Origin of the sequence: Hydrogenophaga sp. 2FB (assembly GCF_005503365.1) — a bacterium.
In the GTDB taxonomy this organism is placed as follows: Bacteria; Pseudomonadota; Gammaproteobacteria; order Burkholderiales; family Burkholderiaceae_C; genus Hydrogenophaga.
On the sequence record NZ_SCML01000008.1, the window covers coordinates 1 to 110,350 of the forward strand.

At 67.6% G+C, this 110,350-nt stretch carries 112 protein-coding genes and 1 pseudogene; 41 read left to right on the forward strand and 72 right to left on the reverse strand.

Annotation, left to right across the window (positions count from 1 at the left end; all coding sequences use genetic code 11):
• The first annotated feature begins 128 nt into the window (after window positions 1-128).
• The 3 genes from FFS09_RS06640 to FFS09_RS06650 all read left to right on the forward strand — a co-directional run bounded on the left by FFS09_RS06640 (window position 129) and on the right by FFS09_RS06650 (window position 2,253).
• Window positions 129-578 carry a hypothetical protein gene (locus FFS09_RS06640; RefSeq protein WP_137918084.1) on the forward strand — a complete coding sequence of 150 codons (450 nt, stop codon included), beginning with the start codon at window positions 129-131 and terminating at the stop codon, window positions 576-578.
• Window positions 579-580: 2 nt separating this feature from the next.
• Complete coding sequence (locus FFS09_RS06645; RefSeq protein WP_137918085.1) at window positions 581-946, forward strand: hypothetical protein; 366 nt, start codon at window positions 581-583, stop codon at window positions 944-946.
• Window positions 947-1,770: 824 nt separating this feature from the next.
• A complete protein-coding gene (locus FFS09_RS06650; protein ID WP_252374265.1) occupies window positions 1,771-2,253 on the forward strand; it encodes a helix-turn-helix domain-containing protein in 483 nt (160 codons plus the stop codon).
• 32 nt (window positions 2,254-2,285) lie between these two features.
• Here FFS09_RS06650 and fusA read toward each other — a convergent pair whose 3' ends face one another.
• The 4 genes from fusA to FFS09_RS06670 form a co-directional block, all read right to left on the reverse strand.
• Window positions 2,286-4,346: an elongation factor G gene (fusA, locus tag FFS09_RS06655; protein ID WP_137918087.1), complete on the reverse strand. Its 2,061-nt coding sequence runs from the start codon at window positions 4,344-4,346 to the stop codon at window positions 2,286-2,288.
• 294 nt (window positions 4,347-4,640) lie between these two features.
• Window positions 4,641-6,089: an IS1182 family transposase gene (locus tag FFS09_RS06660; protein WP_137918088.1), complete on the reverse strand. Its 1,449-nt coding sequence runs from the start codon at window positions 6,087-6,089 to the stop codon at window positions 4,641-4,643.
• A 115-nt stretch (window positions 6,090-6,204) separates the two neighbouring features.
• Window positions 6,205-6,471: an XRE family transcriptional regulator gene (locus tag FFS09_RS06665; protein ID WP_137918089.1), complete on the reverse strand. Its 267-nt coding sequence runs from the start codon at window positions 6,469-6,471 to the stop codon at window positions 6,205-6,207.
• A 240-nt stretch (window positions 6,472-6,711) separates the two neighbouring features.
• A complete protein-coding gene (locus FFS09_RS06670) occupies window positions 6,712-7,716 on the reverse strand; it encodes a GlxA family transcriptional regulator (RefSeq protein WP_137918090.1) in 1,005 nt (334 codons plus the stop codon).
• Window positions 7,717-7,742: 26 nt separating this feature from the next.
• Between FFS09_RS06670 and FFS09_RS06675 the strand changes: the two genes are divergently transcribed.
• Window positions 7,743-8,894, forward strand: coding sequence for a DJ-1/PfpI family protein (locus tag FFS09_RS06675; RefSeq protein WP_137918091.1), 1,152 nt, complete (start codon window positions 7,743-7,745; stop codon window positions 8,892-8,894).
• A 57-nt stretch (window positions 8,895-8,951) separates the two neighbouring features.
• Complete coding sequence (locus tag FFS09_RS06680; protein WP_137918092.1) at window positions 8,952-9,425, forward strand: VOC family protein; 474 nt, start codon at window positions 8,952-8,954, stop codon at window positions 9,423-9,425.
• Window positions 9,426-9,528: 103 nt separating this feature from the next.
• Here FFS09_RS06680 and FFS09_RS06685 read toward each other — a convergent pair whose 3' ends face one another.
• A complete protein-coding gene (locus FFS09_RS06685) occupies window positions 9,529-9,783 on the reverse strand; it encodes a hypothetical protein (RefSeq protein ID WP_137918093.1) in 255 nt (84 codons plus the stop codon).
• A 51-nt stretch (window positions 9,784-9,834) separates the two neighbouring features.
• On the opposite strand from FFS09_RS06685, the gene FFS09_RS06690 reads away from it, so the two are divergent.
• Window positions 9,835-10,068 (forward strand): dihydroxy-acid dehydratase domain-containing protein, encoded by a 234-nt coding sequence (locus tag FFS09_RS06690; RefSeq protein ID WP_252374267.1) that lies wholly within the window; start codon window positions 9,835-9,837, stop codon window positions 10,066-10,068.
• 176 nt (window positions 10,069-10,244) lie between these two features.
• Window positions 10,245-11,039 carry an SDR family oxidoreductase gene (locus FFS09_RS06695; protein ID WP_137918094.1) on the forward strand — a complete coding sequence of 265 codons (795 nt, stop codon included), beginning with the start codon at window positions 10,245-10,247 and terminating at the stop codon, window positions 11,037-11,039.
• On the opposite strand, the gene FFS09_RS06700 is transcribed toward FFS09_RS06695, so the two are convergent.
• The gene (locus tag FFS09_RS06700) at window positions 11,036-11,959 is read right to left on the reverse strand and encodes a LysR family transcriptional regulator (protein ID WP_171019891.1); all 924 of its coding nucleotides are present in this window, start codon (window positions 11,957-11,959) and stop codon (window positions 11,036-11,038) included. The genes FFS09_RS06695 and FFS09_RS06700 overlap by 4 nt on opposite strands.
• Before the next feature lie 111 nt (window positions 11,960-12,070).
• Here FFS09_RS06700 and FFS09_RS06705 point away from each other — a divergent pair, with 111 nt between their 5' ends.
• Complete coding sequence (locus tag FFS09_RS06705; RefSeq protein ID WP_137918095.1) at window positions 12,071-13,090, forward strand: zinc-binding alcohol dehydrogenase family protein; 1,020 nt, start codon at window positions 12,071-12,073, stop codon at window positions 13,088-13,090.
• Between the two features lie 83 nt (window positions 13,091-13,173).
• On the opposite strand, the pseudogene FFS09_RS31675 reads toward FFS09_RS06705, so the two are convergent.
• The 3 genes and pseudogenes from FFS09_RS31675 to ilvB form a co-directional block, all read right to left on the reverse strand.
• Window positions 13,174-13,278 (reverse strand): annotated as a pseudogene (locus tag FFS09_RS31675) (hypothetical protein); the annotation flags it as partial.
• Window positions 13,279-13,340: 62 nt separating this feature from the next.
• A complete protein-coding gene (locus tag FFS09_RS06715; RefSeq protein ID WP_171019892.1) occupies window positions 13,341-13,670 on the reverse strand; it encodes an H-NS histone family protein in 330 nt (109 codons plus the stop codon).
• A gap of 162 nt (window positions 13,671-13,832) precedes the next feature.
• Window positions 13,833-15,602, reverse strand: coding sequence for a biosynthetic-type acetolactate synthase large subunit (ilvB, locus tag FFS09_RS06720; protein WP_137918097.1), 1,770 nt, complete (start codon window positions 15,600-15,602; stop codon window positions 13,833-13,835).
• Between the two features lie 56 nt (window positions 15,603-15,658).
• On the opposite strand from ilvB, the gene FFS09_RS06725 reads away from it, so the two are divergent.
• Window positions 15,659-16,171 carry an Lrp/AsnC family transcriptional regulator gene (locus tag FFS09_RS06725; protein ID WP_171019893.1) on the forward strand — a complete coding sequence of 171 codons (513 nt, stop codon included), beginning with the start codon at window positions 15,659-15,661 and terminating at the stop codon, window positions 16,169-16,171.
• On the opposite strand, the gene FFS09_RS06730 is transcribed toward FFS09_RS06725, so the two are convergent.
• Both FFS09_RS06730 and FFS09_RS06735 read right to left on the reverse strand, forming a co-directional pair.
• Window positions 16,143-17,039, reverse strand: a complete 897-nt coding sequence (locus tag FFS09_RS06730; RefSeq protein ID WP_252374268.1) for an alpha/beta fold hydrolase — start codon at window positions 17,037-17,039, stop codon at window positions 16,143-16,145. The two genes, FFS09_RS06725 and FFS09_RS06730, sit on opposite strands and share 29 nt — an antisense overlap.
• A gap of 463 nt (window positions 17,040-17,502) precedes the next feature.
• A complete protein-coding gene (locus FFS09_RS06735) occupies window positions 17,503-18,933 on the reverse strand; it encodes an FAD-binding oxidoreductase (protein ID WP_137918098.1) in 1,431 nt (476 codons plus the stop codon).
• A 146-nt stretch (window positions 18,934-19,079) separates the two neighbouring features.
• On the opposite strand from FFS09_RS06735, the gene FFS09_RS06740 reads away from it, so the two are divergent.
• The 5 genes from FFS09_RS06740 to FFS09_RS06760 are packed head-to-tail and all read left to right on the forward strand — an operon-like array spanning window position 19,080 to window position 23,806.
• On the forward strand, window positions 19,080-20,132 hold the full coding sequence (locus tag FFS09_RS06740; protein ID WP_171019894.1) for a ketopantoate reductase family protein: 1,053 nt from the start codon (window positions 19,080-19,082) through the stop codon (window positions 20,130-20,132).
• Window positions 20,129-20,959, forward strand: a complete 831-nt coding sequence (locus tag FFS09_RS06745; RefSeq protein ID WP_137918100.1) for an amidohydrolase family protein — start codon at window positions 20,129-20,131, stop codon at window positions 20,957-20,959. Before FFS09_RS06740 ends, FFS09_RS06745 begins: the two co-directional genes overlap by 4 nt.
• A gap of 28 nt (window positions 20,960-20,987) precedes the next feature.
• The gene (locus tag FFS09_RS06750; protein WP_137918101.1) at window positions 20,988-21,980 is read left to right on the forward strand and encodes a TRAP transporter substrate-binding protein; all 993 of its coding nucleotides are present in this window, start codon (window positions 20,988-20,990) and stop codon (window positions 21,978-21,980) included.
• Window positions 21,980-22,525 carry a TRAP transporter small permease gene (locus FFS09_RS06755; protein WP_137918102.1) on the forward strand — a complete coding sequence of 182 codons (546 nt, stop codon included), beginning with the start codon at window positions 21,980-21,982 and terminating at the stop codon, window positions 22,523-22,525. Before FFS09_RS06750 ends, FFS09_RS06755 begins: the two co-directional genes overlap by 1 nt.
• Window positions 22,526-22,534: 9 nt before the next feature.
• Complete coding sequence (locus tag FFS09_RS06760) at window positions 22,535-23,806, forward strand: TRAP transporter large permease (RefSeq protein ID WP_137918103.1); 1,272 nt, start codon at window positions 22,535-22,537, stop codon at window positions 23,804-23,806.
• A gap of 5 nt (window positions 23,807-23,811) precedes the next feature.
• On the opposite strand, the gene FFS09_RS06765 is transcribed toward FFS09_RS06760, so the two are convergent.
• Both FFS09_RS06765 and FFS09_RS06770 read right to left on the reverse strand, forming a co-directional pair.
• The gene (locus tag FFS09_RS06765; RefSeq protein ID WP_137918104.1) at window positions 23,812-25,161 is read right to left on the reverse strand and encodes an esterase-like activity of phytase family protein; all 1,350 of its coding nucleotides are present in this window, start codon (window positions 25,159-25,161) and stop codon (window positions 23,812-23,814) included.
• A gap of 108 nt (window positions 25,162-25,269) precedes the next feature.
• Window positions 25,270-26,082: an IclR family transcriptional regulator gene (locus tag FFS09_RS06770; RefSeq protein WP_137918105.1), complete on the reverse strand. Its 813-nt coding sequence runs from the start codon at window positions 26,080-26,082 to the stop codon at window positions 25,270-25,272.
• A gap of 81 nt (window positions 26,083-26,163) precedes the next feature.
• Between FFS09_RS06770 and FFS09_RS06775 the strand changes: the two genes are divergently transcribed.
• Genes FFS09_RS06775 through FFS09_RS06800 form a run of 6 tightly spaced genes read left to right on the forward strand, consistent with a single transcriptional unit; the run spans window position 26,164 to window position 32,083 of the window.
• Window positions 26,164-26,964: an enoyl-CoA hydratase/isomerase family protein gene (locus tag FFS09_RS06775; RefSeq protein WP_137918106.1), complete on the forward strand. Its 801-nt coding sequence runs from the start codon at window positions 26,164-26,166 to the stop codon at window positions 26,962-26,964.
• The gene (locus FFS09_RS06780; protein ID WP_137918107.1) at window positions 26,961-28,586 is read left to right on the forward strand and encodes an acyl-CoA mutase large subunit family protein; all 1,626 of its coding nucleotides are present in this window, start codon (window positions 26,961-26,963) and stop codon (window positions 28,584-28,586) included. Before FFS09_RS06775 ends, FFS09_RS06780 begins: the two co-directional genes overlap by 4 nt.
• Window positions 28,583-29,002 carry a cobalamin B12-binding domain-containing protein gene (locus FFS09_RS06785; protein WP_137918108.1) on the forward strand — a complete coding sequence of 140 codons (420 nt, stop codon included), beginning with the start codon at window positions 28,583-28,585 and terminating at the stop codon, window positions 29,000-29,002. Before FFS09_RS06780 ends, FFS09_RS06785 begins: the two co-directional genes overlap by 4 nt.
• Window positions 28,999-30,204, forward strand: a complete 1,206-nt coding sequence (locus tag FFS09_RS06790; RefSeq protein ID WP_137918109.1) for a CaiB/BaiF CoA transferase family protein — start codon at window positions 28,999-29,001, stop codon at window positions 30,202-30,204. Before FFS09_RS06785 ends, FFS09_RS06790 begins: the two co-directional genes overlap by 4 nt.
• Complete coding sequence (gene meaB / locus FFS09_RS06795) at window positions 30,201-31,124, forward strand: methylmalonyl Co-A mutase-associated GTPase MeaB (protein WP_137918110.1); 924 nt, start codon at window positions 30,201-30,203, stop codon at window positions 31,122-31,124. The genes FFS09_RS06790 and meaB overlap by 4 nt, the downstream gene beginning before the upstream one ends.
• Window positions 31,121-32,083 (forward strand): tripartite tricarboxylate transporter substrate binding protein, encoded by a 963-nt coding sequence (locus tag FFS09_RS06800; RefSeq protein ID WP_137918111.1) that lies wholly within the window; start codon window positions 31,121-31,123, stop codon window positions 32,081-32,083. Before meaB ends, FFS09_RS06800 begins: the two co-directional genes overlap by 4 nt.
• Here the strand turns inward: FFS09_RS06800 and FFS09_RS06805 are convergent.
• The 10 genes from FFS09_RS06805 to FFS09_RS06850 all read right to left on the reverse strand — a co-directional run bounded on the left by FFS09_RS06805 (window position 32,060) and on the right by FFS09_RS06850 (window position 41,759).
• Window positions 32,060-33,067 (reverse strand): ketopantoate reductase family protein, encoded by a 1,008-nt coding sequence (locus FFS09_RS06805; RefSeq protein ID WP_171019896.1) that lies wholly within the window; start codon window positions 33,065-33,067, stop codon window positions 32,060-32,062. The genes FFS09_RS06800 and FFS09_RS06805 overlap by 24 nt on opposite strands.
• Entirely contained in the window at window positions 33,064-33,774 is a 711-nt protein-coding gene (locus tag FFS09_RS06810) for an RraA family protein (protein WP_137918113.1), read from the reverse strand. The genes FFS09_RS06805 and FFS09_RS06810 overlap by 4 nt, the downstream gene beginning before the upstream one ends.
• Before the next feature lie 15 nt (window positions 33,775-33,789).
• Window positions 33,790-34,668 (reverse strand): TauD/TfdA dioxygenase family protein, encoded by an 879-nt coding sequence (locus FFS09_RS06815; protein WP_212745062.1) that lies wholly within the window; start codon window positions 34,666-34,668, stop codon window positions 33,790-33,792.
• Window positions 34,669-34,700: 32 nt separating this feature from the next.
• The gene (locus tag FFS09_RS06820; protein ID WP_137918115.1) at window positions 34,701-35,678 is read right to left on the reverse strand and encodes a Bug family tripartite tricarboxylate transporter substrate binding protein; all 978 of its coding nucleotides are present in this window, start codon (window positions 35,676-35,678) and stop codon (window positions 34,701-34,703) included.
• A 132-nt stretch (window positions 35,679-35,810) separates the two neighbouring features.
• Window positions 35,811-36,740: an SMP-30/gluconolactonase/LRE family protein gene (locus tag FFS09_RS06825; RefSeq protein ID WP_137918116.1), complete on the reverse strand. Its 930-nt coding sequence runs from the start codon at window positions 36,738-36,740 to the stop codon at window positions 35,811-35,813.
• A gap of 11 nt (window positions 36,741-36,751) precedes the next feature.
• Window positions 36,752-38,053, reverse strand: coding sequence for a TRAP transporter large permease (locus FFS09_RS06830; RefSeq protein WP_137918117.1), 1,302 nt, complete (start codon window positions 38,051-38,053; stop codon window positions 36,752-36,754).
• A complete protein-coding gene (locus tag FFS09_RS06835; protein WP_171019897.1) occupies window positions 38,046-38,585 on the reverse strand; it encodes a TRAP transporter small permease in 540 nt (179 codons plus the stop codon). The genes FFS09_RS06830 and FFS09_RS06835 overlap by 8 nt, the downstream gene beginning before the upstream one ends.
• A 28-nt stretch (window positions 38,586-38,613) precedes the next feature.
• On the reverse strand, window positions 38,614-39,627 hold the full coding sequence (dctP, locus tag FFS09_RS06840; RefSeq protein WP_137918119.1) for a TRAP transporter substrate-binding protein DctP: 1,014 nt from the start codon (window positions 39,625-39,627) through the stop codon (window positions 38,614-38,616).
• The gene (locus FFS09_RS06845; protein WP_137918120.1) at window positions 39,624-40,862 is read right to left on the reverse strand and encodes an alpha-hydroxy acid oxidase; all 1,239 of its coding nucleotides are present in this window, start codon (window positions 40,860-40,862) and stop codon (window positions 39,624-39,626) included. The genes dctP and FFS09_RS06845 overlap by 4 nt, the downstream gene beginning before the upstream one ends.
• A gap of 78 nt (window positions 40,863-40,940) precedes the next feature.
• On the reverse strand, window positions 40,941-41,759 hold the full coding sequence (locus tag FFS09_RS06850; RefSeq protein ID WP_137918121.1) for an IclR family transcriptional regulator: 819 nt from the start codon (window positions 41,757-41,759) through the stop codon (window positions 40,941-40,943).
• Between the two features lie 314 nt (window positions 41,760-42,073).
• Here FFS09_RS06850 and FFS09_RS06855 point away from each other — a divergent pair, with 314 nt between their 5' ends.
• Window positions 42,074-42,301 carry a hypothetical protein gene (locus FFS09_RS06855; protein ID WP_137918122.1) on the forward strand — a complete coding sequence of 76 codons (228 nt, stop codon included), beginning with the start codon at window positions 42,074-42,076 and terminating at the stop codon, window positions 42,299-42,301.
• A 34-nt stretch (window positions 42,302-42,335) separates the two neighbouring features.
• Here the strand turns inward: FFS09_RS06855 and FFS09_RS06860 are convergent, their stop codons facing one another.
• The 4 genes from FFS09_RS06860 to FFS09_RS06875 are packed head-to-tail and all read right to left on the reverse strand — an operon-like array spanning window position 42,336 to window position 46,618.
• Complete coding sequence (locus FFS09_RS06860; protein WP_212745063.1) at window positions 42,336-43,166, reverse strand: nitroreductase family protein; 831 nt, start codon at window positions 43,164-43,166, stop codon at window positions 42,336-42,338.
• 2 nt (window positions 43,167-43,168) lie between these two features.
• A complete protein-coding gene (locus FFS09_RS06865; RefSeq protein WP_137918123.1) occupies window positions 43,169-44,137 on the reverse strand; it encodes a Bug family tripartite tricarboxylate transporter substrate binding protein in 969 nt (322 codons plus the stop codon).
• Window positions 44,138-44,158: 21 nt separating this feature from the next.
• Window positions 44,159-44,941, reverse strand: coding sequence for a citryl-CoA lyase (locus tag FFS09_RS06870; protein ID WP_137918124.1), 783 nt, complete (start codon window positions 44,939-44,941; stop codon window positions 44,159-44,161).
• A gap of 36 nt (window positions 44,942-44,977) precedes the next feature.
• A complete protein-coding gene (locus tag FFS09_RS06875) occupies window positions 44,978-46,618 on the reverse strand; it encodes an AMP-binding protein (protein ID WP_137918125.1) in 1,641 nt (546 codons plus the stop codon).
• A 109-nt stretch (window positions 46,619-46,727) separates the two neighbouring features.
• Between FFS09_RS06875 and FFS09_RS06880 the strand changes: the two genes are divergently transcribed.
• Together FFS09_RS06880 and FFS09_RS06885 are read left to right on the forward strand one after the other, a co-directional pair.
• Window positions 46,728-47,579: a LysR substrate-binding domain-containing protein gene (locus tag FFS09_RS06880; protein ID WP_137918126.1), complete on the forward strand. Its 852-nt coding sequence runs from the start codon at window positions 46,728-46,730 to the stop codon at window positions 47,577-47,579.
• A gap of 165 nt (window positions 47,580-47,744) precedes the next feature.
• Complete coding sequence (locus tag FFS09_RS06885) at window positions 47,745-47,975, forward strand: hypothetical protein (protein WP_137918127.1); 231 nt, start codon at window positions 47,745-47,747, stop codon at window positions 47,973-47,975.
• 18 nt (window positions 47,976-47,993) lie between these two features.
• Here FFS09_RS06885 and phnY read toward each other — a convergent pair whose 3' ends face one another.
• Genes phnY through phnD form a run of 6 tightly spaced genes read right to left on the reverse strand, consistent with a single transcriptional unit; the run spans window position 47,994 to window position 54,312 of the window.
• The gene (gene phnY / locus FFS09_RS06890) at window positions 47,994-49,448 is read right to left on the reverse strand and encodes a phosphonoacetaldehyde dehydrogenase (protein ID WP_137918128.1); all 1,455 of its coding nucleotides are present in this window, start codon (window positions 49,446-49,448) and stop codon (window positions 47,994-47,996) included.
• On the reverse strand, window positions 49,445-50,545 hold the full coding sequence (gene psrA / locus FFS09_RS06895) for an iron-containing alcohol dehydrogenase PsrA (protein ID WP_137918129.1): 1,101 nt from the start codon (window positions 50,543-50,545) through the stop codon (window positions 49,445-49,447). The genes phnY and psrA overlap by 4 nt, the downstream gene beginning before the upstream one ends.
• Window positions 50,546-50,553: 8 nt before the next feature.
• Complete coding sequence (gene phnA, locus FFS09_RS06900; RefSeq protein WP_137918130.1) at window positions 50,554-51,804, reverse strand: phosphonoacetate hydrolase; 1,251 nt, start codon at window positions 51,802-51,804, stop codon at window positions 50,554-50,556.
• Window positions 51,804-52,622, reverse strand: coding sequence for a phosphonate ABC transporter, permease protein PhnE (phnE, locus tag FFS09_RS06905; RefSeq protein WP_137918131.1), 819 nt, complete (start codon window positions 52,620-52,622; stop codon window positions 51,804-51,806). Before phnE ends, phnA begins: the two co-directional genes overlap by 1 nt.
• On the reverse strand, window positions 52,619-53,449 hold the full coding sequence (gene phnC / locus FFS09_RS06910) for a phosphonate ABC transporter ATP-binding protein (protein WP_137918132.1): 831 nt from the start codon (window positions 53,447-53,449) through the stop codon (window positions 52,619-52,621). Before phnC ends, phnE begins: the two co-directional genes overlap by 4 nt.
• A complete protein-coding gene (gene phnD / locus FFS09_RS06915; RefSeq protein ID WP_137918208.1) occupies window positions 53,446-54,312 on the reverse strand; it encodes a phosphonate ABC transporter substrate-binding protein in 867 nt (288 codons plus the stop codon). Before phnD ends, phnC begins: the two co-directional genes overlap by 4 nt.
• 172 nt (window positions 54,313-54,484) lie before the next feature.
• Here phnD and FFS09_RS06920 point away from each other — a divergent pair, with 172 nt between their 5' ends.
• A complete protein-coding gene (locus FFS09_RS06920) occupies window positions 54,485-55,408 on the forward strand; it encodes a LysR substrate-binding domain-containing protein (protein WP_137918133.1) in 924 nt (307 codons plus the stop codon).
• Between the two features lie 22 nt (window positions 55,409-55,430).
• Here FFS09_RS06920 and FFS09_RS06925 read toward each other — a convergent pair whose 3' ends face one another.
• Window positions 55,431-58,598, reverse strand: coding sequence for an ATP-binding protein (locus FFS09_RS06925; RefSeq protein ID WP_137918134.1), 3,168 nt, complete (start codon window positions 58,596-58,598; stop codon window positions 55,431-55,433).
• Between the two features lie 129 nt (window positions 58,599-58,727).
• On the opposite strand from FFS09_RS06925, the gene FFS09_RS06930 reads away from it, so the two are divergent.
• Window positions 58,728-58,937 (forward strand): hypothetical protein, encoded by a 210-nt coding sequence (locus FFS09_RS06930; protein WP_137918135.1) that lies wholly within the window; start codon window positions 58,728-58,730, stop codon window positions 58,935-58,937.
• A gap of 11 nt (window positions 58,938-58,948) precedes the next feature.
• A complete protein-coding gene (locus FFS09_RS06935; RefSeq protein WP_137918136.1) occupies window positions 58,949-59,308 on the forward strand; it encodes a group I truncated hemoglobin in 360 nt (119 codons plus the stop codon).
• A gap of 37 nt (window positions 59,309-59,345) precedes the next feature.
• On the opposite strand, the gene FFS09_RS06940 is transcribed toward FFS09_RS06935, so the two are convergent.
• From FFS09_RS06940 to FFS09_RS06970, 7 genes are read right to left on the reverse strand one after another with little or no spacing between them, the layout of a single operon-like run.
• The gene (locus FFS09_RS06940; RefSeq protein WP_137918137.1) at window positions 59,346-59,849 is read right to left on the reverse strand and encodes an ureidoglycolate lyase; all 504 of its coding nucleotides are present in this window, start codon (window positions 59,847-59,849) and stop codon (window positions 59,346-59,348) included.
• Window positions 59,846-60,154 carry a DUF4286 family protein gene (locus tag FFS09_RS06945; protein WP_137918138.1) on the reverse strand — a complete coding sequence of 103 codons (309 nt, stop codon included), beginning with the start codon at window positions 60,152-60,154 and terminating at the stop codon, window positions 59,846-59,848. The genes FFS09_RS06940 and FFS09_RS06945 overlap by 4 nt, the downstream gene beginning before the upstream one ends.
• Window positions 60,151-60,597, reverse strand: coding sequence for a MaoC family dehydratase (locus FFS09_RS06950; protein WP_137918139.1), 447 nt, complete (start codon window positions 60,595-60,597; stop codon window positions 60,151-60,153). The genes FFS09_RS06945 and FFS09_RS06950 overlap by 4 nt, the downstream gene beginning before the upstream one ends.
• Window positions 60,598-60,599: 2 nt before the next feature.
• On the reverse strand, window positions 60,600-61,001 hold the full coding sequence (locus FFS09_RS06955) for a MaoC/PaaZ C-terminal domain-containing protein (RefSeq protein ID WP_137918140.1): 402 nt from the start codon (window positions 60,999-61,001) through the stop codon (window positions 60,600-60,602).
• 22 nt (window positions 61,002-61,023) lie between these two features.
• Entirely contained in the window at window positions 61,024-62,187 is a 1,164-nt protein-coding gene (locus FFS09_RS06960) for an acyl-CoA dehydrogenase family protein (protein ID WP_137918141.1), read from the reverse strand.
• Between the two features lie 22 nt (window positions 62,188-62,209).
• On the reverse strand, window positions 62,210-63,409 hold the full coding sequence (locus FFS09_RS06965) for a CaiB/BaiF CoA transferase family protein (protein ID WP_137918142.1): 1,200 nt from the start codon (window positions 63,407-63,409) through the stop codon (window positions 62,210-62,212).
• Window positions 63,410-63,420: 11 nt separating this feature from the next.
• The gene (locus FFS09_RS06970; RefSeq protein WP_137918143.1) at window positions 63,421-64,608 is read right to left on the reverse strand and encodes a CaiB/BaiF CoA transferase family protein; all 1,188 of its coding nucleotides are present in this window, start codon (window positions 64,606-64,608) and stop codon (window positions 63,421-63,423) included.
• Window positions 64,609-64,878: 270 nt separating this feature from the next.
• On the opposite strand from FFS09_RS06970, the gene FFS09_RS06975 reads away from it, so the two are divergent.
• The 3 genes from FFS09_RS06975 to FFS09_RS06985 are packed head-to-tail and all read left to right on the forward strand — an operon-like array spanning window position 64,879 to window position 68,021.
• Window positions 64,879-65,814: a dihydrodipicolinate synthase family protein gene (locus FFS09_RS06975; RefSeq protein ID WP_137918144.1), complete on the forward strand. Its 936-nt coding sequence runs from the start codon at window positions 64,879-64,881 to the stop codon at window positions 65,812-65,814.
• Window positions 65,815-65,827: 13 nt separating this feature from the next.
• On the forward strand, window positions 65,828-67,243 hold the full coding sequence (gene hydA, locus FFS09_RS06980; protein ID WP_137918145.1) for a dihydropyrimidinase: 1,416 nt from the start codon (window positions 65,828-65,830) through the stop codon (window positions 67,241-67,243).
• Window positions 67,233-68,021 (forward strand): HpcH/HpaI aldolase family protein, encoded by a 789-nt coding sequence (locus FFS09_RS06985; RefSeq protein WP_212745064.1) that lies wholly within the window; start codon window positions 67,233-67,235, stop codon window positions 68,019-68,021. Before hydA ends, FFS09_RS06985 begins: the two co-directional genes overlap by 11 nt.
• Before the next feature lie 5 nt (window positions 68,022-68,026).
• Here the strand turns inward: FFS09_RS06985 and FFS09_RS06990 are convergent, their stop codons facing one another.
• The 5 genes from FFS09_RS06990 to FFS09_RS07010 are packed head-to-tail and all read right to left on the reverse strand — an operon-like array spanning window position 68,027 to window position 72,160.
• A complete protein-coding gene (locus tag FFS09_RS06990; protein WP_137918146.1) occupies window positions 68,027-68,860 on the reverse strand; it encodes a phytanoyl-CoA dioxygenase family protein in 834 nt (277 codons plus the stop codon).
• A 10-nt stretch (window positions 68,861-68,870) separates the two neighbouring features.
• Entirely contained in the window at window positions 68,871-69,620 is a 750-nt protein-coding gene (locus FFS09_RS06995) for an amino acid ABC transporter ATP-binding protein (RefSeq protein WP_289509294.1), read from the reverse strand.
• Complete coding sequence (locus tag FFS09_RS07000; RefSeq protein WP_137918147.1) at window positions 69,617-70,555, reverse strand: dihydrodipicolinate synthase family protein; 939 nt, start codon at window positions 70,553-70,555, stop codon at window positions 69,617-69,619. The genes FFS09_RS06995 and FFS09_RS07000 overlap by 4 nt, the downstream gene beginning before the upstream one ends.
• A 43-nt stretch (window positions 70,556-70,598) precedes the next feature.
• Complete coding sequence (locus FFS09_RS07005) at window positions 70,599-71,276, reverse strand: amino acid ABC transporter permease (protein WP_137918148.1); 678 nt, start codon at window positions 71,274-71,276, stop codon at window positions 70,599-70,601.
• A 26-nt stretch (window positions 71,277-71,302) separates the two neighbouring features.
• Window positions 71,303-72,160: a transporter substrate-binding domain-containing protein gene (locus FFS09_RS07010; RefSeq protein ID WP_137918149.1), complete on the reverse strand. Its 858-nt coding sequence runs from the start codon at window positions 72,158-72,160 to the stop codon at window positions 71,303-71,305.
• A gap of 247 nt (window positions 72,161-72,407) precedes the next feature.
• On the opposite strand from FFS09_RS07010, the gene FFS09_RS07015 reads away from it, so the two are divergent.
• The 9 genes from FFS09_RS07015 (at window position 72,408) to FFS09_RS07055 (ending at window position 81,203) form a co-directional block, all read left to right on the forward strand.
• On the forward strand, window positions 72,408-73,358 hold the full coding sequence (locus tag FFS09_RS07015; protein ID WP_137918150.1) for a LysR family transcriptional regulator: 951 nt from the start codon (window positions 72,408-72,410) through the stop codon (window positions 73,356-73,358).
• A gap of 33 nt (window positions 73,359-73,391) precedes the next feature.
• On the forward strand, window positions 73,392-73,769 hold the full coding sequence (locus FFS09_RS07020) for a hypothetical protein (RefSeq protein ID WP_137918151.1): 378 nt from the start codon (window positions 73,392-73,394) through the stop codon (window positions 73,767-73,769).
• Between the two features lie 101 nt (window positions 73,770-73,870).
• Window positions 73,871-74,461 (forward strand): TetR/AcrR family transcriptional regulator, encoded by a 591-nt coding sequence (locus tag FFS09_RS07025; protein ID WP_137918152.1) that lies wholly within the window; start codon window positions 73,871-73,873, stop codon window positions 74,459-74,461.
• Between the two features lie 89 nt (window positions 74,462-74,550).
• Window positions 74,551-75,258 (forward strand): SDR family oxidoreductase, encoded by a 708-nt coding sequence (locus FFS09_RS07030; protein WP_137918153.1) that lies wholly within the window; start codon window positions 74,551-74,553, stop codon window positions 75,256-75,258.
• A gap of 11 nt (window positions 75,259-75,269) precedes the next feature.
• Window positions 75,270-76,655: an MATE family efflux transporter gene (locus FFS09_RS07035; protein ID WP_137918154.1), complete on the forward strand. Its 1,386-nt coding sequence runs from the start codon at window positions 75,270-75,272 to the stop codon at window positions 76,653-76,655.
• A gap of 25 nt (window positions 76,656-76,680) precedes the next feature.
• Complete coding sequence (locus tag FFS09_RS07040) at window positions 76,681-77,097, forward strand: PaaI family thioesterase (protein WP_502703722.1); 417 nt, start codon at window positions 76,681-76,683, stop codon at window positions 77,095-77,097.
• A 124-nt stretch (window positions 77,098-77,221) separates the two neighbouring features.
• Window positions 77,222-77,626 carry a DUF4148 domain-containing protein gene (locus tag FFS09_RS07045; protein WP_137918156.1) on the forward strand — a complete coding sequence of 135 codons (405 nt, stop codon included), beginning with the start codon at window positions 77,222-77,224 and terminating at the stop codon, window positions 77,624-77,626.
• A gap of 159 nt (window positions 77,627-77,785) precedes the next feature.
• The gene (locus FFS09_RS07050) at window positions 77,786-80,530 is read left to right on the forward strand and encodes an autotransporter outer membrane beta-barrel domain-containing protein (RefSeq protein WP_171019898.1); all 2,745 of its coding nucleotides are present in this window, start codon (window positions 77,786-77,788) and stop codon (window positions 80,528-80,530) included.
• A 28-nt stretch (window positions 80,531-80,558) separates the two neighbouring features.
• Window positions 80,559-81,203 carry a 3'-5' exonuclease gene (locus FFS09_RS07055; RefSeq protein ID WP_171019900.1) on the forward strand — a complete coding sequence of 215 codons (645 nt, stop codon included), beginning with the start codon at window positions 80,559-80,561 and terminating at the stop codon, window positions 81,201-81,203.
• Here FFS09_RS07055 and FFS09_RS07060 read toward each other — a convergent pair.
• Complete coding sequence (locus FFS09_RS07060) at window positions 81,184-81,678, reverse strand: hypothetical protein (protein ID WP_137918158.1); 495 nt, start codon at window positions 81,676-81,678, stop codon at window positions 81,184-81,186. The genes FFS09_RS07055 and FFS09_RS07060 overlap by 20 nt on opposite strands.
• A gap of 170 nt (window positions 81,679-81,848) precedes the next feature.
• On the opposite strand from FFS09_RS07060, the gene FFS09_RS07065 reads away from it, so the two are divergent.
• Window positions 81,849-82,946: a 3-deoxy-7-phosphoheptulonate synthase gene (locus FFS09_RS07065; protein WP_137918159.1), complete on the forward strand. Its 1,098-nt coding sequence runs from the start codon at window positions 81,849-81,851 to the stop codon at window positions 82,944-82,946.
• Window positions 82,947-82,952: 6 nt separating this feature from the next.
• The gene (locus FFS09_RS07070; RefSeq protein ID WP_137918160.1) at window positions 82,953-83,948 is read left to right on the forward strand and encodes a patatin-like phospholipase family protein; all 996 of its coding nucleotides are present in this window, start codon (window positions 82,953-82,955) and stop codon (window positions 83,946-83,948) included.
• A gap of 4 nt (window positions 83,949-83,952) precedes the next feature.
• On the opposite strand, the gene infA is transcribed toward FFS09_RS07070, so the two are convergent.
• The 19 genes from infA to FFS09_RS07165 all read right to left on the reverse strand — a co-directional run bounded on the left by infA (window position 83,953) and on the right by FFS09_RS07165 (window position 104,221).
• Window positions 83,953-84,207, reverse strand: a complete 255-nt coding sequence (gene infA, locus FFS09_RS07075; RefSeq protein WP_137918161.1) for a translation initiation factor IF-1 — start codon at window positions 84,205-84,207, stop codon at window positions 83,953-83,955.
• Window positions 84,208-84,237: 30 nt separating this feature from the next.
• Complete coding sequence (locus tag FFS09_RS07080) at window positions 84,238-84,504, reverse strand: hypothetical protein (protein WP_252374269.1); 267 nt, start codon at window positions 84,502-84,504, stop codon at window positions 84,238-84,240.
• Window positions 84,505-84,935: 431 nt separating this feature from the next.
• Window positions 84,936-86,645, reverse strand: coding sequence for a flavin-containing monooxygenase (locus tag FFS09_RS07085; protein ID WP_137918162.1), 1,710 nt, complete (start codon window positions 86,643-86,645; stop codon window positions 84,936-84,938).
• Window positions 86,646-86,718: 73 nt separating this feature from the next.
• The gene (locus FFS09_RS07090) at window positions 86,719-87,531 is read right to left on the reverse strand and encodes an SDR family NAD(P)-dependent oxidoreductase (protein ID WP_212745065.1); all 813 of its coding nucleotides are present in this window, start codon (window positions 87,529-87,531) and stop codon (window positions 86,719-86,721) included.
• A 17-nt stretch (window positions 87,532-87,548) separates the two neighbouring features.
• Window positions 87,549-88,328: an SDR family NAD(P)-dependent oxidoreductase gene (locus FFS09_RS07095; protein ID WP_137918163.1), complete on the reverse strand. Its 780-nt coding sequence runs from the start codon at window positions 88,326-88,328 to the stop codon at window positions 87,549-87,551.
• The gene (locus FFS09_RS07100; protein WP_137918164.1) at window positions 88,325-89,314 is read right to left on the reverse strand and encodes a branched-chain amino acid ABC transporter permease; all 990 of its coding nucleotides are present in this window, start codon (window positions 89,312-89,314) and stop codon (window positions 88,325-88,327) included. The genes FFS09_RS07095 and FFS09_RS07100 overlap by 4 nt, the downstream gene beginning before the upstream one ends.
• Before the next feature lie 23 nt (window positions 89,315-89,337).
• Window positions 89,338-90,222, reverse strand: a complete 885-nt coding sequence (locus FFS09_RS07105) for a branched-chain amino acid ABC transporter permease (protein ID WP_137918165.1) — start codon at window positions 90,220-90,222, stop codon at window positions 89,338-89,340.
• A 35-nt stretch (window positions 90,223-90,257) separates the two neighbouring features.
• On the reverse strand, window positions 90,258-90,971 hold the full coding sequence (locus tag FFS09_RS07110) for an ABC transporter ATP-binding protein (protein ID WP_137918166.1): 714 nt from the start codon (window positions 90,969-90,971) through the stop codon (window positions 90,258-90,260).
• A complete protein-coding gene (locus FFS09_RS07115; RefSeq protein WP_137918167.1) occupies window positions 90,964-91,734 on the reverse strand; it encodes an ABC transporter ATP-binding protein in 771 nt (256 codons plus the stop codon). Before FFS09_RS07115 ends, FFS09_RS07110 begins: the two co-directional genes overlap by 8 nt.
• Complete coding sequence (locus tag FFS09_RS07120; RefSeq protein ID WP_137918168.1) at window positions 91,731-92,615, reverse strand: SMP-30/gluconolactonase/LRE family protein; 885 nt, start codon at window positions 92,613-92,615, stop codon at window positions 91,731-91,733. The genes FFS09_RS07115 and FFS09_RS07120 overlap by 4 nt, the downstream gene beginning before the upstream one ends.
• A gap of 37 nt (window positions 92,616-92,652) precedes the next feature.
• Window positions 92,653-93,885, reverse strand: coding sequence for an ABC transporter substrate-binding protein (locus FFS09_RS07125; protein WP_252374270.1), 1,233 nt, complete (start codon window positions 93,883-93,885; stop codon window positions 92,653-92,655).
• 50 nt (window positions 93,886-93,935) lie between these two features.
• Entirely contained in the window at window positions 93,936-96,257 is a 2,322-nt protein-coding gene (locus FFS09_RS07130; protein WP_137918169.1) for an acyl-CoA dehydrogenase family protein, read from the reverse strand.
• Between the two features lie 39 nt (window positions 96,258-96,296).
• Window positions 96,297-97,958, reverse strand: a complete 1,662-nt coding sequence (locus FFS09_RS07135) for a 3-(methylthio)propionyl-CoA ligase (RefSeq protein ID WP_137918170.1) — start codon at window positions 97,956-97,958, stop codon at window positions 96,297-96,299.
• 23 nt (window positions 97,959-97,981) lie between these two features.
• On the reverse strand, window positions 97,982-98,746 hold the full coding sequence (locus FFS09_RS07140) for an SDR family NAD(P)-dependent oxidoreductase (RefSeq protein ID WP_137918171.1): 765 nt from the start codon (window positions 98,744-98,746) through the stop codon (window positions 97,982-97,984).
• 4 nt (window positions 98,747-98,750) lie between these two features.
• The gene (locus FFS09_RS07145) at window positions 98,751-99,740 is read right to left on the reverse strand and encodes a Bug family tripartite tricarboxylate transporter substrate binding protein (RefSeq protein WP_212745066.1); all 990 of its coding nucleotides are present in this window, start codon (window positions 99,738-99,740) and stop codon (window positions 98,751-98,753) included.
• 81 nt (window positions 99,741-99,821) lie between these two features.
• Window positions 99,822-100,523: a TetR/AcrR family transcriptional regulator gene (locus tag FFS09_RS07150; RefSeq protein WP_137918173.1), complete on the reverse strand. Its 702-nt coding sequence runs from the start codon at window positions 100,521-100,523 to the stop codon at window positions 99,822-99,824.
• A 32-nt stretch (window positions 100,524-100,555) separates the two neighbouring features.
• A complete protein-coding gene (locus tag FFS09_RS07155; RefSeq protein ID WP_137918215.1) occupies window positions 100,556-101,329 on the reverse strand; it encodes an enoyl-CoA hydratase/isomerase family protein in 774 nt (257 codons plus the stop codon).
• Window positions 101,329-103,449 (reverse strand): acetate--CoA ligase family protein, encoded by a 2,121-nt coding sequence (locus FFS09_RS07160; protein WP_137918174.1) that lies wholly within the window; start codon window positions 103,447-103,449, stop codon window positions 101,329-101,331. Before FFS09_RS07160 ends, FFS09_RS07155 begins: the two co-directional genes overlap by 1 nt.
• A gap of 13 nt (window positions 103,450-103,462) precedes the next feature.
• The gene (locus tag FFS09_RS07165) at window positions 103,463-104,221 is read right to left on the reverse strand and encodes an SDR family NAD(P)-dependent oxidoreductase (protein ID WP_137918175.1); all 759 of its coding nucleotides are present in this window, start codon (window positions 104,219-104,221) and stop codon (window positions 103,463-103,465) included.
• 84 nt (window positions 104,222-104,305) lie between these two features.
• Between FFS09_RS07165 and FFS09_RS07170 the strand changes: the two genes are divergently transcribed.
• Window positions 104,306-104,857, forward strand: coding sequence for a nuclear transport factor 2 family protein (locus FFS09_RS07170; protein ID WP_137918176.1), 552 nt, complete (start codon window positions 104,306-104,308; stop codon window positions 104,855-104,857).
• Here FFS09_RS07170 and FFS09_RS07175 read toward each other — a convergent pair.
• From FFS09_RS07175 to FFS09_RS07200, 6 genes are all read right to left on the reverse strand, one after another.
• On the reverse strand, window positions 104,854-105,471 hold the full coding sequence (locus FFS09_RS07175) for a TetR/AcrR family transcriptional regulator (RefSeq protein WP_171019901.1): 618 nt from the start codon (window positions 105,469-105,471) through the stop codon (window positions 104,854-104,856). The two genes, FFS09_RS07170 and FFS09_RS07175, sit on opposite strands and share 4 nt — an antisense overlap.
• A gap of 81 nt (window positions 105,472-105,552) precedes the next feature.
• A complete protein-coding gene (minE, locus tag FFS09_RS07180; RefSeq protein WP_137918178.1) occupies window positions 105,553-105,813 on the reverse strand; it encodes a cell division topological specificity factor MinE in 261 nt (86 codons plus the stop codon).
• A gap of 3 nt (window positions 105,814-105,816) precedes the next feature.
• Complete coding sequence (gene minD / locus FFS09_RS07185; protein WP_137918179.1) at window positions 105,817-106,632, reverse strand: septum site-determining protein MinD; 816 nt, start codon at window positions 106,630-106,632, stop codon at window positions 105,817-105,819.
• Window positions 106,633-106,675: 43 nt separating this feature from the next.
• Window positions 106,676-107,452, reverse strand: a complete 777-nt coding sequence (minC, locus tag FFS09_RS07190) for a septum site-determining protein MinC (protein WP_137918180.1) — start codon at window positions 107,450-107,452, stop codon at window positions 106,676-106,678.
• A 409-nt stretch (window positions 107,453-107,861) separates the two neighbouring features.
• Window positions 107,862-108,470 (reverse strand): Spy/CpxP family protein refolding chaperone, encoded by a 609-nt coding sequence (locus tag FFS09_RS07195; RefSeq protein WP_137918181.1) that lies wholly within the window; start codon window positions 108,468-108,470, stop codon window positions 107,862-107,864.
• Window positions 108,471-108,653: 183 nt separating this feature from the next.
• Window positions 108,654-110,318 carry an inverse autotransporter beta domain-containing protein gene (locus tag FFS09_RS07200; protein WP_137918182.1) on the reverse strand — a complete coding sequence of 555 codons (1,665 nt, stop codon included), beginning with the start codon at window positions 110,316-110,318 and terminating at the stop codon, window positions 108,654-108,656.
• Window positions 110,319-110,350 lie beyond the last annotated feature (32 nt).

Sequence of the window (110,350 nt, forward strand, 5' to 3'; positions counted from 1 at the left end):
ATTAAAGTAATTCCATAGGTCATACTCCTATGTATGTTTATGTTGACTTGGAAAAAGAATGGGAATATTCTTGCGGCCACGAACGAGGGCAGCAGCCCTCGTGGACGGGAACATTTAGGAGACACCACATGAATGTGACGGATCACTTAGAAAAGATTGGCAAGCTGAAAGCTCTGCGAGAGCGACTCGATCCAGAGCAGGACTTCGAGCTATGGTTCTGGGCCGGCATGACTGCAGGCACGCACGCAGTGAATGCCGCCCTGCACGACGCAGGGGTCACCGCGGCTGAAGAAGCCTTTCCCACTCAGCCCGGCGTCTACTTGATGCCGCAGGCCGATGGATCGCTGCAGCCGGCTTTCCGGCCTTTGGGCGACGTGCTGCACGTGGGCCGTCCGAAAGTTGAGGCGCCGGTGCCAGAAGATGTTGCAACGATGATGCACCAGATGGAGATCATTGAGCACCACAGGGATCCCTGCTTGCGATACGGAGAGCCCGTGACGCCAGCCATCATCCGAGAATGCGACGAAGCTCTGCGTCATTGCCTCGAGCTCCTGTCCACCCGCGGAATAGGGGCATAACCATGCACATTGAACAGCACATCACCACGGCGCGGCGCATTGAGAACTCCCTGCAGAAGTGCGGCCCAGAGGACTATGAAATCAAGATCGAGGCGGCCATGCTCGCGGGGACTCACTGGCTGAATGTTGCGCTGCATCGCAGGGACGTCAACCCGGTGAGCAAGGACGTTTTCCATACCTACTTGCTGACGATCAATGAATTCCGCAGGTTGAGCGTCGCTGATGCCGAACTGGTGAATGCCCTTGCTGACATAGAAAACATTCGACCGCCCTTTGTCAGAGGTTCTTGGGCAGGCGGTGAGCAGGCCGCGGAGCGCGCACTGGCACTTCTCAGAAGCATTCGGAACAAGGCTTTGGCCGAAGGGTGAACCCGTCGAAGTGGGCAACACAAGGCGGTATGGTCGAGTGGCAGGAGGTCGCGATTCCTGCGGCAAAGGCTGACTACGGCGAGGTTGAGCGTGTGCTCAATCGCATCACACTCGAAGGCGACATCCCCCGCTGACCTTGCCGCAGGCGTCCTCGAGGTCCTCGATGCTGAACTGCGCAGATCTTGATGTGGACGAGCTCGTAGAAAAGCGCTGCACTGCACTTGCTTCGGGATGCGGTTCCCTCGGCGATCAAGAAGCTGCTTCAACACAGGATGGCCTGTCTCGCGTCGGCGATGCAGCCTTCACGCATTGCTTGGCCAGCGAGGCTTAAATCCTTCGATACCCCGGCTGGTGAATGCCGTAGTGAACCGCCAGCACCGCCTAGGGCATCGCACTGGTCAATGCCAAACGCATCTCCCGCGTCATGGCTGGGGCGGTAGGTACCGTGTCGGCACCAGTCCGCACGCACGCACGAGGGCCGCGTCGCCGTCACGCGCAGGGCCAGCTCGGAAGCTCCAAGCACACCTCGACTTCCTTGCGCCAGCGGCCACTTGGTCGCCAAAAACATGTCCGACCCCAGTCGCAAGAACTTTGGCAGCGACGTTGGCCAGTCGCATCAACTTTGGCACAGGCAGCCCCAACGCTGTGTCACGAGGCCCCGTAAGTCATTGAATTTGGTACGTGCCAAAGCAACTACTTTGGCGCCCTACGCGAAAACCTGGCTGGATGAACGCCGTGCTGCCAGCGGCAGGCCGTTCTTCTTCCCTTCGCCCCGCGTCCCCATCAATGCTCAGTTGAGACAAGCCTGTTGGCGCGTCCTGGACATGATGCTCACGCCGCATAGCGATCTGAAGGAGCGGCTTGAAATCGAGGTGGAGTCATTGATCAGTACCGCCATCGATGCCACGATGGCACCCGTGAGTCAGCAAGGCTTGCCCACCCGGACACCGTTGCTCGATCACCGGCTGCGTGCGGCTATCGCGTACATGCGCGAGCACATGGCTGAGCCCATTTCGGTGGAGGATGTGGCCGGCAAGGTAGGCCTGTCCCGCGCCCACTTCTTCTCGCTGTTTCGCGATCAACTGAACACCAAACCCCAGGTGTTCTGGAGCGCCGTCCGCGTGGAGGAAGTGGTGCGTCGCCTCGTTCTCCGTGAAGAGCCCTTGACATCGGTCGCGCTGGAGCTGGGCTTCTCCTCGCCAGGCAACTTCTCGCGATTCTTCAAGGAGCATATGGGGGTGTCTCCCTCGCAGTTCCGCCGGGTCGCTTCAGGAGGAGATTCGCACCCAATCACGGGCGTTTCCTAAACCTGTTCGTGATCAAGTAGCGCTGAACTCTCCTAGTCCTCTTCGCGTACCCGATACTGGCCCATCAGCGTCTGCTGGACGGCCGGCGGCACGGCTTCGTAGTGTGACAACGCGATGGTGTATCGGCCCTGGCCGCTGGTCATCGCATGGAGCCGCGACTGGTAGTTGGCCAGTTCGACCTCGGGCACCTGCCCACCGATGGACACCGTGCCGCCGCCCTGGGCCGACGTACCGGTGACCAGGCCGCGCCGCGACGACAGGTCGCTCGTGATGTCGCCAACGGAATGCTCGGGCACGGTGATCTCGATCTGGACGATCGGCTCGAGCACGGCTGCCCGGGCCTCGCGGATCGCGGCCATGAAGGCTTTGCGACCGGCGGTCGCAAAGGCGATGTCCTTGCTGTCCACGCTGTGGTGCTTGCCGTCGTACACCACGACGCGCACGTCGACCACGGGGTAGCCGGCGATCGCGCCGTACGCCAACACTTCGCGCACGCCCTTCTCGACCGCGGGGATGAACTGGCCCGGGATCGCACCGCCCCTGACTTCGTCGGCGAATTCGAAACCCGCACCACGCGCCAGCGGCTCGATGCGCAGGAAGACTTCGGCGAACTGGCCGGCGCCGCCGGTCTGCTTCTTGTGGCGGTGGTGGCCCTCGGCCGGCGCGGTCACGGTCTCGCGGTAGGCGATGCGCGGCGGCCGCGTCTGGACCTCGAAGCGGTACACCTCGCGCAGGCGTTCGAGCACGATGCGCAGGTGCAGCTCGCCGAGCCCGTGGAGCACCGTCTCGTTGGTCGCGGCCACGTGATCGATGCGCAGGCACGGATCCTCGGCTGCGAGCTTGCCGAGAATCTCCCAGGCGCGCTGCTCGTCGCCATGGCGCTTGGGCTCCACGGCCAGGCCGTACACCGGTACGGGGAACGACAGCGGCGCAAGATGCACGTGGCTGTCTTCGGCCGCATCGTGCAGCACGGCATCGAAATGGATCTCCTCGACCTTGGCCACCGCCACGATGTCGCCGGGCAGCGCGCGCGACACCTCGACATGGTCCTTGCCCTGGAGCATGAACAGGTGCCCCACCTTGAAGGGCTTGCGGCCGTCGCCGATGTAGAGCTGGCTGTCGCGCGTGACTGTGCCCTGATGCACGCGGAAGACGCCCATCTTGCCGACATAGGGGTCGATGGTGACCTTGAACACGTGCGCCAGCACGTGCAGCGACGGATCGGGCAGGGCCTTCATGGGCTGGGCTTGCGCACCTTCGTCAACGATGAATTCCGGCGGGTTGCCCTCGGTTGGGTCGGGCAGGAGCTTGACGATCACATCCAGCAGCTCGGCCACGCCGGCGCCGCTGCGCGACGAGACGAAGCACACCGGGATCAGGTGGCCTTCGCGCAGCGCCTGCTCGAGCGGCGCGTGCAGCTCCGCCGAGTCCACGTCGCCTTCCTCGAGGTAGCGGTCGACGAAGGCCGCGTCGACCTCGACCACCTGCTCGACCAGTGCGCGGTGTGCCGCTTCGACGGGGCCGAAGTCGGAGCGCCCGAACCGGTTGAAGAAGCAGTCGATCACCTGCCTGCCGACGCCGTCGGGCAGGTTCAGCGGCAGGCATTCGCGGCCGAAGGTGGCCTGGATGTCGGCCAGCAGGCCCGCCAGCGAGACGCCTTGCGCGTCGATCTTGGTGACAATGATCATGCGGGCAAGGTGGCGCGAGGCCGCGTACTCCATCATGCGCACCGTCATCGGCTCGATGCCGGTGGCGGCATTGATGACCACCGCCGCCGTCTCGACCGCCTCCAGCGCTGGCAGGCTCTGGCCGAGGAAGTCGGGGCCGCCGGGCGTGTCGATGAAGTGGATGCGCGTGCCGGCATGCGTGAGGTGCATCACCGATGCGTTGAGCGAGTGCTGCATCCGGCGCTCCAGCGGGTCGTGGTCGCTGACGGTGCTGCCGCGCTCGATGCTGCCGCACGCTCCGATGGCCCCCGCCTTGTACAACAAAGCCTCGGCGAGGGAACTCTTGCCGGCGGCCGCGGCGCCCACAAGCGCCAGCGTTCGCACGGCTTTCATTTCGGCCGCGAGGCCGTTCGATCGGCTTGGCATGGTTGGGTCTCCTTTGCGCGTCCCCGGAAGGCCGGCCCGGCGGCCCGCAGGGGCTCGGGTGTTGCGCGTGGACGTCGGGCCAGCGTACGGGATTGACCGTACTGATGCAAGTTGATTGCGCCACCGGCGGCAATCGCTGGAGGCCGTGTGATAACTCCCTGGGAGCCTGAGCGAGTTACGCGCAGGTTGCAGATTTTTCGGTTTCTTCGAATTAACGCCGTCTGAGAGACGCCAAGGCGATGTTGGAGCCCTCTCGGGCCCGTATTTCGGGCCTGCAGCGACCGCAAAGGGCGCCTATGCACCCAACAACCGCATCGCTTTCTTGCTCCCCTCAAAGCCCAGGATGCTGAGGACGCGTTTGAAGTTGTAAGCCAGCACGTTCAGGCTCATCTCGGTTGCCACGTTCTGGATGCCTCGGGTCAGGAAGTGCGTCCAGCCCATCCAGTGCTTGAGGGTGCCGAACACATGTTCTACGGTGCTCTTGCGCACCGTCATGGCGTTGGGCATCTGGTCCAGCCGTTGCTGGGCCTTATCCATGACTTGCTCATGCTCCCATCGCCTGATGCGTCGGTAGTCGCCCGTTGTGCATTGCGCCTTCATGGCACAGCCAGGGCAGGCACTGGACCAATAGATGCTGATCTGCAGTCCAGCCTCTTCGCGGCTGAAGCGGCGAATCGCCCGCTGGCCCGCAGGGCATTGGTACTCGTCGTCGCGAGCGGTGTAGATGAAATCTGTCTTGTCGAACCGGCCCTCTGCCCGCGCATTGGATGTCATGGGCTTGGGCACAAGCGCTGCAATCCCGCTGTCGTCACATGTCTTGAGCTGCATGCTGTTGTAGTAGCCGCGGTCAGCGATGGCCATCAATCTGCGCTTGCCCATCGCATCGCGCGCGGCCAAAGCGATCGCACTGAGTTGTGAACGGTCACTGCCGTTGTTGGTGACCTCGTGGGCGACGATCAGATGGTTCTTCGTGTCCACCGCTGTCTGCACGTTGTAGCCCACCATGGCCGTGCCTTTGGCGCTGTGGGTGGTCATGGCTCGTGCGTCAGGGTCGGTCTGGGAGATCTGCCGATCAGGCACCCTCTCCAGTTGCGCCTTGACGACTTGAAGGTCTTGCAGTCGCTGGCGCATCTTTTGAATCTTGCCCTGCAGGCGCTCGGTCTTTACCTGCATCTCAACGGGCTGGGTTCGATCTGCAGTCTCCAAGGCATCAAGGTAGCGCTGGATGCTCTCCTCCAATTCCCGCTCGCGGCGCTCGATCTTGCCTGGCGTGTAGTTGCGCTCGCGATTGTTGACCGCCTTGAACTTGCTGCCGTCGATGGCCACAACGGCGTCGGTGAACAGCTTCAACTCGCGGCACAGCATCACGAAGCGACGGCAGACATTGCGGATGCCTTTACCGTTGTCGCGGCGGAAGTCCGCGATGGTCTTGAAGTCAGGGGCGAGCCGGCCCGTCAGCCACATCAGCTCCACGTTGCGCTGGCATTCGCGCTCCAGCCTGCGGCTTGACTGGATGCGGTTGAGGTAGCCGTAGAGGTACAGCTTCAACAGCACCGAGGGGTGATACGAAGGCCGGCCCGTTGCAGCCGGCTTTGCGCCATCGAAACCCAAACCGACCAGGTCCAACTCATTGATGAAGACGTCCACGATCCGGACCGTGTTGTCTTCTGCAATGAAGTCATCCAGGCACTCCGGCAACAACGTGACCTGCTGCCTGTCCTGACCTTCGATGTACCTCGACATATTGACCCCCGTGTCCAATATGCCTATGAACTCTACCGAGTTCAACTTCAGGCTGGGAGAGGGTTTTCACACAGCCTCGCTGCACAGCAGCTGTCCGGACCTTCTGGATGTCACGTCAAGATCCGGGTAGGTGTAGCTTCGTTGCGATGCCGTACAGCGCGAGCAACCCCAACACATGCCCGATGGCAACACCCGGCTCCCCTGCCTCGACTCGGGCGATCATCTGAACATGCACGCCCAAGCGAGCGGCAGCAACCGCTTGACCCTCGCCGGCGTTCGTCCGGGCCAGTCTGGCCGCGAGGCCCATGTCCTTGATGGCCTGGAGCGCGTCGCCATCGATGGAGACGTATTGCGAACCCCTGTCGCTGTGATGCACCAACATGAACCGCCCCGTGTCGTGGAGGCCGGTTGGTGTAAGTCAGGCAGCGGTCGCAGCCTGATTGTCGAGATGAACGGAAGAGGCTTCACGCCGGAAGTCCAGTGGCATGAACTTTGGCAGCGAAGTAGACCAGTCTCACCAACTCTGACCCGAACCGGGCCCGCCCTATGGCACGAGGTCTTGTAAGTCCTTGATTTCTAGGATGCGCCAGAGCAACTACTCTGGCGCCCTACGGTCCCGACGTCAAGCGCGTTCGCGATAGGTGCGTGGCGTGACGCCATGCTCTCGCCGGAACGCGCGCTGAAACGCATCGACTGAGCGGAAGCCGCTGCTGCTCGCGATCTTGTCCTGCGTCCAGTGCGTCTGTCGCAACAGTCGCGTTGCGGTCTTCACTCGGGCCTGCTCGACGAAGCGGGCTGGTGTGGTGCCGGCTTCGGCCGCAAACGCGCGGGCGAACTGCCGTTCGCTCATGTGCGCTCGCTCGGCAAGTGCGCCCACCGAAAGGTCCTCGCCCGGATGAAGGCCGATCCATGCAATGAGGTCGCGCAGGCGATGCCGCACTGCCGACTGCGCCTGCAACGTGTCGCTCAGTTGCGTCTGATCGCCTGCGCGAAGCAGTGGCAATGCCAGCGTGCGCGCGATGTCCATCGACACGTCGCGCCCGACGTCGTCTTCCACCAAGGCCAGCGCCAACTCGATGCCGGTCGTGACGCCCGCCGATGTCCACACCGGGCCATCGCGCACATACACGAGACCGCGCTCCACGCACGCCTGCGGCCGCATCGTCTGCAACTGGTCGCACACGCGCCAGTGCGTGGTTGCCCGGCGGCCGTCGAGCAACCCCGCCGCGGCGAGCGCGAAAGCGCCGCTGCACACGCTGGCCACACGCCGGACACCAGGGGCAACTTTCGACAGCCAGGCGCTTACTTCATGGTCGACGATGGCGGCGCGCACGCCCGCTTCTTCGCCGCCCGCAACGATGATCGTATCGATGCGGTTCGGCAACTCGTCAAGACGGCAGAAACCGCTGAGGCTCAGTCCGGCGTTCGTCACAACCGTGCCGCCGGTGGCTGACGCGGTGTGAAGGCGATACGTTCCGGGACGAAGGTGCTCGGCCTTGGTGAAGACGCTGGCCGGCCCGGCGACATCGATCGCTTCGGCACCATCGAAAGCGACAAGCACCACGTCGATGGCAGAATGCGCGGCCTTTTCGTCCTTGCACGCTGGAGTCAGACTACGTAAGGTCACGGCTTGATTCGGATTCTGGAGTGGCGATGTTCAGATCGATGGCGATGATCGTATCGTGTACTGCGGCGTTGTTGGTGGCCGGTTGCAGTGCGGGCATGGATATGCCGCCGGCACCCACGGACCCAGCCCTGCGCGAACAGCAAACGCAGGCCTTCGTGCGCGCCATGAAGCCCCGCCACGCGGGCCGACCCGTGGTGGCGATTGTTTCGCTCAACGAGGGCACCGAAACCACCGACTTTCTGCTGACGCACGCGGTGCTGCAGCGCGCCGACGTGGCCGACGTGAAGGCGGTGGCGTCGCGACGCGGACGGGTCGATCTGTTCCCCGCGCTTCAGGTGGAAGTGCCGCACGACTTCGAAGGTTTTGACCGCGTTCACCCCTCGGGGGCTGACTACGTGATCGTGCCGGCGATGAGCAACGATGCTGATCCCGCCGTCACGGCCTGGGTGCGACGCCAGGCCGAAAACGGCGCGCGCATCGTCGGTGTGTGCAACGGCACCTTGGTGGTCGGCAGCGCCGGGCTGCTCGACGGCCGCCGCTTCGCTGGCCACTGGTCTTCGCGCGGCAAGGTACTGGAGCGCCACCCTGGGTCGATCCATGTGCCGCACCAACGCTACCTGGTGGATCGAGACGTGGCCACCACGACCGGTATCACGGCATCCATTCCGGTCGCGCTGGCCCTGGTGGAGGCAATGGGTGGGCGCGAGAAGGCTGCGGCGGTCGCCGCCGAACTGGGCGCAATCTCCTGGAGTCCGGAGCACGACAGCGCACCCTTCGCGCTCACCGTGCGCCGAGGTGTGCGCTATCTGCTCAACAAGGCGCCGTTCTGGCCACATGAGCAGTGGGGTGTGGAAGTGCGCGATGGCATGGACGATATCGCTCTGGCACTGACAGCCGACGCCTGGTCCCGCACGGGGCGGGTGAGCGTGCACGCGGAATCGGCGTCGTCGGACGCCGTGGCGTTGCGCAGCGGGATCGTGCTCGTCGCAGAACGTCCCAGCCACGAAAGGCAACGCCTGCCCATCACGGCCACGATGAAGCCCTTGCAGCAAATGGATGCCACGCTGTGCCGGATTCAGAAACGCTTCGGCGTGTCGTACCGTGAGTGGGTCGTGCTTGAGATGGAGTACTCCGGTGCACCCATGTCTGTCGATTCGGGTGCCTGCCGATCGTCGTGATATTGAAGGCGGGCGAGTTGTCTGTCCATCCATCCACCCAAGCAAAGGAGCAACGCCATGACCAGTTCCATTCGTACCTGCCTCTGGTTCCGCGACGGGCGGGGCCGTGAGGCCGCTGATTTCTACTGTTCTCTGATCCCGGGAAGCCGGGTCGAGACGACCTTTTCAGGCGATGCGGGGCACGGCGCCTTCTCGGTGATCGATTTCTCGCTCGGCGGGGTGCCCTATCAGATTCTCGATGCCGGGCCGGTCTTCACGCTCACCGAGGCGGTGTCGATTTCGGTCGCGACGGATGACCAGGCCGAGACCGACCGGCTGTGGGCGGCGCTGACGGCGGACGGCGGCGAGGAGAGCGTCTGCGGCTGGCTCAAGGATCGCTACGGGGTGTCCTGGCAAGTCTTCCCGCGGCGGCTGACCGAGTTGACGACAAGTGCCGACAAGAAGGTGTCTGCCTCGGCGATGGCAGCGATGATGAATCAGCGGAAGATAGATATCGCCGCGATCGAAGCAGCGGTTCGTGAGGCGGTGTAAGCGGTTGGCCGCACCGTCGGGCACTGCTCAGCCGCACGGTGCGGAGTGCCGTTGGACGCTTCACGCCGCAGGTACAGATCAACTGGCGCCCTATGGCCGATTTTTACCTTGTCTGAAGCTCTGGGGCCCAGGAGCGCACGCACAGTTTTACTGAAATATTCGGGTCAAACCAAGGCACGGGTCCGCTGGGCGTCTGGATCGAAAGACCGAAGACATTGTCTGCTGGGCGGCTCTCGGCATTGAAAAAATGCGCGGCGGCTTCGGTTGAGACCAGCGCCGGTGACAACAGGAAGCCGGTCCGACCCGCCTCGCGCAGAAACCGGAAATCGCGACTCCCCATCGGCGTGGCGATCGTCATGCGAAGAACGGGGGGCCGGTCAACACGCCCAGGATCCGCCCGAACCAAGTGGTGCTGCCCGAAGCCGCAGACGGCGACCCGACCGCACTGGTGCGCGACGGCGACACCGTGGCCATCGACATCGCGCGACGCCAGGTGGATCTGTTGCTGGACGCCTCCGAATGGGAATCTCGCCGCGCGGAGCTGCCTGCGTTCGTACCGAGCGAGAAAAAGGGCTGGCTGAGCCTATATCAGCATCTCGTGCCGCCCTTGTCCAAGGGCGGCACACTGAAGGCGGGAGCCTGATCCGCTGTCGTTGAGCCAACGAATGCAAGAGTCCCTACTCGCTCCTCGTTTCACCGAGGCAATTGGGTAAAGTCTGGCACCGGTCGCGCTTTGACACGACCCGGGCCAGCCCTATGGCCCAAGGCACCCTACAGTACGCACATCCCGCCACCCTCGTTGCCCACCATCGAATCGCCATGGATCTCCAGCTCAAGAACCAACACGTTGTGATCACAGGAGGCAGCAAAGGCATCGGGCTCGCCTGTGCATTCGGGTTTCTCGCGGAAGGCGGCAAGGTGACCTTGGTGGCCAGGGGACGGCCTGCGCTGGAAGCCGCCAAAGCAAGCCTGTTGACCGCCTGGCCCGCATCGCGCGTCCACATCGTCAGCGCAGATCTTGCGGATGCGAAGAGCGCCGAAGTTGCCGTGAACGACGCGGAGAAAACGCAGGGCCCCATCGACATCCTCGTCAACTCGGCCGGTGCCGCGCGGCGCACCGTGCCTGCGGAACTCACGCCGCAGCAATGGCGTGACGCCATGGACGCGAAGTTCTTCACCTACGTCAACGTCATCGACCCGGTCATCAAACGCATGGCGGCACGGGGAACGGGATCGGTGCTCAACGTGGTCGGCATGGGCGGCAAGCTGGCTTCGCCCACGCACCTGCCGGGTGGGGCCGCCAATGCGGCGTTGATGTTGCTCAGCGCGGGCCTGGCAAACGCGTATGGACCGCTCGGCGTCCGGGTCAATGCGGTCAACCCCTCGATCACGCACACCGAGCGAATGGACGCGGGCCTTGCCGTCGACGCGAGCGCCAACAACATCACCCGAGACGAAGCGCTCGCGCGCATGACCGCTCGAATGCCGTTGGGTCGCGTCGCCACCTCGGAGGAGGTCGCCAACGCCGTGCTGTTCTTGTGTTCACCACGCGCCAGCTATATCTCGGGCTCGATTCTTTCGATCGATGGCGCTGTGACGCCGATGGTCGTCTAGGAACGCTTGCCCGAGGTGGCCGCCAACGCCGCCGTGCGCAACACCACGAAATCGCGCAGGCTGCGCATCAGTGGCGTGAGTTGACATCGGCTTGGCATCACGAGAAACAGCGACACGGCTTCGGTGGTCCAGTCGGTGCACAGCGCCTGCAGGCGGCCTTGCGCGAGGTCGTCGGCGACGTCGAAAAACGACTTGTAGGCAATGCCCCTGCCGAGCAAGGCCCAGCGCCGCACCACGTCGCCGTCGTTGGCCACGTTGACGCTCTTCACCCGCACCGTGATCTCCGGCGCGCCATCTTCGCGCGAGAAACGCCAACGGTCGTGCACCTCGTCGTGGAGCATGAAACACACGCAATCGTGTTGCACCAGTTCGTGCGGCGTGGCGGGCGCGCCGTGCCGCTGCAGGTAGGCCGGCGAGGCGCACAGCACGCGGCGGTGCGAAGCCGCCAGCGACAGGGCCACGAGGTTGGAGTCCGGCGGTTTGCCATAACGAAAGGCCGCGTCGACCGGCTCGCTGTAGACGTTGGCCCGGCTGTCCGACAGCAACAGGCGGATGTCCACCTGCGGGTGCGTGTCCTGGAACGCGTCGAGCCAGGGCAGCAGCACGTTTCGACCCAGATCCGATGGCGCGGCAAGTCGCAACGTGCCGCGCAAGCCGTGCTCGCCCGCGGCCAGTTGCTGGCTGGCCTGTTGCAGTGCCTCCAGCGCCGGGCGGCACTGCTCAAGGAAACGCTCGCCCTCTTGCGTGAGCCGCAGGCTGCGCGTGGAGCGCACGAACAGTGGCACGCCCAGCTCGGCCTCCAGGCGCTTGAGTGCGGCGCTGGTGGCCGCGGGTGTGAGATCGAGCAGGCGCGCGGTGGCCGACAGGCTGCCGCTGTCGACCGTGCGCACGAAGATGTCCAGGTCTTGCAGGGCTTTCATGGTCACCATATTCAAACATCCTTTGAAGCTGCCTTCATGGTTTCACCACTTTTTCAATCAAGGCACTCGGTTCAAGATCGCGCTTTTCACCTTGACCTTGAAAGCACGCCCATGAAAGCCGTTGGATACCAGAAGCCCCAAGCCATCAGCCTGCCCGACGCGCTGATCGACATCACGCTGCCCGAACCCGTGGCCACCGGCCGCGACCTGCTCGTGGACGTGAAGGCGGTCTCGGTGAACCCCGTGGACACCAAGGTGCGCGCCAACAGTGCACCGGCCGCGGACCAGGACTACAAGGTACTGGGCTGGGACGCGAGCGGCATCGTCCGTGCCGTGGGGCCGGAGGTCACGCTGTTCCAACCGGGTGATCGCGTCTGGTACGCCGGCTCGATCGCACGCCCCGGCACCAATAGCGAACGGCACCTGGTGGACGAGCGCATCGTCGGCCACATGCCGGCCTCACTCGACTTCGCGCAAGCCGCCGCGCTGCCGCTCACGGCCATCACCGCGTGGGAAATGCTGTTCGACCGCCTGGGCATCGCGCCGGGCAAGTCGCCCGACGCCCGAACCCTGCTCATCATCGGCGCCTCGGGCGGCGTGGGCTCCATCCTCACGCAACTGGCCACGCGATTGACCAGCCTCACCGTGATCGGCACCGCATCGCGGCCCGAAACGCAGGCCTGGGTGAAAGAACTCGGCGCGCACCACGTGATCGACCACGGCAAGCCGATTGCCGAAGAACTGCGGCGCGTCGGCTTCCCCACCGTGGACCACATCGTGAGCCTCACGCAGACCGACGCGCATTTCGCGCAGATCGTCGAAGCCATCGCGCCGCAGGGCAAGTTCGGGTTGATCGACGACCCCACGTCGCTGGACATCACGAAGTTCAAACGCAAGTCGGTCTCGGTGCACTGGGAGCTGATGTTTACCCGCGCGCTCTTCGGCACCGCCGACATGATCGGCCAGCACCGCCTGCTCAACGAAGTGGCCGCGCTGGTCGACGCCGGCCTGATCCGCACCACGCTGGCCGAGCACTTCGGCCCCATCAACGCCGCCAACCTCCAGCGCGCCCACGCGTTGATCGAATCGGGCAAGGCGCGCGGCAAGGTGGTGCTGGAGAACTGGGGCTGAGGCTTACTCCGGCACGATCCCCGCCTGCTTGATCGGCTTTTCGGCGTAGGCCTCCAAGGGCCATGGACCTTGCAGCGCGGTCGTCAAACCGCCGACCGTATGGCATCCCAGCTCAACCCGAACTTCAGCAGGAATTTGCGCAGCCGGTCTGCGTCGTTGACCACCGTGCGCTGCGTGCGCGACTGGTTCGAATACCCGGCCGGGAAACCGGCAATGGATATGTCTCGCCGCCCCTTGTCGCGTTCGCGCCCTACCAGACCAGAAACGCCTCTTTCTGCTGGCCTGCGTCCAGGTAGGCCTGCAGCCAGCGCGGCACACGGCCTTTGCCGCTCCAGGTGTTTTCCGTGTTCGCCGGGTCGCGGTACTTCACCACCCCGGCGTCTTTCTTGGGCAGGTACGGCTTCAGGGCATCGATGGCTTCCCGTATGGTGAAGCCTGCCGCGGTGGTCTTCTTGGCGTAGGCATCGGCCAGCACCTTGATCTCCTCAACCCGCTTCACAGCAATTTGCTGCTGGACGTCCTCGATCATCTTTTGAAGTTCGGCGTAGGAGAGCTTGGATACGTCTGCGGGGATTGCCATGGTGTGGTTCGCTGGATTGCAAGGAGATGCGTGAACTTGTGGGTCGCTCTGCGGTGATCTTGCCAGATGGCATGGATGCGCCATCTCAAGCCGAGGACGATTTTGCCAAAGTGGTTGTAGCGATCCAGCGCGCCCACCGCTCTGACCGCTTTCACAGGCCCATCAAGCGGAATCGTCGCAATACCAGCGGTCGTCGGCCAGCATGACCTCGTGGTGGCCACGGCCGGCGGGCATCATGGGGTAGCAGTTTTCCTGTGCGGCGACGCGCACGTCCAGAAAGAAGGGACCGTCGTGGGCCAGGCATTCGGCGAGCGCTTCGTCGAGTTCCCGTGGATGGTCGACACGCCGCGCGCCCCAGCCGAAGGCGCGCGCCAGCGCCACGAAATCGGGCAGGGCCGCGTTCCAGCTGTGGCTCAGGCGGTTGCCGTGGTTGAGCTGCTGCCACTGGCGCACCATGCCCATGTAGCCGTTGTTGCACAGCACCAGCTTGACCGGCGTGGCGTGCTGCACCGCGGTCGACAGCTCCTGGATGTTCATCAGCACCGAGGCGTCGCCGCTCACGCAGACCACGGTCTTGTCGGGGTGCGCGATCTGCGCGCCGATCGCCGCCGGCAGGCCGTAGCCCATGGTGCCAGCGCCGCCCGAGGTGAGCCAGCGCCGCGGCCGTTCGATGGCCAGGTGTTGCGCGGCCCACATCTGGTGTTGGCCCACGTCGGTGGAGACGATGGCGTCGCGCCCTTCGAGTTGTGTCCGCACCGCGCGCATCAACTGCTGCGGCAGGACGGTGGTGTCGCTGGGCGTGAAGGCCAGGCAGTCGGCCGAACGCCAGTGCCCGATGCGCGCCCACCACGGGTCCAGACGTTCGGCCGGCAGCGGTGCGGGCAACAGGGCGGTGAGCGCCTCCAGCACTGCGTCGCAGTCGCCCGCCAAGGCCACGTCGACCGGGATCACCTTGCCGATGTTGCCGGGGTGGATGTCGATGTGGATCTTGCGCGCGCGCGGCGCGAAGTCGCTCAGGCGGCCGGTGATGCGGTCGTCGAACCGCGCGCCGACGCAGACGATCAGGTCGGCGTGGTGCATGGCCAGGTTGGCCTCCACGGTGCCGTGCATGCCCAACATGCCGAGGAAGTTGGGGTCGGACGTGGGCATGGCGCCCAGGCCCATCAGCGTGAGCGTGGTGGGCAAGTGCCAGTCGCGCGCCAGTGCCGTGAAGCGCTCGCACGCCGTTTCGCCCGCGTTGATGAGGCCACCGCCGCCGTACAGCACGGGGCGTTGCGCCTGCGCGATGAGCATGGCGGCGGCGTGCAGAGATTCCTGCGGCGGTAGCGCGGGCGCAGGCGACACGACCGGCACTTCGGCCGGCGCCGCCGCATCGACGCGCTGCAGCTGCACGTCCTTCGGCAGGTCCAGCAGCACCGGCCCGGGCCGGCCCCCGAGCGCAATGCGCACCGCTTCGCGCACCGCCTCGGCGATATCGTTCGCGTCGCGCGGCTGGTGGTTCCACTTGGTCACCGGGCGCGAGATGCCCAGCGCGTCGCATTCCTGAAACGCCTGTGTGCCGATCACGCCCGAGGCGACCTGCCCACTGATGCACAGCACCGGCACCGAATCGCTGATGGCATCGAGCAGGCCCGAGATGGTGTTGCCCACGCCGGGCCCCGAGGTGACCAGCACCACACCCAGGCGGCCGGTGGTGCGCGCGTAACCCTCGGCCGCGTGCACGGCGGCCTGCTCGTGGCGCACCAGCACATGGCGGATCGCGGGCTGGCCGTGCAGCGCGTCGTACAGCGGCAGCGCCGCGCCGCCGGGGTAGCCGAAGATCGTGTCGACACCGCAGGCGACCAGTGTGTCGAGCAGGGTTTCGGCACCGTTGCGCGCGGTGCAGGCTTCGGCGGCCGAGGTCAGGGGGTTTTCGAGGGATTCGGTTTTCATGCGCAGATTTTTCTCAATCCCGGCCAAAATGTGCTTCTTTGTTCGGAGGCCAAACCATGGCAACGTCGAAAATCATTCGGAAAAATGCGGCTGAAGAAGAAAAACCACCGGTTCTGTTCGACAAGCACGACCTGGCCATCCTGCGCGAGCTGCTGGAAGACTCGCGCCGCACGCTGCAGGAGATCGGCGCGGCGGTGAAGCTTTCGCCCACCACCTGCTGGAGCCGCATCAAGCGACTGGAGGCCGAGGGGGTGATCCGGCAGTACCGCATCGAGCTGGACCGCACGCGCCTGGGCTACCGCGACACGGTGATCGTGCAGCTCACCCTGGAGAGCCACACCGACGAGACGCTGTTCCAGTTCGGCCGCGTGCTGGCCGAGATCCCCGAGGTGATGGACGCCTACCTGGTGTCGGGCGACTACGACTACTACATCCGCATCGCCGTGAAAGACACGCGCGACTACGAGCGCCTGTTGCGCGAAAAGCTCTACAAGATCCCGGGCATCCGACACAGCAAGTCCAGCTTCGTGTTGCGCGTGCTCAAGGATGGACAGGTGCCGGTGGGCTAGCACTCAGCCACTGCCGGAGGATCTGATTGCAAGCGCTGGCCGCCTCGTACTGAACCCAGTGCCCGGCGTCGGGCACCAGCGTCATGCCACGGAACCCGGGGCATGCGTCCAGAACAGCGCGCACGCTCGGCCATGCATCGCGGTAGAGCGTGTCCTGCGCGCCGAACACGGCGCTGGTGTCGCACCCAATGTGGGCCAACGCCCGGGCAAAGGCGTCCGTGGTGACCAGCCGGCGCCGGCGCATGCGGTCTCGCGCGGCATTGGCGGCCTGCAGGGCCACCGTGTGCGCGTCAATCGCGCACGGGTCGTGGAACATGATGGCCGCGAGATTGGCGCGGTGCACATCGGCCTGCTCGGCCGCACTGGACAGGTGCTGCCAGGGACGCAGTGCCACCCCCTTGCCACTGCGCAGCGGCAACACGGGTGGTCCCACCAGCAACAGCCGTCGCACGCGGTCGGGATGCGCGGCCGCCAGCAGGCTGGCGACGAGACTGCCGAAGGAGAACGCCACCATGTCGCGCGAAGCCCGACCCAACAACACCTCCATGCCCTGCAGCAAGGGTGCGACCACTGCGTCCGCGTCGGCCTGATCGCCCAGGCTCGCCGAGTCGCCGAAGTTGGGCAGGTCGGGAATCCACGCCGAACGCCCCGCGTCCACGATGGTGTCGATGTTGCGCAGCCAGTGGGTCCAGCTGCCGCTGCCGCCGTGCAGCAGCAGCACCGGCTCGCCCTCGCCCCAGCGCCGCCAGACCATGACGCCATCGCCACAGGGCGTCTCGTGGCGCGAGGTGTCTGACGGGAACGAAGGGGCGAGGGCGTGCACACCTTTGATGATGGACCACCTTCGCGTGGCCTGCAGTAAGGGCATGCGCAAGGGTTCAACATGTGAAACACCCGACAGCGCCTGGGCCACGCAGCCGCACGGCGCGCGTTACCGTCGTGCGCATGATGTTCACGTACACGTTCACGCTCAGGAATGACCGCATCCCGCCGCAGGGTGCGAGGGAGCGCCCGGTCCGAGGGGTCTGTGGTGTCTAGAGACCAGGTGCGTTCTCTCAAACGCAGCCTGCGTCGAGGGCGCTGCGACGCGGCAAGCCCATGCGACCAGAACGCTGCACGCGCGAGCGCGTTGGCGTTGCTGGCGCGCAGCCTGCGGATGGGGCACGTCCGTCTCGCCCTGCTGCGCTTGCTGGATGCCGCCCTGTGTGGCGCCCTCGTGACGCCAGAACAATGGCGCACCTGCCGGCAGATCGCCATGGCCAGCGCGGACCCGCGCTGCCTGGCGGCATTCGAGCAGGCGCGACGAATGTCGCAGGCCTGCCAGGGCGCGCTCAACCCGCCGACAGCGGCCTCAACACCTTCCCGGGGTTCATCAAGCCCAGCGGATCGAGCGCCTGCTTCAGCCCCTGCATGAGCGCGAGTTCCACGCCATCCTTGTAGCGCGCGTTCTCGTCGCGGCGCAATTGCCCCAGGCCGTGCTCCGCGCTGATCGAGCCGCTGTGCGCGTGCACCAGATCGTGCACCAGGCGGTTGACGTCACCTTGTCCGGCGCAGAAGGCCAGCGCATCGGTACCAACGGGCGCAAGCACATTGAAATGCAGGTTGCCATCGCCCAGGTGGCCAAACCACGCCATGCGCGCGCCCGGGAAACCGAGCTGCACGTGCTTCACGGCGGCATCGACGAAGGCCGCGACACGCGAGATGGGCACGGAAATGTCGTGCTTGATGTGCGGCCCTTCCTTGGCTTGCGCTTCCGAAAGGTGTTCGCGCAAGGCCCACAGCGCGCGGGACTGCGCCACCGATTCTCCGATCACGCCATCGGTGGCGATCTCGTCCTCGAGCGCCTGTTCCAGCACGAACGACAAGGTGTCGCGCGCATGTTGCTCGCTCTCGTGGTCGCTCATCTCGATCAGCGCCACCACGGGCACGAGCGTCTCGAAAGGCCAGCGCATCTCGGGGAAATGCCGCTGCAGCACCGGCACGCAGGCCGCCGAAATGACCTCGAACGCGGTGAGCGCGGGCCCCAGGTCCGCGCGCACGCGGTTGAGCAGTTGCACGGCGTTGTCGATCGAGGGCAGCGTCAGCATCGCGGTGCGTCGGGCCGCTGGTGGCGGAAACAGCTTGAGCACCGCCGCCGTGATGACCCCGAGCGTGCCTTCCGATCCGATGTAGAGCTGCTTGAGGTCGTACCCTGTGTTGTCCTTGCGCAGACCGCGCAGGCCGTTCCAGATGCGGCCGTCGGGCGTCACCACCTCCAGGCCAAGCGTCAGGTCGCGCGCATTGCCGTAGCGCAGCACGGCGGTGCCTCCGGCGTTGGTGGCCAGGTTGCCACCGATCGTGCAACTGCCTTGCGCCGCCAACGCCAGCGGGAACAGGCGCCCCACCTCGCTGGCGGCCACCTGCACCGCTTCCAGCACGGCGCCGGCCTCGACTTCGATGGTGTCGTTAAGCGCATCGGTCTGGCGAATGCGGTTCAGCCGCCGCGTGCTCAACACGATCTGCGTGCCCGTGCCGTCCGGTGTGGCACCACCGGACATGCCGGTATTGCCGCCCTGCGTGACCACAGGGATGCGATGCGCCGTCGCCAGTTGCAGCACCGCGGCGACCTCGGCCGTGCTGCCCGGGCTCACCACCGCCGCGGCCTGTCCCACGTACTTGCGGCGCCAGTCCACGGCGTAAGGGGCGATGTCTGTCGGTGCGGTGAGCACGTGGCGTTCGCCCACACAGGCCGCGAGGGACGCGAGGAGTTCAGATCTGTTCATGGGCACATGGTGTCGGACGCTGGTGACCGCGCGGCGCGTCCGCCACACCGGAAGTTCACAAGATGAAACAGCGCAGGTGGCACCGTCTTCCTCGACGCAGAAGGCCCGCGTAAGGTCCGCTGCATGTCATTCGCAAAGGAATTCCAGTGAGCAAGGTATGTATCGTCGGCGCCGGTGCGGTGGGTGGGTACGTGGGTGCGCATGCCACACGTTCGGGCATCGAAACGCTGCTGGTGGACGCCTGGCCCGAGCATGTGGAGGCCATGCGGCGGGACGGCCTGAAGGTGCAGGGCATGAACGGCGCGGGCTCGGTGCACACACCGGTGCGCGCGCTCCATGTGGGCGATGTGCCCCAGCTGTCGCGCGAAGCGCCCATCGATGTGGCCTTCATCTCGGTCAAGGCCTACGACACGGCCTGGGCCACCCAGCTGATCCTTCCGTACCTGGCGCCGTCGGGCTGCATCGTGTCGCTGCAGAACGGCATCAACGAAGACGTGATCGCGGGCATCGCCGGTTGGGGTCGTGTGCTGGGCTGCTCGGTGAGCGCGCTGGCCGCGGAGTTGATGGGGCCTGGATTCATCGTGCGCAACTCCCCGCTGGGCGACGAGAAGAAGCCGGGCATGCGCATCGGCGAGGCGCATGGCCAGATCACACCGCGCGCCGAGGCGATCGGACAACTGCTGGCGCACGGCGACTCGTGCAAGGTGACCACGAATCTGTGGGGCGAACGCTGGTCCAAGCTCACCATCAACGCGATGCGCAACGGCGTGTGCGCGCTCACCGGCATGACCGGCAAACAACGCGACACGGATGCCCGCGCGCGCGAGCTGAGCATCCGCCTGGGGAGTTCCTGCATCCGCGTGGGCCGCGCGCTCGGCCTGGCGCTGGAGCCCGCGGGCGGTCTCGACCTCGATCTGCTGGCGCGCGCCGAAGAGGACCGGGCAGCGCTGGACGCCATCACCCACATGATCATGGAAGTGGCGAACTCGCGCAGCGACGCGCAACGCCCTTCGATGGGCCAGGACATCCGCAAAGGCCGGCGCACCGAGATCGATGCCATCAACGGGCTGGTGGCACAGCGCGGCGACCAGCTGGGCATCGACGTCACGCTGCACAAGCGCGTGGGCGAAACCATTCGGCGCATCGAGCGCGGCGAAGCGGTGCCCAGTCCCGATCACCTGGCGGGCATCCTGGCATGAGCGGCGCCGCACGTTGGCCCGCGGGCAGTTGCGACTGCCACTTCCACGTCTTCGACGCGGCGCGCTACCCCTATGCCGAGGGTCGGCACTACACGCCCCCTGACGCACCGCTGGCGGCGTACCTGGCGATGTGCGAATCGGTGGGCATTCAGCGCGGCGTGCTGGTGCACCCCACGGTCTTCGGCGCGGACCACCGCAGCTTCGAGGACATCCTCGCAGCACACCCGAAGCGCCTGCGCGGCGTTGCCGTGGTGTCGCCGGACACCCCCGAAGCCGACATCGCCCGCTGGCATGCGCTGGGCGCGCGCGGCACGCGCGTGACCACCATCTTCCAGGGGCCGGACCTGGGTCGCATCCGCGAGATCGTGGCGCGCGTGAAACCCTTTGGCTGGCATCTGCAGATCCTGGTCGACGTGGTGGACCACCCCCACCTGGTGGCGCAGGTGCGCGACCTGGACGTGACCGTGGTGGTCGACCACATGGGCCACCACGGCGCGCAGGCGCTGCTCGCCAGCCGGGGCTTTGCCAACCTGCGCGCCCAACTGCTCGCCAGCGAGGTCTGGACCAAGCTGTCCGCGCCCTACCGCCTCTCGGCCGACAGCGGCCGCGACCCGCTGGTGGGCGAGGTGGCGCAAGCGCTGCTGCGCGCCAACGCCGGCCGCCTGGTCTGGGGCAGCGACTGGCCCCACCCCACCAGCCCCCACCCCGTGCCCAGCGACGAGCGCCTCGCGGCGCTCGCGCTCGAGTGGCTACCCGACGAGGCCACGCGCCAGGCCGTGCTCGTGCGCAACCCCCAACGCCTTTACTGGGGCGACGGGGCCGATTGATTCCTTCCACAAGACCGGAGACAACACCATGCAACGCAAGAACTTCATCGCCCTCGCCATCGCCGCGCTGGCCATCGCCACCGCGCCCGCTGCGCTCGCGCAACAGAAGGCCGTCATCAAGCTCGGCTGGGCCACGGCCGACAGCCCGCAGGACCCGTCCGCCGTGGGGGCCCACGCGTTCAAGAAAGCACTGGAGGCGGCCAGCAAAGGCAGCATCGATGTGCAACTGTTTCCCAACCGCCAGCTCGGTGACGAGAAGCCGATGATGGAAGGCATGCGCTTTGGCACCGTCGACGCGGCCATCATCACCAACGCCGTGGTCGCGCAGCTCGAGCCCGGCTTCCAGCTCAACGACCTGCCCTTCCTGTACGCCAACGAAGCGCAGGCGCGTAAGGTGCTCGACGGCAGCGTGGGGGCCGAACTCGGCAAGCGCCTGGAAGCCAAGGGCATCACGGTGCTGGGCTTCATGGAAGCGGGCTTTCGCAACATGATCAACAACAAGAAGCCCGTGCGCTCGCCCGCCGACGTGACCGGCGTGAAGTACCGCGTGATGCAGAACCCGGTCTTCATCGACATGTTCAATTCGCTCGGGGGTTCGGCCGTGCCCATGGCCTGGGGCGAGACCTTCACCGCCGTGCAGCAAGGCACCATCGACGGCCTCGAACTGCCGCTGGCATTCATCGATTCGCTCAAGGTCTACGAGGTCACCAAGTACCTCTCGCAGACCAACCACACCTACACCACGCTCGAGCTGCTGATCGGCAACCGCGCGCTCGCCAAGCTCTCGACCGAACAACGCTCGGCGGTGCAACAGGCCGCCAAGGTGGCCGTGGCCGAGCAGCGCAAGGTGAGCCTGGAGAACGCGCAGCAGATGGTCGCGGTGCTGCGCGGCAAGGGTATGCAGGTCAACACGGTCGACGATCCCGCGGCCTTCCGCAAGGCGGTTGCCCCGGTGTACGAGAAGTTCCGCGGCAGCATCGGCCCTGAGCTGCTGGCCGCCGCGCTCGACCAGGTGAAGTGATGGGCGCCCACACCGCCGCGGCCGCCACCGCCGCAGCCCCGCGCGGTGCGCGGGGCGCGCTGCACGCCGCCTGCGGCGCGCTCGCCACCGCCGTGCGCTGGCTGGTGATCGCGCTGGCCATCGCGATGCTGGTGGCGCTGGCCGGGCAGGTGCTCATGCGCTACGCCTTCGACCGCGCGCCCAGCTGGACCGAAGAGTTCGCCATCACCTGTTTCGGCTGGTCCATGTTGCTGGCCATCGCGCTCGGTGTGCGCGACGGCATCCACGTGCGCATGGACCTGCTGGTGGAGCTGCTGCCACCCGGCGCGCAGCTCGCGCTCGAGCGGCTCATGCTGCTGTTGATCGCGGGCTGTGGCGGCTTCCTGGTGTGGGCCGGCGTGCACTACGCGCAGGACACCGCGGGCGCGGTCTCGGCCGCCATGGGCTACCCCCTGACCTGGCTGTACGCGAGCGCGCCCGTGAGCGGCGCGCTGGTGTGCCTGTTCGCCCTGGAACGTATCGCGGGTTACCGCCCGCCCGAGAGCGAAGCGCTCTCGGCCACCTGAAGACCACCCATGTCCCTGACCACCTGGATCCTCACCGCCGGTTTTGCCGGCCTGGCCGTGCTCGGCATGCCGTTCGCGTTTGCCATCGGACTCTGCGTCATTGCCGTGGTGCTCAGCGTGGGCATCGAGCCCATGCTGTTCCCGCAGACCGTGGTCGCGGGCACGCAGAGTTTTGCCTTGCTGGCCATTCCCTTCTTCATGCTGGCGGGCGAACTCATGAGCGCGGGCGGCCTGTCACAGCGCCTGGTGCGCGTGGCCGAGGTCTTCGTGCGCCACCTGCCCGGCGGCATGGACCTGGCCGTGGTGCTCGCGGCGCTGGTCTTCGCGGCGGTGAGCGGCTCAGCGCCGGCCACCACCGCGGCCATCGGCGCCATCATGATCCCGGCCATGGTGGCGCGTGGCTACGACAAGGCCTATGCCACCGCGCTGGTGGTGAGCGCGGGCGTGCTCGCACCGCTCATTCCCCCCTCGATCGCCTTCGTGATCTGGGGCGTGATCGCCGAGCAGTCCATCTCCAGACTGTTTCTCTCGGGCGTGTTGCCGGGCCTGCTGATGGCCCTGGGCATGGCCGTCATTGCGGTCACGCGCGCGTTGCGCTCGCCGATGCCGCGCGAGAAACGCGCTTCGCTGCGCGAGATCGCCACCGCCTTGCGCGAAGGCGTCTGGGCCTTGCTCGCGCCGGTGGTGGTGCTGGGTGGCATCTACGGCGGCGCCTTCACACCCACCGAGGCCGCCGTGGTGGCCTGCGTCTACGCGCTGTTCATCGGCCTGGTGGTGGAACGGCGGCTCACACTGGCGCAACTGCCCGGCATCATCGCGAAGGCCATGGCCATCAGCGCCATCGTGATGGCCATCGTCGCCGTCTCCAGTGGCTTCAGCTTCCTGATCGCGCAGGAGCAACTGGCGGGCAAGCTCGCGGCCTGGCTCGCCACGCACTTCCACGAGAAGTGGACCATGCTGCTGGCGCTCAACATCGGCTTCTTCCTGCTCGCGGCGGTGATGGACGAGGTGGCCATCATGGTCATCCTCGGCCCCATGTTGATCGGCATCGCGAACCAGTTCGGTGTCGATCCGATCCACTTCGGCGCCATGATCGTGACCAACGTGGCCATCGGCATGGCGGCGCCACCGATCGGCTACTGCCTCTTCGTGGGCATGGCCGTCAGCGGCCTGAAGCTGTGGCCCGTGGCGCGGGCGATCCTGCCGTTCGTGGCCATGATGCTGGTGGTGCTGGGGCTCGTGACCTACCTGCCCGCCTTCGCGCTCCTGCTGGTGCCCTAGCGCGCTCAGCGCGCCGACAGGAAATCGCCCACGTCCAGCAACACCAGCTCGTTGTCGTCGGCCTTGTTGGGCTCGCGGCTGCTGGAGAACGGCAGGTTGTTGTCGTTGCCGACCACGATGTGCCGCGCGTCGACCATGTCGACGTTCTCGATCGTGAAGAAGGGGAAGGTCAGCACGCCGTTGTTCAGCGGCTTGCGTGCAAGCTTGTTCGGGTCGGCGATGCTCATCAGGTCGATGTAGCCGATCTTGCGCACGGGGCCACCCACGTTGGCCTCGCTCAGCTCGACCTTGTAGACACGTTTGAACTTCGCCAGGTCGTGGAAGCAGTCGGCGCGTTTCGTGGCCTCCGGGCAGGCCTTGTCGGCCGTGCCTTCGCCGTTGTCGCGCTCGATGATCAGGCCCTCGGTCGGGCTGATCATGTTGAAGTCGCCGATGGCGTGGTGGTTGGCTTCGAGCACGTACTTCCAGTGGCGGCCGGTCCATTTTTCCGTGGCCACATCGAACTCCAGTACGCGCAGGTATTGCTTGCCGTCGATGGCTTCGGCGGCCTTGGCCGCTTCGTCGTGCAGCGCGCCTTCGAGCAAGGGGTAGAGCTTGCTGCCGTCCTTCGACGCGGCCATGCCCTCGTAGCCCTTGGAGCGGCGAACCTGGAACTTCACGTCACCGCCCGGTGCGCCGGGCGTGGTGACGGCGGGGTGGTCGGGCGAGCGCACGGCCTTGCCGTCCACCTGCGTCTCGAACACGGCCTGCACCTTGCCGTTCATGTCGGCCTTGATGAGGTAGGGGCCGAATTCTTCGCCGAACCAGATCGAGCCGCCGGCGAACTGGAAGCTTTCCAGGTCGAAGTCGGAACCGGTCAGGTAGCGCTGCTTCGTGCCTTCGTGCACGACGCGGAACGGCACCTTCTTGTCGGGGTCGTGCAGGAACACGGTCTTCAGGCGCGTGAACTGGCCGCTCTTGAAGTCGACCTTGTAGTGGTTGAGGTAGAGCGCGAAGTCGGGCGAGTTGGCCTTGGCGCCTGCGCCGTTGTCGGTGAGGATCCAGAACGTGCCGTCGGGCATTTTCTTGATGCCCGAGTGGCCCTGGATGGGTTGGCCCTGGAAGGGCAGCGACACGCCGGTGGGGCGGCCACCCGAGAGGCCTTCGACACTGCCGGTCTTCTCGACCAGCTTGCCGGTCGTGAACTTGCCGCTGACCCGCAGGTCGGCCGGCGCGTGCTTGGGCGCGGGGATGACGGTCTGGGCGGGCAGCAGGGCGTGACCGGCGAGGGTGGCAGGGTAGGCGGTCTGGGCCTGGGCGGCGAAGCCGAGGCTGGCGGCGGTCAGGGCGAGCAAGGTGGAGATGTGCAGCTTCATGAGGGGGTGCTTTCGTCGGATTCGATGGACGTGCGCCCAGCTTGCCGGCCCGCGTTGACAGCGGCGCGACACTTTGATGACGAAGCGTTGACGGCCCGGCCGCCGCGGCTACCGCGTCGATTGCCGGATGATGAAGCTGCAGGTCGCCAGCAGGAGCTGGGCGCATTCCAGCAGGTTGTGCTCCATGCGGTGGCGCGGCCCGGCGATGGCGATGGCCAGGGTTTCGCTGTGCACGTTCAGGAACGCCGACACCGCCCACACATCGGCCACGTTTTCGCCCCGGCTCACGAAGTAGCCACGCTTGCGGCTGGCGGCGATGTCATCACCCAGGCTCTCCGGGCTGATCAGCGTGGCGCCCGTGATCGCGGGCAGGTGCCGGTGCGCGATCTGCGCGCGCATTTCCGGCTCCTTCAGGCTGCCCAGCAAGGCCTTGCCGATGGCGCTGGAGTGCAGGGGCTTGAACTCGCCCGGCCGGGCGGAGTAGCGGATGGAGTGCGTGCTCTCCACCACCTGCAGGTAGATCACCGCATCGCCCTGGCGCTTGCCCAGGATCACGGTTTCGCGCGACGTGTCCCGAAGGCGTTCGAGCAGCGGCACCACGCGTTCCATGAACGGGTCGCTGTCCTGGATCTCGCTGGCGATGTCGAAAAGCCGGCGCGTGGGGTACAGCGCGCGCGGGCGGCTCAGCGAATAGAGGTACCCGCGCGCCGTGAGCGTGCCCACGATGGCGTGGCAACTGCTCTTGGGAATGCCCGTCGCCTCGGCCAGGTCGGTGAGCGACAGCGGTTTTCGCATCTTCTGGAACATCTCGAAGACGTCCAGCACACGCTCGACGGCCGTCACGGCGAGACCACCGGCTTTGGCGGTGGGGGTTGCCGTTTGTTCAGCATCCTGAACGATGGGGTCGAATTCCGGACTCATAGGGTGTTTTAGACCTGGTTTGTTCGATATCTCGAATAAGCGTTCTTCCCGCTGGACGAAAGCCAATCTAGCATGAAAGCCATGCAGACCACAACACAACCCATTGCAACGAGCGGACCCATCCGCATCTCGGCGCGCGCCCCGGGGGCCACCTGGCTCACCGTCGACCGTGCCGACAAACACAACGCCCTCGCGCGCCCGGTGCTCGCGGCCCTGGCCGACGCGGTGCGCGAGGCCGGCGCCCGAGCCGGCGCGCGCTACATCGTGATCAGCGGCGCGGGCGACAAATATTTCGCCGCCGGTGGCGACCTGCGCGATCTCGCGAACGTGCGCGACGAGGCCGCGGTGCAGGCCATGATGGAAGAAGCCGGCGGCGCGCTCGACGCGATCCGGCACTGCCCGGTGCCGGTGCTGGCCTACCTCAACGGCGACGCCATCGGCGGCGGCGCGGAACTCGCGCTGGCCTGCGACATGCGGCTGCAGGCCGCACACGCCCGCATCGGCTACATCCAGGCTCGCCTGGCCATCACCTCGGCCTGGGGTGGCGGGCCCGACCTGTTCCGTCTGCTCGGCCCGGCGCGCGCGATGCGCATGATGGCCCGCGCCGAACTGGTCGACGCACCCACCGCATTGCATTGGGGACTCGCCGATGCGGTGATCAGTGACGGTCCGCAGGGCAGCGACGTTACCCACTTCCTCAAACCCCTGGACGCCTGCGCGCCACAGGTGCTGCGCGGCATCAAGGCCCAGGCCATCGCGGCGCGCCAGGGCCTGGCCTGGCCCGCGCACCGCCGCGTGGAGCAGGACCACCTCGCACGGACCTGGTTGCACGACGACCACTGGGCCGCCTCCGACAAACTGCTCAACAAGGCCACCGCATGAACAGCCGAGATCCCATTGCATCGGCCTTGCCCGCCGAGCCCGAGCTGGGCCCCATCAGCCGCACCGGCATTCCCGTGCCCACCATGGTCGATGCCTCGGCCGTGAACCAGGAGAACATCGGCAAGCCGGGCGAATACCCGTTCACGCGCGGCATTTTCCCCGACGGCTACCAGGGCAGGCTCTGGACCATCCGCCAGTACTCCGGCTTCGGCACCGCCGAGGAAAGCAACGAACGCTACAAGTTCCTGCTGGAAAAAGGCCAGACCGGTCTGTCGGTCGCGCTCGACCTGCCCACGCAGTGCGGCTACGACCCGACCCACCCGATGGCGCGGCCGGAGATCGGCAAGGTCGGCGTGTCGCTGTCCAATCTGAGCGAAGCCGAGATCCTGTTCAAGGACCTGGACCTGTCGAAGATCTCGACCTCGTTCACCATCAACGGCACGGCCGCGATCATCTATGCGATGTACCTCGCCGTCGCCGACAAGCAGGGTGTGCCGCGCCACAAGCTCACGGGCACGATCCAGAACGACATCCTGAAGGAGTACGTGGCGCGGGGCACCTGGATCTTCCCGGTGCGGCCCTCGATGCGCCTGATCGCCGACTCCATCCTGTACTCGAACGACGTCACGCCGCGCTTCAACCCGATCAGCATCGCGGGCGCGCACGTGCGCGATGCCGGCGCCACTGCCGCCGAAGAGATGGCCTACACACTGGCCAATGGCCTGGCCTATGTCGACGAGCTGAGCCGGCGCGGTGGCGACGTGGAGAAGTTTGCCAAGCGCCTGTCGTTCTTCTTCTACGTGCACATGGACTTCTTCGACGAGATCGCGAAGTTCCGTGCCGGGCGCCGGCTCTGGGCGCGCTTCATGAAAGAGCGTTACGGCGTGCAGGACCCCAAGGCCCAACACTTTCGCTTCGGCGTGGTGTGCGGCGGCAGCTCGCTGGTGGCGCCGCAGCCCTACAACAACGCGGTGCGCGTGGCGGTGGAAACCATGGCCGCGGTGTTCGGTGGCGCGCAATCCATCTTCACCTGCGCCTTCGATGAAGCGTTCCAGATCCCGACCGAGTTTTCGGCCGAGCTCGCGGTGCGCACGCAGCAGATGATTGCTTTCGAAAGCGGCATCGCGCGCACGGTGGACCCACTGGGCGGCAGCTACTTCCTCGAGCAGCACACCGACCGCATGGAGGAAATGATCCTCAAGGTCATGGGCGAGATCGACGCCTACGGCGGCGTGGTGCCCGCCATCGAGGACGGCTGGCTCCAGCTTCGCCTGGCCGAACGCGGCCTCGAACGCAAGCTCGACACCGACGCCGGCCGCCACGCCGTGATCGGCCAGAACTACTTCAGCAAACCCGGCGAAAAGATCGAGGTCGGCGACGTCTTCAAGCTCGATCCCACGATCGCGCAGCGCGCGCTTGAAAAGTACCAGCGCGTGAAGGACACCCGCAACCAGGCCGCGGTGGACGCCTCGCTGACCCAGCTGTCGGCCGCGGCCGCGCAGGACCGCGAGAACGTCATGCCCTGGCTGGTGGAGTGCTGCCACGCTTACGCCACCGTCGAAGAGATGGTGGATTGCCTCAAAAAGGAATGGGGCGAATTCAAGGAACCGGTGAACCTATGAGCGAAGCAGTCAAAACCGCGCGGCCCCTGTCCGGCAAACGCATCCTGGTGGGCAAGCCCGGCCTCGATGGGCACGACATCGGCGCCAAGATCGTCGCGCTCACGCTGCGCGACGCAGGCGCCGAGGTGATCTACACCGGACTGCGCCGCAGCCCCGGCCAGATCGCCCAGGTGGCCGTGGACGAAGGCGTGCACGCGGTGGGCCTGAGCATCCTCTCGGGCAGCCACAAGGAACTGGTGGCCGACGTGATCGCCGAGCTCCACAGCCGCAAGGCCACGGACGTGAAGGTCTTCGTGGGCGGCACCATTCCGGGTGACGACCATGCCGAGCTGCACGCGCTGGGTGTGGCCGCGATCTTCACCGCCGACATGCCGCTGGACACCGTGGTGGCACGCCTCGCGGAGCAGCTCGCATGAGCGTCGCGCCGGGTCGCCCCAAGCAAGCTCGCACCGCAGGCGAAGCCGAAGGTACACCAGTGACCACAGGCACCTCGCGCGGCCCGCTGGCGGGCCTGCGGATCATCGAGGTCGGCCACATGCTCGCAGGCCCCTATTGCGGCCTGCTGCTGGCCGACATGGGTGCCGAGGTCATCAAGGTCGAACCGCCCGAGGGCGACATCGCGCGCCGCGTCAGCCCGCACTTCATCGGCCCGCACAACGCCTACTTCGCGAGCCTGAACCGCAGCAAGAAAAGCGTGGTGCTCGACCTCGCGTCCGACGCCGGGCGCGAGGCGCTGCACACCCTGGCGCGCGATGCGCACGCGCTCGTGACCAACCTGCGCCCCTCGGCCATCCGCAAGCTCGGCCTCACGTACGCGGCACTCGGCGCGGTCAACCCCAAACTGGTGTGCGTGGCGCTGACCGGCTACGGCCTGGACGGCCCCTACGCCGAGAGCCCGGCCTACGACTACGTGATCCAGGCGCTCACCGGCGTGATGGCCCTCACCGGCGACCCGAGCGCGCCACCCACCAAGGCCGGCTACTCCGCGGTCGACAACTCCGCCGGCATGGTGGCGGCCATGGGCCTGCTGGCCAAGATCATCGAAGGACAAGGCGGGCAGGTCGATGTCGCCATGTACGACGTGATGCTCTCGCAGCTCAACTACCTCGCCGGCGCGGCCCTCAACACGGGCGAGATCGTGGAGCGCCTGGCCAACTCCTCGCACCCCTACATGGTGCCGGCGCAGATCTTTCCCACCGCCGACGGCTGGCTCACGCTCTTCATCACACACGACAAGTTCTGGCGCAAGTTCTGCGGCGAGGTGAACCAACCCGCGTGGGTGGACGACCCGCTGTTCGCCACCATGGAAGCGCGGCGCGCCCACCGCGCGCCGGTGCTCGCGGCCATCGGCGCCGTGCTGCGGACGGCGGACGCCGCGGAGTGGGTTCGCCGCCTCGCGCCGCTGGGCATCGTGGTGTCCGAGGTCGGCACGCTGGCCGCGGCGCTGGACGCCGATCTCACGCGCTCGCGCGGTCTCGTGGTGCCGCTGGGCGATGGTGATGTGCCGCTGCGCGCCATCGCGAGTCCGCTGAAATTCGAGGGCTACACGCCGAGTTACGGTCTGCCGCCGCTGCTCGACCAGCACCACGAGGCCGTGTTCGGAAAGGCCTTGGCGTGAGCGAGCGCGAGACCCTGGACCGCCACGCCCTGGGCCGCGCCCTCACTGCGCTGGCCAACGCCAGCGCGAACGACATGCTGGCGCGGGCCGACAGCAGCGCGCCCGCCGAGCGCGCGCGCCGCATCGGCCTCACCGGCGCACCGGGCGCGGGCAAGAGCACGCTGGCGGGTCATCTGGCCTTGCACCGCGCGCGCGGTCAGCGCATGGGCGTGCTCGCGGTCGACCCGAGCAGCCCGAAGTCCGGCGGCGCGATTCTGGGCGATCGCATCCGCATGGACGATCTCGCGGGCAGTCCCGATCTCTACATCCGCTCGATCGGCTCGCGCTCCACGTCCGATGGCCTGTCGGACAACCTGCCCGAGATGCTGGACCTGATGGACGCGCACGGTTTCGACGAGGTGCTGCTCGAAACCGTGGGCGTGGGCCAGGCCGAATACGCGGCACGCGCGCAGGTGGACACGCTGCTGCTGGTGCTGCTGCCCGAAAGCGGCGACGTGGTGCAGGCCATGAAGGCCGGCATCATGGAAATGGCCGACATCTTCGTGGTCAACAAATGCGACCTGGCGGGCGCGCAGAAGATGGCCACCGACATCCAGCGCATCGCGGCCGTGTCGCGGCGCGAGCCGGATGCCTGGCAACCCAGGGTGCTGCTCGCGTCCAGCGGCAAGCCCGAGACCATCGAGGCGCTGTCGCAGGCCATCGACGCGCACCAGGCCTGGCTCGCGGCCTCGCCGCGCCGCGCCCAGCTGCAGCTGGAGCGCGCGCGCTACCGCTTGCGCCGCGTCGTCGAGCGGCTCGTGGCCCGCGCCATCACGGCGCTGGACGTCCCGATTTTTGACACCTCGATGCCCCAACAGCTGGCGCATGTGATCGAGGCCCTTCAGCGCAGCGCCGGCGATACAACGGAGACAACACCATGAACCCGATTTTGTTGAAGTTCGCTGCCACCGCCGCGCTGGGCCTGGCCCTGGCCGGCGCGGCGCGGGCCTTTCCGACCCAGCCCGTGAAAATCATCGTGCCGCAGACGCCCGGTGGTGCCTCGGACACGCTGGCGCGTGTCATCGCGCAGAAGCTGGCGGAGAAGTGGGGCCAGCCCGTGGTGGTGGAAAACCGCGCGGGTGCGGGCGGCAACATCGGCATGGAAGGTGTGGCGCGCGCCGCGCCCGACGGGCATACGCTGCTGATGAGCTACTCGGGCACGCACGCCATCAACGGCGCGCTCTACAAGAAGCTGCCATTCGATCCGGTCAAGGACTTCGAGCCGGTGGCCACGCTGGCCACCTTGCCCTTCGTGATCGTGGCCCGCAGCGGCGCGAAGCACGGCAGCGTGGCCGACGTGATCGCCGCGGCCCGCAGCGGCCCGCTCACCTACGGCTCGGCGGGCAACGGCTCGGTCAACCACCTGCTGGGCGTGATGTTCGGCCAGGCGGCGGGCATCAAGCTCACGCACGTGCCTTACCGGGGCGCGGCGCCCGCGATGCAGGACCTGCTGGCGGGCCAGATCGATCTGGTGTTCACCAGCCTGCCCTCGGTGTCGGGCGCCATCAAGCAGGGCAGCTTGCGGCCGATCGCACTCACCAGCCGCCAGCGCGCCGCCGCGTTCGGCAACATTCCGACCATCGCCGAGGCCGGCTTCAAGGACTTCGACGTCAATCCCTGGTTCGGCCTGTTCGCCCCCGCGGGCACCCCGCTCTCGGTGATCCGCAAGATCAACGCGGACGTGAACGAATTGCTGAAGTCGCCCGATGTGATGGAGAAATTCACCGGTCAGGGCGCCGTGCCCTTTGCCACAGATCCGCAGCAGTTCGGCTCCATCCTGCGCGACGACATCACCAAGTGGGCCGAGGTGGTCAAGTCATCCGGCGCGAGCCTGGACTGAAGCCTCCAGTCCGCGCAGCAAGCTCAGAAGCACGTCGATGCGGGGAACGGCCACGCTGGCGTCACGGGCAAACCTTTGCACCTGACCCAGAATGGCCTCGCTCTCGGTGCGCGCGCCCGCCAGAACGTCCTGCAACATCGAAGGCAGCATGGGTTGCGTGGCCTGGCCACCCATGGCACCGCCGCGCAGCGGCGCTTCGCGTGCCTCGGCCGCGTGGTCCGCGATGTCATGGCCCTGCGCGGCCGCGATCGCCACGATCTCGTCGATCACACCGTGGCACAAGGCCACCAGCCCGGGCTGTTCGGCCAGTCTTCCGATGGGCAGGCGCGTGAGGGCGCACACGCTGTTGAGCGGCGCGTTGCGCAGCAACTTGGTCCAGATCTCGCGGCGCACATCGCCAGGGGTCTCGGCGTGGAGGCCCGCGCGCTGGGCGAGTGCATGGACCGCGTGCAGCCGCGCCGAGGCCCGGCCATCGGGCTCGCCAAAGATCCAGCGGTTGTTGGCCACATGCTCGATCACGCCCGGACCCACGCGCCGGTTGGCCGAATAGACGACGCAACCCAGGGCGCGCTCGGGCCGCACCTGCTTCCACAGCGCGCCATCCGGGTCCAGCAACGGCAGTGGCGTGGCGCCCGTGCTCGCGCCACGGAAAGTCCACCACCAGGGAATGCCGTTGGTCACAAAGACCGCCGTGCCACCCGGGGCCATCAGGTGCGCGATGTCGGCCGCGGCGGCGGGCAGTGCGTGCGCCTTGAGCGCAACGAAGACCAGATCCTGCGGTTGCAGCTTCTGCGCAGAGGCCACCACCTGAACGGGGAAGGCGCACTTGCGCACACCACCCTCCACCAGCGTGAGACCGTGCTGAGCGATGGCGCTGCCATGCGCGCCGCGCGCCACGATGGAAAGACAGTCCAGGCCCGAGGCCAGCAGTTTCGACGCGAGGTATCCGCCCACAGCGCCCGCGCCGAAGACGCAGACCTTCACGCCGGGTCGTCGAAGGCGGCGTCGACTTCCACCACGCCAAGACGGGCGTAGGCCGCCGCTGCTCCGCTCAGGTCCCACACCGTTGCGCCTTTGCGAATCGCGTCGGCGGCCTCGCTTTCCTTGCGCATCTTGACCTGTGCGGCGGCGACCACCGCGGCGGCTTCGTCGCGCGGCAGCACCAGCACGCCGTCGCCGTCGGCCACCACCAGATCACCGGGGCGCACGAGCACGTCGCCACAGCTGATCGGCACGTTCACACCGCCACCCTTGCCCTTGTCTGCGTGCACCGGCCAGATCTGCGTGGCCCACACGGCCATGCCCATGCCGATCACGTTGTCGACGTCGCGCACGCAACCCTGGACCACCACGCCGGCCAGACCGATCTCACGCGCATAGGTGGTGGCCACATCGCCCCACTGTGCGGCCGAGGTCTCGCCCAGACAGGTCACGACCAGCACGTCACCCGGCTGCGCCAGGCGCAAGGCGCGGTGCATCATGAGGTTGTCGCCCGGTTGCGTGAGCGCGGTGATGGCCGGGCCCGCGATGCGCGCGCCTGGCGTCACGCGCCGCATGCGCGGCGACATGAGTCCGCTGAAGCCCAGGTGGGCGGTGCTTTCGTGGAGGTCGGCCACGGTCACGTCCTGCGCTTGCGCGCAGACGCTGGCGGCCACGCGGTTGACGCGCAGGAAAACGGACGGTTGGTTCACTGGGGGCTTTCTCGTTCAGGCTTGCGGCACGCAGTACTCGGCGTCCGAGAGACGGAAGGTGGTGCGCTTCATCAGGCGCGGCTGGTCGATGCGCATCACGTCGCGGCGGTGCATGGTGCAGCCGTTGTCCCACATCATCATGTCGCCGTTCTGCACCTTGTGGCGGTACACGTGGGCCGGGTCGCCGCCGGCCGCGAACAGCAAGGGCAGTACGCGCGCGTTCTGTTCGTCGCTCAGGCCTTCGATGCCGATGAGCGTGGTCGGGTCGGCGTAGAGCGCCTTGCGGCCGGTGGTCGGGTGCGTGAGCACCACCGGGTGTTTCGCGTCGGGCAGGCTCAGCATGGCGTTGGCCTTGGCCTTGTCCTGCAGTTCCAGCGCGTTGAGCATGGCGTAGCGCTTGGCGTAGCGGTAGGTGCCGGTGCGGCCGTCGATGAGCTGCTGCACGTCGGCGGGCAGCTGATTCCAGGCCGCGTACTGGTTGGCCCAGTAGATGTCGCCGCCGTCGCGCGGCACCTCGGTGCCGTAGAGGATGGCGCCGGTGGCCGGGCGCACCTGGAAGGTCTGGTCGGAGTGCCAGTCCACGTCCTCGCCGCCCGCGAAGCCGCCCACGAAGCGGCCGTCCGAGTACTTGAGGGTGCTGAAGTAGATGATCTGCTCGTGGTACGGCGACTGGATGTCCTTGCGGCCCGAGGTCTCGCAGTGGCCGAAGCGTTGGGTGAAGCGCACCAGCTCGGGTTCGTCGAGCGACTGGCGGCGGAAGACCATCACCGGCGACTTGCGCCAGATGGCCTTGAGTTCGTCGATCGCCGCTTCGTTGTCGACGATGTCCATGATGGACGTGTGCACCTGGACGGCGAAATCGGAATGCAGGGATGAGGTCTGGATCTTGGGCATGGCGGTGTCTTGTGGGCTCGTTCGCGGTTCGGTCATTCGGGTTTCATCTGCGCGGCCTGGATCAGCTGCGCGTAGTTGCGCCGCTCGGCCTGCAGCCAGGCCACGAGCTCGGTCGTGGTCTTGGGGGGTGCGCGCTCGAAGCCCAGGTCGGCCAGGGCCTTGTGGGTTTCCGGCAGATCGAGGATCTTTTTCATCTCGCCGGCCAGGCGAGTCCGGATCTCGGTGGGCACGCCCTTGGGCACCATGAGCGCGTTCCACGCGGCGATGGTGAAGTTGGGCAGGCCTTGCTCGCTGGCGGTCTTCACCCCGGGCATGGAGGCCAGCGGAGCGGTGGTGGTCACCGCGAGCGGCTTGATCTTGCCGAGTTGGGTGCGCGTGGCGGCCACGGTGTCGATCAGGATGGGCACGTGTCCACCGAGCGCGGCGGTCATGGCATCGGCCGAGCCTTTGAACTTCACGGCGAAGAGCGGCACGTTGTGCTGCTTGAGCATCTCCAGCACCAGCTGGCCGGTCACGCTGGGGATGGCCACGTCGACCTTGTCGGGCTTGCTGCGCGCCAGCGCGATCAGTTCCGACAGCGAGTTCACCGGCACGTTGGGCCCTGCCGAAATCGCGAACGGGATCAAGGCGGTGAGCACGATGGGATCGAAGTCCTTGTCGGCGTCAAAGCCCGGATTGAGGAACAGCGCCGGGTTCATGGCGTGCGTGCCCGAGGCCCCCATCAGCAGGGTGTAGCCGTCGGGCGTGGCGCGTGCGGCCGCCACCGTGCCGATGTTGCCGGAGGCGCCCGGACGGTTTTCCACGAAGACGTTCTGGCCGAGCGCGTGCGTGAGCTTCTCGGCGAAGTAGCGGGTGGCGATGTCGGTGCTCTGGCCGGCCGGGTAGGCCACGATGATGCGCACCGGCTTGCTGGGCCAGTCGCCTTGCGCCAGCGCGGGCACGCTCAGGGCGGCCAGCGCGGTCACGGCGGTGAAGCCTTTCAGCAGGGTGCGTCGCATCAGGGATTGCATGGTGTTGTCTCCGGATCGTGTGTGGTGTGGCGTGTCGCTGGTGTCAAAGGTAGCGCGGGGCGCGGCGCTTGGGTGTGCGGCGGTCCTGCAGGGTTTCACATGTTGAACTTGTGCAGGACCGTCTGGTAGTGCTCAGGCGGCCGTGCCCGCGTGCGAGTGCATGGGCCGGCCGGCCACCGGCACGCGCGCGGTGAACACCGTGCCCGAGCGCGATTCCAGCATGTGCAGCGTGCGACCATCGGCCCCGCCGTAGGCGCAGTTGGTGGTGGTGAGGCCGCCGTTGGGCGCGTCGATGCGGTACAGCGGTTCGCCCTTGGGGCTGAAGATCCAGACCGCGCCGAAGCCCACGTGGCTCACCGCCAGCCCGCCTTCGGCGTCGAGCGCGATGCCGTCGGGCCCGCCACCGCCTGACATCTGAATGAACACGCCCACCTTGGTGGCCGTGCCATCCGCGGTGAGCGGCACGCGCCAGATCGCGTTGTCGCGCGTCACGGCCAGGTAGACCGCGCTCTCGTCGAGGTTCATCACCAGCCCGTTGGGGCTGGGAATGCCGGCGAGCACGACGTCCAGATCGCCATTGGCGCGCAAGCGGTACAGGCGGCCACTGGGGTCGTGCAGGCCGCTCATGCCCTGGTCGGTGAAGTAGAGATCGCCGTTGGACGCAAAGAACAGGTCGTTGAGTCCGCGGAAGCCTTCGAGCCGCGCGCGCTCCAGGTAGGGCTCGATCCGGCCGGTCTTCGGGTCCAGGACCATGAGGCCGCGCCGGAAGTCGGTGATGAAGGCGCGGCCATCGGGGTGGAACTTCAGGCCGTTGGGTTCGCCGTCGTACTGCGTGACCAGGTCCACATCGCCACGGGGGTCGATGCAGAAGATGCGGCCCCAGGGAATGTCGACCACCCACAGGTTGCCCTGCCGGTCGAACGACGGCCCTTCGAGGAACACCGGGGTCGGCGCGCCGTGCAGCTGGGTGTTGACCCAGTCGCTCTCGCGGTCGTGCACGAGGAAGCGCTCGGGGATGCGTGCGAAGACCTCGGCCTTGAGTTTTTCGGGGGGATGGAACATGGCGGTTTTCCTCAGCGCCCCGACACCTGGCTGGGCAGCCACAGCGCGAGGTCGGGCAGCACGATCAGCAGGCCTACCAGCAGGAACATGATCAGGTGGAAGGGAATGGTGCCCATCACCACGTCCGACAGATTGCCGCGCGCGATGCTCTGGATCACGAACAGGTTGATGCCGATCGGTGGCGTGATCTGCCCCATCTCGATGAAGACCACCACCACGATGCCGAACCACACCGGGTCGATGCCGTAGGGCGCCAACAGCGGGTAGAGCAGCGGCACGGTGATGACGATCATGCCCAGGCTCTCCACCAGCGCGCCGAGCGCCGTGAACAGGATGAAGAGCGCGAACAGGAATTCCATCTTGCTCAGGTTGAGCCCGACGATGAAGGCCGTGATGTCTTCGCCCACCCCCGCCACCGCCATGGCGTACGAAAAGATGAAGGCCGCGTAGGTGATGAACAGGATGTTGCTCGTCACCAGCGTGGAGCGCTTGAGGCAGTCCACGAATTCGCGCCACGACAGTTCGCCGAAAAGCTTGGCGATCACCACCGCGAAGATGCAACCCGCGGCCGCGGCTTCGGTGGGCGTGGCCACGCCGGTGTAGATCGCACCCATGATGCCCAGGATGAGCAGCATGAAGGGCACGATGTCCACCAACGCGCGCAGCACGGTCTCGCGCGTGAGCGCCTCGGTTTCGCGCGGTGCGATCTCGGGCCGGCGGATGGCCGCGACGGCCAGGTACACCATGAACATCAGCGTGAGCACGATGCCCGGGATCACACCTGCCATGAACAGCTTGGCCACCGAGGTTTCGGTGAAGGTGGCGTAGACGATCATGGCGATGGAGGGCGGGATCAGGATGCCCAGCGTGCCACCCGCGGCCAGCGAGCCGGTGGCCAGGCGCGCGTCGTAGCCCCGCGCCTTGAGCTCGGGCAGCGCCACCTTGCCGATCGAGGCGGCGGTGGCCACGCTGGAGCCACTGACCGCCGCGAACACGGCGCAGCCCGCGATGTTGGTCTGCAGCAGGCCACCCGGCACGCGCCGCACCAGCTTGGACAAGCCGCCATAGACCCGCAGACCCAGTCCACTGCCCTGCAGGATGTCGGCCATCAGCACGAACAGCGGAATGGCGGTCAGCGTGTAGCTGTCCATGCTGCCCCAGCTGGCCAGCCCCAGGCCGTGCAGCGCGCCCACGCCGCCTTGCAGCCACAGGTAGGCGATGCCCGGCAGCAGGATGGCGAAGGGCACCGACATGCCGGTGGCCAGCAGGCCGATGAAGAGCACGAAGATGCCGATGATCAGGTACTCATGCATGGCGGCACTCCTGGTGGGCGGCCTGCAGGCGGCGCCAGTCCCCGCGCACGGTGGCCAGCAACGCCCAGGCCAGCATCAGCATGCCCACGGGCATGACGAAGCGGGGCACCCACAGCGGTGTCATCAGCGAGGTGGCGGCCACGTCGCCGGAGTTCCAGGTGATCCATTCGAAACGCACGAACTCGGCCAGCAGCACCGCGGTGACCACGAGGGTCGCGAGGTCGAAGCCCAGGCGCAGCCGCGCCCGGCCCACGGGACCGAGGCGGTGTTCGACGAAATGCACCCGGTGGTAGGCGTGCTCGAGCTGGCCCGAGGCCAGCGAGAGAAAGGTGATGGCGACCAGCGCGTAACCCCCTACCTCGTTGCTGAACTGGATGGACCAGCCGAACAAGGTGCGCACCACCATCTCGGCGCCCATCATGAGCACCAGTCCCACCATGGCCCACTCGCTCAGGCGGCGGCCCAGGCGCGAGAACGCGTCTTCGGGCGGGCTGAACGCGTCACCGTCCTCCTGGTGGAGCTCGGTGTCCATGGGCAACCTCTCGGCAACATCGGCCATCTCAGCGACCTCCCGCCGTGCGCACCTTGAGCAGCGCTTCCTGCGCCGCGGGCCGCTTCTCGCCCCACTCCTTCCAGTACGGCGTGATGCGGCGCTCGGCCTCCGCCAGGTCGGCCGCGCTGGGTTCGGTGATGACCATGCCACCCTCGGCCAGCTTCTTCGTGATCTCGCCGTCCTCGGCGGCCATCGCGGCCGTCATGCGTTTCGTGTGCTCGTCCACCAGCGCCTGCACCTTGGTGCGCTGCTCGGGCGTGAGCTTGTCCCAGGCGTCCTTGTTCACCAGGATCAGCGAATCCACGAAGCTCACGTTGAGGCGGTAGCTGTACTTGAGCAGGTCGCGCCACACATGGCCGTAGCCCGAGCTGGCGGTGAGCGCGCCGTCGATCACGCCACGGTCGATGCCGGCCGCCACCTCGGAGGTGCCCAGCGTGACGGGGATGCCACCCAGCAGCTTGATGAACTCGGCCTGCTCGGGCGAGATCACGCGGATCTTCTGGCCCGCGATGTCGGCCAGCGAAGTCAGCTTCTTGCGCGACCACATCACGTTCTCGGGGAAGATGTAGCGGCCCAGCACCACCACGTTCTTCTTCGCGTAGTCGGCGCGCAGGTAGGGTGCGGCGGCGTGCCAGGCCTTTTCGAAATCCGCGCGGCGCGGCAGGAACATCGGCAGGCGCACGATGCCGCCCACCGGCACGCTGCCGACGAAGAAGGCGTCGTCACCGAGCTGCACCACGTTGTCGGCCACGGCCTGCGTGATGTTGGTGGCCGCGATGGGCAGCGTGCCGCCCAGGTTCAGGCGCACGCTCAGCTCGCTCTGGGTTTCCTTCTGGATCGCCTCGAACAGGGCGTTGAGACCCTTGACCGCCGTGACCGTGGCGACCGCGTTGTAGGTGTAGGCGCGCCACTGTGTGGCCGCCAGGGCGGTGCCGCTGGCACCCAGGCCCGCGATGCCGGTCGTGATGCCGGCCAGGTAACCCACGGCGTCGCGCCGCGTCAAACCTTGTGCTGCGTTCATGTTGTCTCCTCAGGGGTGGTGGTGGTGTCCGGTCGGGCGACCGGCAAGGGGAAAGGGGTGCTGGCGCGCGGCAGCGGCGTGCCCTCGCGCCAGAGGTAGCTCTCGTTCAATTCTTCGAAGCGCTGGCAGCCGATCTGCGCGAGCACCATGTCGATCTCGGCGCGCACGATGGCGAGCGCGCGCGACGCGCCGGGCTGGCCGGCGGCGGCCACGCCGAACAGGGTGGGTCGACCGAAGATGGCCGAGCGCGCGCCCAGGCAACGCGCGATCACCAGATCGGAGCCACGGCGAACGCCGCTGTCGAGCATGAGTTCCGCGTTGCACCCCACCGCGTCGCGCACGGCCGGCAGCATGTCCAGCGGCGATGGCGCGGCGTCGAGCTGGCGCCCGCCGTGGTTGGAGACGATCAGGCCTTGCGCGCCCAGGTGCACCGCCTGGCGCGCGTCCTCGGGGTGCAGCAGGCCCTTGATGACCAGCGGGCCGCGCCAGGCTTCGCGGATCTTGCGGATGTGTTGCCACGAGACCATGGGCGCGGGCGTGAGCGTGCCGTACAGGTCGGCCACTTGCGAGGCGCGCGCGCCGTCGGGCGCGTAGGGCAGCCAGTTGCGCATCATGGGGATGCCGCCCGCGCGCAGGTAGCGCAGCACCCAGCCCGGATGGCCCAGCGCTTCGAGCACGACGCCGGGCGTCATCTTCAAGGGGCGTGAAAAGCCATTGCGCTTGTTGCGCTCGCGGTTGGAATTGACCGGCACGTCCACCGACACCACCAGCACACGGACTTTGGCCCGGATGGCGCGCCGCACGAGGTCGGCGTTGATCGACTCGTTCGTGGTGCAGTACATCTGGAACCACACGTTGTCGGGTGCCATGGCCGCAGCGTCTTCCAGCGCCGCGTTGGCGGCACTGGAGAGCAGGAAGGGGACGTTGGCCTCGCGCGCGGCGGCGGCCAGCATCAGGTCCGCATCGGGACGGAACAGGCCCGCCAGACCCGTGGGCGAGATGCCGATCGGGCTCGCATAGCGGTGGCCGAAGAGCTCCACCGACTGATCGCACCGGGACACGTCGCGCAGGTAGCGTGGCACCAGCGTGTAGCGCTGGAATGCCGCGCGGTTGCGTTGCAGGCAGGCTTCGTCATCGGCGCCGCCATCGATGAAATCAAAGGCGATGCGCGGCAGTTTTCGGCGGGCCTGCTGCCGCAGGTCTTCCAGGTTGATGGCGGATTGGATCGAGGACATTCGCGAGGTTCATGAGAGACGACCCCGCGAAGGTAGAGGCCCGGCGCCTTCACGGGAAGGCGCTGGCCGGCGTGAAGTTCACATATTGAACTTACGCGCGTCGGCCGACAGGGCGTCGGCCGCGATCTGCAATTCCTGGTGCACCTGTTCCAGGCGCGCGGCCGGATACAGCTCCGCCGTTCCCACCAACGACAGCGAGGCAAAGGCCTCACCGGCTTCGTTGGTGATCTTGATGCCGAAGGCGTGCACACCCGGCACCACATCGCCCAGGTTCACGCCCCAGCCGTGCTCGGCCGAGCGGTCGAACATTTTCTGGAGGCTGGCCAGGCGCACCGTGCCGTTTCGGCCGATCTCGCCGGCCACGTTTTCCGCCAGGACGCACCGCACCTCTTCCTCGGGCAGCGTCTGCAGGATGGCCACACCACCGGCGGCCGAGAACAAGGGCCTGCGCGTACCGGGATAGACCATCATGCCGGCGAGCTGCAGACTGCCTGCACGCTGGCTGCACACATACTCGTTGCCGCTGCGGTAGAGCAACAGCGCCAGGCCGCCCATGCGTTTGGCGAACGCGTTTACACAGGTCTCGGCCGCGCGCTGGAACTGCATCGCGTCGGGCAATGCGAGACCGAGTTCGAACATGAAGGGCCCGGGCAGATAGTGGCGGTCGCTGGCGCGCTGGCGCACCAGGCGCTCCTCCACCATGCACGAGAGCATGCGGTGCACCGTCCCCTTGTCCATGCCGCAGGCGGCGGAAAGGTCGGACAGGCGCCAGCCAAATTGCGGCCGGGCGGCAATGGCCCGCATGAGGCGGATGGCCTTGGTGAGGCTTTGTGTCCCGGTACGGTCGACATTGGGCGGGCTGGACAGCGTTTCCAGGGAGCGGTCGGCAAGTTTCATGACCGTCGATTCTGTCGGTCGCCCATCGCCTGAACAAGACAACTCGGGGTTTCCCCCAGTGGCTCGATTCGGGTGCTCGAACCCGGCTTTCAGAATATGAAGTCCCTGTCCAGCGGCGGGAACAAGCCGCCCGGTCGCCTCACAGCGGGCGTTCTGTCACCGCCTCCCGTTGTCCGCCACCCAAACGGCCACCTGTCCTACACACCACCCGCCCCGAGCGTCATATTCTTGTCGCGCTGGAATGACAGCATCCGGGCAAAAGGCCTTCAGAGCCTTCCGCCCATGTCCTTTCACTCGTTTCCGGGAGCGCGTTCGTGTTGGTCTACAAGATTTTCGGTTTGCCGGGCTTTGTCAAAGAAGGCCTGATCTTCAACAGCTGTGTGGAAAACCTGCAGGGTCAGCCCGATCTGTGGCTCGACGAATGCCCGTATCTCTACCCACGTTCGTCCACGCGCCAGCTTGAGGGCTTGCGCGTGGAACTGGTGAGCAGCAGCAACGCAGCGTCCGCGCCGCCGCCCCTGCGGTGGGCCCAGGCGGCCTGAGGTTCGCACTGGCCGCCGACGTCGGCCAGCCACGTCAGCGCAGCGGAAACCCCCGCGCCCGAAGCGCGCCAGCGAGCAGTTCGCGCCCCCGCATCGCCTCGGGTCCCCGCACGCGGTTGAGCGAATGCTCGGCCCAGTTGCCATGGGTTTTCATCTGCTGGTCGCGGTAAAACGCGCTCGCGGTTTCCAGGTACTCGTCGACGGGACCGATGTGGGCCGCGGCGTCGTAGCGCTCGTGGTGCAACACCGCGGCGACGGGCAGGCGCGGCTTGATGGCCGTTGCGCGCCCCGGGTCGGGGTAACCCACGCACATGCCGAAGACGGCCACGGTGCGCGGCGGCAGGCCGAGTTCGGCGGCCACCTCTTCGGGGCGGTCGCGCATGCCACCGATGTAGACGATGCCCAGGCCCTGCGCCTCGGCCGCGACAGCGGCATTCTGGGCCGCCAGCGTGGCGTCGATCACGCCCACCATCAACATTTCCATGTAGTCCAGCGCGGCGCTTCGCAGCTGGAACCGCTGCCCCGTGGCGTCCAGCCGCGCCAGGTCGACGAGCCAGACGAGGAACAGCGGGCACGCCCGCACATGGCGCTGGTCCCCCGCCAGCGCGGCCAGCCGCTGCTTGCGCTCCGGGTCGCGCACGGCCACCACGCTCCAGCACTGCAGGTTGGACGAGGTGGACGCCGATTGCGCCGCGGCCAGCATCAGCCGCAGCACATCGTCCGACACGTCAGCGGGCGTGTAGCTGCGCACCGAACGGTGCTGCAGCAGGGTCTGGATGACAGGGTTCTCCGGCGCCTGCACCGGGGGCGCCGCTGCGCCGTAGCGCGCCTTCAACAGCGCCTGGGTGTCAACAGGGGCCATCATGGTCAGCGCGCCGCCACGCCGGACGGTTTGATCAGCCGTTTCCACCGCACGACCTCGTCGCGGATGAGTTTCTCGAACTCCTGCGGCGTGGACACGCGGACCTCGCCATCGATGATGGCCATGCGCTTTTCCACCTCGGGGTCGGCCAGGCTCACCTTGAGGGCCTGGTTGATCTTGTCAACAATCTCCTTGGGCGTGCCCGCCGGGGCGAGCATGCCCCACCAGACCACCGCGTTGAAACCGGGCACGCCCTGCTCGGCAATGGTCTTCACATCGGGGGCGGACTTCATCCGGTGGAGGCCGGACGTGGCCAGGATCTTGACCTTCTTGCTGTCCGAGAAGGGCTTGACCTGCGACATGCCGGTGAAGGTCATGTCGACGTGGCCGGCGGCCACATCGGTCATGGCCGGGCCGGCGCCGCGGTACGGGATGGTCATGAGGTCAATGCCCGCCGCTTCCTTCAACAACGCGGTCGCCAGGTGAGCGCCAGAGCCGTCACCCGAGGTCGAGGCCGTGATGGCGCCCGGGTTCTTTTTCGCATAGGCGATCAGCTCCGGGATGTTGTTGACCTCCAGGTTGCTGCGCGCCGCCAGCACGAACGGGTAGGAAATGACCTGGCCCACGGGGGCGAAATCCTCCGGCGTGCGGTAGCTCAGGTTGGGCACGAGCGAGGGGTTGGTGGACAGCGCGGTGCTGGCGAACAGCAGCGTGTAGCCATCCGGTGCCGACCGCGCGACGTACTCCGTGCCCGTGACGGTGTTGCCACCACCCCGGTTCTCGACCACCACCGACTGCTTGATCGCCGCGGCGAAGCGGTCCGAGATGGTGCGCACGATGAAGTCGCCGCTGCCGCCGGGGGCGAAGGGCACGATGATGCGGATGGGCTTGTTCGGGTAGGGATCGGCGGCGGAGCAGGCCAGCGAGGCGAGCCCGAGGACGGTGAGCAGCAGGGGGCGGATCAGGGGTTTCATGGTGTGTCTCCTTGGAATAATTCAGTCGGCGTTGCGGAAGTGGGCGGTGGCCAGGTCTTCGACCATGGTCTTCATCTCGCGCGCGAGCGGGTTGCGCAGCTCTTCGAGGACGTGGGCAACCAGGCCGATGGCGCGCGCCATCACGCCAATGCCGCGCACGATCTCCCACGGCAGCCTCAGCTCGGACGCGATGGCGGCAATGGCGCCGGTGGCGTTGACCGGCAGGCTCTTGCCCAGACGGCGCCCGGCCTCCTCGGCCAGCGCGTTCATCAGCTTGCAATAGGGACCCTCAAAGCCGTTGTCGCGCGCGATGGCGAACAGGGCCGGCGCGCGCGGATCGACGGGCTTGTGGATGTGGTGGCCAATGCCGGGGATGCTGCGGCCCGCGGCCAGTTCGCCGTCGACCAGCGCGGCGGCCAGGGCGGCGAAGTCGGCCGACGGGTCGGGTTGCGGCATGGCTTGCTGCAGCAGGCGGGCAGCGTCTTCCATGCTGCCCACGAAGACGCTGCCCAGGCCGCACAGACCGGCACCCACCGCCGCCTGCATGGCTTCGGGTGCGCCGGCGATGGTGAGGCGGGTGACCAGGGCGCTGGGCGTGAGGCCGTGCTCGACCAGGCAGACGGCGATGGCGTTGAACACCACCGACTCGCGGGGCGTGGGCAGCCGGTCGGTCATTTCCAGGAAGGCCATGTCGCCCAGCGACACCTTGCCCAGGATGTCCTTGCAGACGTCGAGGCCCTTCACGGTGATTGTGTCGGTGGTGCTCCAGGCGATGTCGGTGCGCATCTGCTTGCGTTTGGCCATGGTGGGTCTCGGTTCAGGAAGGGTGAAAGAGGGGGTTCAGCGACCGGCGGCGAGGTCAACGGCGCGGGCCAGCAAGGTGGTGTCCTGCCGCATCTGTGCCTTGGCGATCTTGTGGGTGGGGGTGTGGGGCAGGCTGTCGACGAAGACCACGTAGCGCGGCACCTTGTGCGGCGCGAGGCGCTCGCGGCACCACTCGGCGACGGCCGCGGCATCGAGTTGCCCGTCGGGCTTGAGCACCACGGCCACCAGGATCTCGTCCTCGCCCAAGGCCGACGGCACGGCGACGGCGGCGGTTTCGTAGACGGCGGGGTGCGCGCCGATGACCATGTCCAGTTCGGCGCCGGCGATGTTCTCGCCGCGGCGGCGAATGATGTCTTTCTTGCGCGAGGCGTAGAAGAACCAGCCGTCCGCGTCGCGCCGCACCAGGTCGCCCGTCTTGAGCCAACCGCCGTGGAAAGCCAGCGCCGTCTGCTCGGGGTCGCGGAAATAGCCCAGCATCGCCACGGGTGTGCGCACCCACAGTTCACCGACCTGGTCGGACCCGAGGTCGCGGCCCTCGTCGTCGACGACGCGGCACTCGGCCCAGGGTTGCTGGGGGTCGGGGTGCTCGGCCAGCACGCCCATGCTGCCGGGCTTGGCGGGTTGACCGTAAGGGTTGCAGGTGACGCCGGGAATCTCGGTCATGCCGAAGCCGGTGAGCAGGTGCCGCACGCCGAACTCTTCGCGGAACGCGGCCTGGGCGTTCTGCCGCACGCCGTACACCACGCGCAACCGGTGCTCTGGGCGGAATTCGGCGCGGTCGCGCGACTTGAGGATGGTCCCCATCGCCTCGATGATGTTGACCGCCGTCGCGCCGGTCTCCACCACCGTCTGCCAGAAGCGCGAGGCCGAGAACCGCTCCACCAGCACCAGCGCGCAGCCCGAAGCCAACATGCCCCCCAGGGAATAGAAGAGCGCGTTGATGTGGAAGAAGGGCAGCACCACGAGGAGGCGATCGTCCGGCCGCAGCTGCATGCGGGCCATGTTGGCCTCGCCCACCAGCAGCAGGTTGCGCTGGCTGTGCATGACGCCCTTGGGAAAGCCGGTGGTGCCGGAGGTGAAGATCATGGCGCAGGGCATATCCGCCGCCGGTGGCGGCGGCAACGGGCGGCCCACGCCGCTGGCCACCAGCGCGTCCAGGTCCGGCAGCTCGTGACCGGGCGCCGGCTGGGCCAGGGCCAGCCAGGGTGAGCGGGCACAGCCCTCGATCGCCTCGCGCACGGGGCCCAGGGCCGCCGCATCGGTCACGGCGGCGGACACGTCCGCGTGGTTGAGCGCGTAGCGCAGCTCGCGCACGCCGATCTCCGGGTTGACCGGCACCAGCACCGCGCCCAGGCGGGCCAGCGCGAACAGCAGCAGCACATGGCCGGTGCCGTTGCGCGCGACGATGGCCACCCGATCGCCGGTGCCGATGCCACGGTCTCGCAGCGCAGCCGCGAGCGCATCGGCCTGGGCGGCGAACGCGGCCCAGCTCAGTTCCCGTTCGCCTTCCAGCAGCATGGGCTGGTGCGCGCGCACCGCGCAGCGGCTGCGCAGCAGGCCGTGCAATGTGTGGTCGTGGGCCGGGTAGCGGCGCAGCACCTGGAGCGGCGTGTCTTGCACCGCCGGCGGGCGGGGCTCTTCGGTCAGCGTGGTCATGGGTCCGCGTCAGTCGCTTTGTCTCTTCTGAATGAATGCCCGAACTGTACGAGCGCATCATGGGCACTCGATTTCGAATCCTTGAATCACCTATAAGATTTGGTGAACCATGAGAAACATCGACACCGAGCTCCTGCGCACCTTCGTCGCGATCGTGGAGCGCCATTCCATGCAGGCGGCTGCCATCGAAGTCCGCCGCAGCCAGGCCGCCGTGACGCAGCAGATGCAACGGCTCGCCGAGCAGTTGGGTCGTCCGCTGTTCGAGCGCGTGGGGCGGGGTGTGCAACTCACCCCCGAGGGGCAGCAACTGCTGCTCTACGCACGCCGAATGCTCACGCTGCACGACGAAATGCTCTCCGCGATGTCGGGCGTGAGCCCGGCCGGGCAAATCCGGCTGGGAGCGCCGCACGACGTGACCGAATCGATCCTGCCCGACCTGCTGGCCCAACTGGCGCAGCGGTATCCCAACCTGCAGGTCGCCATCCACACCGGGCGAAGCCCCAACCTGCTCAACGACCTGCGCAAAGGCGATCTCGATCTCACCATCGCGATCACCCTGGACGAGCCCGACCTGCGTTCGGTGGTGCTGCGCACCTCGCCGATGGTCTGGCTGGCGGCGTCGGGGTTCCGGCACGCGCCGCAGGAGCCGCTGCCCCTGGTGGTCGCCGAAGACTGGACCTATTTCCGACGGGTGGCGATCCAGACGCTGGACCGCGCGGGGGTGCCCTGGCGCATCCGCTACACCGCGCCCAACGTGGTGGGCATTCGGGCCGCGGTGAGGGCGGGCCTCGGCGTGATGGCCCGCTCGATCGAATTGCTGGGACCGGATCTCAGGGTGCTGGGCAACGCGGAAAAGCTGCCAGCCCTGCCCGACGTCAGCTTTCGCCTGTATCTCGGCCCGCGCAACCTCAACCCGCTGGCCCGGCAGATCTTCGAGTCGATCGAGCAGCGGGGGCGCTGACCGTCCACCGTTCGCCGTTTCTCTGTCGCCGCCGTGCGAATTGGCACAAGGCCTGCAGCGGCGACGCGCCGGAGGTCATGCGCTGGTCGCGCACCCGTGGCAGCATGAACACACAAGGCTTACAAAGCCTTGCGCCTTGTCCTTCATTCTTCCCGGAGCGCGATCGTGTTTGTCTACAAGATCTACGGCCTGCCTGGCTTTGACGAAGAAGGTTTGGTCTTCAACAGCTGTGTGTGCAACCTGCAAGTTCAGCCCGACCTGTGGCTCGACGAATGCCCCTACCTCTTCCCACGCCCCGCTTCGCAGCGGCTGAAGGGTTTGCGCGTGGAACTGGTGGGTGGCGACGACGGTGCGTCGTGCGCGCCGTCCACCCTGCCTTGGGCACGTGCCGCCTGAACCCGGCCTCGCCGCCCCCTACCAGGGCAGCGTGAAGGTCTTGCCGTTGCAGAACGATTTCATCGCTTCCTGCACACCTTCCTTGTAGCCCAGGCCCGAGTCCTTGATGCCGCCGAACGGCGTGAGCTCGATGCGGTAGCCCGGCACTTCCCACACATTCACTGTGCCCACCTTGAGCTCGTGCGCGAAACGGGTGGCGTAATCCATGCGGTTGGTGCAGATGCCCGAGGACAGGCCGTAGGCCGTGCCGTTGGAGATCGCAATGGCCTCGTCGATGTCCTTGAAGCGGATGATGGGCGAGACCGGGCCGAAGGTTTCTTCGCGCGCCACGGTCATCTCCGGGCGCACGTTGTCGATCACGGTGGGCGCGTACAACGCGCCGTCGCGCTGGTTGCCGGTGAGCAGGCGCGCGCCTTGCGACACGGCTTCGTTCACCAGCTGTTCGAAACGCTCGGCGGCCTGCGCGTCGATCACGGTGCCCATGTCCATGCTCGCGTCCATCGGGTCGCCGTGTTTCCAGCGGCGCGTCTTCTCCACCACCAGCTCGGTGAATTCCGCCGCCACCGCTTCGTGCACCAGCATGCGTTTGACGGCGGTGCAGCGCTGGCCGGAGTTCTTGTACGAGCCCTGCACCGCGAGGTCGGAGGCCTTGTCGAGGTCGGCGTCCTCCATCACGATCAGCGGATCGTTGCCGCCGAGTTCCAGCACGATGCGGCGGTAACCGGCCTTCTGGGCGATGTACTTGCCGATCGGCACGCCGCCGGTGAAGGTGATCAGGTCCACGTGCTCGTTGACCAGCATCTCGTCGGCGATCTCGCGCGGGTCGCCGGTGAGCACCTGGAACATCTCGGGCGGCAGGCCCGCTTCGTAGAGGATGTCGGCCAGGAAGTAGGCCGACAGCGGCACCTTCTCGGAGGGCTTCAACACCATGCGGTTGTTGGTGGCGATGCTGGGCACCACCTTGTGCGCCACCTGGTTCATGGGGTGGTTGAACGGGGTGATGGCGGTGATGACACCTTGCAACGGCTCGCGCATGGTGATGACCTTGCGCTTCTTGCCGTGCGGCGTGAGGTCGCAGGAGAACACCTGCCCGTCGTCGCGCAACGCTTCGTTGGCGCCGAACACCAGCACGTCGGCCACGCGGCCGATCTCGTACATCGAGTCCTTCTTGCACAGGCCCGATTCGAGCGTGATGAGGGTCGAGGCTTCGTCGGCGCGCGCCCGCAGCAGGGCCGAGGCCTTCTGCAGGATGCTGGAGCGCTCGTAGCGCGTCAACGTGGCCTGGTAGGAATGGGCGATGCGGTAGGCCAGCCGAACATCGTCCAGCGAGGCCAGGGGCACGGTGCCGACGCGCTCGCGCGAGTAGGGGTTGATGATGTCCAGCGTGCGGTCGCGCGTGATGCGCTCGCCGCCGATGCGCAGGGCCTCGGCGCGGAAGTGTTCGCTGTCCTGCAAGGGGTTGCGTGCGTTCATGCCAGGGTCTCCTCGGCGGTTCCAATGAAGTTCTTGCCGCGCGCGCCACCTTGCGCGTGCAGCACCATTTGTTCGGCCTCTTCGTCGCTCACGCCGTAGTCGCTGAAGCGGGTCTTGACGCCGAAGCCCTCGATGAAATGCGCGAGACGCGCCGGTGCTTCGGACAGCGGCAAGCCCAGCGCCCGGCCGAGCACGGCGTCGCGATCGGCGCGGTGGCCAATGGCGCGTTGCAGCACCATGGGCAGCGGGAACGAGCAGGCGATGCCGTGCGGCAGGCCGTAGCGCAGCGTCATTTCGTACGAGATCGAATGCGCCAGCGCGGTCTTGGTGTTGGAGAAGGCCATGCCGGCCTTGAGCGCGGCCAGGGCCATGCGACCGCGCAGCTCCACATTGCCCAGGTCGCGCATCAGGCGCGGCAGCACGTCCAGGATGTCGCTCACCGCCGCGACGGCGAAGGTGTCAGACACCGGGTTGGCGTTGACGTTCCAGATCGATTCGAGCGCGTGCGACAGCGCGTCCAGGCCGCTTTGCAGCGTGACCGAGGCGGGCAGGGAAAGCATGAGCTCGGGGTCGATCACGGCCACGCTGGGCCAGGTCTGCGGCAGGTGCAGCGAGTACTTCTTCTGCCGCTCGCGGTCCCAGATCGTGGCCCAGGGCGTCACTTCGCTGCCGGTGCCGGCCGTGGTGGGCACGGCGATCAGGCGCTTCACCGCGTGCGGCGTGAACGCGGCGCCGGTGGCCAGCAGGTCGATCAGCTCGTTGAAACGGCCGCTGGCCGTGCCGACCATGAGCGCCTTGGCGGTGTCGATGGCGCTGCCGCCACCGACCGCCACGATCACCTCCACGTCGGCGTGGTCGCGCCAGAAATCCTCATACGTCCGGGCCAGCTCGGCCACGTCCGGGTTGGGCAGCACCTGGTCGATCACGCAGGCCAGTTGCGCGCCGAGCACGCCCTCCAGCCGGGCCAGCAGGCCGAGTTGTCGCGCCTCGGGGAAGGTGACCAGGGCGGCCTTGCGGCCCCCCAGCAGCTTCGGCAGAGACAACAGGGCCCCTGGCCCGTACACGCTGTGCACGGGGTTGAAATAGTTTGCGGTCATGGGTGCCTCTAGGCGGGGGTGCTCACCACGGCGTGGTTGAGCGCCAGGTCGAAGATGTCGAAGTTGCGCAAGCGGCGCCCGGGGATCAGGCCTTGCAGCTGGCGGTTGAACAGCAGCGGCACCTTCTGTTCCGAGAGGCCGCCGTGCGAGCGCAGCGGCACCGTGAGGCCGCTCAGGTCGTGTTCGGATGCGCGCGTGCCCAGCACGGTGAGGTGGTCGGAGATCACCACCAGGTCACCAATGCGGTCGGCCGGCAGTTCGAAGCGCTCGGCGGCCTGCTCGCGCGTCAGCACCAGCTCGATGCCGTCGTGGGACATGAGCGCGGAGGCGATGGCGCGGGCGTCCGCGCGCGGCGCCAGGTACACGGTGGCAAAGGAACCGAGCGCGCCGTGGTGCACCACGTAGGGGTCGGTGATGGGCAGGATCACGCGGCTGCCGCTCGCACCGGCCGTCTCGTCCAGCACTTCCTGCAGGTACACCACGCGCGGGCGGCCCGCGGCGTCGGTCTTGGGGCTCATGCCGTGGTCGGCCGTGAGCGCGATCACCGCGCCCATCGCGTCGAGCTGCGCGAGGTAGCCGTCCATCATGGCGTAGAAGTCGTTCGCGCCTTCGGTGCCGGGTGCGCACTTGTGCTGCACGTAGTCGGTGGTCGAGAGGTACATCAGGTCGGGGCGGCGCGTCTCCATCAGCTTCACGCCGGCGGCGAACACGAACTCGCTCAGGTCGGCGCTGTAGACCGAGGGCATGGGTTTGCCCACCAGTTCGAGCACCTGGTCGATGCCGCTGTCGGCCACGGTCGCCTTGTCGGCCTTCTCCGCGGAGAAGCAGATGCCGCCTTCGAGCTGATGGCCCAGCAGCGTGCGCAGCTTGTCCTTGGCGGTCACCACCGCCACGCTGGCGCCGGCCCGGGAGAACGCGGCCAGCAGCGTTTCGGCGCGCAGGTAGGCCGGGTCGTTCATCATCACTTCCTTGCCCAGCGCCATGTCCAGGAAGTAGTTGCCGCAGATGCCGTGCACCGAAGGCGGTGCGCCGGTGACGATGGACAAATTGTTCGGGTTGGTGAAGCTCGGCACCACGCAGTCGCCGACCAGCGAGGTGCCCTTGGCCAGCATCTTCTTCAGGAAGGGCGCCACACCGGCTTCGATGGCCTGGGTGATGTAGTCGGGCTCGCAGCCATCGACACACACCACCACCACCGGCTGCGCCGGCTTGTTGTACTCGCGGTCATTGACCTTGAGTTTGAAGTTGTCGGGGGCCATCAACGTGCTCCTTGCTGGATCCAGGCGCGAAGCTTGCTGGACACGAAATCGGCGGTCATGACCATGGCCACGATCACGAGAATGCAGGTGGCCGTGTCCTGGTACTGGAACAGCTTCATGCTGCCCACCAGTTCGAAGCCGATGCCGCCCGCGCCCACCATGCCGAGCACGGTGGCCTGGCGCAGGTTGGTCTCGAAGCGGTAGAGGATGACGGCGATCCAGGCGGTCACCACCTGCGGCAGCACGCCGAAGATGATGATCTGGATCGGACCCGCACCGGTGGAGCGCAGCGCCTCGATCGGTCCCTGGTCGATGTCTTCGATGGACTCGGCGAAGAACTTGCCCAGCATGCCGGCGCCGTGCAGCGCCAGGGCCAGCACACCGGGGAACGGGCCCAGGCCGACGGCCGCGACGAAGATCAGCGCGAGGATGATCTCGTTGATGCCGCGCATGATGTTGAGCACCTGCCGCATGAAGTGGAACACCGCGGGATGGGGCGAGAGGTTGCGCGCCGCCAGGAAGCACACCGGCACCGCCAGCACGAAGGCCAGCAGCGTGCCCCAGATCGCGATCTGCACGGTCTCGATGGCGGGCGTGACGAGCTTGCTCGCGAACTCCCAGTTGGGCGGGAACATGCGCGAGAGGAAGTCGCCGATCCACGGCGCGCCTTTCACCAGTTCACTCACGCTCACCTGGCTGCCGATGGCGGCCCACCAGATGATGGCCAGCATGCCCACGCCAGCGGCGGCGTATTTCCACCAGCCGTCGTTGCCGCTGCTCTTGGCGACGAGAAGGTTGTAGCGTCCGATGCCGATCATGATTGCTCCAGAGCCAGTTGAGGGGCGGTGTGGGCCGCGACAGGGGGCACCGTGGGCACGAAGGCCGCAGGCGTTTCGGGGGCGGCAGGTGCTTCGAGGCCACCGGGGTAGATGCGTTGCAGCACCTCGTCGGTCAGCTCGTCGGGGCGTCCTTCAAACACGACGCGACCGGCCGACACGCCGATGATCCGTTGACCGAACTCGCGCGCGTAGTCCACCTGGTGCAGGTTGCAGATCACCGTGATGCCGGACTCTCGGCTCGCCTGCTGCAGGTAGCGCAGCACCTTGCGCGAGGTCTTCGGGTCCAGGCTGGCCACGGGCTCGTCGGCCAGGATCACTTTGGGGTGCTGGGCCAGCGCACGGGCAATGCCCACGCGCTGTTTCTGGCCGCCCGAGAGCGTGTCGGTGCGCACGTCGGCCTTGTGCTCCAGCTCGACACGGCGCAGGCATTCGCGGGCGATGTCGATGTCCTCGCGCGGGAACAGCTGGAACCAGGACAGGATGGCCGGCATGGAGCCCAGGCGGCCGGTGAGCACGTTCTTCAGCACCGACAGGCGCGGCACCACGTTGTAGTGCTGGAAGATCATGGCCACGTCGCGGCGCACCTTGCGCAAGCCGGCGCGGTCGCCGCGCGAGAGTTCGCCGTCCACCCGGATCTCGCCGTTCGAAGGTTCGGCCAGGTGGTTGATGCAGCGCAGCAGCGTGGACTTGCCCGCGCCCGAGGCGCCGAGGATCACCACGAACTCGCCCTTGGCCACGGTCAGGCTGACATCGTGCAGCGCCACGAAGTCGCCATAGCGCTTGGTGAGGTTGCGGATCTCGATCATTTCATCTTCCTCAGGTCGAGGTTGAGCAGCTTGGCCGTGTCGCGGATGACGTTGTAGGCCGCGTCGTTCGTGGGATGGAAACCGTTGAGCAGGCCCTGGTCCGACCACGGGATGTCCTTGACCTGCAGGAAGGCGGCCTGCACGCGCTTCTTCAGATCGGCCGGCAGATCGGTGCGCCACACGGTGGGCGACTCGGGGATCGGGTCGGACTTCCACACCTCGACCAGGTCCTCGCGCTTGGCCAGGCCCTTGGCGATGGCGGCGTCCAGGATGCGGTCGGCAATGGCGGCGGCATCGATCTTCTTGTTCTGCACGGCGATCGCGCTGGAGTCGTGCGAGCCCGAGAAGATCACGCGGCCGAAGTCCTTGTCGGTGTTGAAGCCGGCCTTCATCAGACCGGCCTTGGGGAACAGGTGGCCCGAGGTGGAGCTGGGGTCGACAAAGGCGAAGGTCTTGCCTTTCAGATCGGCCACCGTCTTGATGCCGCTGTCCTTGTGGGCGATCACCTGGCTGTGATAGAAAGTCCGCCCCGCCTTCTTGGTCTCCGCGACCGCGAAGGCCTCGATGTTCGCGATGGTGGCGCCCAGCACGTACGAGAACGGGCCGAGGTAGGCCACGTCCAGCCGTTTGGAGCGCAGCGCTTCGATCACGCCGTTGTAGTCGGCCGCCACGAAAGGCTTGACCGGCATGCCCAGCGCGGCGGACAACATGTCCATCATCTTCTGGCTGTTGGCGATCATGGCGCGGGAGTCTTCCGAGGGGATCAGCCCAACGGTGAGGACCTGTTGCTGGGCGAGGGCCGGGAAGCCGACCGTGCTGGCTGCGGCGGCGGCCGTGCCCATCAGCACTGTTCTGCGATTCATCATGGCGTTGTCTCCGGTTTGTGGTGCTTCAAGTTGCTCCATCTCCGTCGGGGGATGGACCTGGAGTGGGTGACCGATTCTCGTGGGGCCTGTACCGCTCTGGACGCAGTAAACCACTGCACCTAGGGATTCGACCAATTCAAAGATTTCCGGACTTCTATACAATTTTTCTATGCGACTCACACAGCTCCGTTCGTTCTACGCGGTGGCCCGCATGGGCAGCTTCACCAAGGCGGCAGAGCATCTGCATGTGAGCCAGCCGACCATCACCACGCAGGTGCGCTTCCTGGAGGAGAGCTACAAGGTCGAGCTGTTCCACCGCAGCGGGCGGCGCGTGCAACTCACGCAGCTGGGCGAGCAGTTGATGCTGCATGCGCAGCAGATCTTCAGCATCGAGGCCGACGCAGTGAGCCTGCTGCGCGACGCGGGCGAACTGCGCACCGGCCACCTGCGCGTGGCGGCCGTGGGGCCGTACCACGTGACGAAGATGCTGGCGGACTTCAGCCAGCACTACCCCGACATCAAGGTCAGCGTGAGCACCGGCAATTCGCAGGACGTGCTCGACCGCCTGCTGGACTACCGCGCCGACGTGGGCGTGCTCGCACAGCTGGTGGAGGACGACCGCTTCCTGTCGGTGCCGTTCAGCCGGCACCCGGTGGGCATCTTCACCTCCTCGTCGCACCGCTTCGCGCAGCGCCGCAGCATCCGCCTGGCCGAGCTGCAGGGCGAGCGCATGCTGTTGCGCGAACAGGGTTCCACCACGCGCAAGGCGCTGGAGCTGGCCATGGAGAAGGCCGGTGTGGAGGCGGAGGTGGTGATGGAGATCAGCAGCCGCGAGGTGATCCGCGAAGCGGTGTCGCAGGGCATCGGCATCGCCGCCGTGTCCACCGTGGAATACGTGCCGGGCCCGGGCCTGCACATGGTGAGCATCAGCGACGCGGACATCTTCACCTACGCCCACGTGCTGTGCCTGGCCGAGCGGCGCTCGATGCGCATGGTGAACGCGTTCTTCGAGACCGTGTCGCCGCCCACGGAGGGTGGGGTGTACCGGGCGCCGCGCAAGAAGGGCGCGGGTCGATCGAAAAAAAGCGGTTGAACAGCGGCGCGCCGGTGCCGCGTCAGGCCAGCGCCGCCAGCCGCTCGCACCGCGCCGCATCGATCGGGTGTCCCGCGCCGTGGAAGCGCCGGGCCGCCTGTGCAAAGCGCGCGGCGGCCACGTCCGCTCCTTCGCCGCGCGCCACCGCCATGTGGCCGAGCACTTCGTCGTGCGCCGCGTGCCAGGCCGGCAGGCGCATCACCACATCGGCCAGGTAGGCGGTCTGGCCCGTGTATTCCTCCGCCAGTTCCAGCGCACCCGCGCGCGCCGCGGCGATGGCCGCCGGCACGGCGAACGTGATGCGGCAGCCGGGGCAGGTTTCCAGCGGGCCATGCACGGCTTCGCGCGCATCCTCCAGCGCATGCAGTGCCGCACTCGCATTGCGCGCCAGCAGGATGCGGGTGCCGTAGATGCGGTCCAGCAGGTGAAAGCCGATGTCGGTCTGGCGTGCCAGGTCGAGCGCCTGGGCGATCAGGGCACGGGCATCGTCGTGCCGGCCACGGTGCATGGCCACCTCGGCCAGCCGCTGTGTGGCAAACGCCTCGCCCGTGGCGGCGCCGATGGCGTGGTGCAGGCGCACACCCTGCGTGAGGTGCTCCTCGGCCGCGCAGAGATCGCCTGCCAGCAGTTCGGCCTCGCCACGGATGGTGATGCCGAAGGCGTGCCCCCGCGCGGCGCCCAGCCGGAGGGCTTCGGCCGCCAGCCCCTGGGCAAAGGCGATGACCTCGGGGTAGGGCCGCGCGCCGTACAGGAAGCGTTGCAGGATGCACAGTTGCCCGTCGAACACGCGCACGGCCAGGTGCGGCAGCTGGCGGGTGTCCTGCAGGTCGGCCCAGATGCTTTCGTGCAGCGCCCCACGCGCGTGCGCCGCCGCGGCCTGGGCCCACGAAGCCGTCACGAGGGCCTGGGCGTCGCCGGTTTGCAGCGCGAGCCGCCGCGCCTCGGCGGCCATCTTCGTGCCCATCGCCGCATCCACCGCGCCGAGCGCCGCGGCGCCGCTGTAGGTCAGTGCCTCGCACAGCCGGCCTTCCACGCTGTTGGGTCGCACACCCACCAGGGCCTGCAACGCGCCCTTGGGATCGCCCTGCTTGATCTGCGCCAGCGCGCCCTGGGCGCGCAGGTTGTGCGACGCCGGCTCGTCGGCGGCGTTGGCCGCCTGGTGGTAGGCCACCACGGCCTTGGGGTCGCCCAAGGCATCCAGGGCCTGCGCGCGCAAGCGCAGCGCTTCGGCATGACCCGGCTCCAGCCGGATCACGGGTTCGAGATGGTGCAACACGTCACTGAAAGCGGCCAGGCGGGCCGCGTCGCGCGCCGCGGCCAGCAGCCAGGGAACGGCATCGCGCAGGTGGCCGCCCTCCAGCCAGTGGCGCGCCACCAGCGCCGGTGCGGCGTCGAGTTCGACCAGGCGCTGCGCGGCCTGCCGGTGCATCTTGAGCCGCTGATGCGGTGGAATCTGCTCGATCAAGGCCTGGCGCACGAGCTCGTGCCGAAAGCGGTACTGCATCCCGGACAGCACGAGCACGCCCGCCGTCAGCGCACCATCGAGTACCGCGAAGGCGTGCGCTTCCCCGTCGGGCGACAGGGCCGTCGCGGTGGCGACGTCGAAGGCGTCACCGGCCAGGGCCATCCACCTCAGCGCGGCGAGCGAGGCCTCGGGGATGTCGCACAAGCGCGCGAGGATGGCGTCGGCGACGTTGGCAGGCAAGACCTGCCCACCCGAAGGCGGCGCACAGCGGGCCAGTTCGATCGCGGCGAACGGGTTGCCTTCTGCCACGCGCACGATGCGCTCCGCGATCGCTTCTGACAGCGGGTTCGGCGCGGCCTGGACCACCAGGCGACGGGTCTCGTCGTCGGCCAGCGGCTGGAGGTTCACCGCGTGCATGACGTCCGAACGAACCAGCCGCGCCACCCCGCGACCCAGCGCCGCCCCGGGCGCCGGCGGGCGCATCGCCAGCACCGTGCACACCGGCGGCCCCGCCGCCGTGAGGTGCATCAGCACGTCGACGTCGGCATCGTCGATCAGGTGCGCGTCGTCGACCACCACCAGCATGTCGCCACCGCCCGACGCCGCCAGCAGCAGGCGCCGCAGCGCGCCGATCACCTGGTGCCGCCCCAACGGGCCGGACAGCGCGGCAGCCGGCGCCGCCAGCGGGCTGAGTTGGGCCAGCACGGAGCGGGCCGGGGCACCGATCCGGTCGAGCGCACCCCGATCGCTCAGGATGACGTGCTCGGCCAGCGTCACGATGACGGCGTAGGCGCGCCCCGGGTGCGCGGCATCCACGCGCACCACCGTCCAGCCGCGTTCCCGGGCCAGGGCAGCGAGTTCGCGGCAGAAGGCCGACTTGCCGATGCCCGCGGGCCCGGACACGACCATGCCGCCAGGCCGTTCGCCGACCGCCATGCCCAGCCAGGCCGCCACTTGTGCGCGCACCATGGCGCGCCCGACGAACGTCGGGCCCGGCCGCTCCAGGCCGGCGACGCACTGTTCGTACAAGGCCTCGGTGGCGCGGTCCGGCACGGCGCCCAGCTCCTGCTGCAGCGCTTCGCGCAGGTGGGCATACCAGCGGATCGCGGCGGCCCGGTTGCCGGCGGCGGATTCGAGTGCCATCAGCTCGCGATGGGCAGGCTCATCGGTCGGCTCCCACCGGGCGAGTTGTTCCCATTGCGCGCTGGCGCGCAGCAACTCGATGCACCGCGCCCGCAGGCGCTCGCGCGCCGTTTCGGCCCAGGGTTCGTAGGCCGCGCCGGGCAACAGGTCGCCGCCATAAGCCTGGACCGCCAAGGCGCACGCGGCGCGATCGCGACTGGCCAGCGCGGTGTGCGCCAGCTGTTCAAAGGTATCGACATCGACCACGGCGCTGCCGTGTGGCCACAGCACCACCTCGCCCCCCTGCAGCAGGATGCTGTCGTGCCGGCCGAGCGCCTGGCGGGCATGGTGCGCGGCCTTGCGGAGGTTTGCCGCGCCGGCGTCGGGCTCGAGTTGTGGCCACAGTGCGTCGATCACGCGATCGCGCGTCAGGCGCCGCCGCGGCGCGAGGGCGAGCAATTGCACCAGTTGGGCCGAACGCAGGCTGGGCCAGCGCTCGGCCGCCAGCGCGGCGCCGTCGATCGACACCCCGAAGCGCCCCAGCAGTTGAACACAGAGGTGCCCAGCGGGGTCGACGGCATCGACAGTGGGCAAAGCGTCCATGGCCGACCCAGTATGCGACCAGGCCACCCTGGGCGCAAGCGCGCGCCCGGGAACGTTTCAGGAACACCCGGTGGCGATGCTGTGCCTCAGCGGGTGACGTCCACCCGCTCAACCCACCAGGAGTGCAGCATGACCACGCAACAGATGACGTTTGTGATTCCCCCCTACGGCACGGCAACCCTGTCCCTGCCCGAGATGCTGACAGTCGACGCCTTCTCGCGCCTGACGATGGCGGTCAGCGGGGCGCTGGCCGACGTGTCCCCGGATGCCGATGAGCGCATCGCCACCGATCCCGGGTCCATTGAGGTCGACTCGTGGCGCGTCAACATGAAACTGTGAAGGAGAACGCCATGGCATCCACCCTCTATGAACGCCTCGGCAACGCCGAAGGCATCACGGCCATCGTCGACAACGCCGTCGACCGACACGCCGTCAACCCTCTGCTCGCGCCCCGTTTCAGCGGCCGGGACCTGCCGCGCGCCAAACGCATGGGCGCGCTGTTTTTCTGCATGGGCGCCGGTGGGCCGCAGACCTACGACGGCCGCGACTTGCGCACCGCGCACGCGGGCATGAACATCAGCGAACAGGAACTGGTCGCGGCCATCGACGACTTCGTGGCCGCGATGCAGGTCCAGGGTGTCGGCGCCCCCGAAATCAACGAGGTGGTGGCGATCCTGTATTCGCTCAAGGGCGAGGTGCTGAGGGTGTGAGGGGTCCGCTACCTTGACAGGCCGTTGGCCCAACGGGCTAGGACGCGCTCTCGGTCCAGCGCACCTCGACCGGATCGACCAGCGCCGACTCTTCCAGGTTGCGCCCTTCACCACCCCGGTCCACCACCAGAAAATCGCTGATCATGTCCAGCGCCAACAGGGGGTGGTGCCACACGTGGCGGTTGTAGTTCACGCCCTGCCAGCCCTTGCTGATGAAGGCTTGCAGCGGTCCGGGCCGGCCGTCCACGTCGGGCGCGACGACCACGATGTAGCGCTGCGCCGCCAGCGGAATGAAGGCCTGGGAGCCGAGCGGGTGGCGCTCCATCAACTGCAGGCGCACCGGCAACGCGCGCGGTTGGGCACGGAACAGGTTGACGATGGGGCGACCACCGTCGGCCAGGGTGTCGATCTCGGCCAGGTCGTGGAAGCGCCGCGTGGTGCCACCGTTGATGTCGAACTGGCGCGCGCCTTCGAGCTCGATCACCTGGCCGAACGGCGCGAAAGCCTTGCGCGTGAGGGCGCGCGCGCGCAGCACCGTCATGCTGCCACCGGTGGCAGCGGTGCGAGCCGCTGGCGCATGAAGTTGCTCACGTGCGGCGTGAATTCCATGAAGCCTTTGACGGCGTGGAACTCGGGCGTGTCGTACACCCAATCGCCCGCCACTTCGTAGATCGCCGCGTACTTCGGGCCGTCTTCGAGCGAGACGAAGCGGCGCGCCGAGTACCAGCCCGGGCAGGCGAGCAGCGCGGGGATGTGCACGGCTTCGTACCAGCGGTTGAAGGCCTCTTCGTGCTCGGGCGCGATGTCCACGCGCACGATGTGCAGCACATGGGCGTCCGCGCTCATGTTGCGGGCTCCACCTTGGGCTTCACGCGCGGGAACTTCAGCGTGGCTTCGGCCTTGAGCACTTCCTTGCCTTCTTCGTTGCACGCGCTGGCCTGCCAGGTCACGGTGCGGGTCTCGGCGTTCATCTCGTGGATCCACACGCGAAACGCAATCGTGTCGCCGTAGAAAACCGGGCCGGTGAACCAGAAGCGGTCTTCGATCGACACGCCCAGCGTGCCCGCGAGTTCGGCCGTGAGCACGTTGGTGCAGATGCCCGCGACCATGATGCCGGGTGCGAGCCGGCGGCCGAAGCGTGTGGTCTCGGCGTACGAATCGTCCACGTGCACCGGGCCGAAGTCGCCGGTGGCGGCGATGTAGAGCGCACCGTCAGCTTCGGTGATGGTCTTGCTGACCGACACCTCGTCGCCGACGTGCAGGCTGTCGAAGGGTTTGAGCTCGTACATGCTCAGCCTGCCTTCACAGGGACGAGCTTCGCGGTGCCGCTGGCCACGGTGTCGCCACCCGCGATGGCGCAGCGCACCTTGCAGATGATGCTGCTGGCGTCGGCGGCGGTCACTTCGACGCTGGACTCGACCGTCTGGCCGACCTGCACCGGCGCGCTGAAGTCGATGGTCAAACCTGCCAGGCGCCACGCGGGACCGGCCAGGCGGTTGAGCGCGGTGGTGGCCAGCGCCACGCCGTGGAGTTCGAAGGCGAGCACGGTGTCGAAACCGGCCGCGCGGGCGGCGCGTTGGTCGACGTACAACGGCGCGAGGTTGCCGCTGATGCCGGTATACATGGCCTGCTCGGCGACGGTGAGGGTCTTGCGGAACGACATCGTGTCGCCGGCTTTGAGGGTGGTGGTCATGGTGGTGAAAACGGGGTGGTGGTTACAGGGTCAGGCCGCGCTTGATGACGCTGCGCGCGATCAACATGCGGTGGATCTCGGAGGTGCCGTCGTAGATGCGCGTGACGCGGCAGTCGCGGTAGATGCGCTCCATCGGCAGTTCCTTGGTGAAGCCCATGCCGCCGAACACCTGGATACCCCGGTCGGCCACGCGGCCGATCATTTCGGAGGCGTAGAGCTTGACCATCGACACCTTGTCGCGGCAGTCGATGCCCTGGTCGAGCTCCCACGCGGTGTTGAGCACCATCATGCGGGCGGCGAAGATCTCGGTGGCCGAGTCCGCGATCATCTGCTGCACCATCTGGAAGTCACCGATGGGTTGGCCGAACTGCTTGCGGTCGTTGACGTGGTGGCGCATCAGTTCCAGCACGCGCTGGCCCATGCCGACAGCGCGCGCGCCGATGTGCCCCAGGCGAATGCCCGAGACGCTGTTCATGATCAGCTTGAAGCCTTCGCCCACCTCGCCCATCACGGCGTCGGCCGGGATGCGGCAGTTCTCGAACACCAGCTCGGCGTGGCCGTAACCCCGGTGGCCCATCATGGGTTGCACGCTGGTCACTTCGAAGCCGGGCGTGCCCTTGTCCACCAGGAACAGCGAGATGCCGCCGCGCGCGCGCTTCTCCTTGTCGTGCACGGCCATCACGATCACGTAGTCGGCGATGTCGCCATCGCTGATGAAGTGCTTGCGGCCGTTGAGCACCCAGTGGTCGCCATCGAGCGTGGCGGTGGTGCTGATGGCGGCGGCGTCGGAGCCGGCGCCGGGCTCGGTGATGGCCATGGCGCAGATCTTCTCGCCGCTCACGGTGGGCAGCAGGTACTTCTCGCGCTGCGCGCCCTTGCAGGCCAGCAGCATCGGGTAGACCTGTCCGAAGATGCGGCGGATCAGCGCGTCCGATGTCTTGCCCAGTTCTTCTTCGACCAGGCACATGTCGACGTTGCTCAGGCCACCACCGCCCGTGTCTTCGGGCATGTTCATCGCGTACAGGCCGAGTTCCTGCGCCTGTTTCTTCACGCGCTGCAGGGCTTCGGGCGGCACGCGGCCCAGCTTCTCGGTCTCGGCTTCGAGCGGCTGCACTTCCTGGGTGACGAAGCGGCGCACGGTGTCCAGCAGCAGCTGGATGTCGGAGGGAACGGTGTAGTCAAACATGGGGTTCGCGGTGGTGAAAAAGTCAGGATTGGGAAGACGGCATGCCGATGACCTGGGCCTCGGCAAGCGCGCGGCATTCGGCCTCGCTCAGGCCCAGGCGCCGCAGGATGGCCGCGCTGTCCTGCCCGGGCTGGAAGGGCATGCGGTGGTAGTCGGGCAGCTCGCCGTCGTAGCGCAGCGGGTGGTTCACCAGCAGCGCGCTGCCGCCACCGGGCACCTCGATTTCGCGGAAGGCTTCGTTGTGCCGCGCCTGCGGGTCTTGCAGCAGGTCGTCGTAGTTGCGCACGCGCTCGTGCCAGATGGCGTGCGCGTCGAACACGGGCGAGAGGTCTTCGAAACGGCGCGTGCGCAGCTCGGCGGCCACGGCCTGGGCGTAGCGGTCGCGTTCGGCATAGCGGTCGATGTGCTGCAACGCACGCAGCGCGTCGCTGTCGAGCGCGGCGGCCAGCTTCACCGGGTCGTTCATCGAGAGCACCACGTGGCCTTCGGCCAGCGGGTACAGGCCGTAGGGCGCGTCGTGGTACCAGCTGCCGACGTGCCGGTCGCGCGTGAACACGTCGGGCCGGTTCTTCACCGCGTAGTACTTGGTGAGCGCCTCGGTCTGCAGATCGATGCCGGCGGCGAACAGGCTGCTCTCGACCAGCGTGCCTTCACCGGTCTGCAGGCGCCGCACATAGGCGCCGAGGATGCCCATGGCGAGCAAGGCGCCACCGTGCTGGTCGACGACGGCAGCGCCCACCGCCGACGGGCCCTGGCTGCCCCCACCGGTGGCGGCGATCAAGCCTGAGCGCGCCTGCATCAACAGGTCTTGTCCCGGGCGCGAGGCGGCCGGCCCGGTGCGGCCCAGGCCGCTGGCCGAGGCGAGCACGAGCGAGGGCTTGCGCTCGCGCAGCAGATCGAAGCCCAGGCCCAGTCGGTCGAGCACACCGGGGCGGAAGTTCTCGATCACCACGTCGGCTTCGTCGATCAGGCGCAGCACGAGATCGCGACCCTCGGGCTGCTTGAGGTCCACCGCCAGGCTCTCGGTGTTGCGGTTGGCGGACATGAGAAACGCGCTCACGCCGTTGACCCACGAATTGCCGCCGGACCAGTGGCGCTCGAAGGCGCCGTTCAGGGGTTCGATCTTCACCACCTCGGCGCCCATGTCGGCCAGGTACTGCGTGCAGGCCGGGCCTTGCAGGTAGTGGCAGAAACTCACCACCTTCATCTTGAGTTGCAGCATGGTGGCGTTCCTCAGGCGGCGGTGGCAGCGACCACGCGGGACTGCACGAGCGCGTCGATCTGCTGTGCGTCGTAGCCCACCTCGGCCAGGATGTCGCGCGTCTGCGCGCCGAGCTTCTGCGGCACCAGGCGCACGGGTGGCGCTTCGCCATCGAAGCGCAGCGGATGGCCCAGCAGCGTGATCGGTGCGCCTTCGGCACCGGGCGTGTCGACGAACGCGCCCATGTGGGCCAGTTGCGCGTCGCCGCGCAGGTCGTCGTAGTCCTGCACCGGCATGTGCCAGATCGCCTGCTTCTGCAGCGCCGGCAACCACGCGGCGGTGCTTCTTTGCGCGAGGCGTTCGGCGACGGTGCGGGTGATCTGATCGCGCTGGTCAAAGCTGGCAGAAGCCGGCAGCTCGGCCAGCGCGGGCAGGTCGAGTGCCACGGCCAGGTCGGCCGGCGAGGCCATCGAGATCGCGAGGTGGCCGTCGGCCGTGGCGTGGATGCCCGAGGGGCCGGCGCTGCACCAGCTCGCCAGGCCATGCCGGCCGCGCGGCGTGTCGCTGCGCGCGCCGTTGAGCCAGGCGGTGAGCGACTCGGCTTGCAGGTCGATGGCGGACTGCAGCAGGCTGCCTTCGACGAGGCGGCCCTGGCCGCTCTTCACGCGACCCAGCAGCGCGGCGAGGATGCCCATGGCGAGCAGCGTGGCGGCGTGCTGGTCGACGATGACCGGGCCGGTGGGCGTGGGCGCGCCGTCGGCGCGGCCGGTGCGCGCGGCCAGGCCGCTGCGGGCCTGCAACAACAGGTCTTGCCCGGGCAGGTCGCGGTCCGGTCCGCTCGCGCCATAGCCGCTGACGCTGGCGTAGACGATGCCGGGGTTGAAGGCCTTGATGTCCTCGTAACCAAGGCCCATGCGCGCCATCGCGCCGGGGCGGAAGTTCTCCATCACCACGTCCGCGCCCTCCAGCAGGCGGCGCGCGATGGCCTTGCCGTCGGCGGACTTCATGTCGAGCGCGAGGCTGCGTTTGTTGCGGCCGGTGGTCAGCAGGTTCACGCTCTGACCGGCCACGAAATGGTTGGCCACACCCCAGTTGCGGTGGAACGCACCGTCCACCGGTTCGACGGCGATCACGTCCGCGCCCAGGTCCGCGAGAAACTGCGCGGCCATGGGGCCGGCATGAAAATGGTTGAAGCTGATGACGCGGATTCCGGACAGCATGGAGACTCCAAAAATGCAGCAAAGCGACCGCTTTGCGTGGGCCGCAGAGAGGGCTCCGGGGCGTTTTCAGAATAGCGTCGGGGTCCCTGTTTTGCGCCACTTCCACCTATTAGGTTTGGCCGACCAACTATCAATGGGACGCATACGTGCGCCACGTTCTGGTGCACCGTTTTCGCTATAGCGGCGGCTTATAGTTCGGCCCCTTCTTGTGATTGGGTTCGCGCGGTGCTTCGCGCTAAGGTCCATGACGACTTATCCAACGCGTCCGTCATGAGCACCCTCACCACTTCCCAACGTTTTGGCGGCATCTACGCCGCGACCATCTGCCCGCTGTTGCCCGATGGTGCGATCGACGAGCCCGTGCTCGAGCAACACCTGCGCAGCGTGGCCCAAGCCGACGGCATGACCGGCCTGCTCGTCAACGGCCACGCGGGCGAGAACTTCATGCTGAGCCGCGACGAGAAGCGCCGCGTGGTCGAGATCGCGCGTGCCGTGTGCCCCAAGGACGCGGTGCTGATCTGCGGCATCAACGCCGAAGACAGTCTGGAGGCACAACGCCACGTGGAAGACGCCGAGGCTGCGGGTGCCGACGCGGTGCTGATCTTCCCGCCGTTTTCATGGGGCCTGTCGCAGGATGCCGAGGTCGCCCTGCGCCACCACCGCATCGCCACCGAGACCAGCGCGCTGCCGCTGTTCCTCTACCAGGCCGGCGTGCGCGCGGGCACCATGGCCTACACGCTGGACGTGCTGGAACGCCTGGCGCGGATGCCCAACGTGATCGGCATCAAGGAAGGCAGTTGGGAGACCTCGGCCTACGAGGCGCACCAACGCCTGGTGCAGCGCGTGGCGCCGCAGGTGCTGATGATGGCCTCGGGCGACGAGCACCTGTTCAGCTGCTTCGCGCTCGGCACGGCCGGCAGCCAGGTGAGCCTGGCCTGCGTGGTGCCCGAGTTCATCACCGGCCTGTACCGCGCCATGCAGGACGGCGACTTGCCGGCCGCACGCGCCTGGAATCATCGCATCTACCCCCTGGCCAAAGCCGTCTACGGCACCGCGCCGGGCGGCCACGCGAGCGCGCGGTTGAAGACCTGCCTGAAGCTGCTCGGCCGCATTCCCGACGACCGCATGCGCGCACCGATGGGGCCGCTGCCGGCGCAGGAAGTCGAGATGCTGCGCAACGCCCTCAAGGCCGCTGGCCTGCTGTGAACGGAGTCCACCGATGAGCACCACCACCTTGATCCGCCACGGCCGCATCGTGACCGCGGTGGATGACTACACCGCCGACCTGTTGCTGGAGGACGGCAAGATCGCCGCCATCGGCCGGCACCTGCAGGTCGGCCCCGACGTGCGCGTGATCGACGCCAGCGGCCTGATCGTGTTCCCCGGTGGCGTGGATGTGCACACCCACCTGGAAAACACCTTTGGCGATTCGACCACCTGCGACGACTTCGCGTCGGGCACCAAGTCGGCCGCCTTTGGCGGCACCACCACGGTGATCGACTTCGCGTTCCAGAACCAGAACACCAGCCCGCTCGACGCGATCGCGCGCGCGCAATCGAAGGCCGCCATCGGCGCGAGCATCGACTACGGTTTTCACGTGATCGTGACGCACGTGGACGACGCGGTGCTGGGCGACATGCGCCACGCCATCCGCCACGAAGGCGTGAGCAGCTTCAAGATGTTCATGGCCTACCCAGGCACGGTGATGGTGGACGACGCCGCCATCTTCCGCAGCATGCGCATGGTGGGCGAGCATGGCGGCATGATCGCGCTGCACGCGGAGAACGGCACCGTCATCGACCTGCTGATCCGCGAAGCGCTGGCGCAGGGCCACACCTCGCCCCGGTACCACGCGCTCACGCGCCCGTCGATTCTGGAAGGCGAGGCCACGCACCGCGGCATCAAGCTGGCCGAACTGGCGCAGGCCCCGGTGTACTTCGTGCACCTCTCGGCCAAGGAAGCGCTGGCGCACGTGATCGAGGCGCGCGACGCGGGCATTCCGGTGTTCGCCGAAACCTGCCCGCACTACCTGTTCTTTGACGAGTCGCTGTACGACAGCGACGACTTCTCGCTCGCCAAGTACGTGATGAGCCCGCCGCTGCGCTCGAAGGAGGCGCAGAACGCGCTGTGGACCGCGCTCAAGACCGACGACCTGCAGCTCGTCTCCACCGACCACTGCCCCTTCTGCATGAAGGAAGGCCACATGGGCAAGGTGCGCCAGAAGATGCACGGCAAGGACGATTTCTCCAAGATTCCCAACGGCGCCCCGGGCCTGGAGACGCGCATGACGGTGATCTACGACGGCGGCGTGCGCACCGGCCGCATCTCGATCAACCGCTTTGTCGAACTCACCGCCACCGCGCCGGCCAAGCTGTTCGGCCTGTTCCCGCAGAAGGGCACGATCGCGGTGGGCAGCGATGCGGACGTGGTGCTGTTCGACCCGAAAACCGAACACGTGATTTCGGCCCACACGCACCACAGCCATTGCGACTACAGCCTGTTCGAAGGCCACCACGTGCACGGCAAGGTGCGCAAGGTGTTCTCGCGCGGCGATCTGATCGTCGACGAAGCGCAGTGGCTGGGCACACCGGGGCGCGGGCAGTTCCTGCGCCGCGGTGAGGTCGGTGGCTACTGAGGTGTTGCCCAACCCGGTGGTGCGGCGCTTCGCGGCGGGTGAAGCCGCGTTCGGCCTGGGCATTCAACAGTTGCGCTCGGTGGCCGCCGTGGGACTGGCGAAGCGCTGCGGTTTTCATTTCCTCTTCGTCGATCTGGAGCACGGCCCGCTGGGTTGTGCGACGGCGGTGGACATCGCTGCGGCAGGATTGCATGCTGGTGTGCCGGCGCTGGTGCGTGTGCCCGGCAAGGATTCACCCGAGATAACGCGGCTGCTGGACGGTGGCGCGCAGGGCATCGTGGTGCCGCACATCGACACGGCGGAAGAAGCGCGTGCGGTGGTGGCTGCTTGCAAATACCCGCCACTCGGACGCCGGTCGTTCTTCGGCTTGCAGCCCGCGTTCGGCTACCAGCGGGTGCCCGTGCACGAGGCCATGGAACAGGCCAACCCACAGGTGCTGACGGTGGTGATGCTCGAATCGCCCGAGGCCTTGCGCAATGCACACACGATCGCCGCCGTGCCCGGTATCGATGTGCTGATGATCGGGTGCAACGACCTGTCGATGGAACTGGGCATGGCGGGCCAGCTCGACCACCCGGCGATGCGGGCCGCGCGGCGCGATGTGGTGACCGCTTGCCGCGCCCATGGCAAGACGCCGGGCCTGGGCGGCATTGCCGATGCCGAACTGCTGCGCCGCTGCATCCGCGAGGAAGGCATGCGTTTCGTGCTCGCCTCCAACGACACCGACCTGCTGCTTGACGCGGGGCTGGCCCGCGTGGCTTCGTTGCAGCCGGCCTGAACCGTTCAGGCCGCGCTGGCCTGCTTCGCCTTCTTCTTTTCCATCTGGCTGCTGTACATCGCCTTCATGCGCAGGTCCACCGCGCGCGCATGGGCTTCCTGTGCGGCAGCATCACGCTCTGCCACCGGGCGGGGCTCGTGGTCGAAGTGGTGGAAGCGGTCGGTGCCGCGCACCAGCAACGCCGATTCGCGCGTGGCCGTGCAACGCACGTGCGCGGGAATGAAGCGCGCGGCAATGCCGATGCGCGCGTCGGTGCCGGTGTTCTTGCTCGAGGCGTGCAGCGTGCGCCCGTCGTGCAGCGCCACCTCGCCCGCGCGCAGCAAAACGTCCACCGCGCGCGACTCGTCCACGCCTTGCGCGGTCTGGCCGCTGATGAGCATGTTGCCCGCGCTCTCGTCGGTGGCCACGGGCAGGCGCTCTTCGCGGTGGCTGCCCGGGATGTAGCGCAGCGGACCGTTCTCCGGTCCGATGTCGGAGAGCGCGATCCACACCGTGACCTGCTCGACCGGGTCGATGTTCCAGTAGGTGTCGTCCACATGCCAGGAGACGAAGCGCTCGTCGCCCGGTTGTTTGATGAAGAACTCGGTGGACCACAGCAGCATGTCTTCGCCGATCACCCGCGCGGCCAGTTCCAGCACCTCGGGTTCGGTGGCGAGTGCCGTGAGCCAGGGAAACAGCAGGTGCGGCTTGAGCGTGAACTTGCCTTCGAAACGCCCACCCAGGGCCTGTTGCGAGGCCTCGAGTTGTCGGCGGTAGAACAGGGCGCGCTCGGCGTCGATGGCGCGGATGGGAAAGGCGTAACCGTCGCGCTCGTAGTGAAACAGGGGATGGGTGGGCATGGTGGTGTCCTCAGTGCGTCATGACCTGCTTGAGGAACAGCCGCGTGCGCTCGCTTTTCGGACGGGTGAAGAACTCCGACGGCGGTGCGACTTCGATCACCTGGCCCTTGTCCATGAACACCACCGTGTCCGCCACCTTGCGGGCAAAACCCATCTCGTGCGTCACGCAGATCATGGTCATGCCCTCGGTGGCGAGTTCGGTCATGACGTCGAGCACCTCGTTGATCATTTCCGGATCGAGCGACGAGGTGGGTTCGTCGAACAGGATCACCTGCGGCTGCATGCACAGCGAACGCGCGATCGCCACGCGCTGCTGCTGCCCACCCGACAACTGGCCGGGGTACTTGTGGGCCTGGTCGGGAATGTGCACGCGCGAGAGGAAGTGCATCGCGCGGGCCTCGGCTTCCTTGCGGTTGATCTTGCGCACCCACATCGGCGCGAGCATGAGGTTGTCCAGCACGGTGAGGTGCGGAAACAGGTTGAACTGCTGGAACACCATGCCCACTTCGCGGCGCACCGCCACGACGTTCTTCGACTCGTTGTTGAGCTCGATGCCGTTGACGTGGATCTGGCCCTTCTGGTGGTCTTCCAGGCGGTTGATGCAGCGGATCAGGGTGGACTTGCCCGAGCCGGAGGGGCCGCAGATCACGACACGCTCGCCACGCTGGACCTGCAGGTCGACGTCGGTCAGCGCGTGGTAGTCGCCATACCACTTGTTCACTTTGTTCAGGCTGATCATGGGGGTGGAAGTGGTGCTCATGAGGCGGCCTTGGTGGAAGGAAGAGAGGAGATGCCCGCCCGGGTGAGCGCGGCGGCGATGCGGATGGCGTCGTCGGCCGGCAACTCGCGCACGGTGCGCGACAGCGGGCTGGCAATGACGCCGAGTTGCCACAGCGCCAGCTTGATGCGGGCGTACATGTGGGGGCGCGGCAGGGCGTAGACCGCGCGCACCAGCGGGTAGAGCCGGTCGCTCACGGCGCGCATGGCCACGAGGTCGTTGCGTTCGGAGGCCGTCCACAGCTCGTGCAGCTGCTGCGGCACCAGGCTGGCCAGGCCGGAGAGCAGGCCGTGGCCGCCCACGGCGAGTTGCGCGAGGAACCAGTCGAAGTTCGAAGGCAGCACCGCCACCGCCGCGCTGGCGCCGCGGATCGCGTGCCAGTTGTCTTCGTACAGGCTCATGGTGTCGCTGCCTTCTTTCACGGCGACCACCGTCGGCAGCGCGGCCAGTTGCGCGAGCAAGGGCGTGCTGTACGACGCGCCCGAACCCACCGGGTATTGAAAGAGCGCCAAGGGCAGGTTGCCGGCGGCCGCGATGGCGTTGACGTAGGCCAGCACCTCGTCGTCCGTGCGGGTGGGCGAGGCGGGCAAGGGAAACACCGTGAGCACGTCGGCGCCCGCGTCGCGCGCTTCGCGGGCCTGCTGTTCGGCGTCGGCGGTGTGGTCGGCCACCAGGCCCGCCACCAGCTTCTGGCCCGGGCGCAAACGGCTGCGGGTGAAGCGGATCACGTCGCTGCGCTCGTCGGCGCTCAGCGCCGAGCTTTCACCCGCGTGGCCGTTCACGAACACGGCCGTGGTGGACGCCGGCGTGGCGCAGTAGCCGAGCAGGTTGTCGTAGCTCGGCCAGTCGATGCGGCCATCGGGCAGGAAGGGAAGCACCGTGGCGACGGTGACGCCGCCGAGAAAAAGAGAGGTCATGGCGTTCTGAGAGACTGCTGGGGAAATGCCGTTGAAAAGCCGTTCAACGGGCGTGTGCGGTGGACGCGCCGAAGTGGCGTTCCAGGCGCTCCTGCACGAAGCCCCAGGCCGTCGTCATGATCAGGTAGTAGATGGCCGCGACGCCGAAGACTTCGAGCACGTGGAAGTGCTCCTGCATCACCATCTGGCTGCGGCGCATCAGCTCTTCCATCGAGATCACCGAGGTGATGGACGTGGCCTTGAGCAGGCCGTTGATGGAGTTGCCCAGCGGCGGGATCATCAGGCGAAAGGCCTGCGGCAGCGTCACCTTCCACACCACCAGCCAGCCCGGCAAGCCGAGCGAGTCGGCGGCTTCGCGCTGGCCCTTGGCCACGCCCATGAAGCCGCTGCGCACGATCTCCGACATGTAGGCCGCTTCGTTCAGGATCAGCGCGATCAGCGCCGACTCGAGCACCCCCAGGCGCAGCCCCAGCTGGGGCATGCCCGAGTAGATGATCACCAGCTGGATCAGCAGCGGCGTGCCGCGAAAGACCCAGAGGTAGAAGCGCGCGATCTGCGACAGCGCCACGTTGCTCGAACTGCGCATGCCCGCCAGCACGAGTGCCAGCAACAAGCCGCCCGTGGCCGAGGCGATGGTCATCGCCAGCGTGACCCCGGCGCCCCAGAGCAGGAACTGGTTGGTGAGATAGCCCGCGAAGGCGGGAAAGTTGAAGAGTTCCATGCGCGTGTCGAGTGGCTACAAAAAAGTCAGTTGGGGCCGGGGCCGCGGATGGCGAACGGACGGTCGGGCAGCTTGGTCACGCCGTACTTGTCGAACAGCTTGTCGTAGCTGCCGTCCTTGGCCATGCCGTTCAGTACGGTGCTGATGGCTTCGGCGAGCGGGCGCGAGCGGAAGGCCATTGCGGTAGGCGTGCCGCCCTGGCTGGCGAGCACCATGCTCGCCTGGCCTTTGCGCACGTAGTCCTTGCCGGTGTAGTCGGGCGGTGCGATCAGGTCGACCTGTCCGGCACGCAGCGCGGCCATGGCGTCGGCGGTGGTCGGGAAGGCCTGGATGCGCAGGGGCTTGGCGCCCTTGGCTTCGTTGGCCTTCTGACGATCGCGCAACCAGCGCTCCATGTACGAGTCGGCTTCCACGCCCACGGCCAGGCCGTTCAACTCGTCCGCCGAGGCCAGCACCACCTTCTTGTTCGGCGCGGCCACCAGGTCCAGTCCGGTCAGGCCATAGGGCACGAGGAACATGGCCTTGGAGCGCTCTTCGGTCCAGAACATGCCGGTGTGGATGCCGTCGGATCGACCGCCGCGCAGCGCGGGCGCTTGCGCTTGAAAGTCCATGCGCACGAAGTTCATCTTCAGGCACAGGCGCTTGGCGATTTCCTCGCCGAGGTCGATGTTCATGCCCAGCAGCTTGCCGCTGCTGTCGACGTACTGCATGGGCGGCAGCGTGGGGTTCGTGGTGAACGTGAGCTTGCCCGCTTCCACGAGTTCAGAAGGGGCCACGGCCACCACGGGTTTGCATTCCTGGGCCGCTGCGGTCAGAGGGACGAGGCCGGCGCCGATGGCCAGAACGGCCAGCGCGACGGCAGAGCGAAAACGATGGAAAGACACGGTGAGGACCCTTTCATTGATCAACCTGGACGGGAGTGAGCAGGATGTGGGCCCAAGAATAAGTCCGCTAAACCGACGCCTTCAATTCAGTTAAGGGGCGCGACTATAAGGGCACGGTATATGCGTTATCTGGTGCAGGGTTTTCCCCAAATAGGCGCGTTGCCCTCTGGTGGACTCCAATACCCCCAAACAGGTGCACCCTCGCTGCACGAAGAGCACCACGCTGGGGCGCGCCCCCGACACCACCATGACCAATCCCGCCACCCGAACCCTGATCAATTTGCGCCAGCTCGAGGTGCTGCGCGCCGTGATGCGTTACCGCACGACCACCGGCGCCGCCGAAGAACTGGGCATGTCGCAGCCCGCCGTGAGCAACGCCATCAAGCTCGCCGAAACCAAAATCGGCGTGGCCCTGTTTGACCGCGTCAGCAACCGTTTGTTACCCACCGCGGACGCGCAATTGCTGCTGGCCGATGCCGAGCCGATCTTTCGCCTGCACGAAACGATTCAACGCAAGGCCTGGGACCTGCGCACCGGCCGCGCCGGTGTGCTGCGCATCGCATCCACCGCCGAGTTGTCGCAGATGCTGGTGCCGCGCGTGCTGCGCTTGCTGCAGGACGCGCACCCCGACGTGCGCATCGCGCTGGAGACGCTGCGCATGGACGAGCTGATCGAGAACGTGGAGAGCGGCAGCGCCGACATCGGCGTGGCCATGCGCCCGCCGAACCGCCCGAGCCTGGTGAGCGAGGTGCTGATCGAATCCGAGCTGATGTGCATCTGCCCGCCCGGCGATCCCTTGGCCGACATGCCGGTGTTGACACCGTTCGACGTGCACGGTCGCGACATCATCGGGCCCGCGTCGGGCGCGCCCTTGGGCGTGCTGCTCGACGCGGCGTTCGAGCGTTTCGGCGAACGCTACAGCCCGCGCATCGAAGCGCGTTTTTCCAACGTGGCCGCGCCCTTGGTGGAGCAGGGCCTGGGCATCGGCTTCGTGGACGAGCTCACCGCGCGCCACCGGCCGCACGCCGGCTACTCGGTGCACCGCTTCAGCCCGCGTGTGCCGATCAAGGTGTGCGCGCTGGTGCTGCGCGACAAGCCGGTGCAACGCATGGCGCAGGCATTTCTCGATCTGGCGCGCGAGTTCCTGCAGACGCAACTGGATCCGCGCACCGTGCCGCCCGAGATGCCCGCCGCGTAGACCGCGTTGCGCACGTTGCGCAACAATCGCCGCATGAACGCTGATGAACTGATGGCCCTTGCGAAGAAGGAACGCGCTGTCGCGGTGTGCCCGCGCTGCCAGGCCCTGGTCTGCAAAGGCTGGGAGTCCTTGCCGGGTGGTTTCGACACGTCCAACCTGACGCGTGTCGGCAGCCTGCGCGATGCCGATGACGAAGACCCCACGCTCGAGGAATACCACCCGGCGGGCACCTCCGCCTGGTCCGCCGATGCCCCGATCGCCCTGGGCTGGTTCCCCTACAACCGCTGCGACGTGTGGCAATGCGCCGGCTGTGCGCGGCCGTTTCTGCGCTACACCGAACACGGCGGCTACTACACCGACGAGCGCATTCGGGAACTGCAGGCGCATCTCATCGCACCGTCCGCCGCGTAGCCCGGGCAGACGCCCCGGCGTGTTCCGGCGGGGCGGCTGAACGCCCCCTTTCAAATGATGGTCATCATATGACGACCGTCATATTTACGTACAATCGCGCCATGGAAATCGCCCCCAACCGCAAGGCCCTGACCCACGAACGCATCGTCGACACCGCCGCGCGCGCCATCCGCCGCGCGGGTTTTCAGGGGGTGGGCGTGGCCGACATCATGAAAGAGGCCGGCCTCACGCACGGCGGCTTCTATGCCCACTTTCCCTCGCGCGATGCCTTGCTGGCCGAGGCCCTGGAGTACGCCGGGCAACAAGGCGCGGCGCGCCTGGCCAAGGGCAATGCGATTCGCGAAGGCAAGGGCGCGAGCCCGTTTCGCGCGTTGGTGGAGGGGTACCTGTCCGACCGCCATCTGAGTGGCACCGAGAACGGCTGTGCCGTGGCGGCGCTGCTCTCGGAAATGCCGCGCCAGGCCGCCGAGGTGCAGGCGGCCGGCGTGCAACGCGTGCGCAGCCTGGTCGACGCGGTCGAGCGCGTGTTGCCGGACGGCGCAGCGCCGGGCAGCGCGGCCGCCATCGCCAGTCAGCTGGTGGGCGCGCTGCAACTCGCGCGCGCCCTGGGCGACAACGCCGAGGGCAGGGCCTTGCTGGCCCACAACCGCGGCGCTCTGGTCGCGCAGTACGACGATTCCTCGGCGGACTGAACAGGTCCGCCGGCCTACACGTTCATTTTTTCGACCTCAAATATGACGACCGTCATATTAAAACCCACCCACCTGGAACCTGCCGAACCATGAAACTCCACAACGCCTCCGTTCTCATCACCGGCGCCAACCGCGGCATCGGCCTGGCTTTTGCGCGCGAGGCCCTGGCGCGTGGCGCGCGCAAGGTCTACGCCGGCGCGCGCGACCCGGCGAGCGTCACGCTCCCTGGCGTGGAGCCGATCGCGCTCGACGTGAACAACCCCGAGCAGGTGGCGGCCGCCGCACGGCACTGTGGTGACGTGACGCTGGTAGTCAACAACGCCGGCATCGCGAACTTCGGCGGCTTTCTCGCCGAAGGCAGCATCGAGTCGCTGCGCACCCACATGGAGACCAACGTCATCGGTCTGCTGCGCGTGAGCCAGGCCTTTGCGCCGGTGCTCGCGGCGCAAGGCGGTGGCGCGCTGTTGAACGTGTTGTCCATCGCAAGCTGGATCAGCTCGCCCACGCTCTCGGTGTACGGCGCGAGCAAGTCGGCCGCCTGGGCGGTCACCAATGGCCTGCGCATCGAGTTGCGCGGGCAGGGCACGCAGGTGCTGGGCTTGCACATGGGCTTCGTCGACACCGACCTCACGCGCGGCATCGACCTGCCCAAGGCCACGCCCGAGGACATCGTGCGCCGCGCCTTCGATGCGCTGGAAGCCGGCGCCGAGGAGGTGCTGGCCGACGACTTCACGCAGCAGGTCAAGCGCGGCCTCTCGGCCGAACCCGCGGTCTACCTGAGCGCACCGCGCGGCTGATCGGAACCACCATGAGTGCCGTCCTGCCGGTGAACGCCGCGCGCATCGACCCTGCCCAGAACCGTGTGCAACAGATGCTGCATGCGCCCTTGTTGCCCACGCTGTTCCGCCTGGCCACGCCGAACGTGTTGGGCCTGTTCGCGATGACCATCGTGATCGGCTACGACGGCTACATCCTCGGCCTGGTGGGCGCGGACGCGTTGGCCGGCATCGCGCTGGTGTTTCCGTTGTCGATGCTCATGCTGCAGATGTCGGCCGGTGGCATCGGTGGTGCAACCACCGCCGCCGTGGCGCGCGCGCTGGGTGCGGGCCGGCGCGAAGACGCGAGCCGCCTGGCGCAACAGTCGCTGCTGATCGCGGCGCTGCTGGCGGTGATCTTCATGGTGGTCATGCTCGGCGCGGGGCGCGGCATCTTCGCCGCCATGGGCGGCCAGGGTGCCGCACTGGACGCGGCGCTGGCCTACTCGAACGCGCTGTTCGCGGGCGCCCTGGTGATCTGGTTCACCAACGTGCTGGCCGCGGTGGTGCGCGGCGCGGGCAACATGCTGTTGCCCTCGCTGCTGCTGGTGGCCACCGCGCTGCTGCACCTGGGCTTGAGCCCGCTGCTGGTGTTCGGCTGGGGTCCGGTGCAGGGCATCGGCGTCGCGGGGGCTGCCCTCAGCACGCTCACGGTGAATGCCTTGTCCGCGCTGGTGATGGTGGCCTGGCTGCTGCGCCGCGAGGGCGCGGTGCACCTGCAGCGCACGCCGTGGTGGCCGCGCGGGTCGCTGTGGCGCGAGATCCTGCGCGTGGGCTTGCCCGCGTCGCTGAGCCCGGTGATCAGCAACGCGTCCATCGCCGTGGCCACGGCCTTCGTGGGCCACTACGGCACGGCCGCGCTCGCGGGGTATGGCGTGGCGGCGCGGCTCGAATACATCCTGGTGCCGATCGCGTTTGGCTTCGGCACCGCGCTGACCGCGATGGTCGCGACCAACATGGGCGCGGGTCAGGCCACGCGGGCGGTGCGCGTGGCCTGGGCCGGCGGCGCGGTGGTGGCGGCCATCACCGGTGCGATCGGCGTGGCCACGGCCCTGGCGCCCGGTTTGTGGATGAACCTCTTCACGCAGGACGCCACGGTGCGGGCCTTCGGCGCGTCGTACCTCCACATCGTGGGTGGCTGTTACGCCTTCTTCGGACTGGGCCTGGCGCTGTTCTTCGCGTCGCAAGGCGCGGGCCGCATGTTCTGGCCGCTGGCGGGCAGCATGGGCCGCCTCGTGATCCTCGCGGTGGGCGGCTGGCTGTGCGTGCGCGTGTTCGACGCGCCTGCCAGTGTGTTGTTTGCCGTCGTCGCGTTCAGCCTGGTTGTGTATGGTTCGACACTGGCCATCGCGATCCGGCTGGGCAGCTGGACGCGCTGATTTTTTTCCATGGAGACGCATGCACATGAACGATATGACCCCCCAATTCAACGCCCGCGGCGCCGGCGCCTTGCCCGGCCACCTGGGCCTGGTGTTCACGCACGTGAGCCCCACCGAAGTGCGCGGCGAACTCGCGGTCGCGCCGCACACCATGGCACCCAATGGCTTTCTGCACGCGGGCAGCGTGGTCACGCTGGCCGACACGTCCTGCGGCTATGGCTGCGTGGCCAACCTGCCGAAAGAGGCGAGCGGCTTCACCACCATCGAACTCAAGAGCAACCACCTGGGCACCGCGCGCGAAGGCACCATCGAATGCGTGGCCAAGCCCGTGCACCTGGGCCGCAACACGCAGGTGTGGGACGCGGTCGTCACGCACCGCGAGACCGGCAAGACGATCGCGCTGTTCCGTTGCACGCAGATGGTGCTGTACCCCAAGGCCTGACGGCCGCGCGTTTTTTGTCAGCAAATGTGTGGCGGCGCGCGGCGTTGAATCCAGTGGCGAGGTGGGGGCGTATTCAGTGGGCCAACCACCGCCGGCTTGTCCGGCACCACCGAAAGGAAACGCCATGACCTCCGCACGCCTCTCCCTCATCGCCCTGGCCCTCGCCACCGCCTCCATCGGCAGCACGTTCGCCGCCGATGCCGCCGCCCCCAAGACACGCGACCAGGTGCGGGCCGAACTCGCCGAAGCACAACGCAATGGCACGCTCATCGCCGATGGCCAGACCGGCGCCACCTTGCGCGACCTGAACCCTGGTGTCTACCCCGCCATGCCCGCCGCCACGTCGATGAAGACCCGCGCCGATGTGCGGGCCGAGTTGAACGAAGCCTGGTCGCGCGGCGATCTGGTGGCCGACGGCCAGACCGGCGCCTCCTACCGTCAGTTGAATCCCGGCTTCTATGCCACACAGACCATGGCCACGCACAGGGGTGGGTCGACCCACGTGGGCCATGTGATGCCGCTGCGCTGAGCGCGGACAGGCTCAACGTAACCCCGGCGCGTGCCACGTTGCCGGGGCTTTTCACGCTATCTTTTTTGCTTGAACTGCGCGCAAGCCTCGGGTATCGTCCGCGCGGAGGGCCGCGCATCCCTCGCCCACATTGGCCCCATGTGCGCAGGGGGTCCCGCCTTGACGCTTCGCCACCGCACCGCCGCCATCCGATGGTCCCTGGGCAGCGCGGCGTCGGCCGCTCTGGTGTTGTCCGCTGGTGATGCGCTCGCGGTGTGCGACGACACCGCGCCGGCCTCGGGCGCCACCGTGGTGTGCAGCGGCGCATCGCCCGCGGGGGTGGACGCACAAGCGGGCAGTACCGGGGTGAGCGTCGTCATCGACGCTGGCGCGACCGTCGGCGGCCCGTTCGGCGCGGTGGTGCAAAGCAGCAGCACCATCGTCAACGCGGGCTCGGTCAACGCCACCGCCGGCAACGCAGGGCTGGCCGCGCGCCTCGATGACAACAGCATCACCAACAACGCCGGCACCGGCGTGGTGAATGCCACCGGCGCGGGCAGCCGCGCCATGCTGGTCAACGGCAACCGCAACACACTCGTCAATGCGGGAACCATCACGGTTGGGGGTGCCAACAGCTATGCGCTGTCCGCGCTCACCGGCCCCGGCACCACGCTGTTCGACAACGTGTTTCGCAACAGCGGCACGATCAACACGAGCGGACCCGGCGGACACGCCCTCTACGCGCTGCAGAACGACCGCGCGCTGCTGGAGAACACCGGCCTCATCGTGACCACGGGCAGCAACGCCACGGGCCTGCGCGTGGTCGGTGGCAGCAACACGCTGACGAACAGCAACATCCTGCGAACCACCGGCACGGACGCCAATGCGGTGTACATGCAGGGCAACAACAACCGGCTCGTCAACACCGGCCTGATCGAGACCACCGGCGCGGGCGATGCCGAGGCGGTGTTCTCCAACACCGCCGGCGCGAGTTTCGCGACCACCATCGAGAATGCCGGGGGCGCCGAGATCCGCAGCGTGCAGTCGGTCGCGGTGCGCGGGCTCAACGGGCAGGAAACGCTGATCAACGCCGGCACGCTGGTGGGCGGCGGCGGCACCGCCGTGTCCCTGGCGGGGGGCAACGACACCGTGGTGCTGCGCACGGGTTCGAGCATCACGGGCCGGCTCGATGGCGGCGCGGGCACCGACCTGCTGCGCCTGGAAGGCAGCGGCAGCCTGGCCAGCGACGCGGACCTGTTCGAGCGCCTGCACATGCAGGGCTCGGCCTGGTCGTGGTCGGGCACGGGGCGCTTCAATGCCGTGGACCTCGACAGCGGCACCTTCACGCTTACCGGCCTGGTGGGTGGTGCCGCGCGCGTGTCCTCCGGCGCCACGCTGACCGGCACCGGACAGGTCGAGGGCAGCCTGCGCGTGGCGGGCACCGTGCAGCCGGGCTTGACGCCGGGCAGCGGCGTGCTGACGGTGGACGGCAACTACATCCATGAAGCCGGCGGGGTGCTCGCGGTCACGCAGACGCCGACCACCGCGGACCGCCTGGTGGTCACCGGCACGGCCGACCTGCAAGGCGGCACCGTGGCCGTGCTGGCGCAGACGCCGGGGGTCTACACACCTGGCGTGCGCGTGCCCATCGTCAGTGCCGCGGGCGGCGTCACGGGGCGCTTCGACGCCTTGTCACTGCCCAGCACGCTGTTCATCCGCACCACGTTGATCTACGACGCGAACAACGTCTACCTGGGCACGTTCCAGACGGCGCCGTTCAGCGCGCAGGCCGACTCACCCAACCGCGCGGCCGTGGCCGACACGCTGGATGCCGTGCAGCCCACCGCCACCGGCACGCTGCGCGAGGCCGTGGACGAGCTGTTTTCGATGACACAACCCGGCACCGTGACCGATGCGCTGGACAGCCTGGCCGGCGGCGTGATCCCGACGCAACTGACCATCGGCTGGCAACAGCAGCAGTCCTTCGTGCGCGGCCTGATCGACCGCGGTGCCGCGCTGCGCGGCGTGCGCCCACTCGGGGCGGACACCACCCAGGCCTGCCTGCGGCAGACGGCGAATCCCTTCGACACGTGCGAGGTCCGCGTGTGGGCGCGTGCCTTTGCCACGAACGCGCGCATCACCGGCGCGCCCGGTATTGCGGGCGCGCACAGCCGCTGGCGCGGTGTCGCGCTGGGGTCGGATGCGCGCGTGTCGGCCGATGCGCAGGCCGGCGTCGCACTGGAACTGGCCGGCAACACCGCCGCGCACCGCGGACAGATCGCGCGGGGCACGCAGGACAGCGTGGCGCTCGGCGCGCACATTGGTGGCCAGACGCCCCGGTGGCACTGGGGTGTGGCGGCATCGCTCGGGTCCTTGCGGGGCGACCTCTCGCGGCAGGTGGTCGTCGGTTCGCTGAACGTGCCGGCCCAGGCGGACTGGCGTGCCCGTGTGGCCAGCGCCGAGGCGGAGATCGGCCCGCGCATGGAAGGCGACGGGTGGATGGTCGAGCCGTTCGGTTCCTTGCGCGCATCGCGCGCGCGCCTGCGCCCGATCCGCGAAGAGGGTGCGGGCGAAGCCGGCGTGCGGGTGGCCGGCACGTCGGTACAGTCGACCGTGGCATCCGTGGGCGTGCGCGCGCTGCGCCGGCTCACCGCGTCGGCCGCGTGGACCCTCAGCGGCTATGCCCGCTGGTTCAGAACCTCGGGCGACCACGACCTGCAGACCACCATGGCGTTCAGCGGTGCGCCGGCGCAGCGCTTCACGGTCACCGGGGCCTCGCCTTCGCGCAATGGCGCCGCGCTGGGTGTGGAGCTGACGTACGCCCGGCCGTCGTCGCCCACGCGCCTGCACATCGGCTACGACGGCCTGCGCGCGGGTGGCTGGCGTTCGCATGGTGTGGCCTTGCGCGTGGAGCGGCCTTGGTAGGCAGGGTGACGCGCTACAGTTCATCCCCATGACCCGCATCGCAGTGATCGACTTTGAAACCACCGGCATCTCCACCACCCAGGGCGACCGCGCCACCGAAGTGGCCATCGTCATCACCGAGCAGGGACGCGTGGTGGACCGCTACCAGAGCCTCATGAACGCGGGTGTGCGCCTCTCGGCCTTCATCACCCAGTTCACCGGCATCACCAACGCCATGGTCGAGGCCGCGCCACCGGCCGAGACCGTGATGCGCGAAGCGGCGCGCTTCGTCGGCGACGTGCCCATGGTGGCGCACAACGCGTCGTTCGACCGCCGCTTCTGGATGGCCGAGCTGGCGCGCGCGGGCGTGGATGCGCACCATCCCTTCGCCTGCACGGTGCTGCTGTCGCGCCGGCTCTATCCCGAGGCGCCCAGCCACAAGCTGGGTTCACTGGTGGATTTTTTCCGGCTGCCGCGCACCGGTCAGGCGCACCGTGCGCTGGCCGACGCCGAGATGGCGGCCGAGTTGCTGGGCCGCATCCAGCACGATCTGCGCGCGCGCCATGGCGTGAGCGACCCCGATCATGGCTTCCTGATGGCACTGCAGCGCTGCGCGCGCGCCGCCTTGCCCGGTTTCATCCAGACGCACACGCGGCGCCCGGGCCCGACGTCGCTCAGTACACGCGCAGCTTGAACTGCACGATCACCGCGCCGTCGACCTTGCCCACCGAGGGGATGATGCCGACGTTGACGCCGTAGCGTCGGCCTTCCCAGGTGGCCATGGGCACGGCGGCGAAGAAAACGCCGCCCTTGGCCTGCGAGGGGTACCCATTCATCAAACCGATCGTGCCGCCGACCTTGAACGGCCCGACTGTCCACGGTTGCCAGTTCACCGCCGCATACGACGTGGTCTTGCGCACGCTGTTGTCGTACGCGCCGGCCATGTACGACAACTCGGGGCTGGTGCGAACCTCGACACCCAGGCCGATGTTGTTCTCGTTGTAGCCGCGGTCGCGGTGGAAGTGGCGCGAGAAGCCGCCCACGTTGAGCCAGACCTCGTTCCTGGATGCCTCCAGTTGCATCGCGGGAGGATCGGCCGGCGCCGTCTGCGCAACAGCCGCGCCGCTGCCCAGGCACAGTGCCACAAGCGCGGGGTAAAAAGTCTTCATCGTTGTCCTTGTGCATCCGCCCACACCGTGGGTTCGTCACCCTTTGTTTCGACCCCACCGTGCGCGCCTTGAACCCGGCCATGCCCCAGAATCAACCGTTGCGTGACTTTCTGGGCGCTTCCAGGACACCAGACACCACCTCTGTCATGCGCATGACTTTTTCGATCTGTATGAAAACCCACACCCCACACACCGCCCTGTCCACCCACGACACCACCCGCATCGATGACCTGCGCATTGGCGCGGTGCGCCCGCTCATCACGCCCGCACTGCTGCAGGAATGGCAGCCCACGCCCGACAGCGCGCAGACCCTGGTGGAGAGCAGCCGCGCCGCCATCTCGCGCGTGCTGCACGGGCAGGACGACCGCCTGGTGATCGTGGTCGGGCCGTGTTCCATCCACGACCACCAGCAGGCGCTCGACTACGCGCGGCTGCTCAAGGCGCAGGCCGATGCGCTGCAAGAGGATCTCCTGATCGTGATGCGCGTCTACTTCGAGAAGCCGCGCACCACCGTGGGCTGGAAGGGCTACATCAACGACCCGCACCTCGATGGCAGCTTCGCGATCAACGAAGGGCTGGAGATGGCGCGCGCGCTGCTGCTCGACGTGCTCGCGCTCGGCCTGCCGGTGGGCACCGAATTCCTGGACCTGCTCAGCCCCCAGTTCATCAGCGACCTGGTGAGCTGGGGCGCGATCGGCGCGCGCACCACCGAGAGCCAGAGCCACCGCCAACTCGCCAGCGGCTTGAGCTGCCCGGTGGGTTTCAAGAACGGCACCGACGGCGGTGTGAAGGTCGCGTCCGACGCGATCCAGGCCGCGCGCGCCTCCCATGCCTTCATGGGCATGACCAAGATGGGGCAGGCCGCGATCTTCGAGACGCGCGGGAACGACGACTGCCACGTGATCCTGCGGGGCGGCGCGTTGCCCAACTACAGCGCGGCCGACGTGGGCGCGGCCTGCGCCTTGCTGCAGAAAGCCGGTTTGCGCGAACAGGTCATGGTCGACGTGTCGCACGCCAACAGCAGCAAGCAGCACCGCAAGCAGATCGAGGTGGCGGCGGATGTGGCCGCGCAAGTGGCCGCGGGCGATACACGCATCGTCGGCATCATGATCGAGAGCCACCTGCACGAAGGCCGGCAGGACATCGTGCCCGGCCAGCCGCTGCAAACCGGCGTGAGCGTGACCGACGCCTGCATCTCGTTCGAGCAGACCGTGCCGGTGCTGCAGGACCTCGCGGCGGCCGTGCGCGCCCGGCGCGCGAAGGCCTGAAGCACCATGGCCTTGACGTGGCGCGGACCCCCCACCGTCAACCTCGCCCTGCAGGGCGGCGGCGCGCACGGCGCGTTCACCTGGGGCGTGCTCGATGCCTTGCTGGAAGATGGTCGCCTGCGCTTCGAGGGCGTGAGCGGCACCAGCGCGGGCGCGATGAACGCGGTGATGCTGGCGCAAGGCCTGATGGCGGGCGGGCCGGACGGCGCGCGCGCCGCGCTGCGGGGTTTCTGGAGCGCGGTGGCGGCGAGCATGCCGTTCGAGATCGCCGCGCCGGCGGTGCAGCTGATGCTGCAGTGGACGCAGCACTTCTCGCCCGAACAGCTCAACCCGTTCGACCTCAACCCCCTGCGCAAGATCCTCTCAGGCCAGGTCGATTTCGAACGCCTGCGCGCGCACAGCCCGGTCAAGCTGTTCGTGGCCGCCACGCACGTGAACACCGGCAAGCTGCGCCTGTTCCGCGCGCCCGAACTCACGCCCGACGCGGTGCTGGCCTCGGCCTGTCTGCCGACGCTGCACCGCAGCGTGGTGATCGATGGCGAGCCGTACTGGGATGGGGGTTATGCGGCCAATCCAGCGGTGTTCCCGCTGTTCCACGAGTGCCGCGCGCGCGACATCGTGCTGGTGATGCTGGCGCCGCTGCAGCACAGCGCCACGCCGCAGACGGCCGCGGAGATCAAGAGCCGCATGATGGAGCTGGCGTTCAACGCCACGTTCCTGCGCGAGATGCGCATGTTTGCCCACCTGCGCGCGCGTGCGCGGCACAGCGCGTGGTGGCGGCGCGGCGAACTCGACCGGCGCCTGGCCGGCACGCACTTTCATGTGATCGAAGCCAGCGAATTCATGCGCGGGCTGAGCACCGAGAGCAAGGTCGCGGCGAACATGCGCTTTTTCGAGGAGCTGTTTGCCGCCGGCCGTGAACACGGCCGTGCGTGGTTGACGGCCCACCACGCCGACGTGGGTCGGCGCAGCAGCGCCGACCTCGAGGTCTTGTTCTACTGAGGGATCAGCGCGGCTTGCGCGGTGCCGCCGGGCCGCGGCCCTCGATGTGGCGGAAATTGATGCGGCCCTTGGTCAGGTCGTAGGGCGAGAGTTCCAGCGACACGCGGTCGCCCGCGAGGATGCGGATGTGGTTCTTCTTCATCTTGCCCGCCGAATAGGCGATCAGCTGGTGTCCGTTGTCCAGCGTCACTCGAAAACGGGTGTCGGGCAACACCTCGTTGACGATGCCCATCATGTCGATCAGTTCTTCCTTGGCCATGGTTGTGTTCCTTTGCTTGAAGTGTATCGGTCAGTTCGGGCGGGCGGACTGGCGGTTGGTGTCCTGCACCCAGTCGATGCCCTGTGCGATGGCGTATTCGGCCGCCGCATCGTGTGTGGAGAAGGCGCTGTCGAACCGCATCACGCGGTCGGTGGAGGCGCTGCCGTGGCCGCTCGCAATGGACACCTGCGCGGCGAACAGGCCGCCCGGCAAGGAGCGCGGGAAGGCGGCGATGCGGTACTTGCCCAGGGTGATGGGCGTGAGTCTCGTGTGCGTTGTGTTTATCGTATGAATCATCAAAAAAATCGGTGGGCCAGGGCGCGCGGACATCGCCGCAGCGTCGGTAAAGCCCGAAAACAAATAACCAGTGGCAGCCCCAGCGCCGGGGTGTCCTGCCACTTCATCCGGCATCGGCCCGGTGCGTCAAAGCATCGGGTCAGGACCGGTGCACGAGCCACAGCAGAGGCATCGGCAACAAACAGCAGGGAAAGAAGAGGACCACGGTGCCGTGAGAGGGCGGTGTGGTGCGGCGCCTTGCAGGGGCTGGACCAGCAAGCCCCTCTGCCGGGGGCACTTGCGTTCGTCGTTGCGGTAAGGCGGGACGAACGGCTGGTCGCTCAAGGCGACCGCGCATTATAGCCTTTTAGGTACAAGTTGTGTGGTAGGCAGTTCAAATTCGCCCATGCGCGCCTCCCCGTGCTCATGGCGCGACGGGCGGAGCAGCCGCCCTAGACCCCTGCCACCGGATCCGCCGCCGCGAACCTCGGCTCGCGTTGCACCTCGGCCTTGGCGGGTCCGAAGCTGAAGCTGGCGTACCCGTCCTGCACGGCCGCCGTCGTGTACTGGCGGTAGGCATAGAAGCCCCCGGTGAAAAGCGTGAGCCCTTGCGGCTTGTCCTTCACGTTCGCGCCCACCCACCAGGTCTTGGCCTTGTTGATCAGCGAGCGCTTGGCCAGGTTGCGCACGACGTCCATCCAGTCCGCCTCGGCCTTGGGGGTCGGCTCGATGGTGGTGAGGCCGTTCTTGTGCATGTGGGTGATGGCGCCGGCGATCCAGTCCACGTCGTGCTCGCTGATGCGGATGATGTTGGCCAGCGCCGCCGGACCGTTGGGGCCGGTGGTCATGAAGAGGTTCGGGAAACCTTCCATCATCAGACCCAGGTACGACCGCGCGCCGTCCTTCCATTTGTCGTTGACCTTGCGGCCGCCGCGACCGACCACCTCGAAGGCCATCAGCGCGCCCGTGAGGCCGTCGTAGCCGGTGGCCAGGATCAGCATGTCGAGCTCGACCTCGCCGGACTCGGTGCGCACACCCTTCTCGGTGACTTCGACGATCGGGTCGGTGAGGCAATCCACCAGATGCACGCTCGGCAGGTTGTAGGTTTCGTAGTAGCTGGAATCCAGGCAGGGCCGGCGCGCGAAGATCGGATAGCCCTTGGGCTTGAGCCGCTCGGCGGTCACCGGGTCCTGCACGATCTCGGGGATTCGGTTGCGCACGAATTCGGCCACCTGCTCGTTGGCCTCCTCGTTGAGCATCAGGTCCGAGAAGGTGCCAAGCATCGCCAGGCCGCCTTGCTTCCAGGCGTCTTCGAGCAAGGCCTGGCGCTGGGCGCGGGTCACGCTGAAGAAGGCCCGGGTCGATTGCGGCCGCGTGCCGCCCACCGCGCTGTTGCGCGCGGCTTCGCGGATGCCCGCGTAGTGGCGCTTGACCTCGTCCACGTACTCCGCATCGAGGTCGACGTTGCGCATCGGCATGGTGAAGCTGGGCGTGCGCTGGAAGACGAAGAGTTCGCCAGCCTGCGGCCCGACCTCCTGCACGATCTGGATACCGGTCGAGCCGGTGCCGATGACGCCCACGCGCTGACCCTCGTAGCTCACGGGTTCGTGCGGCCACCGGGCGGCATGCAGCAGGCGGCCCTTGAAGCGCTTGATGCCGGGGATGTCCGGCTCCTTCGGAACCGACAGCGGGCCGGTCGCCATCACGCAATACGGCGCCTCCCAGGTCTCGCCGCGGTCGGTCCTGAGCACCCACAGCGCGCGCGCCTCATCCCAGGTGGCCTGGTTGACGCGGGTGTTGAACTGGAAGTGCGGGCGCAGGCTGAGTTTCTTCGCGACGAAGTCGATGTAGCGCAGCAGTTCGGGCTGGGCCGCGAACTGCTCGGACCAGGTCCATTCCTGCTCGATCTCGGGCGAGAAGGAATAGCTGTAGTCGATGCTGGGCAGGTCGACCCGGGCGCCCGGGTAGCGGTTCCAGTACCAGACGCCGCCCACGTCGCCGCCGGCCTCGAAGGCCTGCAGGCTCAGACCCATCTCGCGGAAGCGGTAGACGGCGTACATGCCGCCGAAGCCGCCGCCGACCACGAGGACGTCGACGCGTCGAGCGCCCGGCGCGGCCTGGCCCTGGGCGGTGCTGGAGTTCTTGGATGTCTCGGCGTTCATGCGCATCTCCACGGAAGTTCAGATCAACAAAAGTGTTCGGCCACAGGGTGGTTCGTACAGCCCGCGGCCGGTGTCAGCCGGCTTTCCAGCCGGCCATGTTCAAGCTGCCCATCAGCACGCTGGAGAGCGCGCCGTCGACCAGCAGATCGGTGCCGCTGACATAGCCGGCGTCGGGGCCCACCAGGAAGGACAGCGCGTTCGCCATGTCCTCGGCCTGGGCGATGCGGCGCAGCGGCACGCGGGCCTCGCGCTGCGCGCGCGACGGTGCATCCGCATAGACCGGCGCGGTGCCCGGGGTTTCGGTGATGCCGGGCGACAGCGCATTGACGCGGATGCCGTCCGGCCCCCATTCGAGCGCCATCTGCCGCACCAGCATCAGCGCCGCGGCCTTGCTCGGGCTGTAGGCGGCGAGTGGCGCGGTGGGTTGGCTGCCCGAGATCGACGTGGTCACCACCATGCTGCCCTGCGCGGCCTTGAGCAGGGGGTGCGCCGCGCGACCCAACAGCCAGGCGGCGCGCACGTGCAGCGCAAAAACCTGGTCCCAGTCTTCCAGGCGCGCCTCGAGCAGGGACGCGGGAATCGCGGCGCCGGCGTTGCTGACGACGGCGTCCAGGCCGCCGAATGCCGCCGCGGCTTCCACGAGCCGCGCCGGTGTCGCCGGATCGGCCATGTCGGCGCCGATGGCCTGCACCTCGGCGCCGTCCTCGCGCAGCCGCGCGGCCAGCGATTCGAGTTCATCGCGGTGCAGGTCGGCCAGCACCATGCGTGCCGGCAGGCCATGGCGCTGCCGCGAATCGCGCGCCAGCCGCTCGGCCATCGCCCGCCCGATGCCGCGCGCCGCGCCGGTCAGGATGATCCGCATGCCATGGGGTTCGGGGGTCGTCATGTCCATCGGTCCTTGCGTCATCCGGCCAGCACGCCGCCGTCCACCGGCAGGGTGACGCCGGTGATGTAGCTGGCCATGGACGAGGCCAGGAACAGCGCCGGCTCGGCGATCTCCTCGGGCTGGCCGACACGGCCCAGCGGCGTGCGGCGCAGGAAGCCCTGCAGCCGCTGCGGGTCGGCGCGGGTGGCATCGGTCATGGGCGTCTCGATCACGCCGGGTGCGATGGCGTTCACGCGGATGCCATCGGGCGCGAGGTCGACCGCCATCGATTGCGTCAGCATCTTCACCGCTCCCTTGGACCCCGAATACCCGACGCAGCCGGCCTGCGCGATGAAGGCCGCGCCCGAGGCGATGTTGATGACGCAGCCACGCGTCTGGCGCAACGCCGGCAGGAAGGCATGCAGCACGTTGAAGCCGCCCAGCACGTTGACATCGAACACGCGGCGGATCTTGCGGTGCACGTCGGGCGTGTCGATGCCTTCGCGCAGCAGGATGCCGGCGTTGTTGACCAGCACGTCCAGCGCGCCGATCTCGCGCCCGATGCGTTCGGCCAGGGCGGCGCAGGCCGGCACGTCGGTGATGTCCAGCGCGAAGGCCCAGGCGCTGCCGCCCGCGTCGGTGATCTCGCGCACGGCGCCTTCGCAATCTTCGGCGCGCAGGTCGACCAGCACCACGCGGGCGCCGGCGCGTGCATAGCGCAGCGCGATGGCGCGGCCGATGCCGGCGGCGGCGCCCGTCACAAGGGCGAGCCGGCCTTGCAGGAGGAGGACGTCGGATGTGGTGGGGTGCAGGGTCATGGCGTGTCCTCGGAAGCCTTGGCGGAAAGAGATGGGCCGTGGCTCGCGCGGCGGGCCAGGAAGGCATTGATCTCGCCGACGATGCCGCGGCGGAACAGCATGACCACCACCACGAACACCGCTCCCTGCACGATCAGCACCGCCTCGGCGAACGCGGACAGCTGGTTGGCCATGGTCACGACCACGATGGCGCCCACCAGCGGGCCGAGCATGGTCTGCAGGCCGCCGACGATGCCCATCAGCAAGGCTTCGCCCGAGGTGACCCAGCTCACGTCGGTGAGCGTGGCGATCTGGAACACGATGCTCTTCATGCCGCCGGCGAGGCCCGCCAACGCGGCCGAGAGCGTGAAGGCCAGCAGCTTGTAGCGGTTGACCCGATAGCCCAGCGAGATGGCGCGCGGCTCGTTGTCGCGGATCGCGGTCAGCACCTGGCCGAAGGGCGAATGCACCACACGCCAGATGAGCCAGAAGGCCGCCACCACCGTCACCGCGACCACGTAGTAAAGCGTGAGGTTGTCCTGCAGGCTCAGCAGGCCGAACAGCTTGCCGCGCGGGACGTTCTGGATGCCGTCCTCGCCGCCGGTGAAGGGCGAGCGCAGGGCGATGAAGTAAACCAGCTGCGCGCAGGCCAGCGTGATCATGGAGAAGGCGATGCCCGCGCGGCGGATCGCCAGCACGCCGGTGGTGGCGCCGATCGCCGCCGCCACCGCCGCGCCAAAGAGCACGCCCAGTGCGGGGTCGAAGCCCCAGACCTTGACCGCATGCGCCGTCGCGTAGCCGGCCGAGCCGAAGAACATCGCATGCCCGAAGGACAGCAGCCCGACGTAGCCGACCATCAGGTTCAGCGAGGCCGCGAGCAGCGCGAAGCACATCAGCTTCATCAGGAAGATCGGATACGCCACGGCGGGCGCCAGCAGCAGCACCAGCGCGCCGGCGACCAGCAGGGCCGCGCGGTGGCGCTCGAAGAACGAAGGGGTCACGGTCATCTTGTTGTCTCCTTGGACCGGTGTCAGCGCAGGCTGCCGAAGAGGCCTTGCGGGCGCACGGCCAGCACGATCAGCATCACCACGAACACCACCATGCCGGCGCCGTCCGGGTACACCAGCTTGGTGATGCCTTCGATCACGCCCAGCCCGAAGCCGGCCACGATGGCGCCGATGATCGAGCCCATGCCGCCGATCACGACCACCGCGAAGACCACGATGATCAGCTGCGAGCCCATGAGCGGATTGACCTGGTAGATGGGCGCGGCCATCACGCCACTGAAGCCCGCCAGCGCCACGCCCAGGCCGTAGGTGAGCATCAGCATGCGCGGCACGCGCACGCCGAATGTGCGCACCAGGTTCGGGTTCTCGGTGGCGGCGCGCAGGTAGGAGCCGAGCTTGGTCCGTTCGATGACGAACCAGGTCCCGATGCACATGCCCATGGACGCGACGATCACCCACAGCCGGTACCACGGGAAGAAGGCCATCGACGTGTCCAGCCCGCCCGAGATCGGGTTGGGATAGGGCTGGCCGGTGGCGCCGAACTTGTAGCGGAACACGCCTTCGAGGATCAGCGCGAAGCCGAAGGTCAGCAGCAGCGCGTAGACATGGTCGATGTGGTACAGCCGGCGCAGCAGGGTGCGCTCCAGCGCGATGCCGCTCAGGCCGACCACCAGCGGCGCCAGCACCAGGGCCCACCAGTAGTTCAGGCCCAGGTACTCCAGCATGCCCCAGGCCACGAAGGCGCCGAGCATGTACTGCGCGCCATGCGCGAAGTTCACCACGCGCAACAGGCCGAAGATGATCGCCAGGCCCAGGCTCATCAACGAATAGAGCGAGCCGTTGATCATGCCGACCAGCACCTGGCCCGCGATGGCGGCCAGTGGGAATCCAAACAAGGTGTCAGGCATAAGGTGTCTCCGTGTTGTTCTTGTGTGGATGCGCGTCAGACGCCGAGCAGCGCCTCGATCCGCGCGTGGTCGCTGACGAGCGCCTGCCGATCGAAGTGCTCGGCGACCCGGCCCTCTTCGATCACGTAGAAGCGGTCGCCGACGCCCGAGGCAAAGCGGAAGTTCTGCTCCACCATGAGGATCGTGAAGCCGCGCTGGCGCAGGATGCCGATGGCCTCGCCGATCTTCTCGATGATCACCGGCGCGAGGCCTTCGGTGGGTTCGTCCAGCAGCAGCAGCGTGGCGCCGGTGCGCAGGATGCGGGCGATCGCCAGCATCTGCTGTTCGCCGCCCGAGAGCCGCGTGCCGGGGCTTTTGCGCCGCAGCTTGAGGTTGGGGAAGAGCGTGTAGATCTCGTCGATCGTCATGCCGCCGGGCATCAGCACCGGCGGCAGCAGCAGGTTCTCTTCCACGTCCAGGCTGGCGAAGATGCCGCGCTCCTCGGGACAGTAGGCGACGCCCAGGCGCGCAATGTCCTCGGGCACCATGCCCTGGGTGGGACGGCCGTTGATCGCAATGTGGCCCCGCCGCTTGGTGAGCAGGCCCATCACCGCGCGCATCGTGGTGGTCTTGCCGGCACCGTTGCGGCCGAGCAGGCACACCACCTCGCCGGGCTGCACCACAAAGTCGATGCCATGCAGCGCCTGCGTCTCGCCGTAGAAGCCGGTGAGGCCGCGCACCTCCAGGCAGGGGATGTTCTGCTCAGGCATGGGCACCTCCCACATAGGCTTCGCGCACGCGCGCATCGTTCGAGACTTCGTCATAACTGCCTTCGGCCAGCACCTCGCCAGCCTGCAGCACGGTGATGCGGTCGCACAACTCGGCCACCACCTTCATGTTGTGTTCCACCATCAGCACGGTCCGTTCCTTGGCAACCTGCGCGATCAGGCGCGTCACCGGTCCGATGTCCTCGTGGCCCAGGCCGGCGATCGGCTCGTCGAGCAGGATGAGCTCGGGCTCCAGCGCCAGCGTGGTCGCCAGTTCCAGCGCGCGCTTGCGGCCGTACGGCAGGTCGGCGGCGGCGTGGTTCGCATAGGGCTCGAGGTTGACCGCGGCGAGCAGCTCGCGTGCGCGCTCGCTGTGGCGCTCCAGCACCCGCGCGCTGCGCCAGAAGGCGAAGGTGCCGCCGGCCTTGCGCTGCAACGCCACGCGCACATTGTCCAGCACGCTCATCTGGCCGAACACCGCCGAGATCTGGAACGAACGCACCATGCCACCGATCGCGACGCTGGCCGCGTCGCTCTTCGTGATGTCGCGCCCGTTGTAGTAGATGCGCCCGGCACTGGCCGGGATGAACCGGGTCAGCAGGTTGAAGCAGGTGGTCTTGCCCGCGCCGTTGGGGCCGATCAGGGCATGGATGCTGTGGCGCCGGATGTTCAGCGACACGTTTTTCACCGCATGGAAACCGAGGAACTCCTTGCCGAGCCCTTCGGTGCGAAGGATGTGGTCGCTGTGGCGCGCGTCTGCCGTCATGTGAGACTCCCGTCGTTGAAGAGCACCTCGGGCAGGCCGCGCACGCCCAGCCCGTGGAAGGCGAACAGCGCGCCCGCATCCGGGTGGTCGCTGCGCAGCAGGTTGCCCGTGTTGCGAATGCTGGTGAGGTACAGCACGTCCAGGTTCGGCCCGCCAAAGCAGGGGCAGGTCGGGTAGGGCGTGGGCACGTCGAGCAGCGTGAGCAGCGTGCCGTCGGGCTGGAAGCGGCCGAGCTTGCCGCACTGCACCAGCGCGATCCACAGGTTGCCTTCGGCATCCACCGTGGCACCGTCGGGCGCCGAGCCGTGTGGCAGCGTGCTGAAGAGCGTGCGGCGCGGCCCGACCGCGCCGGTCGCCGTGTCGTAGTCGACCACGCTGACGTTGCCGCTCAGGCTGTCCGCGTGGTAGAGCTCGCGGCCGTCGGGGCTGAAGCAGGTGGTGTTGGCCAGCGCGATGCCGTCGAAGAGCGGTGTCGCGCTGCCGTCGGTCTCCAGCCGGTAATAGCCGCCATCGGTGTCGTGCCGGCCCTGCACCATCGAGCCCGCGACGAAGCGGCCCTGCCGGTCGGTGCGGCCGTCGTTCATGCGCATGGCCGGGCCCTTGTGCCGCACCTCGGCCAGCCGCCGCACGGCGCCCGTGGACAGGTCCATCAGGTGGAAGCCGTCCTCGAGCGCCAGCACCAGCCGCTGGCCGCTGCGCGTCAGCGCGATCGAGCCCACGTCGCTCGGGGTGCTCCATTCGCGGGTCTGGCCCTTCGACACGCGCCGCACCAGCCTCGCCTTGGAATCGATCCAGACCAGCGACTGGTCGCGCGCATCCCACACCGGGCATTCGCCCAGCCGGTCGCGCGTGTCGCCGATGATCTCGTGTCGTACGCTCATGTGCACCCGCCCTGGTTGTGCTGGCCGACCTGCTGGCTTACTTCTTGACGAAGTCGCAGCCGCCTTCGGACAGCGGACGGAAGATCTTCTCGCCGGGGATGGCGGCGCCGACGGTATAGAAATCGTTCTTGCCCTTGGACTGCGCGGGGGTCTTCACTTCGACCGGATAGACCGGGCGCATCACCTGGCCGTCTTCGCGGATCTTCACGTCCTTGGACATGAAGTCGTTCACCGGCGTGGCCTTCATCTTCGCCACCACCGCCGGACCGGCATCGGTGCCGGCGGCCTGCGTGCTCTTGAGGTAGTGCGTCACGGCGCTGTAGACACCGGCCATGATGTAGGTCGGCACCACACCGCTGTTGCGGTCCATGAAGCGCTTGCTCCAGGCGCGCGAGGCTTCGTCACGGTCCCAGTAGAAGGGCACGGTGATGTTCAGGCCTTGCGCGGTCTCCAGGCCCATCGCGGCGACGCTGTTGATCGTCATGCCGAACACGCTCACGCTCTGGCCGCCTTTGGTGATGCGGAACTCGGCCGCCTGCTTGAGCGAGTTGGACAGGTCCAGCCCTGCGTTCAGGATCACGATCGCCTTGGCGCCGCTCGACTGCGCCTGCAGCAGGTACGAGGAGAAGTCGGTGGTGCCCAGCGGATGCTTGACCGAACCCACCACCTTGCCGCCCGCCTGCTCGATGAAGCGCGTGGCCTCGGTCTGCAGCGCCGCGCCGAAGGCGTAGTCCACCGTCACGAAGAAGAAGGTCTTCACGCCCTTGTCGATCAGGGTCTGCACGCCGGCCTTGGGCAGCGAGTAGGTGTCGACCAGGAACTGGAAGGCCATCGGCGAGCAGGCCTTGCCGGTGAGGTCGGAGGACACGGTGCCGGCGATCAGGTAGGGCTTCTGCTTCTCGCGCATCAGGGTCTGCACGCCGAGTGCGATCGAGGAGGCCGAGCCGCCGACGATCACGTCCACCTTGTCTGTCTCCAGCCACTTGCGCGCGGCGTTCAGGCCCACGTCGGGCTTGTTCTGGTCGTCGATCGTCAGCAGCTCGACCGGCTTGCCGTTGACCTTGCCGCCGAAGTCCTCGATGGCCATCCGGGCGGCGAGCACGGAGCCGGGTCCGCCGTTGCCGGAGTACGGGCCGCTCAGGTCGCCCATGATGCCGATGCGCACCATGTCGTCCGAGATCTGGGCATGGGCCAGGCCGGTGCCCGCGGCCAGTCCGGCCATGGCGAGCACGGCACGCAGGGCCGCGAGGGAGTGTCGAACGTTCTTCATGGCTTTGTCTCCAGTGCTGTCGTTGGGGGGAGGGGGATGGGCGGGGGGTATCAGGTGCGGCCCGAAGGCAGCGCCAGAATCTGCTTGGCGAGGATGTTGCGTTGGATCTCGTTCGATCCGCCGAAGATGGCGGGCATGCGCGAGTCGAGGTACTGGTTCATCACGTCGGCCGCGATGCCATCGATCACCACGTCGTCGATCTGGCCGCCGTGGTCGCCGGCGAGCTGCACGAGTTCGTCCGTGATGCGCTGGTAGGTTTCTGTGCCCCAGACCTTGAGGTAGGACACCTCGGGCCCGAGTTCTTCGCCGCCGCGCAACCGCCCCATGAAAAGTTCGAAGGCGGATTTGAGGTCGCGCACGTCGAGCACGAGCTGCGCGTAGCGGTCGCGGAAATCGCCCTGCGCGAGTGCGTTCGTGGCCTCGGCGAGGCGATCGAGCTGGGCCAGCGCGTATTCGCATTGGCGCGGCGTGCCGAAGAAGATGCGCTCCTCGCGCAGGAAGGAGTTGGCCACGCTCCAGCCGTCGTCGATGCGGCCCACGACGTTGGCGACCGGCACGCGCACGTTGTCGAAAAAGACTTCGCTGAACTCGCCCTCGCCCTTGAGGTTGACGATGGGGCGCACCTTCACGCCCGGCGTCTTGAGGTCGATCAGCAGGAAGGTGATGCCACGCTGCTTGGCGCCCTCGGCCTTGCTGGTGCGCACCAGCGCGAACATCCAGTCCGCGCCCGGGCCCAGCGTGGTCCAGGTCTTCTGGCCGTTGACCACGAGGAACTCGCCATCGCGCTCGGCGCGCGTGCGCAGGCTGGCCAGGTCGGAGCCCGCGTTGGGCTCGGAATAGCCCTGGCACCACATGATCTCGCCGCTCAGCACGCGTGGCAGGTGGTAGTTGATCTGCTCGGGCGAGCCGTGCATGAGCAGCAGTTTGCCGATGGCCAGGCCGTGGTCGGGGATGCGCGCGCAGCCGTGGCGCGCGATCTCTTCGGCGTAGATCACCTGCTTGCTCGCCGACAGGCCCATGCCGCCAGCGCTCTTGGGCCAGGAGGGTGCGAGCCAGCCTTTCTTCGACAGCGCCTGGTACCAGTCGGCGATGTCGGCGTAGTAGGCGCGCTTCTTCATGAAGCGCTTCTCGGGTGGGTAGTTGGCGGCAATCCAGGTCGCCATCGCGCGGCGGAATTCCTCATCGGACAGCTCGGCCACGTCCAGGTCATCGGCCACCACGAGGGGCGAGTTGTCGGACTGCCCCACGCGGCCGGTCTTCATCAGTTCGTCCAGGAACTGGCCGCGTTGCCAGAGCGGGTTGCCGAGCCAGGCCGACAGCGCCAACGCACGCTTGAGGCACAGGCCGATGTCCGTTTCGTCGGCGATGCCCATGCCGCCGTGCAGGTGGATGGCGCTCTTGCCGACCAGCAGCGCCGTGGCGCCGGCGCGTGCGCGCGCCGCGCGCAGCGACGGCATGCGCATGGCATCGTCGACCGGGCGTGCCCAGTCGAGCAAGGCGTTTTCGGCCGAGGCGCGCGACAGCTGGCATTGCATCCACATGTCGACCATGCGGTGCTGCAGCGCCTGGAACGAGGCGATGGGCTTGCCGAACTGGACACGCTGCGAGGTGTAGGCCACCGTGGCGTCCAGTGCGCGTTCGGCCACCCCCACGAGTTCGAATGCGCTGGCCAGGCGGGCCAGCTCGATCGCCTGTGCGACCGCGTCGCGCACGGCCGGTCCGCTCGCGAGCAGGGCATCGGCCGGCAGCGTGAGACCCGCGACATCCACCTCGCCGAAGTTCAGTCCATCGATGGTGCGGGTCGTGCGGACCGTGGTGGGCTGCGCGATCCAGAACAACACCGGCTTGCCATCGTCCAGTGCGTAGACCAGGAAACCGTCGGCGGCATCGGCCAGGGGCACGAAGCACTTGACCGCGCCTTGCAGTTGCCAGCCCTCACCCTGGCGCACGGCACGCATCCGGACGTCGTCGATGGACAGCTCGCCGGCCGCTTCCTGCCAGGCCAGCGCGGCCAGCGTCTGGCCGGAAAGCACCTGCTCGAGCAGCGCACGCGCGGACGCCGAGTGCTCGGCCATCGGCACGAGCGCCTGCACCACCATCAGGCCGCAGGCCACGTAGGGCTCCGGTGCCAGGCCGCGGCCGAGTTCGCTGGCGATCAGCATCGCCTCGGCCACGCCAAGACCATGTCCACCGAGGGATTCGGGCACCAGCACGCCGCTCCAGCCGGCCTCGGCCATGGCCTGCCAGATGCTTCGGTCAAAAGGAATGGCCTGGTCGCGCAGGCGCCTGGCCCGCGCGGGCGCCGGGTACCGCTCATGGAAGGCCTGCACGCTGTCGCGCAGCATCGTCTGGGTTTCGTCGAGATGGGTCATCGGGTGGGGAGCCTTGGTGCTGCGCGGGGTGTCGCGCGCTTATTCGGCGGGGCCGCTGAGGGCCACGTCGGTCGGGAGCTGGTAGGACCGGAACTGCTCGCGCAGCTTGAGCTTCTGCAGCTTGCCGGTGGCGGTATGGGGGAGCGTGTCCACGAAGACCACGTCGTCGGGCATCCACCACTTGACGACCTTGTCCGCCATGAAGGCCAGGATGTCTTCGCGCGTGGGCTGCGTGCCCGCCTTGGGCACGATCACGAGCAGCGGGCGCTCCTGCCAGCGCTGGTGGGCCACGCCGATCACGGCGGCCTCCTGCACGTCGGGATGGCCCACGGCCGCATTCTCGAGGTCGATGGACGAGATCCATTCGCCACCGGACTTGATGACGTCCTTGGAGCGGTCGGTGATCTGCACGAAGCCGTCGGCGTCGAGCGTGGCCACGTCGCCGGTGGGGAACCAGCCCGCGGCATCGGTCGCGTCGCCGTCGGCGCGGTAGTAGCCCGACGCCACCCAGGGCCCGCGCGCCTTCAGGTCGCCGAAGGCCTTGCCGTCGTGCGGCAGCGGCTGGCCGTCTTCGCCAAAGATCTCGATTTCCACGCCGTAGATCGCGCGGCCCTGCTTGGCCTGCACGTCGTAGCGCTGCGGCAGCGCCAGATCGCGGTGTTTGTCGAGCAGCGTGCCGATGGTCGCGAGCGGGCTGGTCTCGGACATGCCCCAGGCATGGATCACGTAGGCGCCGAGCAACTCTTCGAACTTCTGGATCATGGCGCGCGGCGCCGCCGAACCGCCGACGATCAAGCGCTTGAGCACGATCTCCGACAAGTCGAGCGACGCGCGGTGGCGCTCGATGTAATCGAACAGGCCCAGCCACACCGTGGGCACGCCGAGCGAGAAATTGCAGCGTTCCTCGCGCAGCAGGCGGTAGATGTTTTCGCCCGACAGGTGCGGCCCGGGCAGCACCAGCTTGGCGCCGCACATCGCACCCGCATAGGGCACGCCCCAGGCATTGACGTGAAAGAGCGGCACCACCAGCAGCACGCTGTCGCGCGCGGAAATGGCCAGGCCGTCGGCCGCGCAGGCGGTGAAGGAATGCAGCACCGTCGAACGGTGGCTGTACAGCACGCCCTTGGGGTTCCCGGTGGTGCCCGAGGTGTAGCAGAGCGACGAGGCGGTGTTCTCGTCGAACACCGGCCAGTCGAAATCGGGCGAAGCGTCGGCCAGCAGGTCTTCGTAGCAGAGCAGGTTGGGCAATGCCACGTCCGGCATCTGCGCACGCTCGCAGAGCGCGACGAAACCCTTCACCCGGCCCAGTTGCGGCGCGAGCTCGGCCAGCGTCGCGGCGAAGCTGGTGTCGAAGAAGACATAGCCGTCCTCGGCGTGGTTGACGATGTAGGCGATCTGCTCCGCAAAGAGCCGCGGATTGACGGTGTGCAGGATGGCCTGCATGCCCGACACGCCGAAGTACAACTCCAGGTGGCGGTGCGTGTTCCAGGCCAGCGTGGCGACCCGGTCTCCCGCGCCGACACCCAGGCGCGTCAGGGCATGGGCCAGGCGCTTGGCGCGCTGCTGCACATTGCGCCAGTTGCTGCGGTGGGTGCTGCCGTCCACCAGGTGGCTGACGATTTCGCGCTCGCCGTGGTACGCGGCGGCGTGGTCGATGAGTCCGGAGAGCAGCAGGGGATGCTGTTGCATCAGGCCGTTCATGGGTGTCCTTTGTCCGATCCGGTTCAGTGGTAGCTGCGCCCGCCGTCCACCGCCAGCACGATGCCGGTGACGAACGAGGATTCCGCGCTGCTCAGGTAGAGCGCGGCCAGCGCAATCTCGTGGGGTTCGCCGATGCGGCCGAGCGCGTAACGCGGGCCGACCTCGACGCGCAGCACCTCGGGGCTGTAGCCGCCGCGCACCATGGGCGTGTCGACCGCGCCGGGGCAGACGGTGTTGACGCGCACCTGCGGCGCCCACTCCATCGCGAGCGAGCGGGTGAGCGAGATCACGCCGGCCTTGGAGGCGGCGTAGGCGCTGCGCTGTTTGAACGGCGTCAGGCCCTGGCCCGACGCGAAGTTGACGATGGTGCCGCCGCCAGCCCCGCGCAGGTGCGGCAGGCAGGCGCGGCAGACGATGAAGCTGCCGGTGAGGTTCACCTCCAGCACGCGCGTCCAGTCCGCCAGGCTCACCTGGTCGGCCCAGTCGGTGTTGGCGATGCCGGCGGCGTTGACGAGGCCGTCGATGCCGCCGAAGGCGTTGGCGGCCTCGTCCACCGCGCGCGCCACGGCGTCGGGATCGGTCACGTCGGCTTCGAGGCAGAGCGCCTCGCCGGGCAGGCCGGTCGGCCGCTGCCGGTCCAGCGCCGCGACGCGGGCGCCGGCGCGCAGGAAGACCTCGGCCACCGAGCGGCCGATGCCGGAGGCCGCACCGGTGACGAGGATGCGCCGGCCATCGAGGCGGCCCTCGACCTTCAGGTCGTCCGGCGCCAGGGGTGCGTGTGCGTCCATGGTGTCAGTCCGCCTTGATGTGTTTGTCGCGGATCACCGGGCCCCAGCGTTCCGCCTCCACCTTCAGGTAGGCGGCGAATTCGGCCTGGCTCAAAAGCAGCGGCTCGACGCCCGCGCGATCGATGGCCTCGCGCATGTCCGGCGTGTCCAGCACGGCGCGGATGTCGCTGTACAGCCGGCTCTGGATCGGCTTGGGCGTGCCCTCGGGCACCAGCACGCCGAACCAGCTGCCGGTGGCGAAGTTGGCCAGTTCGGGCACGCCCGATTGCGCAATCGGCTTGAGATCGGGCGCCAGCGCCGACGGCTTGAGCGCGCTGATGCCCAGCGCCTTGAGCTTGCCGGCCTTGACGAAGGACAACGCGGCCTTCGAATCGAACATGGCCTGCACCTGGCCGCCGATCAGATCGTTCAGACCAGGCCCGTTGCCGCGGTAAGGCACGTGGACGATGTTGACGCCGATCAGCGAAGCGAAAAGTTCGGCCCCGATGTGGGGGCTCGAGCCGTTGCCCGACGACGCGAAGCTGAAGGGCTTGCCCGAGGTCTTGAGGTACTTCACCAGCGAGGGCACGTCGTCGGCCGGCACCGAGGGATGCACGAACAGGATGGCCGGCGCGACCGCGATCATCGCCAGCGGCTCCAGCGCGCTCGGCTTGTAGGGCAGGTTCGCCACCATGAACGGGTTGGTGGTGAAGCCGAAGCTGGTCACCAGCAGGGTGCGGCCGTCCGCCGGCGCGCGGGCCGCGGCCGTCGTGCCGATGACGGTGCCGCCGCCGGCGCGGTTGTCCACCACCACCGGCTGGCCCCAGCGCTCGGCCAGGCGCTGGCCCAGGGCGCGGGCCAGGTTGTCGGTGAGGCCGCCCGCGGCGTAGGGCACGATCAGCGTGGTCGGGCCACCGGGAAATGGCCCGTGCTGGGCCGACGGCGCGGTTTGCGCCAGGGCCGGTGAGGGCGACAGTGCGCTGAACGCGGCCCATGCGGCGGCGGCCCCGAGCACGGTGGCGGCTCTGCGGGTAAATTGACCTGCCGACCGGTCAGTGACAAAGGCGTGAAAAATGGTGTGCATGTTTTTCCTGGGTCAGAGGGTCGTGGGGACGGCCGCGCGGCGGCCCGTGGTCGTGCGCGGCTTGGCGCCCGCCGCCGCGGGACGCGCGTCGACGAGCAGGCCGTTCAGGGCCATGTCGAGGAACTGCTGCATCACCTCGGTGACGCCCAGGCGGCCATCGGGCCGGTGCCAGTTCGTCATCTGGTTCAGGCCGGAGAGCAGGAAGCGGCCCGCGATGGCGGGGTCGATGGCGCGCACGTCGCCGCTGGCGATGCCGTCGGCGATGCACTGCCGCAACAGGTTTTCGTACCGATCGCGCAGCGCGATCGCGGCCAGGTGCTGGCCGCCTCTGGCGCCTTCGCGGAAAGCGCGGGAACCGGCGATCCACCGGTCGCGCGCCAGATCAAACACGTCGGCCGAGGACTGCATGAAGGCGCGGATGCGCGCCGTCGGCGAATCCGCCGCGGCCACGGCGGCGGAGACCTCGTCCACCAGGGACTGCATCGACTCCAGCACCACCCGCTCGTACAGCGCCTCCTTGTTCGGGAAGTAGTAGTACAGCGCGGCCTTGGTGATGTCCGAGGCTTCGGCGATGTCCCGCATCGAGGTGCGCTCGTAGCCCTCGCGCGCGAACAGACGGCGCGCGGTGGCCAGCAGCTGGTTCTCGCGCGTGTCCGGCGCACCGGGCGCCACCGCGGGAGCGGGGCGCGAAGAAGGGATCCGGCGTGGGGACATGGTGGTGCGTGTGGAGGGTGAATGTGTTCGACTCAGCGTCCGGTGAAGACCGGTTTGCGCTTTTCGAAGAAGGCGCGCTGCGCTTCCTTGGTGTCTTCGGTCTTCGACAGCGCCACGGTGTTGCCCTGCTCGTAGCGGTAGGCGTCGCGCGGCGGCATCGTCAGCGTCATGCGGGCGGCTTCCTTGGCCAGGCGCACGGCAATCGGGCTCTTGGAGGCGATCTCGCGCGCGATGCCCATGGCATAGGGCATCAGCTCGGCGGCCGGCACGCAGGCTTCGATCAGACCGAGGCGGTACAGCTCCTGCGCCGACACCTGCATGCCGGTGTAGAACATGCGGCGCGCGCGCGACTGGCTGAAGAACTTCTGCAGAAAAGTCACGCCGCCGGCCAGGCCGACGTTGATCTCGGGCATGGAGACATAGGCGTCCTCCGAAGCGACCCAGATGTCCGATCCCATCACCAGGCCGAAGCCCGCGCCGAGCGCGGCGCCGTTGATGGCGGCGATCACGGGCTTGGAACATTCGACCACCGCGTAGTACGACTCGCGCACCAGCCGGTTGTGCCGGCCATAGGCGCCCGGCGTGGCCGCCAGGTTGGGCCGCTCGCGGATGTCGGCGCCGGCGGAGAACACCTTGCCGGCGCCGGTGAGCACGATGGCGGCGACGTCGTCCATGTCGCTGAGCGTGTCGAACACCCGCGTGATCTCGTCGCGCATCTCGGCGTTCTGCGCATTGACCGGCGGGCGGTTCAGCGTGACGACGGCGACGCCGTCTTCGATCGTCAGGAGGAGTGTGTTGAGGTCCATCATGTGTGTGCTCTCTGGCTGGGGTTGACGGGGGCCGGGCGTGTGGAGATCAGGGCATCCAGGCACACCGCTCCCCGGGGGTTGACGACAAAGGGGTTGATGTCGATGCCGGCCAGGTGGTCGGCATGGCGCACCGCGAATTCGGAGAGGCGGCTGAGCGCATCGGCCAGGGCCTGTGTGTCGTAGGCCGGCCCGCCGCGCCAGCCCTTGAGCAGGGCCGACGAGCGCACCGCGTCGACCAGCGACATCGCCTGCGTGGGCGTGAGCGGCGCGGAGGCGAAGGCCACGTCCTTGAACAGCTCCACCGCGGTGCCGCCCAGGCCGAACATGACCATCGGGCCGAACACCGCGTCCATGTGGATACCGATGATGGTCTCCACGCCGCCGCGCACCATCGGCGCGATCAGCACGCCATCGATGCGGGCCTGCGGCGCGCGCTCGGCGGCGCTGGACATCAGCGTGTCGTAGGCGGCGGACACGGCGGCGGCATCCGGCAGGTTGACGAGCACGCCACCGACCTCGGTCTTGTGCGGGATGTCAGCGGAAACAATTTTCGCGACCACCGGATAGCCCATGCCGTCCGCGGCGCGCGCCGCCGATTCGGCACTGGTGCAGGTCTGTTCGGGCAGCACGGGAATGCCGGCCGCGCCGAGCAGCGCCTTGGCCTCGGCCTCCGTCGCGGCCGGCGGCAGCGGTTGTGAGCCGCTGGCGACGGCGACATCGCCGCGCATCTCGCGCCGCAGCCTCGCCATGCGCGCCGCACCGGCGACCGCGCGCACCGCGCGCGACGGGTCGGCGAACACCGCCACGCCCGCGGCCTCGAGCCGCTCGGTCACGCCCTGCTCGGACAGCATCACCAGCACCAGGGGCCGGTCCGGATGCGCCGCGCGCAGTTCGATCATGCGTTGCTCGGTCGACGCGAAACGCGACGGCGACAGACCCACGTGGGCGAGGTAGGCGAACAGGCTGCCGAAGGGCGAACCGGGCAGCAGCATCGCGTCGAGCACGCGTGCCACGCCGTCGGGCACCGAAGTCACCTGCGCGGTGGTGTCGTAGGGATTGGCCGGCACCGCGAAGGGCAGCAGTGCGCGCAGCGCGTCGGCCGAGGCGGTGGTGAGCGGCGGCAGCGCCATGCCCAGGTCGGACGCGTCGTCCGCCATCAGAATGCCGATGCCGCCCGAGCCGGTCATGATGCCGATGCGCTCGTTCGCCGGCAGTTGGCCGGTGACGGCGCACAGGTGCGCGATGTCGAGCATCTCTTCGATGGATGACGCGCGGTGCGCGCCGCACTCGGCAAACACGGCGTCGTAGATCGCGTCGTTGCCGGCCAGCGAGCCGGTGTGTGTCGCGGCCGCGGCCGCGCCGACTTCCGTGCGGCCGATCTTCATGATGACCACCGGCTTGCCGGCGGCAGCGGCCTTGCGCAGCGCGGCGCGCAGTCGCGTGCCGTCCTTGCAGGCTTCCAGCGCAGCGCAGATCACGCGTGTGTCGGCGTCGTCGGCCAGGTAATCAATGCATTCGGCCACATCCACGTCGGCTTCGTTACCGGTCGCGATCACGCGGCTCAACCCGATGCCACGCAAGGTCGCCATGCCGTACGCGGCCGAACCGAAGGCGCCGCTCTGCGTGGCCATGCCGATCACGCCCGGCTTGGGCCGCAGGCCATTGAGCGCGGTGGAGAAGGTGGCGTAGAACTTCGCCGACGGATTGAGCAGCCCCAGCGCGTTCGGGCCGACCATGCGCATGCCCGCCTCGCGGCAGATGCGCACCAGCCGCGCCTGCAGTTCGGCTCCCGCGGCATCGGCCTCGGCGAACCCCGCGGTGAACACCTGCACCACCTTCACATCTTTGCGGGCGCAGTCCTGCAGCGCGGCCTCGACGCCGGCCACGGGCACCGCGACGATGGCGTGGTCCACCGGGCCGGGCACATCGGCCAAGCTCGCAAAGGCGGGCAGGCCCTGGATCTCGGCGGCGCCGCTGCGGTTGATGGGGTACATCGCACCGGCAAAACCGGCCTCGACCAGAAAACGCAGCGGCCGACCGCCAATGCGCTCGGGGTCGGACGACGCGCCGATGATGGCCACCGACGACGGGAAGAAGAGGGGATGGAGCGAATGCATGGGAAGTGGGTGCTCAGAGGAATGCGTGCGTCACACCGCCGTCGATCAACATCGATTCGCCGCTCATGAAGCCGCTCTCGTCGCCGGCCAGGAACACGGCGGCGTTCGCGATGTCTTCGACCTGGCCCAGGCGGCCGACGGGCGTGCGCGCGATGCGCTTGGCCATGCCGGCTTCGTCCACGTTGATGCTCACGCCCTCGGTCATGATGGTGCCCGGCGCAATGGCGTTGACGCGGATCTTCTTCGGACCGAGTTCGACCGCGGAAGCGCGGGTGAGACCCAGCACGCCGGCCTTGACGCCGCAATAGAGCATGCCGTTGGGCATGCCGAGAAAGCCGGCGGCCGACGCGATGTTGATGATGGAACCGCCGCGGCCTTTTGCCATCAGGCCCGCGGCGACCTGTGTGCCCCACACCACCGAATTGAAACCGGTGCCCACCATGCGACCGAGCACCTCGGGCGTGATCGCGTCGATCGGGCCGTAGCGCACCCAGATGGCGTTGTTGACCAGCACGTCGAGCCGGCCGAACTGGCGCTCGAGGGTGTCGACCGCGGATTCGAAGGTGGCGCGTTCGGCCACGTTGCCGGCGCAGGCCACGGCCTGCCCGCCCTGGTCGCGGATCGCCTGCGCGGCGCGCTCGGCGTTCTCGGCCTTGATGTCGAGCACTGCGACGATCGCGCCTTCGGCGGCGAAACGTTCGCAGATTGCGCGCCCGATGCCTTGTGCGCCACCGGTGACCAGGGCAACTTTTCCGTCCATCCGCAATGCCATGCTTGTCTTTCGTGCTGTGTTCGCAGAAAATTCTACCGGCCGGTTAGTAAGTACGCTAGCCTCCACAGACTAGGAGATACCCTTATGAACACCCCCGACATGGCCCGACACGTGGGCGAGCTGATGGACCGCGAAGCGATCCGCGAATGCATGTTTCGCTATTGCCGTGGCATCGACCGCCAGGACGAGGCGGCCCTGCGCAGCGCCTACTGGCCGGACGCCACCGACCGCCACGGGCCTTACCAGGGCAGCGCCTCGGGCTTCATCGACTGGGCTCTGGAGAAGCTGCGCACCCAGGGCGAACGCTCGGTGCACAACATCGCCAACCTGTCGATCACGCTACGGGGCACGCAGGCGGCGGTGGAGACCTACTTCATGGCGCTGCAGCGCGACCGCGATGCGCAAGGCGTGGTGCGCGAGGTGTTCCTGGCCGGTCGCTACGTCGATCGCTTCGAGAAGCGCGGTGACGAGTGGCGCATCGCGCAGCGCACGGTGGTGTACGACTGGTTGCGGCACCTGGGCACGCCCGAGGGGACGGAGGCGGAACGCTTTGGTCCGCGGCAGCCGATCGGTGGGGTGAACGGCAACGATCCGATCCATGCGCTGCTGGCGGCGATGGACCGAGCGGATGGCTAAGCCCCGGGTGTCTTCATCCCGATCAGGATGATGTCCAGGTATTGCTCGATCACCTGCCTTGGCTTCAACCGACCATTGAGCTTGATCCACCGCGTCATCTGATTGAGCGTCGACAGCAGCAGGCGCCCCGCCACCGCCGGCTCCACGTCGCGAAACTCGCCCGAGGCAACGCCTCGGGCAATGCAGGCGCGCAGCAGCTGCTCGAACTGGTCGCGGCGGCTGACCGCGGCCGCGCGCACCTGCGGACCCATGCCGGACCAGAAGACTTGCGACCCGGCGAGCCATGCGTCGGGCGCTTCGGCGAAGACGTCCGCCGCGGTGAGCATGAAAGCGCGCACCTGATCGATCGCGCTGTCCGTCGGTTTGATGGCGTCGCTGACGCGGTCGATCAAGGCCTGGAGGTTGTCGACGAGGATCTGCTCGAACAGCGCTTCCTTGTTGGGGAAGTGGTAGTAGAGCGCGGCCTTGGTGATGTTGGCTTCTTCCGCGATGTCGCGCAGCGAGGTGCCGGCGTAGCCATGCGCGGCGAAGAGGCGGGACGCGATCTCGATCAGCTGGGTCGGGCGGTCTTCAACCGCGGCGCCACCGCTGGCTTTCGTCTTTGCTGCTCTCACGCTTGCCATCCATACCCATCGTTGAGGGCCCTGAATATACTGCAGCGCCCCTAGGACGGCAGGGCCTTGCGGCCCGCCCGCTTACTTGCGATCGGGCAGTTCGATCTTCACTTCGAGCACGTCCAGGTTGTCCTGGCGGTCGAGCTGGACCTTGATGTCGTCCGGGTTGATCTTGATGTACTTGCTGATCACCGCCACCAGTTCGCGCTGCAGCGACGGCAGGTAGTCGGGCTCGGACGCGCTGCGCCCGCTGCGCTCGTGCGCCAGGATGATCTGCAGCCGCTCCTTGGCGACGCTGGCGGTTTTTTTCTTTTCGCCGAGCAGGAATGAGAGCAGGGACATGCCTTACTTCCCCCCGAACAGGCGTTTGAAGAAGCCTGCTTTTTCGGCGTCGATGAAACGCATGGGTTTCTCCGCGCCCAGGAAGCGGTCGATCACGTCGCTGTAGGCCTCGGCCACGTCGGTGCCCTTGAGGTGGATCGCCGGCGTGCCCTGGTTGGACGCGGTCAACACATTTTCGCTTTCCGGAATCACACCGATCAGCTTGATGCGCAGGATGTCCTGGATGTCTTCCAGCGAGAGCATCTGCCCTTCGGCCACGCGGCCCGGGTTGTAGCGCGTGATCAGCAGGTGTTCCTTGATCGGGTCCTTGCCGTCGATGGCGCGCTGCGTCTTGCTGCCGAGCATGCCCAGGATGCGGTCGGAATCGCGCACGCTGGAGACTTCGGGGTTGGTCACGATGAGCGCTTCATCGGCGTAGTGCATGGCCATGAGCGCACCGGTCTCGATGCCGGCAGGCGAGTCGCAGACGATGTACTCGAAACCCATGGCGGCCAGATCGGTCAGCACCTTGTGCACGCCTTCCTGGCTCAGCGCGTCCTTGTCGCGCGTCTGGCTGGCGGCCAGCACGAACAGGTTGTCGCACTGCTTGTCCTTGATGAGCGCCTGGTTGAGGTTGGCTTCACCCTGGATCACGTTGATCAGGTCGTACACCACGCGGCGCTCGCAACCCATGATCAGGTCCAGGTTGCGCAGGCCGACGTCAAAGTCGATCACGGCGGTCTTGTGGCCGCGCAGGGCCAGGCCGGACGCGAAGCTGGCGCTGGTGGTGGTCTTGCCCACCCCGCCTTTGCCGGAGGTGACGACAACGATTTTGGTCATGGTGGTAGGTCCTTCTGTTCGAAAAATGAAGCAGCTGTCGGGCTCAAGCGCCCAGGGCGTCGATCACGAGCTTGTCGTCGCCCTCGGGCCCGGGCAACAGGCGCACCTGAGCAGCCTTGCCCAGCACCGACTCGGGCAGGGGAACTTCGCTGGTGCGGTAGATACCGGCAATGGAAATGAGCTCGGGCGCCATCGAGAGCGCAAAAATGCGCGCTTCGCTGTTGCCGCGCGCGCCGGCAATGGCCTTGCCGCGCAGGGGTGCGTACACATGGATGTGGCCATCCGCGATGACCTCGGCGCCGGGGTTGACCATCGCCATCACGACCAGATCGCGGCCGCGCGCATACACCTGCTGGCCCGAGCGCAAGGGTTTGTCGATCACCAGTGCGCCGGCGGGGGCGATGGGCGCGGGCTCGGGTTGCGCCACAGGCGCGGCGGGAAAGGGTTCGACCAGTGGCGCGGCCGGGGGCGCGCGCTGCACCGACGCATCGGGTGCGTGCGTGAGGCCGGCCGCCAGGGCCATCGCCGTTTGTTCGATCGTGCCGCCGCGCACCGCCAAGGGCACCAACCGGTACTGGCGCAACAGGGTCTGCAAGGCGCCGAAGTCGGGCATCGCGCTGGCCTCGGCCACGTTCAGGGGGTGCAGGTCGATCACGACCGGGTCGTTGTCGAAGAAATCCGGCATGTCGCCGAAACGCTGCGCCATTTCCTGGCTCAGGCGCTCCAGGTTGGACGACTTGAGCATCAGCGCCACCAGCGGCAGGTAGGCGCTCTTGATTTCAAAGGTGCTCGGTGCGGTTCCTGCGAGGGCGACAGACATGGGCGAAAACGGGTCCAAAAACAGGCCAGCGGCAGGAACGCGGGCTGGGCCGGGCTGGCTGTGAAGCGGCGCATCTTAACAGCCGCCCCAGGTTGCTAGAGCAAGCGGCCGTGCGCAGGTGTCAACGCATGTTTCAGCGCTTTGGAGCCCTTGTTTTGCACAACACTGTGTATAACTTTTTAACAAACATATGGTTATCCACAGAACCATGGGCGAAACGGGTTTTGTCCCCATTCGCGAACGCCAGCAACAGCCCGCTTCACACAGGCTTCCGAGTGACGCAAGTCCTTGGTGTGCAAAGAAAAAGGGCGCTTGTCCACACGGAACAGCGCCCTCTACTACTACTGCTATTTTGTATTAAGACTATTTATAGAGAAGTCAGGGACAACTTTTCTCGGTGCTGGCAGGGTCAGACGGTGCCGCCGTGGTGGCGCTGGTGGTGGTGTTTTCCGCCATGGTCACCGCGCATGCCCGTGCGCTGAAAGCCCGACAGGTGTTTCGCGTCGAAAACCTTTTGTTGTTCGGCGTCCAGCGCGGCGTAGAAGCTGCGGATGGCGTCGGTGCGTTGGGCGAAAGCCGCGTCGCGTTGGGTTTTCAGGGCCTGCACCTTGTCCAGGCGCTGCGGCGTGGTCAGCCTGGACCAGTCTTCGCGGGCGCCTTGGGGGGCAGGGCGCGCCTGCGGCTGCGTGCGGGCCACGAAGGCGTTCCAGGCCGGTTCCTGTTCGGGCTTGAGCTTGAGCTCGGCTTTCAAAACGGCCTGGCGTTCGGCCATCTTCTGTTGCATGTGGGCCATGCGCTCGGCGCGTTTCTGGTCGCGTTGTTCGGGTGTGAGGCGCCCGGGCTTTGGCGCAGGCTTGGGGGCGGCGGTGTCGGCCTGGGCGACAACGGTGACCGTGGGGGCCACACCCGCCGACGCGGGTTGCGGCACGGAGGCCTGCACCAGCGCGGTGGCGGAAACGCCGACCAGGGCGGTGGCCAGCGTGGCGGCGAGCAGGGCGCGTTTCGGAAGCTTTGTCATGGAAACTCCTGGTGACACTGTTGAGGATGAACCTCCACAGCGACGAGGCGTCGGGCTGCGGAGTGGTTTCAGTGTCCGGCGCGCGTGTTTCCGCCCCGTGCCCTCAACGTGCCGGCTTTGTAAAGTTTCGTGTTGCTTCTTGCAGCAAATGTGCAAGCTGGCGCGGCACTCGGCGCCAGGGCATCACGGCCCGCAGCTCGCGGCGTTGGTGAACCCGACCTGGCCACCCGAACCCGCACCGGCGACGCTGCAGATGCCATTCAGGATGGTGTTGCCGTTCGAGCCGGGCAGGATGTTGGCGTTGTTCAAGCCGACAGCGCGGCTGTTGGCGCCACCACCACCGCCCGTGGCGCTCATGGTGTTGCCGCTGACCGTGGCACTGGAGTTCACCACGTTGATGCCGAGAGCGATGCCAGTCCCGGTGGCCGTGAGCTGGTTGCCCGTCACCGTGATGCTGCTGGAGCCGTTGGTGATGAGAATGGCTTGCGCGCTGCCGCCAACATGGTTCTCGGTCACGCTCAGTGCGTTGTTGCGGATGGTCGCGTTGCTCACGCCGTTCACGAAAACCGCAAAGGGATTGGGCACGCCACCACCGGTGGAGACGTTGCTGACGGTCATGCCCGTCAAGGTGCTGTTGTTGCCCATGTGCACCGCGCCGTTGTTGCCCGCCACGGCGCCGGTGATGGTGGCGCCGGGTGCGGTGAGCGAGGCCGTGACACCGCTCGGTGTGCGCACGACGAGCGAACCGGTGCCCATGAGGGTCTGGCCCGGCTGCAGCTGGGTGATCGCGCTGGTGTTGAACGAACCCGTGAGGAGCACCGTGCTGTTGGCGCCCGCGGCGGCCACCGCACCGGGCAGGGCCACGCCCGTGGTCGAGTCGCTCGAGATCACCGTGAGGTTTTGTCCATTGGCCAGCTGTGTCGCCGTTTCGACCGTCGACGCACTGGTTTTGACCTGGGTGACGATGTCGACGTCGCGTACCACGGGCGTGGTCATGCGCCGTTCCTGTGCGTTGAGACGCCGGCCTTCCGGGCGCGCGCCCAAGGGGATCCGCAGGCGCAGGCTGACGAAGTGCTGGCTGCCGCGAGCGGCGTCGTGCTGCAGTTCGGCGCCCAGGGTCATCTGTGCGCCTCGCCACAGTTGCGGCAGCTCGGCGACCGCGTATTCGGCGCGCACCCGCACGCCGGACACCTTGGCCAGGCTGTCGGAAAAACGGTAGCTGCCCAGGTAGAGGCGCCATTGCCGGTGGTCGTCCGCGCCGAACACAGGCACGCGCCAACCCGCCTCCAGATCGTGGCCAGGGAGTGCGCGCTCTTGCAGCATCGATGACGTCACCTGAACGGTGGTGCCGGACAGTGTGGCGGTGGCGGGGCCGGAAGCCAGGTCGCGGACCCGGTTGCCCTGCGGGTTGTAGACGTTGGCGCGCAGATCCCAGTCGCGCCCGAGTGCTTCCAGGCCCAGGGTGGTCTGTTTGAAGCGGCTGCCCGACGGGGTGCGGCGGCGGTCCAGGTGGACGAAGGCGCCCAGGTTCCAGCCGCTGTCGAGCATGCGGCGAACGCCGAGACCGACGTTGCCTTCGTGGCTGTTGCCTTCCGCGATGCGGCCTCTCAAATTGCCGAAGAACAGCGTGTTCGGGCCCTGCGCCAGTGGCACAAACAGGTCCATTTCACCCAGGCTGCGCTTGTTGCCGGGCTTGGCTTCGAGGTCGATGTGGGCGCCCCACTTGGGCGTTGCAGCGCCGGTGTCGCTGGCCGGTTGTCCCTGGGCATGGGCGGTGTGGGCCAGCGAGCCCAGCAAGATGACCAGAAGGGTCGAAGGTGTGCTGGTCCGCTTGTGTGAAGGCGTCATGGGTGCTTTCCGGTGGGGCTGCCGGAGCGCAA

Coding starts and splice junctions, on each gene's coding strand:
- phnE (WP_137918131.1), bottom strand. CDS start 52,622: ATGATCGGCATCGGACGCTACAACCTTCTCGTCGCCAAGAGCAGCGGC.
- FFS09_RS06700 (WP_171019891.1), bottom strand. CDS start 11,959: ATGAAAGCCCTGCAAGACCTGGACATCTTCGTGCGCACGGTCGACAGC.
- FFS09_RS07155 (WP_137918215.1), bottom strand. CDS start 101,329: ATGGACCTCAACACACTCCTCCTGACGATCGAAGACGGCGTCGCCGTC.
- FFS09_RS06845 (WP_137918120.1), bottom strand. CDS start 40,862: ATGTCCTCGATCCAATCCGCCATCAACCTGGAAGACCTGCGGCAGCAG.
- fusA (WP_137918087.1), bottom strand. CDS start 4,346: ATGCCAAGCCGATCGAACGGCCTCGCGGCCGAAATGAAAGCCGTGCGA.
- FFS09_RS06965 (WP_137918142.1), bottom strand. CDS start 63,409: ATGCTGCAACTCAAGATGAAGGTGGTGAGTTTCTGCCACTACCTGCAA.
- phnA (WP_137918130.1), bottom strand. CDS start 51,804: ATGGCCCCCGACAACTTCAAACTCAAGGTCAATGACCGCGAGTACAAC.
- FFS09_RS07125 (WP_252374270.1), bottom strand. CDS start 93,885: ATGAAGAACGTTCGACACTCCCTCGCGGCCCTGCGTGCCGTGCTCGCC.
- psrA (WP_137918129.1), bottom strand. CDS start 50,545: ATGACCGCAAACTATTTCAACCCCGTGCACAGCGTGTACGGGCCAGGG.
- FFS09_RS06745 (WP_137918100.1), top strand. CDS start 20,129: ATGAGCGGCGCCGCACGTTGGCCCGCGGGCAGTTGCGACTGCCACTTC.
- minE (WP_137918178.1), bottom strand. CDS start 105,813: ATGTCCCTGCTCTCATTCCTGCTCGGCGAAAAGAAAAAAACCGCCAGC.
- FFS09_RS06660 (WP_137918088.1), bottom strand. CDS start 6,089: ATGTCGAGGTACATCGAAGGTCAGGACAGGCAGCAGGTCACGTTGTTG.
- phnC (WP_137918132.1), bottom strand. CDS start 53,449: ATGATCGAGATCCGCAACCTCACCAAGCGCTATGGCGACTTCGTGGCG.
- phnD (WP_137918208.1), bottom strand. CDS start 54,312: ATGAATCGCAGAACAGTGCTGATGGGCACGGCCGCCGCCGCAGCCAGC.
- FFS09_RS06755 (WP_137918102.1), top strand. CDS start 21,980: ATGGGCGCCCACACCGCCGCGGCCGCCACCGCCGCAGCCCCGCGCGGT.
- FFS09_RS07045 (WP_137918156.1), top strand. CDS start 77,222: ATGACCTCCGCACGCCTCTCCCTCATCGCCCTGGCCCTCGCCACCGCC.
- FFS09_RS06765 (WP_137918104.1), bottom strand. CDS start 25,161: ATGAAGCTGCACATCTCCACCTTGCTCGCCCTGACCGCCGCCAGCCTC.
- FFS09_RS06680 (WP_137918092.1), top strand. CDS start 8,952: ATGACCAGTTCCATTCGTACCTGCCTCTGGTTCCGCGACGGGCGGGGC.
- FFS09_RS06640 (WP_137918084.1), top strand. CDS start 129: ATGAATGTGACGGATCACTTAGAAAAGATTGGCAAGCTGAAAGCTCTG.
- FFS09_RS06800 (WP_137918111.1), top strand. CDS start 31,121: ATGAACCCGATTTTGTTGAAGTTCGCTGCCACCGCCGCGCTGGGCCTG.
- FFS09_RS07065 (WP_137918159.1), top strand. CDS start 81,849: ATGAAAACCCACACCCCACACACCGCCCTGTCCACCCACGACACCACC.
- FFS09_RS06990 (WP_137918146.1), bottom strand. CDS start 68,860: ATGCCCACCCATCCCCTGTTTCACTACGAGCGCGACGGTTACGCCTTT.
- FFS09_RS07105 (WP_137918165.1), bottom strand. CDS start 90,222: ATGCCTGACACCTTGTTTGGATTCCCACTGGCCGCCATCGCGGGCCAG.
- FFS09_RS07070 (WP_137918160.1), top strand. CDS start 82,953: ATGGCCTTGACGTGGCGCGGACCCCCCACCGTCAACCTCGCCCTGCAG.
- FFS09_RS07085 (WP_137918162.1), bottom strand. CDS start 86,645: ATGAACGCCGAGACATCCAAGAACTCCAGCACCGCCCAGGGCCAGGCC.
- FFS09_RS07015 (WP_137918150.1), top strand. CDS start 72,408: ATGACCAATCCCGCCACCCGAACCCTGATCAATTTGCGCCAGCTCGAG.
- FFS09_RS07040 (WP_502703722.1), top strand. CDS start 76,681: ATGAACGATATGACCCCCCAATTCAACGCCCGCGGCGCCGGCGCCTTG.
- FFS09_RS06645 (WP_137918085.1), top strand. CDS start 581: ATGCACATTGAACAGCACATCACCACGGCGCGGCGCATTGAGAACTCC.
- FFS09_RS06760 (WP_137918103.1), top strand. CDS start 22,535: ATGTCCCTGACCACCTGGATCCTCACCGCCGGTTTTGCCGGCCTGGCC.
- FFS09_RS07100 (WP_137918164.1), bottom strand. CDS start 89,314: ATGACCGTGACCCCTTCGTTCTTCGAGCGCCACCGCGCGGCCCTGCTG.
- FFS09_RS06770 (WP_137918105.1), bottom strand. CDS start 26,082: ATGAGTCCGGAATTCGACCCCATCGTTCAGGATGCTGAACAAACGGCA.
- FFS09_RS06725 (WP_171019893.1), top strand. CDS start 15,659: ATGGCAACGTCGAAAATCATTCGGAAAAATGCGGCTGAAGAAGAAAAA.
- FFS09_RS06860 (WP_212745063.1), bottom strand. CDS start 43,166: ATGATGGCCCCTGTTGACACCCAGGCGCTGTTGAAGGCGCGCTACGGC.
- FFS09_RS06970 (WP_137918143.1), bottom strand. CDS start 64,608: ATGCTGTCCGGAATCCGCGTCATCAGCTTCAACCATTTTCATGCCGGC.
- FFS09_RS06865 (WP_137918123.1), bottom strand. CDS start 44,137: ATGAAACCCCTGATCCGCCCCCTGCTGCTCACCGTCCTCGGGCTCGCC.
- FFS09_RS07055 (WP_171019900.1), top strand. CDS start 80,559: ATGACCCGCATCGCAGTGATCGACTTTGAAACCACCGGCATCTCCACC.
- FFS09_RS06735 (WP_137918098.1), bottom strand. CDS start 18,933: ATGAACAGATCTGAACTCCTCGCGTCCCTCGCGGCCTGTGTGGGCGAA.
- FFS09_RS06975 (WP_137918144.1), top strand. CDS start 64,879: ATGAGCACCCTCACCACTTCCCAACGTTTTGGCGGCATCTACGCCGCG.
- FFS09_RS06695 (WP_137918094.1), top strand. CDS start 10,245: ATGGATCTCCAGCTCAAGAACCAACACGTTGTGATCACAGGAGGCAGC.
- FFS09_RS07120 (WP_137918168.1), bottom strand. CDS start 92,615: ATGAGCGTACGACACGAGATCATCGGCGACACGCGCGACCGGCTGGGC.
- FFS09_RS07160 (WP_137918174.1), bottom strand. CDS start 103,449: ATGCATTCGCTCCATCCCCTCTTCTTCCCGTCGTCGGTGGCCATCATC.
- FFS09_RS06945 (WP_137918138.1), bottom strand. CDS start 60,154: ATGAGCGCGGACGCCCATGTGCTGCACATCGTGCGCGTGGACATCGCG.
- FFS09_RS06835 (WP_171019897.1), bottom strand. CDS start 38,585: ATGGACACCGAGCTCCACCAGGAGGACGGTGACGCGTTCAGCCCGCCC.
- FFS09_RS06730 (WP_252374268.1), bottom strand. CDS start 17,039: ATGCCCTTACTGCAGGCCACGCGAAGGTGGTCCATCATCAAAGGTGTG.
- FFS09_RS06995 (WP_289509294.1), bottom strand. CDS start 69,620: ATGAGCACCACTTCCACCCCCATGATCAGCCTGAACAAAGTGAACAAG.
- FFS09_RS07095 (WP_137918163.1), bottom strand. CDS start 88,328: ATGACCCTGCACCCCACCACATCCGACGTCCTCCTCCTGCAAGGCCGG.
- FFS09_RS06815 (WP_212745062.1), bottom strand. CDS start 34,668: ATGCCCAAGATCCAGACCTCATCCCTGCATTCCGATTTCGCCGTCCAG.
- FFS09_RS06925 (WP_137918134.1), bottom strand. CDS start 58,598: ATGGACGCTTTGCCCACTGTCGATGCCGTCGACCCCGCTGGGCACCTC.
- phnY (WP_137918128.1), bottom strand. CDS start 49,448: ATGAACGCACGCAACCCCTTGCAGGACAGCGAACACTTCCGCGCCGAG.
- FFS09_RS06880 (WP_137918126.1), top strand. CDS start 46,728: ATGAGAAACATCGACACCGAGCTCCTGCGCACCTTCGTCGCGATCGTG.
- FFS09_RS07140 (WP_137918171.1), bottom strand. CDS start 98,746: ATGGACGCACACGCACCCCTGGCGCCGGACGACCTGAAGGTCGAGGGC.
- FFS09_RS07080 (WP_252374269.1), bottom strand. CDS start 84,504: ATGATTCATACGATAAACACAACGCACACGAGACTCACGCCCATCACC.
- FFS09_RS07130 (WP_137918169.1), bottom strand. CDS start 96,257: ATGACCCATCTCGACGAAACCCAGACGATGCTGCGCGACAGCGTGCAG.
- FFS09_RS07020 (WP_137918151.1), top strand. CDS start 73,392: ATGAACGCTGATGAACTGATGGCCCTTGCGAAGAAGGAACGCGCTGTC.
- FFS09_RS06930 (WP_137918135.1), top strand. CDS start 58,728: ATGACCACGCAACAGATGACGTTTGTGATTCCCCCCTACGGCACGGCA.
- FFS09_RS06775 (WP_137918106.1), top strand. CDS start 26,164: ATGCAGACCACAACACAACCCATTGCAACGAGCGGACCCATCCGCATC.
- FFS09_RS06650 (WP_252374265.1), top strand. CDS start 1,771: ATGATGCTCACGCCGCATAGCGATCTGAAGGAGCGGCTTGAAATCGAG.
- FFS09_RS06830 (WP_137918117.1), bottom strand. CDS start 38,053: ATGCATGAGTACCTGATCATCGGCATCTTCGTGCTCTTCATCGGCCTG.
- FFS09_RS06790 (WP_137918109.1), top strand. CDS start 28,999: ATGAGCGTCGCGCCGGGTCGCCCCAAGCAAGCTCGCACCGCAGGCGAA.
- FFS09_RS07110 (WP_137918166.1), bottom strand. CDS start 90,971: ATGCCTGAGCAGAACATCCCCTGCCTGGAGGTGCGCGGCCTCACCGGC.
- FFS09_RS07025 (WP_137918152.1), top strand. CDS start 73,871: ATGGAAATCGCCCCCAACCGCAAGGCCCTGACCCACGAACGCATCGTC.
- FFS09_RS06950 (WP_137918139.1), bottom strand. CDS start 60,597: ATGTACGAGCTCAAACCCTTCGACAGCCTGCACGTCGGCGACGAGGTG.
- FFS09_RS06870 (WP_137918124.1), bottom strand. CDS start 44,941: ATGGCCAAACGCAAGCAGATGCGCACCGACATCGCCTGGAGCACCACC.
- FFS09_RS06940 (WP_137918137.1), bottom strand. CDS start 59,849: ATGACGGTGCTGCGCGCGCGCGCCCTCACGCGCAAGGCTTTCGCGCCG.
- FFS09_RS06715 (WP_171019892.1), bottom strand. CDS start 13,670: ATGGCAATCCCCGCAGACGTATCCAAGCTCTCCTACGCCGAACTTCAA.
- FFS09_RS07165 (WP_137918175.1), bottom strand. CDS start 104,221: ATGGCATTGCGGATGGACGGAAAAGTTGCCCTGGTCACCGGTGGCGCA.
- FFS09_RS06875 (WP_137918125.1), bottom strand. CDS start 46,618: ATGACCACGCTGACCGAAGAGCCCCGCCCGCCGGCGGTGCAAGACACG.
- minC (WP_137918180.1), bottom strand. CDS start 107,452: ATGTCTGTCGCCCTCGCAGGAACCGCACCGAGCACCTTTGAAATCAAG.
- FFS09_RS06780 (WP_137918107.1), top strand. CDS start 26,961: ATGAACAGCCGAGATCCCATTGCATCGGCCTTGCCCGCCGAGCCCGAG.
- dctP (WP_137918119.1), bottom strand. CDS start 39,627: ATGAACGCAGCACAAGGTTTGACGCGGCGCGACGCCGTGGGTTACCTG.
- FFS09_RS06920 (WP_137918133.1), top strand. CDS start 54,485: ATGCGACTCACACAGCTCCGTTCGTTCTACGCGGTGGCCCGCATGGGC.
- minD (WP_137918179.1), bottom strand. CDS start 106,632: ATGACCAAAATCGTTGTCGTCACCTCCGGCAAAGGCGGGGTGGGCAAG.
- FFS09_RS06960 (WP_137918141.1), bottom strand. CDS start 62,187: ATGTTTGACTACACCGTTCCCTCCGACATCCAGCTGCTGCTGGACACC.
- FFS09_RS07115 (WP_137918167.1), bottom strand. CDS start 91,734: ATGACGGCAGACGCGCGCCACAGCGACCACATCCTTCGCACCGAAGGG.
- FFS09_RS07000 (WP_137918147.1), bottom strand. CDS start 70,555: ATGACCTCTCTTTTTCTCGGCGGCGTCACCGTCGCCACGGTGCTTCCC.
- FFS09_RS07195 (WP_137918181.1), bottom strand. CDS start 108,470: ATGACAAAGCTTCCGAAACGCGCCCTGCTCGCCGCCACGCTGGCCACC.
- hydA (WP_137918145.1), top strand. CDS start 65,828: ATGAGCACCACCACCTTGATCCGCCACGGCCGCATCGTGACCGCGGTG.
- FFS09_RS07005 (WP_137918148.1), bottom strand. CDS start 71,276: ATGGAACTCTTCAACTTTCCCGCCTTCGCGGGCTATCTCACCAACCAG.
- FFS09_RS06785 (WP_137918108.1), top strand. CDS start 28,583: ATGAGCGAAGCAGTCAAAACCGCGCGGCCCCTGTCCGGCAAACGCATC.
- FFS09_RS06825 (WP_137918116.1), bottom strand. CDS start 36,740: ATGTTCCATCCCCCCGAAAAACTCAAGGCCGAGGTCTTCGCACGCATC.
- FFS09_RS07060 (WP_137918158.1), bottom strand. CDS start 81,678: ATGAAGACTTTTTACCCCGCGCTTGTGGCACTGTGCCTGGGCAGCGGC.
- FFS09_RS06685 (WP_137918093.1), bottom strand. CDS start 9,783: ATGACGATCGCCACGCCGATGGGGAGTCGCGATTTCCGGTTTCTGCGC.
- FFS09_RS06665 (WP_137918089.1), bottom strand. CDS start 6,471: ATGTTGGTGCATCACAGCGACAGGGGTTCGCAATACGTCTCCATCGAT.
- FFS09_RS07090 (WP_212745065.1), bottom strand. CDS start 87,531: ATGACGACCCCCGAACCCCATGGCATGCGGATCATCCTGACCGGCGCG.
- FFS09_RS07150 (WP_137918173.1), bottom strand. CDS start 100,523: ATGTCCCCACGCCGGATCCCTTCTTCGCGCCCCGCTCCCGCGGTGGCG.
- FFS09_RS07030 (WP_137918153.1), top strand. CDS start 74,551: ATGAAACTCCACAACGCCTCCGTTCTCATCACCGGCGCCAACCGCGGC.
- FFS09_RS07170 (WP_137918176.1), top strand. CDS start 104,306: ATGAACACCCCCGACATGGCCCGACACGTGGGCGAGCTGATGGACCGC.
- ilvB (WP_137918097.1), bottom strand. CDS start 15,602: ATGAAAACCGAATCCCTCGAAAACCCCCTGACCTCGGCCGCCGAAGCC.
- FFS09_RS06820 (WP_137918115.1), bottom strand. CDS start 35,678: ATGCAATCCCTGATGCGACGCACCCTGCTGAAAGGCTTCACCGCCGTG.
- FFS09_RS07035 (WP_137918154.1), top strand. CDS start 75,270: ATGAGTGCCGTCCTGCCGGTGAACGCCGCGCGCATCGACCCTGCCCAG.
- FFS09_RS06705 (WP_137918095.1), top strand. CDS start 12,071: ATGAAAGCCGTTGGATACCAGAAGCCCCAAGCCATCAGCCTGCCCGAC.
- FFS09_RS06750 (WP_137918101.1), top strand. CDS start 20,988: ATGCAACGCAAGAACTTCATCGCCCTCGCCATCGCCGCGCTGGCCATC.
- FFS09_RS07200 (WP_137918182.1), bottom strand. CDS start 110,318: ATGACGCCTTCACACAAGCGGACCAGCACACCTTCGACCCTTCTGGTC.
- FFS09_RS06675 (WP_137918091.1), top strand. CDS start 7,743: ATGTTCAGATCGATGGCGATGATCGTATCGTGTACTGCGGCGTTGTTG.
- infA (WP_137918161.1), bottom strand. CDS start 84,207: ATGGCCAAGGAAGAACTGATCGACATGATGGGCATCGTCAACGAGGTG.
- FFS09_RS06935 (WP_137918136.1), top strand. CDS start 58,949: ATGGCATCCACCCTCTATGAACGCCTCGGCAACGCCGAAGGCATCACG.
- FFS09_RS06955 (WP_137918140.1), bottom strand. CDS start 61,001: ATGACCACCACCCTCAAAGCCGGCGACACGATGTCGTTCCGCAAGACC.
- FFS09_RS06850 (WP_137918121.1), bottom strand. CDS start 41,759: ATGAAACTTGCCGACCGCTCCCTGGAAACGCTGTCCAGCCCGCCCAAT.
- FFS09_RS07135 (WP_137918170.1), bottom strand. CDS start 97,958: ATGAACGGCCTGATGCAACAGCATCCCCTGCTGCTCTCCGGACTCATC.